This window comes from Corynebacterium sp. 122RC1 (assembly GCF_024580955.1).
In the GTDB taxonomy this organism is placed as follows: Bacteria; Actinomycetota; Actinomycetes; order Mycobacteriales; family Mycobacteriaceae; genus Corynebacterium; species Corynebacterium kozikiae.
On record NZ_JANIKD010000001.1, the window covers coordinates 57,113 to 172,455 of the forward strand.

Consider the following 115,343-nt stretch of genomic DNA (forward strand, 5'->3'; position numbering starts at 1 on the left):
GGATCGGCTTCGGGATTCGGTCATATTATGTTAAAACTCCAGCGTTCTTCATATCTTGTTCTAGCTGGGCGAGCTCGGTGTCATTTGGGCCGAACACGGGCAGGCGGGGTGCGCCAACCTCGATGCCTTGCAGACGGAGCCCAGCCTTGGCCAGAACTACTGCGCCGAGGCGCGCTTGGGCGCGCACGAGTGGGGCGAGTTGTGCATTAATTTCTTGAGCGCGGCTTAGGTTGCCGCTATCAAAGCTTTCGTACATCTCCCGCAACTGCCGAGGCGCAAGGTGGCCGATCACTGAGATGAAGCCGGTTGCGCCCACGGCGAGCCATGGGATGTTGAGAGGGTCATCGCCGGAGTACCAACCAAGGCCTGTTTCTTGGATGAGGCAGGTTGCTGCGGCGATATCTCCTTTAGCATCCTTGACCGCGTGCACATTCGCAAGTGCAGCGATCCGACGCAGGGTGGGTTCCTCAATGGGAATCCCGGAGCGCCCAGGGATGTCGTAAGCACAGATTGGGATGTTTACTGCGGCATCGATTGCCTCGAAATGCCGGAACACGCCCTCTTGGCTTGGCTTGGAGTAGTACGGCGTGACAACCAGAAGGCCGTCCGCGCCGGCTTGCTCGGATTGGGTGGCAAGCGCCACGGAGGCGACGGTGTTGTTGGAGCCGGCGCCAGCGATGATTTTGGCACGCTCCCCCACTGCTTCCTTGACTACCTTGATGAGCTCCAGTTTCTCCTCAACCGTGGTGGTTGGGGATTCGCCGGTGGTTCCGGAGACGATCAGGCTGTCGATCCCATTGTCCACGAGGTGGGTGGCGAGCCGTTGGGCTGCCTTGGGGTCGAAGTTGCCGGAGGCGTCAAACGGGGTAACCATTGCCACGGCAACGGAACCGAAGAGTTCCTTGCCTACAGTTGATGCCAAACCTGTGCTCATGCCACACCACGTTACCCAATCAAACGGCAAACATAGTTATCGGGGCTAGATGTTGGGCTAGTTTCCTGCAACATAAGGAGAAGTTGCCATGGTGGTGCCGTCGCCGAGCGTGGACACTTCAAAGTCGGCGAAGGCCACCGGGGCGTGCTGCGCGAGGAGTTCGAGGCAGCGCACGGCAAGGGCGCGGATTTCCACGTCGGCGTGCTCGGAGGCGCGCATGCCAATGAAGTGACGCCAGGTGCGGAAGTTGCCGGTGACCACGATCCGGGATTCCGTTGCGTTCGGCAGGATTGCGCGCGCCGCCTGCCGGGCCTGCTTTTTGCGCAACAGGGCGTTGGGCTCGTCGGCAAGCTTCTCCTCGAGCGCCTCGAGCAGCTCGTTGTAGGCAAAGCGGGCGTCGTCGGCGGCTTGGAGGAACAGGCGGGTGAGCTCGGGGTCTTGGGCGATCGCCGCCGGCACCACCACTTGCGACTCCACCTCCGGCACGTAGCGTTGGGAGAGTTGGGAGAAGGAAAAGTGGCGGTGGCGGATGAGTTCGTGGGTGGCGGACCTGGATAGGCCACGGATGTAGAGGGTTGCTGTGGCGTGCTCGAACAGGGCAACGTGGCCGACCTCGAGGATGTGGCGCAGGTAGGCGGCGTTGGTGGCGGTCCTGGGGTTGGGTTTGTCGAAGGTTTCGTAGCAGGCGCGGCCGGCGAACTCGATGAGTTGTTCGGTGGGTTGGCCGTCGGTTGTCCAGCCCAAATCCTGCGGTGGGTGGAATTGGCTAATCGCAATGAGCTGGACGTCGAGCTGCGCTTGCGTTGCCATCTTAGATATCCAGGAAGTGCTCGAGGCCCACGGTGAGGCCCTCATGAGCTGCAATTTCTCGGACGCCGAGGAGGACGCCAGGGACGAAGGAGGTGCGGTCGTAGGAGTCTTGGCGGATGGTGAGCGACTGCCCCTGGGCACCGAAAATCACTTCCTCATGGGCAACCATGCCGGTCATGCGCACTGCATGCACCCGCACGCCATCCACGTCCGCTCCCCGCGCGCCCTCAAGGGACTGCTCGGTGGCGTCGGGAACCTGCCCCAAGCCCGCTTCCCGACGCGCCGCGGCGATCCCTTCCGCGGTGTGCACGGCGGTTCCGGAAGGTGCGTCCAGCTTGTTGGGGTGGTGGTACTCCACTACCTCCGCGGAATCGAAGAAACGCGCCGCGAGCTTGGCAAAGTGCATGGTGAGCACCGCGGAGATGGCAAAGTTCGGGGCGATGAGCACATTGGCGTTGCCCTGAGTAGCCCACTGTTTGACCTGCTCCAGGCGCTCCTGGGTGAAGCCGGTGGTGCCAACAACGGCGTGGATGCCGTGGGAGAGCACGAACTCAAGGTTGTCCATCACAGCGTTCGGGGTGGTGAAATCCACCACCACTTCCACACCGGCCTCGGTGAGCTTCTCCAGGGACTCCCCTTCGGACACACCCGCTACGAACTCCAGATCCTCAGCCGCCTTGACGGCAGCCACGATCTCAGTTCCCACCTTGCCTGAAGCGCCGAGCACGCCAACCTTGATAGCCAATTTGCTGTCACCTTCCTGTGAACTTGATTGCAACACCCCTAACCTACACGCATTGGGTGCATGATCGAATGCGTACCTTAGAAAATCACCAAAGGAAGGATCAACAATGATCTTTGCGGAAACACTGCGTGAGCTCAGCGACTGGCAGCACGAACTCTATAAGGACCTGCACCGCCACCCCGAGCTGTCCATGCAAGAACAGCGAACACTGGGGAAAATCCGGCAGGAAATAGAGGCCATGGGCCTTGAAGCAACCATGATCGGCAGTGTTGGAGTGGCGGCCGTCCTGGAAAATGGCGAAGGCCGCACCATGCTCGCCCGGGCAGACTTTGATGCCCTGCCGGTCACCGAAGACACCGGGTTGGAATACTCCTCCCTGACCGAGGGCGTAATGCACGCCTGCGGCCATGACATGCACACCACCGCCCTGCTCGGCGCCCTGCGCGCCCTCAACGAACACCGCGACGCCTGGCGCGGCACATACATAGCCTTGTTCCAGCCAGGTGAGGAGACTGCGCAAGGTGCGCAGGCGCTCGTCGACGCCGGTCTGGAAGGCGTGATCCCGACGCCCGATGCGGCGTTTGCGCTGCACATTGGGCCGGGCCCGGCTGACACCGTGGCAATAAAGAAGGGCCCGACGATGTCTGCCGCGGACTCGATCCGCATTAAGGTGTTCGGCTCAGGCTCGCACGCTTCCACCCCGCAACTGGCGGTGGACCCGGTGGTGTTGGCGGCGTCGATCGTGCTGCGCCTGCAAACCATTGTCTCGCGCACCGTGGCCCCGCAGGACTTTTCCGTGGTTACTGTTGGAGCGTTGAACGCCGGCACCAAGTCCAACGTCATCCCGGATCACGCCGAGCTATTGGTAAACCTGCGCCACTATGACAACGCCGTTCGCGAAAAAGTAATGGAAGCGGTGCAGAGCGTGGTGCGCCACGAATGCGAGATTTCTCAAAGCCCTAAGCCCCCAACTTTTGAGTTTTACGACCAATTCCCCCTCACCAGCAACAACGCAGAGCTGGTGGATGCGATCAGCCCGAACTTTGAAAAAGAGTTTGAGCAGCACTTTATTGAGGCGCCGGCTGGGCAAGCAAGCGAGGACTTCTCCATTATCCCGGATGCCCTGGGCGCGCCGTATGTGTACGCGTTCGTGGGGTCTGTTGACCCCGAAGAATTCGCTCAAGGCGGACCGTTTCCGGGTAATCACTCACCCAAATACGCGCCCGCCATTGAACCAACATGCCTCACCGCAACCAGGGCGCAAATCACTGCAGCCCTGGCGGTGCTAGCCTAAGCAGTTACTCTTGCTCCTCCACGGGAGCAAGAGAGATCTTGCCGCGGTTGTCGATATCCTGGATTTCCACCTCAACCTTGTCACCAACGTTGATCACATCTTCAACCTTCTCCACGCGCTTGCCGCCGCCGAGCTTGGAGATGTGAATCAGACCGTCGCGGCCCGGCACCAGGGAGACGAAGGCGCCAAAGGCGGTGGTCTTCACCACGGTGCCCAGGAAGCGCTCACCTACCTTAGGTAGCTGTGGGTTCGCGATTGCGTTGATCTTCTCAATCGCGGCCTCGGCTGCGCTGCCGCCCATGGCGGAGATGTAGACGGTGCCGTCTTCCTCAATGGAGATGTCCGCGCCGGTTTCCTCGGTGATCTGGTTGATGGTCTTGCCCTTGGGGCCAATGACCTCGCCGATCTTGGAAACAGGAACGGTGATTGAAGTGATGCGCGGTGCGTGATCGCTCATCTCGTCAGGGCCGTCAATCACGTCCGCCATGGTGTCCAAGATGTACAGGCGGGCGTCGCGCGCCTGCTCCAACGCCTGGGCGAGCACCTCGGAGGGAATGCCGTCCAGCTTGGTGTCCAACTGCAAAGCGGTGATGAAGTCCGCGGTGCCGGCGACCTTGAAGTCCATGTCGCCAAAGGCATCCTCGGCGCCCAAGATGTCGGTGAGTGCCACGTAGCGGGTTTCGCCATCAACATCGTCAGAGACCAAGCCCATGGCGATGCCAGCCACCGGCGCCTTCAGAGGCACGCCGGCGTTGTAGAGCGAAAGTGTGGAGGCGCACACGGAACCCATGGAGGTGGAACCGTTGGAGCCCAGGGCCTCACTCACCTGGCGGATCGTGTACGGGAACTCCTCGCGCGGGGGGATCACCGGGATCAGGGCGCGCTCAGCGAGGGCGCCGTGGCCGATTTCGCGGCGCTTCGGGGAACCCACTCGGCCGGTCTCACCAGTGGAGTACGGCGGGAAGTTGTAGTGGTGGATGTAGCGCTTGGAGGTCGCAGGGGTGAGCGAGTCAATCTGCTGCTCCATCTTCAGCATGTCCAGGGTGGTCACGCCAAGGATTTGAGTCTCGCCGCGCTCGAACAGCGATGAGCCGTGCGCACGTGGGATGAGCTCCACCTCTACCGAGAGGTCGCGGACTGCGGTGGTGGTGCGACCATCAATACGGAATCCCTCGGTGAGGATCATGTGGCGCACGAGCTTTTTCATCACCGCGTTGTATGCGGCACGGATTTCCTTGGCGGCTGTGGCCTCGTCGTCGTGGCCCACCTTGTCCAGGAGATCGGCTTCCACTTGTTCCATGTAGGAGTTGGTGGCGTCGTCTCGCTCCTGCTTGGCGGGGATGGTGAGCAGCTCGCCGAGCTTCTTGGAGGCCTTCTTTTCCACGGCTGCGTACACCTTGTCGGTGTATGGCGGGAACAGGGGGAACTCCTGGGTTTCCTTTGCTGCGAGCTTGGCCAGCTCGAGCTGGGCGCGGCAGAGCACCTCGATGTATGGCTTCGCAGCTTCGAGGCCTGCGGCGACCACGGACTCGGTTGGTGCGGGCGCGCCGGAAGCGATGCGCTCCACTACGGACTCCGTTGCACCGGCTTCAACCATCATGATGGCAACGTCTTCCACGGTCTTGTTGCCAACCTGCTTGCTCACGATCCGCCCGGCAACAACCAGCTCGAACAGGGCTTGCTCATGCTGTTCGTGGGTGGGGAATGCAACCCACTGGCCTTCTGGGTGGGCGTCATCGGCGATGAGGGCAACGCGCACGCCGCCGACGGGGCCGGAGACGGGCAGACCAGAAAGCTGGGTCGCTGCCGACGCACCGTTGATGGCAACAACGTCGTACATATCCTTTGGGTCCATGGACAGTACGGTCACCACCACCTGTACCTCGTTGCGCAGGCCCTTCACAAAGGTGGGGCGCAGCGGGCGGTCGATGAGGCGGCAGGCCAGGATGGCCTCGGTGGAGGGGCGGCCTTCACGGCGGAAGAAGGAGCCTGGGATGCGGCCCGCTGCGTACATGCGTTCTTCCACGTCCACGGTCAGCGGGAAGAAGTCAAAGCCCTCGCGTGGTTGGTTGGAGGCGGTGGTGGTGGCCAGCAGCATGGTGTCATCATCCAGGTAGGTGGTCACGCTACCGCCGGCTTGGCGGGCCAACTGGCCGGTTTCAAAACGAATGGTGCGGGTACCAAAGTCACCGTTGTCAATGGTTGCGGTGGCCTCGGTGGTCCCAAATTCTTCATCCACGAAAGCCTCAAAGGAGTTCTTTGGGCGGAATCCTGCTGGCGTGTTCTTCTTCGCAGATCGGCTACTCCGGCTGGACCTGCGGTGTTCATTACTCAAGGCTGGTGTTCTCCTCTAATTCCTCTTGCCCCAGCGTCTCCCACCTTGGGAGCAAACAGCTCACAAAAAACTACTCCTGCAGCCTTGAGAAACGTGAGCTTGCTGTACGGGGCGGCGATCAAGCAATCATCGGTGTTGCTTTTGCGTTCGCTCATGTGCAAAATCGGTGCCAATTGGCTCCAAAGGGTGATCCTAGCATGAAAAAACCTCCCGTAGCTGAGAAAACAAAGCTTTGGGAGGTTGTTTTGACGCGGTGCTGCGGCGATTAGCGACGCAGACCCAGGCGCGCAATGAGGTCACGGTAGCGATCCACATTGTTATCCGCCAGGTACTTCAGCAGGCCACGACGGCGACCAACCAGCAACAGCAGACCACGACGAGAGTGGTGATCGTGCTTGTGGAACTTCAGGTGCTCGGTGAGGCTGTTGATGCGGTTCGTGAGAAGCGCAACCTGTGCCTCTGGGGAGCCGGTGTCCGTCTCGTGCAGGCCGTACTCAGCGAGGATGGCCTTCTTCTGCTCGGCGTTCAATGCCATTGGGGATTCTCCCTTATAGTATTTCAGTCCGCATGTTATCTTGGGGCCGGCGTGAGCCAGCGGTTTCACACTGCTGCGAACCACAGTGAACAAGAAACCTCAAGAACCCTAGCACGCCTTATGCTTGCGTATCAAACCCACGGGCTACTCGGCCCACGCGCTCCATGAACTCTGTAAGGAAGCGCTGCGTATCCACCGCCACCGCCACGCGGGCATTGGGGTTGGGCGCGCCGATCTTTTCCTCGTTACCAATGGTGCGCCCGCGTGTTGCGCCCTCGGTGTCCACTTTGAGGTGCATCGGCAGCAGGCGCACCAGGGTGGGGTCCACTGCCACGCCGACGGCCAGTGGATCATGCAAGCCACATCCGCCGAGGTGCGGCGCGGTGGTCTCATATGCGCGGATGTAGTAATCGGTGGCATCCGCAAGAAATTCGCCCGCTTTGGTTCCCAAGGCGCGCCACTGTTGGGTCTCCGCGGTGGTGAGCAGTGTTTGCAAGGTGACGTCGAGGCCAATCATGGTGACGTCGGCACCGTTTCGCACCATGAAGTCCGCGGCCTCGGGGTCTTGGTTGATGTTCGCCTCTGCCCAAGGGGACACGTTGCCGGGGACAGTGAGCGCGCCGCCCATGAACACGATCCGCGCATGTTGCGCGAACTCCGGGCTACGCTGCATGGCGGCGGCGATGTTGGTCATAGCGCCGGTGGGCACGATGATCAGTTCGTCGCCGTAAGTGCGCACGGATTCGATGAGGAAATCCACCGCGGATTGCGCTTCCACCGCGCGCTGAGCGTCTGGTACCTCGACCTCCCCGATGCCGTTGCGGCCGTGGATGAACTCGGAGATTTCCAGCACCTCAAAGTTGTCCTTTGCCAGCGCATGGGGTTCGCCGGCAAACACGGGGACGTCGCTGGCGCCGAAGAGCTCCAAGAGGGCGAGGTCATTGCGCACTCCGGTTTCCACGAGCACGTTGCCGTAGGTGGCGGTCACGCCGATAAGTTCCAGCTCTGGGGAGCCCAGGGCGTAGGCGAGGGCGAGGGCGTCGTCGATGCCTGTGTCCAGGTCGAGGATGATTTTGGTGGTGGCTTGCACGGTGTGTTGCTCCTATTGGTGGTGGGCGGCGCCGCCGCGGTGTGCTGGGTTGACGCCGAGGACTTCGCAGGTGACGTCGATGTCTTTGCTGATTGCCTGCAAAAGCTCGTCCAGGGAGTCGAATTTCTCCATCCCGCGCACGCGATGGACAAACTCCACCTCCACAGTGTGCCCGTAGAGGTCTGCGTGCTGGCCGATGACGTAGCTTTCCACGCTGCGGCGTTCATCGCCGAAGGTTGGGTTGTGCCCTACCGAAATGGCGGCGGGATAGTTCTGCCCGTGGAGCATGTCGCCGTCGATCGGGGCCTGGGAAATCACCCGGAACCATCCCGCGTACACGCCATCCTCCGGCAGCGCCTGGGTATCAGGGAAGTACAGGTTTGCGGTGGGGTAGCCAAGCTCACGGCCGCCGCGGCCGGCGCCGCGCACCACCTGACCGCAGATGGAGAAGTTGCGCCCGAGCGCCCAATTGGCGCGCTCCACGTTGCCTTCCAGCAGGGCCGCGCGGATCATCGAGGAGCTCAACACGGTGCCATCTTCGGCGAGTAGCTCCAACACCTGCACCTCCACGCCATAACGCTGCCCGAGTTCCCGCAGGGTCTCGGTGGTACCGGCGGCCTTGTGGCCAAAGGTGAAGTTCTCCCCCACCACCACGGTTTGGGCGTGCAGGGTGTCCATGAGCACCGTGGTGAAAAACTCCTCGGGGCTCAGCCGCGCAAGGTCCGCGGTGAAGTTCAGGGCGAGCATGTGGTCAATGCCCAGGCCTACGGCGAAATCTGCGCGCTGGCCCACCGTGCCGAGCATCGGCGGCATGTGTTGTGGGCGCAGCACCGCCAGTGGGTGCGGGTTGAAGGTGAGTAGCACGCTTGGCACCCCAAGTTCCTTTGCCCTGGTTGTGGCTGCGTGAATGAGTGTGCGGTGCCCGCGGTGTACGCCGTCAAACACTCCAATGGTGACTACCGAGGCGCTCAGGTCCTCCGTAATTTCATCAATACCATGCCAAATGTCCACGTCCACCACCCTACGACATACACTATCTACTTATGAACTCCTCCCCGCTTTCACGCTCTGGCCTCGTTATTGTGGACAAACCCGCCGGGCTGACCAGCCACGACGTAGTAGGCAAACTTCGCCGCATCTTTGGCACCAAAAAAGTGGGGCACGCGGGCACGCTCGATCCCATGGCTACCGGGGTGCTGGTGCTGGGCATCGAGCGCGGCACCAAATTCCTGGCGCACCTGGTGACCACGGAGAAGTCCTACGCCGCGACCATCCGGCTCGGGGCCGCAACGAGCACTGACGACGCCGAAGGCGAGCTTCTTTCCACGGCGGATGCCTCCGGACTCACCGATGCAGCAATAGCGGGAGCCGTAGCCCAGCTCACCGGCGACATCATGCAGGTCCCAGCGAGTGTTTCCGCGATCAAACTGGGCGGCAAACGCGCCCACGAGCTGGTCCGGGAGGGCAAGGAAGTGGCGATTCCCGCGCGCCCCGTAACCGTGCACCGCTTTGACATCCTGGCGCGGCGCACCGCGCAGCCGTGGGTGGATCTGGACGTGGAGGTGGACTGCTCCTCTGGAACTTACATTCGCTCGCTTGCCAGGGACTTGGGTGCAATGTTGGGCACTGGCGGACACCTCACCGCGCTGCGCCGCACCAGCGTGGGCGCATTTGGGCTGGACCGCGCCAAGACGCTCGAAGAGCTGCAGGAGGCCCCTGAGCTTTCCATGACCCTCGATGAAGCCCTCGCCGCGAGCTTCCCCGTGTTGAAGGTAACGCAAGCCGAGGCGGAGGCGCTGGCCATGGGCAAATGGATGGAGCCCAGGGGGCTGCGCGGGGTGCACGCCGCGGTCACCGAGGAAGGCCTGGCAGTGGCGCTGGTAAAGGAGAAGGGCAAGCGTTTGTCCACCACTTTCGTGGCCCGGCCCAGCACGCTCTAGCGCCCAAGTTCCGAGTTGGAGCACCGCTCCGAGTTAGAGCACTGCGGTGGTGGCCACGATGTAGCCATCGGCCACTTTCCACTTTCCCTCGATGAACGGCACCGGGGTGGGCCTCACGAGGAGGTAGGACACAAAGGTGCCGTCGTCGCGCAGGTCGATTTCCGCCTGCTCGAAGCCAAGCCAGCGGTGTGTGAGCGGGAACCACGCCTTGTATGTGGCTTCCTTGGCACAAAACAGCAGGCGATCCGCGCAGGTAATCCCTTTGTTTTCACGCAGGCGCTCCAACTGGGCCAACTCGGAGACGCGCGCAATCGAGCCCACTACCCCTTCCGGGAGCGGTTCAGCGCGTTCGGCATCGAGTCCCATGGAGCGCACGAGCAGACTCGGGGCGCAGACGGCGGCGCGGAAGCCGTCGGTATGGGTGAGTGATCCACTCACTGCGGCGGGCCACAGGGGCATGCCGCGCTCACCGCGCAGGATCGGGCCACCGGCGTCTCGCCCAAGTTTTGCAAGAGCTTGGTGAGCGCACCAGCGGGCGTCGCCGAATTCGGCCTTGCGTGCGTCGACAGCATGGGAAACGAGCGCTCGCTCCAGAGGATGCAGCCTGGCGAAGTTCTCCAAGTTGTGTTCCGCGGGCGGCACTTCAAGCTGCGCGAACTGTGCCGCTGGCGGGAACAGTGAGGCGTCAAGCATTGCCCACCTCCAGGATGGGCACCGGCCACTCGCGCCCTGGGAGGTTGTTGCGCCACTCCCGCGGGTAGCCCAGGGACACCTCATGATGCGCCACGCCGTCAACCACGGTGGTGCCGGGGATGTGGAGGTGGCCAAAAATCACCTGCTGCGCGTTGTAGCGCTGCGGCCAGGTGCGGGTGTGCCTGGTGCCGCACCACAGCGCGATCTCCGGGTAGTACATCTGCTGTGTTGGTTCCACCACCAACGGCCAGTGGTTCACCAAAATGGTGGGGCCGCTCACGCGGCTGAGGCGATTCACGGAGTAGGCCAAGCGGTCCCAGCACCACGCGCGGATGTCCACGAACGGGGCGATGCTGAACTCATCGGTGAGCACGACGCCGCGTTCGTGCGCCGCGCTGATGGCCTGTTCAACGGTGGATCCCGGCGGGCGGAAGGAGTAGTCGTACAACGTGAACAGGGGTACCACGGTGACGTCACCGAACACCGGGTATGGGTCTTCCGGGGTGAGAACGTCTATTCTGCGGCAGCCGTCCACGAGCAATTCGTACTTCTCGCGGCCCTTGTGGGGCTCATCCGCGCTGGCAAAAAGTTCATGGTTGCCGGGCACCCAGATCACTTTGGCGAAGCGTTTCCGCAGACGGTTGAGCACCTTGAGGATGACGTCGGTACGCTCCGCAACGTCACCTGCAACGATGAGCCAGTCGGAGGGGTCGTTCGGGGTGATGTCGTCGATCACTGCGAGGTTGCGCTTGACGGCGGCGTGGAGGTCGGACACTGCCCAAAGGGTTTGCCCCATGGTCTCGCCTCCTTCTTCGCACAGCCAAACAGCCAAACAGCCAAACAGCCAAACAGCTCTGTATAGCTTACCTAATCCCCAACGCGAGCCCAGCGCATCGATTGAAAACGCCACACCACGGCCGCCAGGCGCAGCAGGAGGAAGGCGACGATTCCCCACCACACTCCTGCCAGTCCGGTGCCGAGGAAGTACGCGAGCCAGACGCCTGGCACGATGCCGCACACCGCGCTGAGCATGGTTGCGTTGCGGAGGAACACCGCGTCGCCCGCGCCGAGCAGCACACCGTCCAGTGCGAACACCACGCCGCCGATCACGATGAGCCCCACGAGCAGCCACCAGGTCTCCCCGATCGCGCCAAGCACCTGCGTGTCCGAGGTAAACCACCGCGGCACGACCTGCGCCCCGGCGGCCAGCGCACCAGCGAGTACCAGTGAAAACGCCACGGAATAGCGCGTCACTTTCACACCGAGTGCGCGTGCCAAGGCCACGCTGCCCGACCCCAGCGCGGCACCCACCAGCGTTTGCGCGGCAATCGCCAAAGAATCCAGCACGAGCGCCAAGAAGTTCCACAGTTGCATGAGCACCTGGTGCCCGCCGAGCGCCTCCGGGCCGATCCGGCCGGCCACGGCTGCGGCGGAAAGGAAGGAAACCTGAAAACTCAGTGAACGTAGCACCAGGTCACGCCCAAGGATCAACTGCTGTTTCCACACCTTCGGCTGCGGGCGCCAGCTCCCCTTGTGAAAGCGCGCCAGCGCCGCCACGAACAGGCTGCCGGTAATTATCTCCCCGAGCAGCGTGGCCCACGCGGACCCGATGAGCCCGTAGCGGTTCACCAGCAGCACCACCGCCACCGCACCTGGCAACACGCCGGCGAGCGTAAATACCAGCGGCAGGGTGGTCTCCTGGATTCCTCGCAGCCAACCATTGCCCGCCATCGCCGCCAGCACAAACGGAATACCGAAGGCCACCACGCGCAGCCAGCTTGTGGCCTGCGCAGCAACCTCAGAGGCCCCCGCTCCCGCCAGCAGTCCGGCAAACCAAGGCGCACCCACCCACAGCAGCAGAGTCAGTGCACTGCCGACGAGCCCAGCGAGCCAGGTTGCCTGGAGTCCCTCGGCCACCGCGGCCTCCGGTTTCCCAGCGCCAAAAAGCCTTGAGGCGCGGGCCGTGGTGCCGTAGGAAAGGAACGTGAGTTGCGTGGTCACCTGCGCGTAGATCACGCTGCCGGCGCCGAGCGCGGCTAGCGCTCCTCCGCCTACCCTGCCCACCATGGCGGTGTCCAGCAGCAAGAACAGCGGCGTTGCCGCCAGCACGCCCAGCGTGGGCAGGCTTAAAGCGAGAATGGTCCACGCAGAAACCTTGCTCGCTGATTCGGGCTGGTTGTTCGGGTGGCTAACCTTTGGTTGCCGCAATGGCTTCAAACACCTCTCGAGTAATTTCCGCTGGGTTGCCCTGGGTGGTGTATCCGGCAGCGCGCACATGGCCTCCGCCGCCAAGGCTCTTGGCTACCTGCGCCACGTTGAGGCTGGATGAGCGCAGGGACACCGTCCAGAAGCCTCGGTGCAACTCCTTGAAAACCACTGCTACCTCGGCGGAGGAGGTGCCCCGGATGGCGTCGACAATCTTTTCCACCGCGGCGTAGGAGGAGTCCTTGATGATCTCGTAGTGCGCGGTTGCCACCGCAACCGGGATCCCCGCTGCGTGGCCGAGCTCGAGCTGGGAGACGACGTGGCCGATCATGCGGATCTCATCCACGGTGGAGCCGTCGAACAGTGCTGCGCTGATGGCGGCGATGTCCAGGTCAAACTCTAGGAGGCGCTGGGCGAGCTGGTGCATCTCGGGCCTGCCCCAGCGAAACCCCGCGGTGTCACTGGCCAAGCCGGCGTAGAGCGCATAAGCGATGTCATGGTCGAGGCGCACCCCGAGGTACTCAAACCACTGTGCCAGCACGGCAGTGGTGGACTCCGCGGCGGTGTCCACCAAGTTGATGGAGCCGAACAGGGGGTTTGTGGAGTGGTGATCCACCACGATCACCTCACCCTGGAAGGCTTCGATTGCCTGCTGCAGGCCACCGGTGCGAGAGGGCGAGCCGCAATCCACCACGATCACCAGATCTGCCTTGGGCAGCGCGGTGGTGCACAGGATCTCCTGGGAACCGGGGATGTGCAGCAGGGATTCCGAAAAGGGTTCCGGCTGCCCCACCAGGCCGATTGCCTGGTGCCCGAGCTGCCGCAAGGCCGCGACGGTGGCCGCTACGGAGCCGATGGCGTCGGCGTCGGGATTGAAATGCCCCACCACCGCAACGCTACCAGCCGCCTGTACCGCGGCGCTGGCAGCACCCCAGTCGAGGTGGGAGGCACTAACTTTGGTCATTCATCACTGCCTTCTGCGCTGCTCTTGTAAGGGTTCGCTTCGCCCGCTGGGGTTGCGTGCTTCTTGAGTTCGGCGAGCTCTGCATCGCGGGCGCGGGCGCGGGCGAGCAAGTCCTCCATCGCGGCGGAGGCCTCGGGCACAGTGTCCAGCTCAAAACGCAGGGTTGGGGTGAAGCGGACGCTCAATTGGTCACCGACGATCTTTCGCAGTTGGCCTTTCGCCCGGTTCAGTGCCTCCTCGGCGGCTTGGAGGTCCGGCTCGGCGTCAATGCTCTTGCCGCGGACGGTGTAGAACACGGTGGCGTCGTGAAGATCCCCGGTCACGCGGGTGTCCGTGATCGTCACGAGTTCCAGGCGACGGTCCTTGACTTCCCGCTCGATGGCCGAGGCGACGATTGTTTGGATGCGTTTTGCCATTCGTGCAGCGCGTGCATGATCAGCCATGAGTTGCTCCTTTGGAGGTGTTGGGAAGATTTCAGGGACCGCGGCCTAGGCCGCCGCCTCAACAGCACACAATTGTACTGTTTGAGTTCTGCGTTCGGTGTTCAGCAGTCTGCTGGACCCTTGGGGCACAAACAAACCCTCCCACCAGGTGCGGAACTGCGAACCGTTGCGGGAGGGCATGCGTGCGAGCGTTGGTTAGTCGCGTGGGACCTCCACCTGCTCGAATACCTCGATGATGTCGCCTACCTGAATATCTGGGTAGCTGAGCACCATACCGCACTCGTAGCCTGCGGAAACTTCGGTGACGTCGTCCTTTTCACGGCGCAGGGATTCGATCTTTGCGCTGTCGGTGACCACGTTGCCGTCGCGCAACAAACGGATCGTTGCGTTGCGGCGCACCTTGCCGGACTCCACCATACAACCTGCGATGAGACCCACTGCGGATGCCTTGAAGATCGCGCGGATTTCTGCGCGGCCGATCTCCCGCTCCTCGTAGATTGGCTTGAGCATGCCCTTGAGTGCCTGCTCCACCTCTTCCAGTGCGCGGTAGATAACCGTGTAGTAGCGGATGTCCACACCCTCGGCATTTGCTTCCTCGGTGGCCTTGCCCTCTGCGCGAACATTGAAGGCAATGATCACGGCGTCGGAAGCGGCGGCCAGGGTCACGTTGGTCTGCGTGACGGCACCAACACCACGGTCGATGATGTTGAGCTGTACCTCGTCGTCCACCTCGATCTTGAGCAGTGCCTCTTCCAGTGCTTCCACGGAACCGGCGTTGTCGCCCTTGAGGATGAGGTTGAGGGTGGAGGTTTCCTTGAGCACGGAATCCAGATCTTCCAGGGACACACGCTTGCGTGCCTTGGCGGCCAGGGCGTTGCGCTTGCGGGCGTTGCGCTGGTTTGCGATCTGACGTGCCACGCGGTCGTCTTCCACCACGAGCAGGTTGTCACCTGCTCCCGGCACACCGTTGAGGCCCTGCATCTGCACTGGGCGAGATGGGCCGGCCTCGGCAACGTCGTTACCGTGTTCGTCCACCATGCGGCGCACGCGGCCGAAGGCGTCTCCGGCGACCACGGAGTCACCCACGCGGAGGGTACCGCGCTGCACGATAACAGTTGCCACTGGGCCGCGGCCGCGGTCCAGGTGTGCTTCGATTGCCACACCCTGGGCGTCCATGTCTGGGTTCGCGCGCAGATCTAGCTCGGCGTCGGCGGTGAGCAGCACCGCTTCCAGCAGGCCATCAATGTTGATGTTCTGCTTTGCGGAGATGTCAACGAACATGGTGTCGCCGCCGTACTCTTCAGGAACCAGGCCGTACTCGGTGAGCTGGCCACGGATCTTTTCTGGGGAGGCGCCTGGCTTATCGATCTTGTTCACAGCAACCACGATTGGCACTTCCGCTGCCTTCGCGTGATTAATTGCTTCCACGGTCTGTGGCATCACGCCGTCGTCGGCAGCGACCACCAGCACGGCGATGTCCGTGGACTTTGCGCCGCGGGCACGCATGGCGGTGAAGGCCTCGTGACCTGGGGTATCCAAGAAGGTGATCTTGCGTTGATTGCCCTCAACATCCACAGACACCTGGTACGCACCGATGCCCTGGGTGATGCCGCCGGCCTCGCCGGAGCCGACGTTGGCCTTACGGATGGTATCCAAAAGGCGGGTCTTACCGTGGTCAACGTGACCCATCACGGTGACTACTGGTGGGCGCTGTGCCAGGTCTTCCTCGGTACCTTCGTCCTCACCGAACTGCAGGTCGAAGGACTCCAGGAGCTCACGGTCCTCGTCTTCTGGGGAAACGACCTGAACCTCGTAGTTCATTTCTTCACCGAGCAGCATGAGCGTTTCTTCGCTCACGGAGGCGGTTGCGGTGACCATTTCGCCGAGGTTGAACAGTGCCTGCACGAGTGCTGCTGGCTCTGCGCCGATCTTCTCGGCGAAGTCGCTCAGCGATGCGCCGCGCGCCAAACGCACGGTTGCGCCGCCGCCGTCAGGCAAACGCACGCCACCGATGACGTTTGGTGCCTGCATTGCCTCGTACTCGTTGCGCTTCTGACGCTTGGACTTGCGGCCCTTGCGTGGAGCACCACCTGGGCGGCCGAATGCACCCGCGGTGCCGCCACGACGTCCGCCGCGACCACCTGCACCGCCGCCGCGGCCACCGAAGCCACCTGGGCCGGACTGGCCACCTGGACCACCCTGACCGCCGCGGCCACGGTTGCCACCGCTGGCGCGGGTGGGCATCTGGCCTGGGTTCGGGTGGGTTGGCATCATCGCGGGAGATGGGCGACGCCCACCGCTCTGGCGCTCCGCGGAGCCACCGGCGCCGGCTGCAGCACCCTGCTGGCGGTTGCCGCCTGGGCGACCATTGCCGCCCGGACGTGGGCCGCGCTCACCAGCATTGCCGCCACCGGGGCGAGGTTGCCCACCGGCGCGCCCACCTGGGCGTGGCGCTGGGCGCTCGGAGCTACCCGTAGAGAATGGGTTGTTTGCCACACGCGGCGCGCGGGCACCAGGCTTGGGGCCTGGCTTCGCCTGCGGGCGTGGCATTGCCGCAGCACCGCCACTGGAATTGGCAGTGGCATTAGCAGATGGCGCGTTGCTGAAACCGGGCTTTGGTGCCGCTGGCTTAGGTGAAGCTGGGGTTGCCTGTGGCGCAGCGGTCTGAGCGGGATCAGACGGCTGGGCTTTCTCCCCTGCCGCAGGCTTGGGTGCCGCCGGCTTTGGCGCAGCGGGCTTAGGGGCGGCTGGCTTTGGTGCTGCTGGCGCTGAATCCTGCGTAGCAGGGGCCTTTTCGGCTGCCTTTGCCGGCTGGGCCGCTGCTGGCTTTGCCTCTGCGGCGGCTTCATTTGCGCCGTAGAATTCTTTCATCTTCTTCACCACTGGAGGTTCAATGGTGGAAGAAGCGGTTTTCACAAACTCGCCTTGTTCTTTCAGTGTGGCGAGCAGTTCCTTGCTGGTAACGCCGAGCTGTTTTGCGAGCTCGTGTACGCGTAGCTTTCCGGGCACTATTCTCCTTGTGTTGTGGAGGAAATCGAGTGACCCGGAGGGGCTAACAGTGCTCGATTTCCTACCTGATTGCCATGACGTTCATCGCTGATGCTTCATGTTGTGCTCATCAGTGTTCGGTCTTCCTTACAGGGGTAGGTTGCGCTTTCGCTCAAGTACTTTCGTACAGGACCTGCGTCTACCGGGGTAGACACCTTGAACGCGCGTTGAAACGCGCGGCGTTGCAAGGCCATTTCGAGTGCTTCTACCGATGGGGTGAGCCAGGCTCCGCGGCCAGGCGCGCGCCTGCGTGGATCAGGAACTGCAACGCATTGTCCGTCCTGGTGTTCCAGCGTGACGCGAAGCAACTGGTGATCAGGTGCTTTTGCGCGGGTGGCTATGCAGGTGCGGGTAGGTGCTGTGTGGGTAGAGGCAAGTTCACTAGCGCGCTGGCTAGCGTTCTCAGCCCTTCGTCTCACCCAGTTCTCCTCACAAACCGCACAAACAATAAGCGCCCATCTTCGGCTGGTACTCAGCCAGCACTCGGGGCCGCCCACTAGTGTACGGCAAATGCCCCGCAATGTGGGAATTGCCGCGCCCTAGCAGCCCTAGCAGCCCTAGCAGCCCTGCAACCCAAGCAGCCCTGCCCGGCTAGTCCGTCGGGGCGGCGTCGGAACGGATGTCAATCTTCCAGCCTGTCAAGCGTGCGGCGAGGCGCACATTTTGCCCCTCCTTGCCGATCGCGAGCGAAAGTTGGTATTCCGGCACTACAACGCGAGCAGTTTGCTCCTCCAGGTTCAACACCTCCACGCTGATGACCTTAGAGGGGGCCAGTGAGTTGCCAACGTAAGTCGCTGGGTCCTCGGAGAAGTCAATGATGTCAATCTTTTCCCCGCCAAGCTCCTTCATGATGTTGCTCACGCGCTGTCCACGCGGGCCAATGCAGGCCCCCTTGGCGTTGAGGCCTTTCACGGTTGCGCGCACGGCAACTTTGGAGCGGTGGCCAGCTTCGCGGGCAATGGAGACGATTTCCACGGAGCCGTCTGCCACTTCTGGCACCTCCAGCTCAAACAGCCCGCGGACCAGCTCGGGGTGAGTGCGCGAAAGGTTGATCTGCAAATTTGCACCATTTCGGTTCACGCTCACCACGTAAGACTTCACACGGTCACCATGGCGCAGCTTTTCGCCAGGCAACTGCTCTGCAGGAAGAAGCAGGCCGTCCTGGCCATCGGCCTCGGTGCCGAGGTGCACCACCACGATGCCCTTCTTCGCGGCAAAATCATCCGCCTGCACCAGGCCGGAGATCACGCGGCCTTCGTACTCCGAGTAGGCGCCGTAGGCGATTTCCGACTCCGCCTCGCGCAAGCGGCGCACAATGGCGTCACGCACCGCAGAGGCAGACTGGCGCGCAAAATTGACGGGGAGGTCGTCGTATTCGCTTTGCAGAACGCCCTCTTCGTCGTACTCAGAAACGATCACACTCACCTGGCCGCTCGCGCGGTCGATCTCCACGCGTGCCTTGCGGGTAGGCGTTGCCTCGGTTTCCTTGTACTCGTAGTAGGCGTGCAGCAGGGCTGCGGCGATGGTGCGCAGCATTTCATCCACGGCGATGCCGCGCTCGCGCTCAATGTCATACAGGGCGCCGGTATCAATATTCACTTGTGTTCCTTACTCGTGTGCATGCATGCTTTCACGTTGCAATAGCGGTCTAGCGCTCAGGCGCTGTAGCTTGTTGTTCAATTATTTCAGCTCACCGCCGGGCTCAAGCAGTAGCCGTAGTAGCCACCGCTGCCGCCTCAGCAAAGCCCATCTGCGCCACCTCAACTTCCTCAGCCGCTGGCGCAGCAAACTCAATTTCTACCACTGCCCCGGTGTGCTGCGCTACTTCCGCAACTTCTACCACCACGCGCTTCTTGTCCCGCGAAATCAGGATCACCTGGGTTTCGTCTTCAGACAACGCGCCAATGCGGGCGGTGCGCTTCTTGCCGTCCTGGTTGAGCGCCACGAGTCGGCCGCGGTTACGCCGCCAATGCCGCGAAAGCGTCAGCGGGTTGCCCACACCGAAGGTGGTGAGCTCCAGAGTGTAGCCCGCACCGAAGTTGAGCGTGCCGGCCTCCTCCAGGGAGTCGAACAGCGCGGAGGCCTCGTTGGAGATGACCTCCAGCAGGTCCAGGTCTGGCGGGGTGTCTGCGTCCACGGCCACCGAAACTAGGGACTTCTTGCCTGCCTTATTGGTTTTCACCCTTTCAATGTCTACGTTGTGGCGCAGCGCGAGGGGTTCAAGGTGGGCTAAGAGCTGTTCATTGGTTGGGAAGGCCATGCGTTCCACCCTATCGCAACGCAGACACGTTCACGTCGGTACGCTTACCCAGCGTGTATGGTGAATGGCTGTGCATCCCCGTTCCCCCATCGCCGCGGTCAGCCTGATCCTCCTGCCTCTCGGCCTCGCCGGTTGCAGCGTGCTTGACCCTCAGCCGCTGCCCGATGCCCACCTCGCGGCACTCGCAGCCACCGCACAAGCAGACCGCCCCAACGATGCGGCGGCGTTGCGCGCTGAGATGATCCGGGTGTGCGGGCACCGCGAAGACGGCAGCGTCCCCGAAAGTTGCAGCGAGCAGGCTATCGACGCCACCATCTCCTCCTCCCCGGCAGTAGAGCCAGCCGAGGCTGCAGGTCAGGTGGAAGACCTCTTCTTTGCGCTCCCCGAGCAGTCCAGGCTCCTGGTAGCGCAGATGTACACCACCTTGCCTGCGTCTTCGGACGTTGAGGTAACGCCGGAACCACCGGCTTTGGAGGGCTCCGACCAGCCACCACAGGACAAGGCTCAAGATCCTGAACAGGAATCGGACTGGGCCGCTGCCCTCCGCACCGGCCTGGAGGAGGAATACGAGCTGCTCTATGGCCTGGATGTGGCTCGGGCATTCGCGGACCCGGCAACAACCGCGCGCATCGACCGGGCGCACCACGTACACACCGAGCGTGTGGCGCAACTCCAAGAACTCTTGGCCCCAACCGGAGATGTCCCCGCAGCCCTCCCGGCGTATGCTTTTGCCCCCGCGGCCACGGTCCCCGTAGACCAAGCCACCGCTGCAATTGCTGTAGATGAGCTGCTACGCAGCACCAGCAGCACATGGGCCAACATAGCAGCGGAGGCAAAGACCGAAGCCTTTGCCTCCTACACCCTGCGGCTCAGCGCCCCCACCCCCACCGCCAGCGCCGCCGGCGGCGAGAATCTTTAGCCGCGGATCAACCGCAGGACCTCATCCTTTGCGTTTTGAGCGGCTACTTCGAGGGTTTCGCCCTCGCGGCGGCGCACCTCGATGATGCCATCTTTGAAGGAGCGGCCGAGCACCACGGTGATTGGCATGCCCAGCAGCTCGGCGTCTTTGAACTTCACGCCTGGGGATACCTTTGGGCGATCGTCAAAGAGTACTTCAACGCCCGCGGCGTCGAGTTCGGCCACGATTGCGTCACCGGCGTCGAGGGCCTCTTGGTCCTTGTTGGCCACTACAACGTGCACCTGGTACGGCGCCACGCTGAGTGGCCAGTTCAGGCCCTTTTCGTCGTGGCGCTGCTCGGCGAGCACTGCCATGAGGCGGGAGACGCCGATGCCGTAGGAACCCATTGTTGGCACGGCACGCTTGCCGTTTTCATCCAAAATTTGCACGTCCATGGCCTCGGTGTATTTGCGGCCGAGTTGGAAGATGTGGCCAACCTCAATGCCACGGGCAAGGGTGAGCACGCCTTGACCCTGCGGTGCGGGGTCGCCTTCTTTGATTTCGGCTGCCTCGATGAAGCCGTCCACCTCGAAGTCGCGCCCGGCCACCAGGCCCACCACGTGGCGTTGCTTGGCGTCTGCACCGGTGATCCACGCGGTGCCCTTGGCAACGCGTGGATCCGCAAGCACCTTCACGCCGTTGGCAATGAGGCCGCGGGGTCCCACGTAGCCCTTGACCAGGAAGGAGGAGTTCTTGAAGTCCTCGTCGCTAGCCAGCTCCACGCTGGCTGGTTCCAGTGAAGCCTCCAGGCGCTTCATATCTACCTCGCGGTCACCTGGCACCAGGATGCCGGTGAGCTCCGGCTCCTCAGCGCCTGGTTCCTGAACCTTCACCACGATGCACTTCAGGGTGTCAGAAGCCTCCACTTCGCGCCCGTCAATCTGGATGCCCTCATTTCGAGCCCATTCCACCAGGGTGGCGATGGTCTCTGAAGCTGGGGTGTCGTACTCCTTGGCTTCCGGCTGGCCCTCCAAAGGCAGTTCGGTGCCCGGCTGGGTAACCACAGCCTCCACGTTGGCCGCGTAGTCCCCTTCGGTGGCGCGAACAAAGGTGTCCTCACCGTTCTCACTCACTGCCAAAAACTCTTCGGAAGCCGAGCCGCCCATCGCACCGGAGGTGGCAGCACAGATCACGTACTCCACGCCAAGGCGGTCCAGAATCCGCTGGTACGCCTCTCGGTGGCGTAGGTAGGACTCACCCAGCCCCTCATCGGTCATGTCAAAGGAGTAGGAGTCCTTCATCACAAACTCGCGGCCACGCAGGATGCCGGCGCGTGGGCGCTCTTCATCGCGGTACTTGGTTTGAATCTGGTACAGCGTCACCGGGAAGTCCTTGTATGAGGAGTAGAGATCCTTCACCGCATTGGTGAACATTTCCTCATGAGTGGGGCCCAGCAAGTAGTCCGCGCCTTTGCGGTCCTTAAGGCGGAACAGCGCGTCACCGTACTCAGTCCAGCGGTTGGTGGCCTCGTATGGCTCGCGTGGCAGCAGGGCCGGGAACAGCAGTTCCTGGGCGCCGATGCCGTCCATTTCCTCACGGACTACAGCCTCAATTTTGCGCAGGGTTCTCAGGCCCAGTGGCAGCCAGGTGTACACACCGGGGGCGGTGCGTCGGATGTAGCCTGCTCGCACGAGCAGCTTGTGGCTTGGTACTTCTGCGTCTGCGGGGTCCTCGCGCAGTGTGCGCAAAAAGAGGGTGGAAAGGCGAGTAATCATAACTGCGCAGTTTACACACCGCGGGTGCACCGGCTCCACATGGAAGCTGTAGGAAACGGTTGGGAAAACGGTAAGGTGAACCACCATGTTGATCATCCTGCCCCCGAGTGAAACCAAGGCAGCAGGCGGCAACGGCCCCGCGTTGGATCTTGGCGCCCTCTCCTTCCCCCAGCTCACCGAAACGCGCCGGGAAATCTTGGAGGACCTGCGCGCGTTGGACGTCGGAACGGCGCTCGGTGTGCTTGGAATTTCGGAGTCGCTGCGCGGCGAGGCGGAGGCGAATCTGGAGGTGCTGAGTTCCCCCACCATGCCGGCGCTGCACAGGTTCACGGGGGTGCTTTTCGACGCCCTCAACGCCACTTCCCTCCCGCAGGAGGCATGGGGGCACCTGGCTGTGGGGGATGCGTTGTTCGGGGTGGTGATGGCGCAGGATTTGATCCCCAAGTACCGCCTCTCCGGCGGGACCAAGCTGCCAGACGCCAAGGGAAACAGCCCCACCATGAAGGCGCGTTGGGGCACGCAGATCAGCCGGGCACTCGAAGCGGTAGACGGGCTCGTGGTGGACCTGCGTTCGGGCACCTACCAGCAGCTCGGAAAACGAAAAGGTGCGGTGACGGTGCGTGTGGAAACCGAGGCTCCCGACGGCACCCGCAAGGTAGTGAGCCACTTCAACAAGCACTACAAAGGTTTGCTCGCACGCGACCTCGCGCTCGCCGCAGGAACAGGAGCAGCCACACCAGCCACAGCCGAAGATGTGGCGGAGATCGCCCGCGCAGCCGGCCACCGGATTGAGCTCGATGAGGGAAGTTCGCAGCTCACGATGGTGGTGAGCTAGGTGCCCAGTCCGGCTACCTCACCGATCACGTACACGGCCGGCGGGTGGACGTCGTGCTCGCTCATGCTGTGCGCGAGTGTTCCCAGCGTGCAGTGGTAGGAGCGCTGTTGTTCGGTGCTGCCTTCCTGGATAACCACGGCCGGGGTGTTGGGGTCCATGCCGGCATCCATAAGGGCTTGGGTGATGTGCGGGGCGTTTTTCACGCCCATGATGACCGCGAGCGTGCCGCCGGTGTGGGCGAGTGCGCGGAAGTCGTTGAGGGAGCTTGGGTGCCCCGGGGGAACGTGCCCGGAAATCACGGTGAAGCTGTGCACCACCCCACGTTGGGTGATGGGGATGCCAGCCAACGCTGGGACTGAAATTGCGCTTGTCACGCCGGGAATCACCTCGCAGGCGATGCCGCGTTTCGCGAGTGCCTGTAGCTCTTCGAACCCTCGCCCGAATACATAGGGATCGCCGCCTTTGAGCCGTGCCACTTTCTTGCCGGCGAGCGCGTGCTCGATGAGCAGCTCGTTGATTTTCTCCTGAGCCACCTGCTTGCCGTAGGGCAGCTTGGACACGTCAATGAGTTCTTTGTTGCTGGTGTCGCAAAGCTTGTCCAGTTCCACGGTGGGTCCGAGGTGGTCGCACAGAATAACCTCCGCCTCTTGCAGGCGGTGCATGCCGCGCACCGTGATGAGGTCCCAGGCGCCGGGGCCGCCGCCGATGAGTGCAACGGGGTGCGCGTGGGACTGGAGGGGGTATTGGTTGCTTGGCTCGTGCGAACTCATAGTTGCATAGCTTAGCCCTGCTGCTCGCGGATAAGCACCTTGGGGCAAGCAGGTAAGGTGGGGCCATGGTTGAGCGCAGGTTTGAGCCCCAGTTTGAGCCCACAACGTTCCAGCGTGACCTCCCCGAGTTGTGTGCCGAGGTCCGGGTGGCGCCCTTCCCCAAGCTTGAGGTGGCCGCCTTCAATGAGGACCTCGGGGCACAGCTCGGGATCAGTGCCACCGAGCTCCTGGAGGCCGTGGAAGGTGCCCAGGGTGTGGCGGTGGCATACGCAGGCCACCAGTTTGGCCAGCTTGTCCCTTCCCTAGGCGATGGCCGAGCGCTCACCCTGGGTCAATTCCCGCAGGGTCTCAACGGCCAGCCCGCGGAGGTGGGCCTGAAAGGCAGCGGCCGCACCCCGTTTTCCCGCGGCGGCGACGGATTGGCAACGCTCGGCCCCATGCTGCGCGAGTACCTCGTCTCCGAGGCCATGCACGCCCTTGGTATCCCCACCACCCGTTCCCTTGCGGTACTCACCACCGGCCAGAAGGTGCAGCGCAGGAAAGTGGAACCCGGCGCGGTGTTGGTGCGGGTGGCGGCCTCTCAGGTCCGAGTGGGCACCTTTGAGTTTGTGGCTATGCGCTCGCATGAGGTGCTCCAGCGGCTTCTAGGCCACACGTATTCCCTCCTGAGTGGTGCTCCGGGTGAAGCTTCGCATGATGTCTCCCCAGCCGAGCAGGCAGGTTTTGTGTTTGATCAGGTGGTTCGGCGTCAGGCGGCGTTGGTTGCCCAGTGGATGAAGGTGGGCTTTGTGCATGGGGTGATGAACACGGATAACGTGCAGTTGTTCGGCCAGACCATCGACTACGGCCCCTGTGCCTTCCTTGATTCCTACGATCCCGATGCGAAGTTCAGCTCCATCGACACCACGCGGCGCTACCGCTTCTCCGCGCAGCCCGAGGTGATGGCTTTCAATCTGGCGCGCTTTGCCGAATGCTTGTTGCCCTTCGCCGGCGAGCAGGTGCTGATGGAGCAGCTTGGCACGTTTCAGCAGCACTTCGATCAGGCGTACCGACGCGCCACCGCCTCCACGTTCGGCGTCTCTGACGGCGCCCTGGCCCAGGAGTTTTTGGACTTCATGCAGGCCGGCGCGTTGGATTACACGGCCACGGTGCGCGGGCTTGCCGAAGGCATCGTGCCCTCTGGGGTTGAGCAGTGGGAGCAGCGTTGGCGTTGCCTGGAACCGGACTTCGCGGCGATGCGCCGCTCCAACCCGGTGTATATCCCCCGCAACCACGTGGTGGAGGAGGTGCTCAAGGATGCCGAGCGCGGCGACTTTGCCCCCTTTGAGCAGGTGTTTGCCAAGGTGACCAACCCCTTTGAGGCGATCACCGAGGATGCGGCGTTGGACCCGCTGGCAGTGGGGCCGGGGCCGGATGCCCCAGAGATCATCACCTACTGCGGCACCTAGCGCCCCACTGGCCCTTCACCAGCTGCGTGGCAGGCCTGGACAAAGCGCCGGATCGCCTGCGGCGTGGAGGCCGGGTGGACGTGCAGGTAGCTGGCGTGCACGTTGCCCTGGATGAACCCTTCTTGCTTGTTGCTGCCGTCGAAGGCGCGCCAGCCCCACGCCGGGGCGAAGCCTTCCAAGTGTTGCGCTTCAAGTGCGGTGTGGTGGAATTCGTGGCCTAGGATGCGCTCGCCTTGTTGGTAGAGCAGGGAATCGTGCAGCGCCACTGCTTCGCGGTAGCCGAGGGTGAGCCTGCGCCCCATGGCTGCGCTGGTGGGGATGACGCCCAGCATTTCGTGGCCGTCGAGCGCCTCGAGCAGCCACAGCAGGCCCGCGCATTCCGCGTGGACCGGCATGCCTTCTGCGATGCGTGCGCGCACATGTTCCCGCAGTTGGGTGTTGGCGGCCAATTGTGCGCAGTGTTCCTCGGGGAATCCACCAGGGATGATTAGCCCAGAACATTCGGGCAGCGGTTCGCTTAGGGGGTCAAAGTCGATCACCTCGGCCCCCGCCGCGCGCAGTAGTTCCACGTGTTCTGCATAGGTGAAGGAAAATGCCGGCCCGCCGGCCATGGCAATGCGCACACTCCCCTGCGGCAGCGCATTGCCCACCTCCGCCTTGGGGTCCCAGGCGGGCACCTGCACATCACTGCGTGCGAGTGCCACCAGCGCATCCAGGTCCACGTGCTGGGAAACCATCTGCGCCATGGAGTCCACGGTGTGGGTTACCCCGCCGAGCTCTCCTGTGGTCACCAACCCAAGGTGGCGGGAGGGCACCTCGGCGTCATCCACCCTGGGGATCGCGCCGAGCACGGGAATCCCGTAAGCCTCCACGGCTTGCGTGCACACCTCGGCGTGCCGAGGTGTGCCCACCTTGTTCAAAATCACGCCGGCCACCTGCACTTGGTCGCTGTGGCTGGCAAAGCCATGCACCACGGCACCCACAGACTGGCTCATGCCGCGAACATCCACCACCAGCACCACCGGCAGCCCCAACAGCGCTGCAATTTCCGCAGTGGAGCCTTGAGCCAAGCCCACCTGGTGCTGACCTTGGGCGGGGATGCGGCCGTCGAAAAGCCCCATCACACCCTCCACAACCGCAATGTCCGCGCCCTGCGCACCGTGTGCATACATCGGCGTCATGCGTTGCGCGCCGCACATCACGGAGTCCAGGTTGCGGCCCACACCGCCGGCGGCGAGGCCGTGGTAACCAGGGTCGATGTAGTCCGGGCCCACCTTAAACGGCGCCACCTTCATGGAGGCGGAAAGCGCCCGGATTAAGCCCGTTGCAATTGTGGTTTTCCCTGACCCGGAGCTGGTTGCTGCGATCACCACACCGGGAGCAGGGGCCGGCGTGCCTACCACTCGATGCCCTTTTGCCCCTTGCGACCCTGGTCCATTGGGTGCTTGATTTTTGTCATTTCCGTGACCAGATCCGCCACCTCAATGAGTTTGGGGTCTGCGTTTCGGCCGGTAATTACCACATGCTGAGTACCGGGACGGTTGCGCAGGGTGTCCGCTACATCATCCACGTCGATCCAGCCCCACTTGATCGGGTAGGTGAATTCGTCGAGCACATAGAAGTCATGGGCCTCATCAGCCAGGCGGCGCTTAATTTCCTCCCAGCCTTCGCGGGCATCGCGGGCGTGGTCTTCCTCGGTTCCGGCTTTCTTGGACCAACTCCAGCCCTCACCCATTTTGTGCCACTCAACGGCGCCGCCCTCGCCGGTCTGTTCATGCAGCTCACCGAGGCGCTTGAACACGCTTTCCTCCCCCACGCGCCACTTGGCGGACTTCACAAACTGGAATACCCCCACGTTCATGCCCTGGTTCCAAGCGCGCATGGCCATCCCGAACGCGGCGGTGGACTTCCCCTTCCCCTCACCGGTATGCACTGCGGTGATGGGCAGCAGGCGGCGCTGCCTGGTGGTGAGCCCGTCGTTTGGGATGTTTGCCGGATCAACCTTACCTTGAGGCACGCTGCCACTACCTTCCTGTTCTACTGAAGCTCTCGCACAAATACGGTACCAGCGGCCGGCGCTAGAGCGCGCGCACCACATCGGCCACCGCGTCCGCGGAAAGCTCCTCCAAACGCACGCAAGGCGCCCCGAGCTGCACCGCAAGCTCCCGGGCAAGCCCCAGGCGGACCCTGCCCTGGGCTTCGCAGTCAATCACGACGCTGCCAAGGTCTGCTTCTCCCGCAAGTCTCCTCGCGGCCTCCCGCGCCCCTGCCATTCCGGCTCCTGCGGTGGCGCGGCCGTCGGAAAGCAGCACCATGATTCCCCTGCGGCCGGGTTCTTTGCGCGCTTGGCGGGTGAACACCTGGTGCGCCATCACCAGCCCCTCGGCAAGCGGGGTGCGCCCGCCGGTGGCTACTTCTTTCAGGCGTTTCACCGCTACGTCCACGGAGCCGGTGGGTGGGAGGATGAGTTCCGGGGCTGCGCCGCGGACGCTGATCACCGCCACTTTGTCGCGGCGCTGGTAGGCATCCTGCAGGAGGCTGAGCACCGCTCCGGTGACTGTTGCAAGGCGATCTTTCGCCGCCATGGACCCCGATGAGTCCACCACGAACACGATGAGGTTCGATTCCCGCCCTGCGCGCAGTGCCCCACGCAGATCCTGCGGTGTGAGTTGGAGCATACCCTGGTCAATCGCGGCCCCGCGTTCGGCGGCGGCGAGCACACTACCCACCAGGTGTATGCCGTGGCCCTGGGTGATGGCGCGGACGTTGGCGCCGTGGGAGGAGTAGGCCTTGGAGCGCCTACCTGGTATTCCCTGCTGGCCCATTCCCGCGCGGCGCAGCGGGCGCAGTGCGAAAGGGGGCGCCGAGCTCGGCGCGACCCCCTTGACCATCGGACTGCCCATCAGACTGCCCATCGAACTGCGTCTGGGGTGACTCCGGTGCTTGGTCTTCCCCGTTGGTTTCCGGTGCCGTCTCTGGATCGGTGTCAGAATCGGGGCCAGAATCGGGGATGTCGCGCTGCGCTTGGTCCAGGGTGTCTTCGAGCTGTTGTTGGTCAAGACCCGGCTCATCAAAGGGATCGCGGCGGCGACGGTGCGGCAGCGCGAGTTCGGCTGCCACCTTGATGTCCTGGTCCTCCACTGCGTCAGCACCGCGCCATGCGGCGTGGGCGATGGCGGTGCGGGCGATCACCAGGTCTGCACGCATGCCGTCCACGTCAAAAGCGGCGCAGATGTGTGCGATGCGCATAAGGCTGGTGTCGCTCAGCACAACCTTTTCTACCTGGGCTTTTGCCTGGCGGATCTGCTGCGCGATCTGCTCCGTTTGTTCCGCGTAGCTGTGCGCGAAGCCGTTCGGATCTGCTTCAAAGGCGAGCCTCCTGCGGATGATCTCTGCCCGCACCTGCACGTCTTTGCTGCCTGCCACGTCCACGGCCAAGCCGAAGCGGTCCAAAAGCTGCGGGCGTAGCTCGCCTTCCTCAGGGTTCATGGTGCCCACCAGCACAAAGCTCGCGGGGGTGGTGTGGGAGATGCCGTCGCGCTCCACGGTGACCTGCCCGGTGGCCGCGGCGTCCAGGAGAGCATCCACCAGGTGGTCGGCGAGCAGGTTCACCTCATCAACGTAGAGCACACCTCCGTCTGCCTGGGACAGGAGACCTGGGTTAAAGGTAGCCTTGCCGGTGGTGAGCACCGTTTCCATGTCGATACTGCCCACCACACGGTCCTCGGTCGCACCGATGGGCAGGTTCACTAGCGGTGCGCCATCCAGGAGCGCTGCGAAGGCGCGGACCGTGGTGGTTTTGGCCGTGCCCTTTTCCCCACGAATCACCACGCCCCCGATCCCTGGGGTGATGGCGTTGAGGATCAGCGCCAACTGAAGCTGATCCTGACCAACCACCGCCGGAAATGGGAACGAGGGCTTGGTGCGTGAGGCTCCGGCTGTGGGCGTACTCAACTCGGCTCAACTCCTAGGTGCATTGGATTCCTTTAAGTGGCAACAAGTGCCGAACAATGCACCCTAGGGTACTACTTCTCCAACTCGAGGGTCTTTTGGGTGTACTCCCACATTTCCTCAAACAGCTTCTTGTTGGTTGCCAACTTGATGCCGTAGGAGGGGACCATTTCCTTGATCTTGTCGCCCCACACCACCATGTGGTCACCGAAGCAACGCTCCAGGAGTTCCACCATTGCCGCTGGTGCAATGGAGGCGCCTGGGGATGCACCCAGCAGACCTGCGATGGTGCCGTCTGCAGAGTTGATGAGCGAGGTACCAAAGGCCAGTGTGGAGAAGCTTGGGCCGGCCACTGGCTGGATCGCCTGGACGCGCTGACCGGCAACGACAAGCTCCCAGTCCTCATCCTTGGCGTTTGGCATGTACTCGCGCAGGGTCTCCATGCGGGCTGCCTGGTCCTTGACCACCTCGGTGATGAGGTACTTGGTCAAGCCCATTTCCTGTACACCCACGCCGACGTAGGACAGGAGGTTCGATGGGCGGATGGACTTAAACAGGTCAAAGTAGGTGCCGGTCTTGAGGAACTTCGGAGTCCACCCAGCGTAAGGGCCGAACAGCAGGCCCTTCTTGCCGTCGATCACGCGGGTATCCAGGTGTGGCACGGACATTGGTGGAGCATCCACAGATGCCTGCCCGTACACCTTTGCCGCGTGGCGCTCAATGATCTCCTCATTGGTGCAGCGCAGCCACATGCCGGAAACCGGGAAGCCACCCCAGCCACGAATTTCTGGGATTCCGGATTTCTGCAGTAGTGGGAGTGCCATGCCGCCCGCACCCACGAACACGAACTTGGCGCGCACCACCTGGGTATCTCCGGTGTGTACGTTCTTCACGGTGATCTTCCAACGGGCGCCGTCGCGCTGGAGGTTCTTCACCTCATGGCCGTAGCGGATCTCGGTACCCTCGCGCTCAGCAGCCGCCAAGAACTGCTTGGTTTGTGCACCGTAGTTGATGTCCGTACCGGCGTCAGTCCAGGAAGCGGCAACGGGCTCGTGTGGGGAACGCCCTTCCCCCATCAGCGGCAGGAGCTTGGTGAACTCCTCTCGGTCATCGGTGTACTGCATGTTCGGGAACAGCGGGTGGTTCTCTAGAGCCTCGAAGCGCTTCTTAATGTAGGCAACCTGCTGTTCACCACGGCCAAAGGAAACGTGCGGAACCGGGTTGATCCATTCTCGTGGATTGGGAAGTACGCCTTGGTTCACCTGGTAGGACCAGAACTGGCGCGACATCTGGAACTTCTCATTCACGCCCACGGCCTTGGCAATATCAATCTTGCCGTTGACCTCTGGGGTGTAATTGAGCTCGCAAAGAGCCGAGTGGCCGGTGCCTGCGTTGTTCCATGGGGAGGAAGACTCTTCTGCGGGGGCGTCCAGGCGCTCGAAGACGATCTGCGACCAGTTTGGCTCCAGGGTACGAAGCATCGCTCCCAGGGTGGCGCTCATAATGCCGGCGCCGATGAGGGCAACATCGACCTCATCAATCACGTGCTGCGGTTTCTTGGAATCTGACATGTTCAAACTTCCTTGAATCTTCCGTTTTTTGGTTTTCCCAATGTGCTTTATGAACTGTTTACGTCAATCCGCGGAAGCTGTTCCTGCGGCAGGAGACATGAAAATCCATGGAAAGCATGGTGAAATTCATGCTACGCCGTGCCATCCTGAAAATTGCAACGGCCCACAACAATTTTGTTGATAGGTACGCTTTTTCCGAGTTTTGACCCCCATATTGGTGTAAAAACGCGCCCAAGCACCACTTTCACACCAAAACCCCACCGCCGGAAGCTCGGCAGAACCTACACAACACCTACAGAACACAGGCTGCCATGCACCCGATGGGGAGTGACGGGAAAACAAAATTCACAACGGTTCACTTTACGCCGATTTCATTTTCCCAGTACACAGAATTCACCTCCCCTCCCCCAAATACCCAGTATTCCAAGCATTCTCGCGAGCATCCCCACCCCCTACCGCCACCCCCACTTACTGAACTCTCAGGCTGAGATTCCGCACAAGGCTCTGCGCTGGTGCGGTGGACGTCGGACTGCTCCCCTGAAGCCGACTAGCATGTCCTTCATGGACCTCGCTGATCACAACCTCACCTGGAGGCCAGACATCCTGGGTGCAGATTACGCGTGCACCACCTTGGAGCTTCGCACTTCTCCGCAAGACCTTGGACCGCTCACCGAACCCAGCGCCGCCCGGGCGGTATTGGTTCGCCACCGCCCCGCGGCCCTGGATGCACCCGCGGTGCTGTGGATCCACGGCATGACGGATTACTTCTTCCACACTCACGTTGCCGAGCACCTTCACGCGCTGGGTTACGCCACCTACGGCATTGACCTGCGCCGCTGCGGCCGAGCCCACCGCGAGGGGCAATTGTGGCACTACACCGCGGACGTCGATGTGTACTTTGAGGAGCTCACCCAGGCGCTGGAAATCATCCTCGCCACCCATCCCACCGTGGTACCCATCGGACACTCCACCGGTGGTCTCATTGCTGCCCGCTGGGTGGCGTGGCTGCGCGAACATCGGCCTGAACTCCATGCACGCATTCCTTCCCTGGTGCTCAACAGCCCGTGGCTGGACATGCACGGCCCAACCCTCGGCGTGCGTGCCTCCATCCCCGTGGTGCTCTCCGTGGGCAAGCGCAACCCTGGGCGCCTGCTTCCCGTTGGAAGGTCAGAGTTTTATGGCCGCTCGCTACACAAAGACCACCAGGGCCAGTGGGAGTATGACCTCACCTTGAAGCCCCTGGGTGGGCATAAGAAGTACTTTGGCTGGCTACGCAGCGTGATCTTGGCGCAAGAGGGCATTCACCGCGGCACAGTGGATTGCGAGGTACCGGTACTCACTTTGTGCTCGGACCGCTCCATTGACTCCAAAACCACCAACAGCGCCACCCCGCACACCCACGGTGACGCCGTCTTGGACACCCTGCAAATCCGGTCCCGCAGCCCAATGCTGAGCCACAGCGTCAGCGTAGAGGCAATCCGCAACGCCGGGCACGACGTATTCCTCTCCGATCCCGAGCCGCTACGCCAAGCGTTCGCGCACCTTGACCGCTGGCTAGCAGCCACCGCCCCAGAACCCAACAACTCCCAAAAAGGACTCCCCCAATGAGCGCAGCACCGCATGCAGACAAGCACTTTGACCTCATCATTATCGGCTCCGGCTCCGGCAACTCGATCCCGGGCCCCCACAACCACCACAAGTCCATTGCGATTGTGGAGCCTGGCCGCTTCGGCGGAACCTGCCTGAACGTGGGCTGCATCCCCACAAAGATGTACGTGTACGCCGCTGAGGTTGCGCACATGGTGAAAACTGCCGGTCGCTACGGGGTGCACGCCCAATTCCAGGGTGTGGATTGGCCCTCCATCCGGGAGCGGGTGTTCGACCAGCGCATTGACCTCATCTCCTCCAGCGGCGAGGAGTACCGCCGCGGGCCAAAGACCCCAAACATTGAGGTGTTTGACGCCCCGGCGCGCTTTGTTGCGCAACGCACCATCGCCACCGGCCAGGGCGATCAGGCGATGGTCATCAGCGGGGATCAGATTGTGCTCGCGGCTGGGGCTCGCCCGCACATCCCGGAGGTCATCGCAGACTCTCAGGTGACGTACCACACCAATGAAACCATCATGCGTCTGGATGCCCTGCCGAAATCCATGACTGTCCTGGGCGGCGGCTTCGTAGCCCTGGAATTCGCGCACGTCTTTGAGGCCTTTGGCACCAAGGTTACGTTGATCAACCGCTCGGATCGCCTCATGCGCACGCTCGACGACGACATCTCCGCGCGCATCACCGAGCTCACCAGCGAAAAGATCACCACGCACCTGGGCCGGGTAGTCACCGCCGCCAGCGAGGACGAGCACGGGGTAACGGTCACGCTTGACGACGCCACCACGGTCACATCAGAAGTGCTGCTTGTGGCCACCGGCCGCATCCCAAATGGCGACCAGATGGACCTTGCATTGGGCGGCATTGAGATGCAGGGGCAAGACGTGGTGGTGGACAAGTACGGCCGCACCACTGCCCCAGGCGTGTGGGCGCTCGGCGACATCTCCTCCCCCTACAAGCTCAAGCATGTGGCAAACGCCGAAATGCGCGCAATCCGCCACAACCTTGACGTCACCGACCCCGCGGACCTCCAGGAACTCCCCCACACCTTTGTGCCCACCGGGGTGTTCACCATCCCTCCGATCGGCTTCGTGGGACTCACCGAGCGCGAGGCACGAGCCGAGGGCTTGGACATCACGGTGAAGATCCAAAACTACGGTGATGTTGCCTACGGCTGGGCAATGGAAGACACCACCGGCTTTGCCAAGATCATCGCGGATCGCAGCACCGGCAAGATTCTGGGCGCACACTACATCGGCCCAGAGGCGCCGACCTTGGTCCAGCAGATCATCACGGCAATGAACTTTGACATTGGCGCCCCGGAGTTGGCCACCAACCAATACTGGATCCACCCTGCGCTGCCCGAGGTCACGGAAAACGCCCTGTTGGGCCTCGAATTCTAATGCCGCACCACCCCTACCCTTGGCGGGCGGGCACCCTCGGGGTGTCCACCGCCACCTTCATCTGCCTAGCGGTGCTGTGCAACCAGGTGATGCGTAGCGACGCCCCCTACGCCGTCCTCCTCGCCGCGGCAGTGGCGTGCAGCGCCGGCAGTTGCCTGCTGTGGCTGCGCCGTTGGCGCTGTTATGACACTCAGCAGCTTCCCGCCCGCGTGGGCCAAGCATTGAGTGCTCTTGGCGGGCTCACAGTGCTCGTGGTGGGGATGATCCTTGCCATCGCCACCCAAAGCTCCGCCCAGGTGGTGCAGGAGACGGCGCTGCAGGCCATCACCCAGGCCATGCCTATCGCGGTGGTGTTCAGTTTTTGCGGTGGCCTGCTGTTGCTGCCCAACCGTAGCGCCGCGGCTGTGGTGGGCGTGACCGTGGCCGCTACCCTGGCGGCCACCTGGCTGGCAATCAACCGGGAGCCGAACCTCTTGATGATCGGCGTTGCCGCCACGAGCCTTGCCGGCGCCAGTGTGGCGCTGGTGGCGTCGGTACGCGCTCGGGTGTGGCTCGCCGCGGCCGCCGCGTTCCTGGTGGGGGTGCATGTTGCCGGTTACTTCGTGCTGGCGCTCGGGGTGATTAGCGCCCTGAGTTTGCGGCTGGTGGCGTGGGCGATCCTCATTGCGGCGGTGTGCGCCGCGGTCGCAGGGATTGGGACGGGAGCAACCCACCGCCTCAGCTCAAGCGAGGCTAGCGAGCAGAGCGTCTAGGTCCCAGTGCTGCTCAATGGTGTCCGCGATCAAGTCCAGTTGACGCAGGCGCTCGCCGTGGAAGCTGGCATTGGGGCTGGAGCTCGGCTCAAACCCATCAGGGGCGATCTGGCGGAGCCATTGTTTGCGGAAGGCATCGTGCTCAAGTTGCCCGTGACGGTGGGTGCCAAAGAACACCCCGCGCTGGCTGCCTTCATCACCGATCCAGGTCTGCTCTCGGTGATCTACCACCTGCCCGTGGTGTACTTCATAGGCGCCATTGCTGTGGCGGATGAGTGTTTTCTCCTCCTGGAACACAATGCGAGCATCGAAAATCCCGAGCCCCAGAACTGGCTCTGAGCTGGGCGCTTCCACACCTTGCGGGTCCACAATCTCCCGGCACATCATTTGGTAGCCGCCGCAAATGCCCAGCGTGGGCAGTGTCCGGGAGACAATCACCTGATCTAGGCCGCGGGAACGCAGCCAGGCGAGGTCGCTCACCGTTGCCTTGCTGCCGGGAAGCACCACCAGGTCCGCGTTCATCAGGTCGTTGGGATTGTCCGTCCAACGCACATGCACTCCAGGTTCGCAGGCCAATGCCTCAACGTCGGTGGCGTTGGACACCCTGGGCAGGCGCACCGCGGCAACACTCAAGCCCCGCCGCGCAACCGGCGCCATACCCGGACCCGACGGCCCCACTGTTGCCCCTACGCTGCTTTGCAGCGAGTCTTCAGCATCTACCCACAGGCCCTCGATGAACGGCAGCACCGCGAGCGTTTCCACACCGGTCCGGCGGGCGAGGTCTTCCAGCCCTGGCTGCAAAATGGAGGCATCGCCGCGGAACTTGTTCACCACAAATCCCTTGATCCGCGCTCGGTCCTCGGCCCTGACAATCTGATGCGTGCCGTAGAAATGCGCGAGCACTCCCCCGCGGTCGATGTCACCCACCAAGTACACGGGCAGGTCAGCAGCCTGGGCCAACCCAAAATTCGCGACGTCCGTCTCCCGCAGGTTGATTTCCGCAGGCGAGCCCGCGCCCTCGCAGATCACAAGGTCAAATTCCCGACGCAAACCGGCCAACGCCTCAGCAGCAACCTCGCGCAAATGCGCTCGGTGCTCAATGTAGTTCCTGGCGCTCACGTTTCCGGTGGCCTTGCCATGTACCACGAGCTGCGAGGTTCTGTCCGAACCGGGCTTAAGCAGAATTGGGTTGAATCTGGTGCTTGGCTCCAGCCCGCAGGCCAGGGCCTGCAGTGCTTGGGCGCGCCCGATTTCCCCACCATCCGGGGTCACCGCAGAGTTGTTGGACATGTTTTGCGCCTTGAACGGCGCCACCTTGACCCCGCGGCGCGCGAACGCCCGGCACAAACCTGCCACGACTACGGACTTGCCGGCGTCGGAAGTGCACCCTGCTACAAGAAACGCGTTCATCGCCTGGCCTTTGATGTTAGATGCCCTCGTCCGGGATGGTGAGGATCTCGTTGCCGTCCTCGGTGATCACGATGGTGTGCTCGAACTGCGCAGAGAAGCTGAAGTCGGTGTTTTGCACGGTCCAGCCGTCGTCCCAAATGGTGTAATCCAGGCCGCCGAGGTTGAGCATCGGCTCCACGGTCAGGGTCATGCCGGGTTCCAGGACGTCCGTGTAGATGTTGGAATCGTAGTGCAGCACCACCAGTCCGTTGTGGAAGGTGGTGCCAATGCCATGGCCGGTGAAGTCAGTGACCACGGAGTAGCCGAAGCGCTTGGCGTAGCTTTCGATCACGCGCCCGATCACGTTGATTTCACGCCCCGGCTTGGCGGCGCGAATCCCACGCATCGTAGCTTCCTTGGTGCGCTCCACCAGCAGGCGGTGCTCCTCGGAGACCGCGCCCGCGAGGAAGGTGGCGTTCGTGTCACCGTGGACGCCGTTTTTGTAGGCGGTGACGTCGATATTCACAATGTCGCCGTCCTGAATCACCGTGGTGTCCGGGATGCCATGGCACACGATCTCGTTGAGACTGGTGCACACAGACTTTGGGTAGCCGCGATACCCCAGGCAGGAAGGATAGGCACCGTGGTCGAGCATGTACTCGTGCGCGATCCGGTCCAACTCATCAGTGGTCACACCGGGGGCCACAGCGCGGCCAGCCTCAGCCAGGGCATTCGCGGCGATCTTGCTGGCTTCACGCATCGCCTCGATCGTCTCCGGGGTCTGCACGAACGGCTCCCCCATTGCCTCATGCACCACTTTTTTCCACGCGTATTCCGGCCGAGGAATGCTCTCCGGCACGGTACGAATGGGGGTTGGGGTTCCAGGAACCAAAGGCTTGCGCTTGCTGCTCTTGCTGCTTCCGCTGTGTTCAGGCATGAGCACTATGGTAGCGCTTCAGTTGCCCCCACGGCCAAGGGCGCTAATTAAGCTGGATCAGCGCCTGGGTTGGGGTTGGGGTTGGGGTTGGCCCGCAGTTCGTCCAAGCGTAGGAAGAAGCGGTCCGTGATGGCTACGGCGTGTTCGGAGCCCCCACCGAGCACCACGAGGGTGGCAAAGGCGATGTCATCCTCGCGGTATCCGGTGAACCAGGCGTGCGAGCCCTGGTTGATTTCGGCCTCACCCGTCTTGCCGCGGATCACCCCGGCTGCCTGCATGCCTCCCGCGGTGCCGCCGGGGCCGGTCACTGCCTCCATGAGGGAGCGCAACTGCTCGATGGTGCGTGGGTCCGGGGTCTTGGGGGTGGTGTTCGCCTTGGTCTCGTGGCCGGAAACCAACGTTGGAAGCGGTGTTTTCCCAGCGGCTGCAGTTGCGGAAACCAGCGCCATGCCAAAAGGAGATACCAGCACTTCACCCTGGCCGTAGCCGGCCTCAGTCTTTGCCAGCGGCGTTTCCCCTTCCGGGATCTGGCCGGTGATGGTGTTCAGCCCCGGGACCTCGTAGTCCACGCCGATCCCGAACTCGCTGCCAATCTCCTTGAGCTGTCCCAACTCCAGTTGGGTGGAAATGTCCGCAAACGTGGTGTTGCAGGAACGCGCGAAGGCCTGCTGCAAGGAGGTGTTGCCTAAAGAAAATCCGTTGTCGTTGGTGACCACGCGCCCAAAAATGTTCATCGTGCCGGGGCACGGAACAATGGATGAAGAGTCCAGACCCTGGTCTTGGATACCTGCCGCGGCGGTAATGATCTTGAACGTGGAGCCCGGAGGGTACAGGCCCTGCAGGCCAATATCGCCCTGGGCATCGGCCTTCTTTGTCTGCGCCACCGCCAAGATATCCCCGTTAGAGGGGCGGATGGCCACGAGCACCGCTTCCATCTCTGGGCGGGTGTTCACGGCCTCCTCCGCAGCGCGCTGCACGTTGTAGTCCAAGCTCACGCGCACCGCGGGCGCCACCTGTGCCGCGTGGTATTCCAGGTCATCAATCGCGGCCCCGTCTGGGGTCACGGCTGAAATGCGCCAACCGTTTTGGCCCTCCAGGTCTTCTCCCACCAGGGTGGCGATTCTCGAGGTGATGTCCGGCGCGAAGTCGGGGTTCGGGGTGACCATCGCTGCTTCTTCGTTGAACACCACCTCCGCTACCTGGGCGAACTGCTCCTGCAGCACCTGGGCCGCCTGCTGGTCCACCGTGGCAACCGAGTACCTGCCCTGTGCCTGCTCCAGATTGTCCGCAAGCTGGGCCGCATCAATCGCGGTGACGCCCTCTCGATCGGCCCGAGCCGCATTGATTGCCCCCGCGAGCTGCGTGGCAAGCTGCCGGGGATCCACCATCTTCTCGGTATCCACGAGCACGCGCGTGACTGTGCCGGGGCTCAAGATCTCCGCGCCATCGGAACTCACCACCGACGCTTTGGCCGCCGGCACCGAACGCAATTCCATGTGCTGATTCGCACCCAGTTTGGGGTGCAGGGCGCTGGGCTGCCAACGGATGAGCCACTCCCCGTTGATCCGGTTCAATGTCATCTGCGCCTGGTAGGCAAAGCTGCGCTCACGCGGAAGATCCCAAGAAAGATCGTAGGTTGCCGTAGCAATCGACTCCCTCGTTTCCACCTCACGCAGCTCAGCGCGCAGCCCCTCTGCCTGCAAGGAACCCCATGTGGTCTCCAAAAGCGACGCCACACTCGAGGCTTGATCCGTAAGCTCCGCCGCCCCCGAAAAGTCCTGCTCGGCTACTTGCTGCAGGAAAGACTCCACCACAGGCTCTACCGACGCCGGCTTGGGCGTGCAGGCAACCAAGGCGGACGCGCCGAATGCGGCCGCCAGGATCACGGCTTGGGAGGCTCTCATGCACCACAGGATAACACCCAGCTCACAGGGAACTGCGCACACAACGCCGGGCTATGCGCCTATTTGGTGACCTTTACCGTTGGGCCAGCGCCCTCTTTGATCTCGAGGCCCTGCTCCTCAGCCAGGCGCATTGCCTCCTCGATGAGGGTTTCCACGATCTGGGATTCAGGCACGGTTTTGATGACCTCACCTTTCACAAAGATCTGTCCCTTGCCATTGCCGGAGGCCACGCCGAGGTCAGCATCGCGCGCCTCACCTGGACCATTGACCACACAACCCATCACAGCCACGCGCAACGGCACATCCATGCCCTCCAGCGCGGCGGTAACTTCCTCCGCCAGGGTGTACACATCCACCTGCGCGCGGCCGCAGGATGGGCAGCTCACAATTTCCAGGCCGCGCTCACGCAGATTCAGCGACTGCAAAATCTGGTCACCTACCTTGACTTCCTCTTTGGGGTCTGCGGAGAGTGAGACGCGGATGGTATCGCCGATACCTTCTGCAAGCAGCGCTCCGAAGGCCACGGAGGACTTAATGGTGCCCTGGAAAGCGGGACCAGCCTCGGTAACGCCCAGGTGCAGCGGGTAGTCCGTCTGAGCGGCCAACTGACGGTAAGCCTCCACCATGATCACGGGGTCATTGTGCTTGACAGAAATCTTGATGTCACCAAAGCCGTGCTCCTCAAAGAGGGAAGCCTCCCACATCGCGGACTCCACCAGGGCCTCCGGGGTGGCCTTGCCGTACTTCTCCATGATGCGGCGGTCCAGCGAGCCGGCGTTCACGCCGATGCGGATTGGGATACCGGCATCACCCGCGGCCTTGGCCACCTCTTTCACGCGGCCGTCGAACTCCTTGATATTGCCGGGATTCACGCGCACTGCGGCACAGCCGGCGTCAATCGCGGCAAAGATGTATTTGGGCTGGAAGTGAATGTCCGCGATCACGGGGATGGGCGACTTCTTCGCGATCATCGGCAGCGCTTCCGCGTCCACGGTCTTAGGGCACGCCACGCGCACGATGTCACAGCCAGCGGCGGTGAGTTGCGCGATCTGCTGAAGCGTTGCGTTCACATCGTGGGTCTTGGTGGTGGTCATGGATTGCACAGACACCGGGAAGTCAGATCCCACGCCCACATTGCCCACCATGAGCTGGCGAGTCTTGCGCCGCGGGGCCAAGGTTGGAAGCGGTGCCTCTGGCATTCCCAAACCGATCTGTTGCGTCACTGTAGGAGCACTCCTGTTCAAACTCGCATACATGCGTAAGTAGGTGGCGTAATGCTGAGAGTCTATCACCCAAATAGGCGGATCGGATTGACCACGTCTGCCACGATCACGAGCACACCCACCGCCAGCAACACGCCGGCTACCGCCATGGTGAGCGGGGTGAGTTTGGTGTAATCCGCAGGCCCAGCAGGTCCCAGCCCGCGCAGGCGCCGCAGGGCGTCGCGAAGCTTCTCATAGAGCACCACCGCGATGTGCCCGCCGTCCAGCGGCGGCAATGGGATCAGGTTGAACAGCGCCAGGAACAAGTTGAGGCTTGCCAGCATGAGGAAGAACATCGGCCACATGCTGCGCTCCACGAGCTCACCACCCACGCGGGAGGCGCCGACCACACTCATCGGGCCCTGTTCATCGCGCTCACCGCCGATGATGGACTGCGCTACGCCAGGAAGCATCGCTGGGAATTGGACGAGCCCTTGGACCGTTGCCGCGGTCATGTCTTTGGCAAAGTTCAGGGTGCCGCCAACTGCGGTGAGCGCGTTGTATTCCAGGTACACGTCTTGCAGCGGGGCCTGGGTCACACCAATTGCACCAACCTGCACGGGCGCACCGGTGGCGTCGAGGCGCTCCACTTGGGCCACCTCAACGGGGATCTGCATCTGGGTGCCATTGCGCTCCACGGTGAGTTCCACCGTCTGGCCCGGTTTAGTCCACACGTAGTCTCGGAGTTCCACGAAGCTGGCAAGCGGGGTGGCGTCGGCAGCCAGAATCCGGTCCCCCACCTGGATGCCTGCTCGCTGCGCCGGACCTTGCCCCTCACAGGTGCTCAAGGTTTGTGCGTCGATCTGGCGCGCCGGTGTGCAGGCCATTTCCCCGACCACCGCTGTGGTGTCCACGTTGTTATTGGGCAGCCCCCAGGCAATTGCGGAGCCGTACAGCACCACGAGCGCTACCAGCACGTTCATCACCACACCGCCGAGCAGCACCACAATCCGCTGCCAGGCGGGCTTCTTCCACATGGCCACGGGTTCTTCTTCCGGGGTGAGCTGGTCTTGGGCGGTCATGCCCGCAATGTCACAGAACCCGCCCAGCGGGACGGCTTTCAGGCCATACTCAATGCCATTCTTGCGCCAAGAAAACACCGTGGGGCCAAAGCCTACGAAGAACCTGCGCACCTTCATCCCGCAGGCGCGCGCGGCAGAATAGTGGCCCCATTCATGCAGCCCAATGGTCAGCGCGATACCCAACGCAAACAGGGCTACGCCCAACAAATATGAAAGCAAAACGAACCATCCGAACTGGAGCTACAACACAAACTTCTCGAACTACCGGCGCAGCGCGGCAAGCAACGCATCCGCGGTGGCACGCGCACGCTGCTCGTGCTCAAGCACCTCTTCGATGCTGGACACTACACCAGCAAACTGTGAAGCCTGCTCAAGGGTCTGCTCCACCACATCCACGATCCGCGGGAAGTGAATCTGGCGCGCGAGGAATGCCTCCGCTGCCTGCTCATTTGCCGCATTGTAGACCGCAGGGAACGTTCCACCGGCTTGAGCCACCTGCCGCGCCAGGCGCACCGCGGGGAAGGCCACATCGTCCAGGGGCTCAAACTCCCAGGTGGAGGCGGTACTAAAGTCCAGCGCAGGCTGCGCGCCAGGCACGCGGTTTGGCCAATCCAGCGCCAGGGAAATCGGCAGTTTCATGGATGGCGGGGATGCTTGCGCGATGGTGCAGCCGTCGTTGAAGGTCACCATGGAATGCACGATCGACTGCGGATGGACCACCACGTCAATATCCTCAGCCGGGACATCGAACAACAGGCTCGCCTCGATGAGCTCCAGCCCCTTGTTCACGAGCGTCGCCGAGTTCAAGGTGTTCATCTGCCCCATGGACCACGTCGGGTGTGCCGCCGCTTGCTCCGGCGTGACATCCCACATCTTTTGCCGGTCCCAGCCTCGGAACGGCCCGCCGGAGGCCGTGAGAACGAACCGCGCCACCTCGCCGCGCTGCCCGGCCAGCAAACATTGCGCCATCGCCGAGTGCTCGGAATCCACCGGCACAAGCTGCCCCGAGCGCGCCGCCTGCGTGACCAGCCGACCACCTGCAACCAGGGACTCCTTGTTCGCCAGCGCCAGCGTGGCACCAGTCTCCAGTGCTGCCATGGTGGCACCAAGCCCCATAGACCCCACGAGGGCGTTGAGCACAACGTCTGCCTCAACTTCACGCACCAACGCCGCGGCATCGCGCAGCACCGCGCCCCCCAAAGCATTGCCGACGAAGCCCGCCGCCTCAGCACTCGCCACCGCCACGGCCCCGGCGGGCAGGCCCAGGGCTTGGGCTTGCTGCACAATCAGCTCCGGGTTGGCGCCGCCTGCGGCGATGCCAACCACGGTAAACGTTTCCGGATTGTCGGCGATCACCTCCAGTGCCTGGGTGCCAATGCTGCCGGTGCTGCCGAGGAGAAGGATGCGCTTGTTCACCGCTCCATTATGCGCCACGCAACCGGACCATTTGCATTCGCACGCTACCCCCGAGCGTGTACCAACTTTCGTTTGAACATTTGGCCCTTATACCCCTGAAACGCCATTGAGGTTGGCAGATGGTGAATAAAGTCACGCGCTCCAGGCGTGACCTGCTCGCTTCACGCTGCTGATTATGCAAAAATATAGGACGACTCTGAACTTGTTTTGCGCCCTCCCCGTGGCGCACGTCCTGAATGAAGGAGAACATCGTGGCCGGTTCCCACGCAATCGCACCTGAGGTCCACAATGGCGTGTCCACCCTTGACGAGCCCTCGGCTGCATGGGGCTGGCACGACATCGGACAGCACGCCATCCAGATTGCTGGTTGGATTTCCGTTGCGTTCCTGCTTGCCTACAACTTTGGCAACCACCAGGGCCACGTTGAGACCATCTACCTGTTCACCTTCGCAGCGCTGATTGCCCTTGGCCTGCTCGTGCAACTGTTCAAGCCGCAGGGCAAGCAGGTTCGCACCGTGACCGCCCACAACAAGCCAACGGGCCACAAGGAACCAGACTGGACCTACCTGCAGGCAACCGCAACCGGCCCATACGCAGAGCTTTCCGACTCCCAACTGCGCGCCCTGAACATCGAGCCCCAGCGCGTAGCACACCTGCGCAACCTCGAGGCATAACGCTTCAACATACGCTCAAAGCCGCGGCACCTGATGAGAAAAACGGTGCCGCGGCTTTTGCATTTCCTAGTGTGAAGTCCACCCCTTAACACCTCAGCACCGCGAGGTTACTGCTCCTCAGCGGCGAGCTGACCGCAAGCCGCTGCGATCTCCTGGCCCTTGGTATCGCGAACCGTGCAGGGAACGCCCTGGGCGATGACCCGGCGAACAAACTCGTCCTGCTGGGGCTTTGGCGATGCATCCCACTTGGAACCCGGGGTTGGGTTGAGCGGAATGAGGTTCACGTGGACGCGTGAGCCAAGTGCCTTGTGCAGCTTCTTGCCCAACATGTCCGCGCGCCAGCCATGGTCATTCACATCCCTGATGAGGGCGTACTCGATGCTCACTCGGCGCCCGGAGCGGTCGGCGTAGTACGCGGCGGCATCGAGCACCTCGGCCACGGACCAGCGATTGTTGACGGGCACCAGCGTGTCACGCAACTCATCATCTGGGGTATGCAGGGAAACCGCGAGGGTCACTGAGAGGTCTTCGTCGGCAAGCTTCCTGATCGCCGGCGCCAAACCCACCGTGGACACGGTGACGTTGCGCTGCGAGATACCAAAACCCTCCGGGATCGGCTGGGTGATCTGCCGGACGGCGCTGACCACGCGCTTGTAGTTGGCCAGCGGCTCCCCCATGCCCATGAACACGATGTTGGAAAGCCTGCCACCTTCCGCGGCCATGGTTGCGGAAGCCTCGCGCACCTGATCCACAATTTCCGCGGTGGAGAGGTTGCGGTCCAATCCGCCCTGGCCGGTGGCGCAGAATGGGCAGGCCATGCCGCAGCCCGCCTGGGAGGAAATACACAGCGTTGCGCGGTTGGGGTAACGCATGAGGACGGATTCCAGCAGGGTGCCGTCGTGCAGGCGCCACAGCGTTTTTTGTGTTTCGCCTTCATCCGTTTCCACCGTGCGCACCGGGGTCATCAGGGTTGGAAACAGCGCCTCCTTCACACTTTCGCGAGCGTCAGCCGGGAGGTCCGTCATGGTGCTTGGATCGGCTTCCAAACGGCCGTAGTAGTGGCGGGCAACTTGGTTCGCTCGGAATTTCGGAAGCCCCAGTTCAGCGAGGGCTTCGATGCGCGCGTTTTGGTCGAGGTCCGCGAAGTGGGTGGGCGGCATCGCCTTGCGCGGGGAGGAAAAGTTCAGGGTGACGGGAGTAGCCATAATATCTGTATCTTTTCACGTTTTGGCCAAAATAGGCCACAATGGTTGCTATGACAAACAATCAGAACGCTGATTTTGCAGACCAGACCCACCCAGACTTCCAGGCCTCAACCGTTCCGGCAGTCCAGGAGCCTGCCGTTCCCGCTGCTTCAACCGAGCCGAAAGTGAAGTCCAGTTTTGCCGGCGGCACGTGGGTTGCCCTGATTGTGGGCGCACTGCTGCTCATCGCTTTGCTGGTGTTCATTTTGCAGAACCAGCAGCAGGTGGAACTCACCATGTTTGCCTGGGCCTTTACAGTTCCAGCCGGTGTGGGTTTCTTGCTCGCCGCGATTTTGGGCGCGCTCATCATGGCGATGGTGGGCATTGTGCGCATGTACCAGTTGCGCCGCCAGATTAAGAAGGCGAACAAGCGCTAGAGGTTCATCGCTAGAGGTTCATCGCTAGAGGTTCATCACTGAGCTGAGCAGCAGCCAGGTCACCATCGCGGCGGGCAGCATGCCGTCGAGGCGGTCCATGAGGCCGCCGTGGCCTGGCAAGATGCTGGACATATCCTTGATGCCAAGCTCACGCTTGAATTGGGATTCCACGAGGTCGCCCAATGTTGCGCACACCACGAGGCACAGCCCGAGCAGCGCGCCGATCCACCAGTGGATTCCCAGCAGGAAAGTCACGGCGATCGAGCCGGTAAGCATGCCAAAAAAGACGCTGCCGGCGAAGCCTTCCCAGCTCTTTTTGGGGCTCACAGCGGGCGCCATAGGGCGCTTGCCAAACATCACCCCTGTGATATAGCCACCCGTATCTGAGGCGATCACGCACAGCATGAAGGTGATGATAAACATTGCCGGCGAGGCAGATTCCGTTTCCAGCCGGGAGAGCATGGCGGCAAAGCTGCCGAACAGGGGGATCCAAGTGAGCACGAAGATGCTCACCGCGGTGTCTCGCAGGTAGTTCTTCGGCGGAGTGTTCCGCCCGTGGTGGAACAGCCTGCCGAACATGGTCACGAGCACCGCAACCACATACGCCGAAACCAGGCCTTTGGTCTGGAAGGGCCAGCTCATCCACAGCATTGCTTGGCCTGCGATGATGAGCAGCCAGCGCTGCACCAGGTAACCCTTTTCATTGAGCCTGGCGTGTACTTCCCAGGTGGCTACCGCGATTGCGCAGGCGACGATCAGGTACCAGCCGATGGGAAGGGTGAACACGGCGAGCAACACCAGTGCGCCGAGAATCAGACCTGTGGTGATTGCAGCTTTGAGGTCACGGCCAGCACTATTGCGTGGTTTCGGTAAGTGGTGGCTCTTTTGGTGCTGCTCCATGTGAGGGGCTCCTTGTGGACAACGTAATTGCAGGGCACCTGCTTCCAGCTCGCGGGTGCCCTGATACAGCGATGTGTGAGGAAGGTGTGGGTTACACCTCCATCAATTCGCCTTCCTTCTTGGAGACGACCTCATCGACCATCGCAACGTACTTCGCGGTGACCTTGTCCAGTTCCTTTTCGGCTGCCTGCACCTCGTCCTCACCGGCGTCGCCGTCCTTTTGGATCTTCTTCAGGCCTTCCATGCCCTTGCGGCGCACGTTGCGGATGGCGATCTTGCCTTCCTCGCCCTTCGCCTTGGCAACCTTCACCAGTTCCTTGCGGCGCTCTTCGGTGAGCTGCGGGATGGTGACGCGCAGCACCTGGCCATCGTTGGTGGGGTTCACGCCGAGGTCGGAATTGCGAATGGCGTTTTCAATTTCGCCCATCATGGATTGCTCGTAGGGCTTGATGAGCAACATGCGCGCCTCTGGCACGGAGATGGTTGCCATCTGGGTGATGGGAGTTGGCACACCGTAGTAGTCAGCGATCACGCCGTTGAACATGGCGGGGTTGGCTCGTCCGGTACGAATGTTCACCAGTTCCTCGCGGGTGCGTTCCACGGAGGTGTTCATGTGGTCTTCGGACTCGAGCAGGATCTCGTCAATCACAGCAGGCTACTTTCTGATCTCAGTGTTTTCAGGGTGATTTTGGGGTGGTATTAGGGTATCAGGATTGCACAAGGGTTCCGATACGCTCACCGGCAACCGCGCGGGCAATATTGCCTTCGGTGAGCAGATTGAACACCAGGATTGGCATGGAGTTGTCCATGCAGAGGCTGAACGCGGTGGCGTCGGCAACCTTGAGGCCGCGCTCGATAACCTCCCGCGGGGTGATCTCTGCAAACAGCTCGGCGTCTGGATTGGTGCGTGGATCATCGGAGTACACACCGTCCACGGCCTTCGCCATGAGCAGCACCTCGCAATCAATTTCTAACGCGCGCTGCGCTGCGGTGGTGTCGGTGGAGAAGTACGGCATGCCCATACCGGCACCAAAGATAACGACGCGGCCCTTTTCCAGGTGACGCTTTGCCCGAAGCGGCAGATATGGTTCCGCAACCTGCGCCATGTTGATCGCGGTTTGCACGCGGGAATCAATGCCTTCCTGCTCCAGGAAGTCTTGGAGTGCCAGGCAGTTCATCACTGTGCCGAGCATGCCCATGTAGTCCGAACGATTGCGATCCAGGCCACGTTGTTGAAGCTGGGCGCCGCGGAAGAAGTTGCCGCCACCGATCACCACTGCGATCTCCGCTCCTGTGCGCGCCACGGAGGCAATTTGGCGAGCCACGTTTTGCACCACGTCTGGGTCAATGCCAACGGATCCACCGCCGAACATTTCACCTCCGAGCTTGAGCATCACTCGTTTGTATGCGGTGCGTGCCATTATGGTGTTCCTTCCTCGGTATGAAGACCGTACATATCCGGTGTGCCGCGGTAACTCGCTGATAATTCTGTACTCATCAAGTGCCTGTGCCGGTTCCGCCTGTACCGCTTTTGTGGCGCGGCACAATCCCTGCCATTCTACCGCACCGCGCTCACACACTTTGCATGTGCCCCGCCGGGTCCGGCTAGAAGGCATACAAAAAGGCGCCCAGGGTGTACATTCCCTTGGGCGCCTTGTGAGCCAAGCACGGTATTAGTGCTGGCCAACCTCGAAGCGGGAGAAGCCGGTGATGGTGATGCCGGCCTCGTCAGCGAGCTGCTTGACGGTCTTCTTGGAGTCTGCAACGGATGCCTGCTCGAGGAGCACAACGTCCTTGTAGAAGCCCTGGAGACGGCCTTCCACGATCTTGGGGATAGCCTGCTCTGGCTTGCCCTCTTCGCGGGTGATCTGCTCTGCGATCTCGCGCTCCTTGGCAACGATCTCTGCAGGAACGTCCTCGCGGGTCAGGTATGCAGCCTTGAGTGCGGCAACCTGCATAGCGGCAGCGTGTGCTGCAGCCTCAGCGGCTTCACCGGTGCCGGTGTATGCAACGAGCACGCCCACTGCTGGTGGCAGGTCGGCGGAGCGCTGGTGCAGGTACACGGAGAGGTTCTCACCCTCCAGGGTCACTGCGCGGCGCAGCTCGAGCTTCTCACCGATCTTGGCGGAGAGCTCCTGGATTGCCTCAGCGGCTGGCTTGCCGTCAACGTCAGCAGCGGCGAGCTCCTCAGCGGAGTTGGCCTTCACAGCAGCGGCTGCGTCGGCAACCTTCTGTGCGAAGTCCTTGAACTCTGCATTCTTTGCCACGAAGTCGGTCTCGGAGTTGATCTCCACCATGGTGTTGCCGGAAACGGCAATCAGACCCTCGGTTGCGTTGCGCTCTGCGCGCTTGCCCACGTCCTTGGCACCCTTGATGCGCAGTACCTCAACGGCCTTGTCAAAGTCGCCGCCGGTCTCCTCGAGAGCCTTCTTGCAGTCGAGCATGCCGGAGCCGGTGACTTCGCGCAGCTTCTTGACGTCTGCAGCGGTGTAGTTCGCCATGTTGATCCTTAAAATCTAGTGTTGGTTCGTTGCGTGATGCTTCGAGAGCAGTTTAAGCCTGCTCTGCAGGTGCCTCAACCTTTGCGGCAACCTCAGCATTCTCAGCGGCTTCCTCTGCAGGAGCCTCAACCTTGGCTGCTACCTCAGCGGTCTCCTTGTTGGCGTCGCCAGCAGCTTCCTTCGCAGCGGCGAGTGCACGCTCTTCGCGGGCCTTCTTGCCCTCGATGACTGCGGAGGAGATCACGCGGGTGAGCACGTCGATGGAGCGGATTGCGTCATCGTTGCCTGGAACTGGGAAGTTCACAACGTCTGGGTCGCAGTTGGTGTCCAGGATGGCAACCACTGGGATGTTCAGCTTGTGCGCCTCAGCAACAGCGATGTGCTCCTTGTTGGTGTCCACGATCCACAGAGCGGAAGGAACCTTGCTCATCTCGGAGATGCCGCCGAGAACGCGCTCGAGCTTGGTGCGCTCGCGGTTGAGCAGGAGGATTTCCTTCTTGGTGCGGCCTTCATAGCCGTTCTCTGCTTCCTCCATTGCCTGGAGTTCCTTCAGGCGGTGCAGACGCTTGGAAACGGTCTGGAAGTTGGTGAGCATGCCGCCGAGCCAACGGTGGTTCACGTAAGGCATGCCAACGCGCTGAGCTTCGGTTGCAACTGCTTCCTGAGCCTGCTTCTTGGTGCCAACGTAGAGGATGGAGCCGCCGTGAGCAACGGTCTCCTTAACGAACTCGTATGCCTCATCGATGTAGGTCAGGGTCTGCTGAAGATCGATGATGTAGATGCCGTTGCGGTCGGTCAAGATGAAACGACGCATCTTTGGGTTCCAACGGCGGGTCTGGTGGCCAAAGTGCACACCAGAGTCGAGAAGCTCGCGCATGGTAACAACTGCCATGAGGTGCTCCCTTTCTGTACTTGTAGTTTCGGTTGATGTTCATGCCCAGGTTTTCCCTGTGCCCTAGCTGCCGCATATCTTGGCAAAACACCCGCATGGTGCCACCTTTCAAGCAAGGTGACGCGGGACCATGTCTTGCACCAAGTGCCTTCAAAAACCCAAGCTAGACCGAGGTTTTTGCAAAGGCGATGCGACCGCGCGAAGTCAGCACCTCACATGCACCGCGCATGCAACACGCGCATGGAGCCACTGCCAGCGAAAAATGCTATCACAAAGCCGCCCCCAAAACCGAATCCAAAACTCGGTGCGAGCTGGCATGAAGCGGGCAGGGAACCGACGCCACCTTCTCCGCAGTCTAAGCAAGTATGAACACTGCTCTCCCCCGGCGCCCCGCACGCCTGCTCCTTGTGTTGCTATGCATCATCCTCACCCTCCTCATCTCAATTCCCGCCGCGCGGGCCTACGTTCATCCAATCTCCACCAGCGAGCGGGTGCATGGGGTGTTGAGGGCGTACGACGCCCCCACGCCGAACTGGCTTCCGGGGCACAGGGGCGTGGACTTGCAGGCCGCGGTTGGGGCGCCGATTTTTGCCGCTCAGGAGGGCGTGGTCGCGTTCGCTGGTGTTGTGGCCGGCACGCCAGTTGTATCCATTGACCACCCTGATGGGCTTCGCACCACCTACCAACCGGTGCACTCACGTGTGGCCGCCGGAGAGGAAGTAACGCAAGGCCAGCTCATTGGCACATTGGGGCACTCCACCGATGGCTACCCTGGGCTGCATTGGGGCGTGCGAGACGGCCCCGATTCCTACCGCAATCCATTGGGGTTGCTGAAACCCCCGATCATCCGCCTCAAACCACTGCACACATAACGCTGCCACAGACCTACGCGCGCGGATGTGCCTGCTTGTATGCCTCCGTAAGTCCGGCGATGCTCACATGCGTGTATATCTGCGTGGTTTGCAACGAGGAGTGCCCGAGCAGTTCCTGAACCACACGCAGGTCCGCTCCCCCGTCGAGCATGTGGGTGGCCGCACTGTGGCGCAGCCCGTGCGGACCGAGCGTTTCGACGCCGTGCAGGTCCCCTGCTTCCGCAACAATCTTGCGGACTTGCCGCGGTCCGATGCGGCCACCGCGCACCCCGCGGAACACAGGCTCCTCCGTTGCTGCGGCAACAGGGCTCGATCGGAGCAGGGCTTGAAGAGCGCGCGCAGCAGGTTCGCCGAAAGGAACAACCCGCTGTTTATTGCCCTTGCCACGCACCCGCACGGTATTGCGCTTGAGGTCCAGGTCAGCAGCGTTAATGCCACAGAGCTCAGAAACACGGATGCCTGTTGCATACAAGAGTTCAAGAATTGCCCGATCCCGGACAAAGGTTTCCTCAGTGCGTGAAGCTGGGGAATCGATCACCTCAGCCATCTGGCTTTGCGCCACCACCTTTGGCAGCGGCCTTCCCACCTTGGGTGCCGCCAGGCGCGCGGCCGGGTTTGCATTCAGGTAACCCTGCGCCACCAACCAGGCGCCGAACCCTTTTGCCGCAGCGATCCTGCGGGCCATCGTGGTGCGCGCCGCCCCGGCGCGCACTTGCTCGCCCAGCCATGCGCGAAGATTGCCCAGCTCGAATTCGCCGAGGGTGGGATAGTCCTGAGCGAAGAGCTGCAGATCCGATGAGTAGGAGCGAATGGTGGCCTCGGAGCGGCCAAGCACGAGCCTTAGGTGCTCGGCGTAGTCTGCGATCAGTTCCTCCGTGCGCGCCAAAGGCGAGCCGCACACTGTGCGGCCCGCCTTTGCGTCTAACTCACCCATAGTGCACACCCTAGTATGTGTGGAGTACCTGTGGTGAAGCGCGGCTCCAGCCCGAACCGCTGTGCTTACCGAAAGCCACTCTACTAAGGCTTGCCTCACCTACTTTAGGTGGCTGGGTGGCAATGGCGCAACGCCAGCGCGCAATCTGTCAGCTCCGGCTCCTGAGCCAATTACTTCGATCCCGCCGCACCAGGCCCTCCCGCTCGAGGTGAAGCAGGATTTTCACGCACAATCCCACCGGAAGCCCAGCTTCTTTTGCGATCACATCCGTGGGCAATGGGGTGTAATCCACAGAGTCAAACACCCGTAATTCCCGGTAGTTGAGCTTTTGAGTAGCGGTAGGTGCGAGGTCCAGCTCCAATTGCGCGGCTTTAGGACCAGCACTTTCACCCTGTTGCCCCACTCCCATGTGCCCAATCAGCTCATTGACGTGCTCAGCGTTGCTCACTAGGTGCGCCTCCCCGGCCCGGATTCTTTCATGGACCCCCAGCGAGTTGGGGACGTCGATAGGCCCCGGCACCCCCATTGCCTGCCGCCCCAGCGCCGCCGCCCAGCTCAGTGTGTTCAGCGCCCCGGACCGATACGGCGCCTCGGTGACCACCACTCCTTGGCTCAGGGCCGCGACCAGGCGATTTCTTGCCAAGAAGCGGTGCCTGTGTGGCGTTGCTCCCGGAGGATACTCGGAGATCACCGCGCCTTGTTCCACCACCTTCTTAAACAACCCCGCGTTTGCAGCCGGATAGGCGGCGTCCACGCCTCGGGCGAGCAGCACCGCGGTGATACCTTGAGCGTCGAGCGCTGCTTGGTGTGCGTGGGTGTCCACCCCCAGCGCGCCGCCGGAAATGATCGCATATCCCTGCTGAGCCAAGCCAGTGGCGAGGGTTCGGGTGGCCCGAGCCCCGTAGCTGCTCACCGCGCGGGTCCCCACGATGGCTACGGCTTTTGCCGCGATCACATCCAGTTTCATCCCCCGCACCCACAAGCAGTGGGGCTCCACCGCCTCGGCCTCGTAACGGGAGATGTGCTGAAAGTCGTTGAGCTCGGCGTATGCGAATCCTTGGGCAAATTGAAACGTGGGCCACTCTGGGGATTCCACCGTGACGAGTCTTCCGCCGAGCTTCTCCATGAGCGCAAGGTCTTCCTTAGCGCGGTTTTCCTGGTATCTACTACGGGTCAAGTGCAGGATCTCCCCGAGCCAGGGCTCGCGGTGCTGGATACCGTGGGCGATCTTTTCCACGTCCTCGCCCTGCTGCAGCAACGCCTGCAGGTGCCGGCTTGGCCCTTCAAACACCCGGGCAAGGTACGCCCAGGCCAACATCCGGGAATCCTTTGTTGAGGGAGTGTTAGGCATGTTCACGCAGCTCCAATGCCCTCGCTACCTCATCGAGCCCCGGGCGCTTTGCAGACTCCAGATCAGCGATTGTCCACGCCACCTTCAACGCACGATCCACGCCACGTTGGGTCACAATGCCTTCCTCAAGGTAGCTCTGCAGCAGTGCCATCCCCGCCTCATCAGCCGGGAACTGCCTGCGCAGCACATGGGGGTCCATGTGCGCATTGGGCACGCCGAATCGTCGGAGCATCCGCCCCCTTGCCGCAGCCACCCTACTGGCGATCTGCGCGCTGGAAACCGGGGTCAGCTCCCGCACCTGCTGCCCCTTGGAATAGGTGCGTACAAACAAATCCAAACGATCGCGCAATGGACCAGAGACATTGCGCAAATACCGTGCCCGGTGCACAGCACTACACCGGCAATCCTGGGGCTCCTCCGCACCACATCTACACGGATTCGCCGCCAAAATCAGTTGAAAGCGAGCCGGGAAACGCAACTCTGTGTGGTTGCGCACCATCCGGACCTGCCCCTCCTCCAGCGGCACCCGCAAGCTATCCAAGACGCTCGCGGCCATCTCACTGACCTCGTCCAAGAACAGCACACCGTGGTGCGCCAAACTCACCGCGCCGGGCAACGGCCTTCCGGAGCCGCCGCCAAGCAGGCCGGCAACGCTTACCCCGTGGTGCGGGGCTACGATCGGCACTCCAGCCACTGGCGGCTGCCCAAGCACGGACCGGATTGCCTGCACCTCCAGCCTTTGAGCGTTATCCAGCTCCGTCATGATGCTGGGCATCCGCATGGCGATCATGGATTTACCACTTCCAGGTGGACCGACGATGAACATGTTGTGGCCACCTGCGGCTGCCACCTCCGCGGCCCACTTCGCTTCGGGCTGGCCCACAACGTCGGCCATGTCCGCCATGTCCGCCATATCGGATTCGTTGGCCGCCGCCGGGTGGGCGTCGGAACGCTCCCCCGCACCAGATTCCTGCGCCGTTTTCAGCAGCGGGATACCCTGCAGCCACTGCCACACATGATCCGCCTGCTGCGCCAGGTACACCTCAACACCTTCTACTTGCAGGGCCTCGCTGAGGTTTGCGTGCGGCACCACGGCCTGGGTGATGCCATGTTCCCGCGCCATGAGTAGGGCAGGCAGCACACCCGGCACGCCCAGTACCTCACCTTTCAGGCTCACTTCACCCATGATGAGGACATCGCCGCGTTGGCGGGGCTGGCCTGCGGTGAGGATTGCCATCATCATTGCGAGGTCAAAGTGGGAGCCGTGCTTGCGCAAGCTGGCGGGCGAAAGCCCCACCACAACCTTGGTTTTCGGCCATTGCAGACCTAAGTTGCTGGCGGCTGTTTTCATTCGGTCTCGGGCTTCGGCGATGGAGGCGTCGGCGAGGCCCACGATGTATGTTCCGGGAAGCCCCTGCCCCACGTTTGCCTCAACCTGGACGAGCTGCGCCTCTACTCCTACGAGTGCCGCGCTGAAGGTGGTTGCCATCGCCATCATTCAACCCCCTGGTAGTAATCCACTTTGAGGTCCTGATGCCGGCCCATTTGGATGATCAAGGCGTCAAAGCGAATTGATTGGCAGGGGTTTTCCTTCAGCCACAGTGCCGCGGCTTTGCGCAGCCGGTGCATCTTGGCGCGGGTGATCGATTCCACGGACCCAAATGCTGTGGTTGAGCGCGTTTTGACCTCCACGAAGACCGTGTTGCCCTGAGGGTCGGAGGTGATGATGTCAATCTCGCCCACCGGGTAGCGCACATTCCGGGCCAGGAGCGTGTGCCCGCGCGCCGCGAGCCAGCGTGCAGCGATGTTCTCCCCCTTTTTCCCCAATACGTCCCGCTGGTGCTGATCGAGCTGGGCCTTTCCTTGTTGCATTGTTTCCCCCTTGAGTGTTGATAAAAGTTGAGGTGAAAACCTCTCAACACTATTGGTCTGTTTTCACCCCCCTTTTGGTTCCCTCACACCCCCAACCCCCTTGCCACACCTCCTTGCCGCGCCGGAGCTTTTCCCCCTCGCTGGTGTTTTCTTTGCCACCGGCACCAGCATCAAGCCCCACGGCTATCTTGCTTGGCTTCATTTTTACCCCACCCCAGCCCACTCAGCCGCTACTGCTCAGGCACAATGAAGTCTGGCTTATCCAGCTCTTCGATGTTCACATCCTTGTAGGTAATCACGCGCACATAGCGCACAAAGCGCGCTGAGCGGTACATGTCCCATACCCAAGCATCCGACATACGGACTTCGTAGTACACCTCCGGGCCCTGGGTGTGCGGGATCACCTCTACGGCGTTGGCCAGGTAGAAGCGGCGCTCGGTCTCCACAACGTAGGAAAATTGGCTGACGACGTCGCGGTATTCGCGGTAGAGGCTCAGCTCAACTTCGGCCTCGTAGTTGTCGAGTTCTTCAGCGCTCATATTGTTCCCTTGTGTCTAGCGTGTGTGTCTAGCGTGCACCCTCGAGTTTGAGTGCGCGGGCGATGTTGGCATAACTATAACGATGTTCATCCGTTGCCCCGTTGAGGCGCACCGCATCCATGTGTGCCTTTGTGCCATATCCCTTGTGGAGCGCGAACCCATACTCCGGATATTGCGCATCCAGTGAGCTCATGAGGGTATCACGGGCATGTTTGGCCAACACGCTCGCAGCGGCGATGCAGCGGGCAGTTGCATCCCCGCCGATCACCGGCAAGTACGGCATGGGCATGCCAGGGACTTTCAGTGCGTCGGTGAGCACATACCGCGGTTGCACACCCAACCTGGCCACAGCGCGGCGCATCCCCTCCACGTTCGCGTGTTGCACACCAAAGCGATCGATCTCCCGCGCAGGCACATGCACCAGTGACCACGCCAGGCTGTGCCGCTGAATCAGTGGAAATAATTTGGCCCGGGTGGCCTCCGTGAGCTGCTTGGAATCGTTAAGCCCCTCCAGTGCGGGAATGATCCGCTCCGGCAAGATGCAGGCTGCAATGGTCATGGGCCCCGCGCAGGCGCCTCGCCCGGCTTCGTCCACACCTGCCACCGGCCCCAAGCCGTGCTTGTGCAGCGCAACTTCCATTGTGCGCAACTGGCGGAGGCGGCGCACGGCTAGCTGATCGTCCCGATCCGGGTCAGCGGGAAGAGGATGAACGACGCCTTGCCCTTGATGTTTTCCACCGGGATGGTTCCCTGGAACTCGTCGCCGATGTGGAAGCGGGAGTCCGCGGAATTCGTGCGGTTATCCCCCATCACGAACACGTTGCCCTCTGGCACGGTAATCGGCCCGAAGTAGTCCCCGCCGCACTCTGGCACCGCAGGGGTGTATTCGGGCGGGTTGAGGGTGTAGGAACTGTCAATCACGGTGCCGTCGACAGTGATTCCCTCATCCCCCGGCAAGCATTGAATTGTTTGCCCACCCGTGGCAACGATGCGCTTGACCAAGTCATTCTCATCGGGTGCGACCACGCCGACAAAGCTCCCCACGTTTTGGATGCCTCGGATCACCGGGTTCTGGCTGCGCTGTGAAACAAAGGCGGTGTTCCAAGACTCGGTACCTTTGAACACCACTACGTCGCCCTGCGCGGGCTCATCAAAGTAGTAGCTGACCTTCTCCACAAAGATGCGGTCGCCGGTGCATCCCGTACAGCCATGCAGCGTGGGCTCCATGGACTGAGAGGGAATCATGTAGACCCTGCCGATGAACGTCTGCATCGCGATAATCAACGCCATCGTGCAGAGGATCACCAGCGGGATCTCGAAGTACCACGGCAGTGGCTTCTTTTCTTTGGCGGTGCGGCGCACACGCCCGTGTTCTTGGTCGCTCACGAGCATCGAGCTTACTGCACCGCGCGTACCGACGCCCCCAAGGCAGGCCGCAGCTCACTCATTGCTTGGGGGTGCGGGTGCTTGCGGCAACTCCATAACGCCAGGTGAGGTAGCCGCCATCAAGGTTGGCTGCATCAATGCCATAGCCACGCAGCAGGCTCGCCGCAATGTGGCCGCGCAAACCCACCTGGCAGTGCACCACAACGTCCTTCCCTTTCAGCTCCTGCCAGCGTTGGCGCAGGTCATCGAGGGAATAGTTCACTGCCCCAGGGATGGAACCGGCGGCATGCTCACCTGGGGTGCGCACGTCCACCAAGATTGCACCCTTTGAGATGGCGCGATCGAGTTCATGCCACTGAATCGTGCGTTCGCCGTGTACGGCGTTGTCGTTGATAAAGCCCACCATATTGATTGGGTCTTTCGCGGAGCCAAACTGTGGGGCGTAGGCGAGTTCCAGATCGGCAAGTCCGCTCGCCTTCATACCTGCGCGCATGGCCACCGCGAGGACGTCGATACGCTTGTCCACGCCCTCCTTGCCAATCACCTGCGCACCAAGCAGGGTGTCCGTGTCCACGTCCACGATTACCTTGATGTGAAGCTGGCTCGCACCTGGGTAGTAGCCGGCGTGGTTGGTGGGGTGCAGGTGGATCACGCGCACATTCTTGCCAGCCGCCCGTGCACGGCGTTCGTTCCAGCCAACACTCGCGGCCGCCATCCCGAACAGTCCGATGATCGCGGTACCCAGCACAGGGCTCGAGGCCACAAACTTGCCAGCGATCACATCCGCGACGAGGCGCCCATGGCGGTTGGCGGTCTGCGCAAGCGGCACAAGCACCTCTTCCCCGCTGATCGCATCGCGTTTCGCGGCAGCGTCCCCGAGGGCATAAATGGTGGGGTCGCTGGTGCGTTGCTGCTCATCCACCAAAATCGCGCCTTCGGGGCTGAGTTCTAGGCCAGCGTTGCGCGCCAGCTCGGAGTTCGGGATCACGCCGGCTGCGGAAATTACCAGGTCCGCGGCAAGGCGGGTGCCGTCGGAAAGCAGCACCTCATCCGGAGTGATCTCCTGAGCCCTGGCACCCACGAGCACTTTTACGCCATGCTTTTCGATGTGTTGGGTGAGCACCTCGGCCATTTCGGGGTCGAGGCCACCCATGATGTGCGGCGCGGCCTGGACTACCGTTTTGCGAACGCCGAGGTGAGTGAAGTTTTCCGCGAGTTCGAGGCCAATGAAGCCCCCGCCCAGGATCACGGCGCTTTTTGCGCTCGCGGCCGCCTGGGTGATGGCGTCCATGTCTTCCACCAAGCGCAGGGAGAGCGCGCGCTCCTCGCCGGGAATGTTGAGCGCCCTGGGGGTAGCGCCTGGGGAAAGGACGAGCTCATCGTATGCAATGGTTTCGTCGGTCTCGGTTGTGACGGTGCGGGCGGCGCGGTCGATGCTCACTACCCGGCCCCGGGTGCCTACGCGCACGTCGATGTTGAAGCGCGCTTTGAGGCTTTCCGGGGTTTGCAGCAGCAGGGAGCCGCGCTCCTCAATCACCCCGCCCACATGGTAGGGCAGCCCACAGTTGGCAAAGGACACATAGTCTGAGGCTTCCAGAACGATGATCTCGCGGTCTTCACAATTCCTGCGCAGCCTGGTGGCGGTAGACATGCCCCCTGCCACGCCACCCACAATGACGGTGGTTGCCATGCGCTGCCCTATCCAAACAGGGAGCCCAGCAGCCCCCGACGTTTTGTAGTGGGCTCTGTGGCCTCTTCTGCGCCGCATGTACACCACTGCCCCGGCGCAACACTTGCCTTCACTTGTTCAACGTGCTGGCCGCAGCCAGCCCAGGTTGTTTTCCCACAGCTCTTGCAGGGTACGGGACGGCACATCTTGCCACTTCCTTTCTGTTTCGCTTCCTGGAAGTTTATACCCCCTGGGGTATATGCGCAAGGGGTGGGTACATGTTGCCCACCGAGCTCCACTTGCATACATTCATGACGGCACCCCAAACCCTTGAGGTGGCGGAGCCTCGGGTAAGGCCGGACTCTGCGAAAAGTCGGCGAAAGTGGGCGAAATAAGGAAAAGCCCCCAACCAAGTGGGCATTTCCACTGGTTGGGGGCATTGTGCACAGTAGCACTAGCGAGTAATCGCGAGTATTAGCGCTTTTCCTTGATCTTGGCTGCCTTGCCGCGAAGTTCGCGCAGGTAGTACAGCTTTGCACGGCGAACTGCACCGCGGGTAACCACATCGATGTGGTCAATGTTTGGGGAGTGCACTGGGAAGGTACGCTCCACACCGATGCCGAAGGAAACCTTGCGGACGGTGAAGGTCTCGCGGATGCCGGAGCCCTGGCGACGAATCACGACGCCCTTGAACACCTGCACACGGGACTTCTGGCCTTCGATCACCTTAACGTGCACGTCAAGGGTATCGCCTGGGCGGAAGTCAGGAATATCGTTGCGCAGGGACGCTGCATCAACCTTGTCAAGAATGTTCATTGAAACAAACCTTTTTCTTTTTGAGGAAAGAGGACCCTAGCGGCACTTCCCCATTGGGGCGCTCGGCCGGTTCATATCCACTACAAATTCAAGCGCAGCCAGCCCCAACAAGAAAGTTGAGGCAGACAACCTGAACATTATTGCATAAGCCCCACGCCAGCGCCAACATCAACACGAACAGGTACTAGCGCCCGAACCCCTAACGCCCGAACCCTTAGCGCCCGAACCCGGCGTTGCGCAGGGCGTCGGCCATCGATCCGCCAGCAGCAGAGCCACTAGAGCCACCAGAGCCGCCGGCACCGCCCCGCGCGCGGCCACGTTCCGCACCCGGTCGCTTCCCTCTATCGCGGACACTCCCCTTCTCCTTCGGCTCGTCTTCAAGCCGCATGCTGAGACTGATCCGCTTCCTCGGCACGTCCACTTCGAGGACCTTGACTTTGACCACTTGCCCGGATCGAACCACCTCATGAGGGTTTGCAACGTAGCGGTTTGCCAGGGCGCTGACGTGCACCAATCCGTCTTGGTGTACGCCCACATCCACGAAGGCTCCGAAAGCCGCAACGTTGGTCACGGTGCCTTCCAGGATCATGCCTTCCTTGAGGTCAGAGATCTTTTCCACACCCTCCTTGAAGGTGGCGGTTTTGAACTCAGGGCGTGGGTCTCTGCCGGGTTTGTCCAGCTCGCTCAGGATGTCGGTGACGGTGGGGATGCCAAAGATGTCGTCGGCAAAGTCAGCAGCCTTCAACCCTGAAATCACACGCGTATTCCCAATGAGCTCAGCCACGCCGAGTCCGGTGGCCTGGGAAATGCGGTGCACCACCGGATAGGCCTCGGGGTGAACTGCGGAAGCATCCAAGGGGTCGTTGCCGCCGCGGATCCTCAAGAAGCCGGCGCACTGCTGGAAGGCTTTGGGACCCAGCCGAGGGACCTTCTTCAAACCGGCGCGGGAGGAAAATGCTCCGTGTTCATCGCGGTAGCGCACAATATTTTCCGCGATGGTGGTGTTCACGCCGGCCACGCGGGCAAGAAGTGCCACGCTGGCAGTGTTGAGGTCCACGCCCACCGCGTTCACGGCGTCTTCCACAACGGCGTCGAGGGTGCGCGCAAGGTTCGTCTGATTGACGTCGTGTTGGTACTGCCCCACGCCGATCGCCTTCGGGTCGATCTTCACCAGTTCGGCCAGCGGGTCCTGGAGGCGGCGGGCAATGGAAACCGCCCCACGCAGGGAAACATCCATCTCGGGGAATTCAGCCGCCGCGATTTCGGAGGCCGAATACACGGAGGCACCAGACTCAGAAACCACCACCGCTTGAGGTGCTTTCCCGCCGGCCTGCTTGATGAGGGCTGCCACTTCACCGGCAAGCTTTTCCGTCTCCCTAGAAGCGGTACCATTGCCCACCGCCAGCAATTCCACCCCGTGTGTGGCACAGGCACCGGCGAGCGACTGCACAGCCTCCGACCAGCGGTTCTGAGGCTGGTGCGGATACACGATGAGCGTATCCAGCACCTTGCCCGTTGAGTCCACCACCGCACACTTCACGCCGTTGCGGTACCCAGGGTCCAGCCCCAGTGTGGCGCGCTGCCCGGCAGGTGCGGCGAGCAAAACGTCCCGCAAGTTGTTGGCAAACACCTCATACGCGGTTGCCTCCGCCTGCTCTTTGAGGCGCATGCGCACGTCCAGGCTGGCGGACACCACGAGTTTCGTGCGCCACGCCCACCCAATCGCCTTGGCAATCCACGGCTGGGAGGTATCCAGGTTGTGTTGGGTGGCGATCATTGCTTCATACAGCGCTTGGTCCCCCTCATCGAAGGTGAGCTGCAGCACGCCCTCATGCTCACCGCGCAGCAGCGCAAGCACCCGGTGGCTGGGCAGCGTGTGGAATGCCTCGCTAAACGCAAAGTAATCCCGGAACTTCGCCCCCTCTTCCTCTTTGCCAGCAACCACTTCAGAACGCAGGGTGCCGTGGGCAAACATGTGCTCGCGAACATTTCCGACGAGTTCCGCATCCGTTGCTAAGCGGTCCACAAAAATAGCCCGTGCTCCTTCGAGCGCCGCTTTCGTATCCGGGTAATCCTTGCTGGTGAAGCTGGCCGCAATATCATTGGGATCCTGGCTGGGCTGGGCGAGGATGGCGTCGAGAAGCTTCTCCAAACCTGCTTCCCTGGCTGCGTCCGCTTTGGTTTTGCGGCGCACCTTGTACGGGAGGTAGAGGTCTTCGAGGCGGGCTTTGGTGTCACATTCTTCAATGAGCGCGCGCAGTTGCTCAGTGAGTTTTCCCTGCTCTTCGATGGCGGCGAGGATCGTCTGTTTTCGTTGCTCGAGTTCGCTGAGGTAGGCGTGGCGCTCGGTGATGAGGCGCAGTTGGGAGTCGTCGAGCCCGCCGGTTGCTTCCTTGCGGTAGCGGGCGATGAACGGCACGGTGTTGCCTTCTTGGAGAAGTTCCAGTGCGGCATGCACCTTGTGGGGCGCTACCTGGAGTTCTTCTGCGATTGTTGCTGCAATGTTGGCACTCATTCCGGCCATTTTAGCCGCGGGCGGGCCGCTAGCGCGAAGACCCGTACCAGTACGCCCCTTGCGGCAGCGCGTCCACAATCACACCAGTACCCAAAGCCGCGTCAGCACCGTCTAACTCAATGCGATACAGGGATTCCGCGATCGGCGGGCGCCCCTCACGCTGCTGAAATTCGTTGACCAGCATGTTGTCCGGCTCACAGGCCATAGCCATTTGAGTGAACTTCGCCCGGGGCAACAGTTCCTGTGCGCGTTGCGCATCCTTCTGTGTGAGCAGTGCGAATACCTCCACGCTCGTTGCCGTCATTGCTGTTCCTCCTCATATTGCTCAAGAAATGCCCGATCCGCTTTGCTGAGTTCCACCTGCTCCAAAAGCTCGGGGCGCCGTTGCAGGGTGCGCAGCAAGGACTGCTGCCTGCGCCACTGCTCCACCAGGGCGTGGTTGCCACTGAACAGGACCTCGGGTACTTCCAGCCCGCGCCAGACCCGCGGCTTGGTGTAGCTCGGTCCTTCCAGCAATCCATCGGAGAAGCTGTCCTCAAGGTGGCTGCGGCTGTTGCCCAGCACACCAGGGATGAGGCGAACCACTGCCTCGGCGATCACGAGTACCGCCACCTCCCCACCGATGAGCACATAATCGCCAATGGAGACTTCGCGCACTCGGTAGCGTTTGGCGGCGTCCTCCACCACGCGCTGGTCAATGCCTTCGTAGCGACCGCAGGCGAACACTATGTGGTCCTCGTTGCTCCACGCTTGCGCGTCCGCTTGGGTAAAGGGCTTGCCCGCCGGCGTGGGCACAATCAACAGGGGCAGAGAGCTATCCTCGCCACCTTCCGCGGCCATGTACCCCTGTTGTGTGATGCCCTGGAGCTCGTCGTGACGCGGCTTGTGCACGTGTGGCACCGCGGAGTGAAGCTGCGCACCCGACGCTTCGCCGCTGGCTACGGCGTCGAGTGCCTGCCCCCAGACCTCCGGCTTCATCACCATGCCGGGGCCGCCGCCGAAGGGTGAGTCGTCTACGGACTTGTGGACATCACTCGCCCAATCGCGCAGGTCATGCACGCCTACCTGGAGGATGCCCTTCTCAATCGCCTTGCCCAACAGCGCGTGGCGAAGCGGGTCGAGGTACTCCGGGAAGATGGTGATGACGTCGAGTTGCACCTTCCTCACAGCTCCAGCAACCCCTCTGGCGGGGTGATCTCCACGACGCCGCGCGCCAAGTCCACCTCCGGGACGATCGCGTGGACGAAAGGCACCAGCGCCTCCTTGCCGCTGGCGAGCCTCACCTCCAAAATCTCCCCGGCGGGCCCGTGCATCACGCCGGTGACCTCCCCGATCTCCTCACCCTGTTTGAGGACCTTCAGCCCTTCAAGTTCGTGATCGTAGAAGCCTTCCTCATCCTCGGGCGTCTCCAGCGGCTCAGCCATGAACTTGGTGCCGCGCAGCGAATCCGCCTGTGTGCGGTCCGGGATCTCCTCAAATTTGATCAGCAGACGCCCCTGGTGAACCCGCGCAGTTTGGATGGTAAGCCGGTGCTCCTTTTTCCCCTGCACGCCCTTGAGCACCTCGCCCAGCGCGAAGCGGATCTCCGGCTCATCAGTAGTGACCTCCACGGCAACTTCACCTTTAATACCGTGCGACTTCACCACACGCCCGATCATCAATTCCATAGGCACCACTCTAGCAACCGCCGCTAGCATGGATTCATGGACACCAACTCACCGGACACTTTCGGCGCCCCGCAGCGCAGCGCCGGCACGTTCACGCTTTTCGACGCCGCCAGCGCCGCTCCCGAGCCACGCCCGGAGCGCCCCGCACCATCCGCAGCCCGCTACCTGGAGGGTGACGGAGCAAACCTTATCCTGTTCACCTTCGCCCCAGGACAGCGCCTGCTTGAGCACAAGGCCGCGCACCCCATCACCCTGCAGTGCATCGAGGGCGAACTGCTCCTGCAATGCCAGGGCGAAACCCACTTGTTGCGCCCCGGCATGGTGGCGCACCTCACCGAGCTCCTCCCCCATGCTGTGACCTGCGAGGAATCCTCTTCCGGCGCAAAGCTCCTGCTCACCATGCTCACCGGGGAGCGGCACCAGTAGGTGGTGGGCACAAAAAATCCCGCAGGATAGACCTGCGGGAAGAATTGTTGATTGGGAGATTTACTCCTCAGAAGCAGCCTCTTCGGTTGCCTCAGCCTCAGCCTCAGCAGCAGGCTCCTCAGCAGCAGCTTCAGCCTTCGCTGCAGCCTCAGCCTCAGCAGCGGCCTTGACCTCTGCCTCTTCCTTGGCCTTGCGGCGCTTCTCGGTGATTGCCTCAGCGGTTGGGCCTTCGTTGGCCTCAGCAAGTGCCTGGTTGAACAGCTCGAGCTTGGAGGTCTTTTCCTCGGCAACCTTCAGGGTGCCCTCTGCGCCCTCGAGGCCCTTGAACTTCTGCCAGTCGCCGGTGACCTTGAGCAGTGCGAGTACAGGCTCGGTTGGCTGTGCGCCAACGCCCAGCCAGTACTGTGCGCGCTCGGAATCGATGCGGATGAGGGAAGGCTCCTGCTTTGGCTGGTAGATGCCGATGTTCTCGATTACCTTGCCGTCACGGCGGGTGCGTGCGTCTGCAATCACCACGCGGTACTGAGGGTTACGGATCTTACCCATGCGCTGCAGCTTGATCTTGACTGCCATGTGAAACTCTTTTCTATGTGGTCACTGGGAAGTGCATACCGTAAGCAACACGCCAAAATCTTCCAGCAATGTTGGTGACCTTACGAGGTTCATCCCATTTGTTTGTCCTGCATGTGACGTTGTTGCCGGCCGACCGTAGACGGACTCGGCGTAATGCAGGAATGAACAGTGGTGCCTGGAACTCCAGACAGCCTCAACAACTTTACAGGAGACAGCCGCGGGAACCAACTTCCCGCAAACTTTTATCCCTTCTTCCCTTGGCCGAAGTCCAAGTTATTGAGGTCAATGTTCTCAAAGCCCTTCGGCAGACCCTGGCCGCCAAGCTGCCCGCCAAGCTGTTTCTGCAGTTCAGCCAAATCACCCATGCCACCCATACCCGGCATCTGCGGCATACCCGGCATTCCCGGCATCTGCGGTGCTTGAGGCCTGTTCTTGGCTGGCTTGCGCTTGCCGTTCTTGCCCTTGCGGCCCTTGGGCTTCTTTTTGGTCGCGCTGCGCCCCATCGGCCCCATGCCGAATTGGCTGGTCATCTGCCCCATCATCTTCTTGGCTTCAAAGAAGCGATCCACCAACTGGTTGACGTCGGCAACGCTCACGCCGGAACCGTTTGCGATGCGCTTGCGCCTGGAAGCGTTGAGGATTTTGGGGTTCTCGCGCTCGGCGGGGGTCATGCCGCGGATGATGGCTTGGATGCGGTCGAGCTGCTTCTCGTCCACCATGTCCGCCATCTGCTGCATCTGCTTGCCGCCGGGCAGCATTTTCAGGATGTTGCCGATCGGGCCCATCTTGCGAACCATGAGCATTTGGTTGAGGAAGTCATCCAGGGTGAGTTCACCTGAGTGGAGCTTCGCCGCGGTTTGCAGTGCCTGTTCTTGGTCGAGTGTCTTTTCGGCCTGCTCGATGAGGGTAAGGACGTCGCCCATGCCCAAAATACGGCTTGCCATGCGCTCGGGGTGGAAAACGTCAAAGTCTTCCAACTTCTCGCCCGTGGAGGCGAACATGATGGGCTTGCCGGTGACTTCGCGGATGGAAAGGGCCGCACCACCGCGTGCGTCGCCGTCGAGCTTAGTGAGCACCACGCCGGTGAAGTCCACGCCGTCGCGGAATGCCTCCGCGGTGTTCACGGCGTCCTGGCCGATCATCGCGTCGATCACGAAGAGCACTTCGTCTGGGTTCACGGCGTCGCGGATGTTGCGGGCTTGAGCCATCAGCTCTTCGTCGATACCCAAGCGGCCGGCGGTGTCCACGATCACCACGTCATGCTGCGTGCGCCGCGCCTCTTCAATACCAGCCTGCGCCACTGCCACTGGATCTCCGTGGGAGGTGCCCATCTCGTGATCATTGGAGTCAAGGGAGGTGCCTGGATCAGGGGCGAAGGTGGGCACACCCGCGCGCTCACCGACGATCTGAAGCTGCTGCACGGCACCTGGACGCTGCAGGTCACAGGCCACCAGCATTGGGGTGTGCCCCTGCTCAGCCAAGTGCTTGGCGAGCTTACCGGCGAGCGTGGTCTTACCGGCACCCTGGAGGCCGGCGAGCATGATGACCGTCGGCGGAGTCTTGGCAAGGTTGATGCGACGGGTTTCGCCGCCGAGGATGCCCGTGAGCTCCTCATTCACAATCTTGATGACCTGCTCAGCAGGGTTGAGCGCCTTGGAAACGTCCGCTCCCAGCGCGCGCTCCTTCACCCTGGAGATGAATCCGCGCACAACGGGCAGGGAGACGTCTGCCTCCAGCAGCGCCAGGCGAATTTCGCGTGATACGGCGTTGATGTCCGCTTCCGTGACTTTCCCTTTGCCTCGCAGGCCCCCGAGGGCACTGTTCAGGCGATCAGACAAAGACTCAAACACGCGTTCACGCTCCTAAAAATTTCCCTGTGGTTACCCGTTGCTGGCGCGGGTCAAACATTTCCATGCTATCCGATCAGCGCTGTTTCGGCGAAAGCGCTCGCGCCATCGCGCGCTCCACTTCCGCACGTTGGAAGCCCTCTTCAAGCTCGCAGACCATAATCATCGTGGCACCCGGTGTACTTGAGCGCAGCCAGCGCAGCGGCGGCAAGGCCTTCAGCAACGTGCCAAAGGCCCCCATTCGGTCTTGGGCACGCACCTCCAAAATGGGGCCGTTCCAGAACGTGGCAAACAGCCCCGGCGCGCCCGCCGGAACCGCCGTGTGCACCTTGGAGGCCAGAATCTGCAGGAAGCGCTGCTCGTCAAAGCCTTTGCCCAGCAGGTTGTAGACCTCAAGGCGGGCGCGCACGCTGCCGGAGAAATCCATCTCCACCTTCTCGATGTTCCATTCCATCGCGGCGATCACGGCAAGCAGGCAGTCAAAGTCGGCAAGGTTGCTGCCATGGAAGGTGATCTCGGCGGAGGTGTTCGACGCGGCCAAGAGCCGCACCCCTAAAGGCATGCTCGCGGGGAGCTGGGGTGGCTGTGGCGGGGCTTGATGGAGCTTGCTGCCGGCACCTGCACACAGTGTGGCGGTGCCGTATTGCAGGTTTCGCGACCACACTCCGGGGCCAGTGCCTTGGGCGTCTGCGCGCACGAGCACTTCGAGGAGGTCGAGTGTCAGTGGGTCGTAGTTGAGGGCGTCCAGCAACACTTCGGCTACGGCTTCGCTTTGGTAATCCGTGGTGCTCACCAGTTGCGGGATGAGGGTGTGCTGGGCAACCAGTGTGCGGACCACGGCGGTATCTTGCACGGAGAGGTTGAGTTTCTCTGCCATGCCTGCAACCATCTCTGCCCCCACTTCTTCGTGGGGTCGGTCTTGGCCTTTGCCGATGTCATGAAATAGTGCCGCGAGCATCAGCAAATCCGGGCGGGCCACATGCACACTGTCCTGGGCGCACAGGCTGAGCACCACCAAACTGTGCTGGTCGATTGTGTGGATGTGGATTGGTTCGCGCGGCATCCTTCCGCGGATGTGCTCCCACTCAGGCACGAGCGGCGCCCACAGGCCGTGTTCGTCGAGCTGACTAATCACCTCTGGGGAGCTCAGCAGCGCAAAGAAATCATTGGCCACCACTTCCGGCCACGGTGCACTCAGGGGCGGCAGTTGGCTCAGACGCGCCCAGGTTGGCGCGGAGATAGGCAGGCCCGTGCGTGCGCTCGCTGCGGCCACGCGCAGCAGCAACCCTGGGTCCTCCAAATTGGGGTTGCGCGCCAGCTCAAGCTGGCCTTGGGATTCCACCACGTCCACATCCACTGGACGGCGCACCTTTGCGCGCAGAAACGTCCGCTTGGGCAGCACCCCGCGGGCGGTTTCCAAGGCCTGGTTGAGGGCTTGGTCTACAGTGCGTGCCGCCTGTGCAAGCGCCCGGGATAGCTCGTAGCGATCCTTGAACCCGAGGTCTATCGCCACATCGACAGCGAACTCGGGGTCGAGGACGTCGCGCGCGCGTCCCGCGTGGAGGTGGAGCTTCCTGCGCACGTCGAGAAGCAGCTTTCTCTGTTCGCTGAGATCCGGTTGATCCGCGAGATTTCCCAAGGCCAGCGCCCTGATGAGTTCGATGTCACGCAGCCCCCCGCGCCCGTGTTTGAGGTCGGGATGGGTCATGGCCACCATGGATCCGCTGCGCCGCCAGCGGGCGATCGCGAGGTCTACCACCTGGTCAAAGTTGGCGGCGAGTTGCCTGCGCCACGCTTTGAGCACTTCTTCGCGGGTGGTGCGCGCGAGTTCCTCGTTGCCTGCGATGAAGCGCATGTCCAGCAGTGCGAGTGCGGCGGTGGAGTCTTGGCGCATGATTTCCACGCATTCCAAGGGGGTGCGCACCGCATAGTCCAGGCGGAGTTTAGCGTCCCACACGGGGTACCAGATGTTGGGGTCGATCTCGGTGCCAGGTTCGTGGAGGAGGATGAGGTCTACGTCGGAGTGTTCGGTCATCTCGCCGCGAGCGAGCGATCCAGTGGCAACGAGGCTGGTTCCAATAGGCAAAGCGAGCGCCTGCAACACTGCAAGCGCCCGCGTTTGTGTGTCGGTGGTCACTAGATTGCGGCCTCGCCACGCTCACCCGTGCGGACTCGGACGAGCTCCTCCACGGGGGTAACCCACACCTTGCCGTCGCCGATTTTGCCGGTTTGCGCCGCACGGACTACGGCGTCTACTACGTCGTTCACGGCGGCGTCGGAGACCACTACTTCAACTTTGACCTTGGGGACGAAGTCCACGGCGTACTCGGCACCACGGTAGACCTCGGTGTGGCCTTTTTGCTGACCAAAGCCTTGGATTTCGGAGACGGTCATGCCATGCACCCCGGCCTGCTCCAGTGCATCCTTCACGTCGGTCAAGGTAAACGGCTTCACAATGGCGGTTACCAGTTTCATGTTCTCATCCCTTCCTATTGGCTTGTTGGCCCTATTTTCAAAATCTTATAGCGCTGATGCGGCATCGTCATACGCGGACTCACCGTGCTCTGCGGCGTCGATGCCGCCGAACTCGGCCTCGTCATCTACGCGCCAGCCCATGGTGGCCTTCAGGATTGCCGCCAGCGCCCAGGAGACGAGGCCCGCGAACAGCATTGCCACTACCGCAATCACGATCTGGACGATGAACAACTTGAAGCCGTCCGCACCGCCACCGGTAAGCGCGCCGGCATCGGTGGCCAGCAGGCCCACTCCGACGGTGCCCCACAAACCAGCAACCAGGTGCACGCCCACAACGTCCAGGGAATCATCGAATCCGAAGCGGTACTTCAGGCCCACACCGAATGCTGCGAGCGCACCGCCGATGACGCCCAGGATGAGGGAGGTGACTGGGGTGAGCGCACCCGCAGCTGGGGTGATTGCCACGAGTCCGGCGACGATGCCGGAGGCCGCACCGAGAGAGGTTGCGTGGCCGTCGCGGATCTTTTCCACTGCCAACCAGCCGAGCATTGCTGCCGCGGTGGCCGCGGTGGTGTTCAACCATGCCAGGCCTGCCAGGCCATCTGCGGCGAAAGCGGAACCACCGTTGAAGCCGAACCAGCCGAACCACAACAGCGCTGCACCGAGCATCACGAATGGCAGGTTGTGCGGGCGCTGTGGAACTTTCATGAAATTGCGGCGCTTGCCCACGAGCAGTGCCAGCACCAGGGCGGTGGTACCTGCGGAGATGTGCACCACGGTGCCGCCTGCGAAGTCGATTGGGCTGACCGCCGCCTCGCCATCCACCAGGCCAAACATCATGCCGGCGAGCGAGATCTCACTGTGGGAGAGCAAACCGCCGCCCCAAACCATGTGTGCCAGTGGGAAGTACACAAAGGTTGCCCACAGGCCGGAGAACACCAGCCAGGTGCTGAACTTCACACGCTCTGCCAACGCACCGGAGATCAGCGCGGTGGAGATCACAGCGAAGGTGAGCTGGAATCCAATGTCAATGATGTTGGCGTACCCTGACGCGCCTTCAATGTACGCGCCGGAGGAATCCACGATGGAGTCCTTCAACCCGAAGAACTCGAATGGGTTAGCAAACAGGCCTGCCACGGTTTGCGAGCCGTAGGACATCGACCATCCCCACAGAACGTAAATGACTGAGACCACACCCAATGCGCCGAAGCTCATCATCATCATGTTCAGCACGGACTTCTGCCGTGACATGCCGCCGTAGAAAAATGCCAGCGCCGGTGTCATGAGCAGCACCAACGACGCAGACATCAGCATCCACGCCGAGTTGCCCGAGGACATCAAAATCGCTTCATCAGTCATCGCGATCCTCCTAGAATTCGTTTCCACAAGATCTGTACGCGGATAACTATAGGCCTATAGGAAAGAGTTTCTATAGTTCACTAGGTTTACCATTACCCCCATGAAAGGAAACACCTGTAGAGCTATAGAAAATGGGGGCAGAAAAATACCCCCGCGCACACACGCGGGGGCACCGTCAACGGCGCAATGCGCTAGCCAAGCAGCGCATCCACAAAGCCTTCCACCTCAAACGGGGCCAGGTCATCTGCACCCTCGCCCAGACCCACGAGCTTCACTGGCACACCGAGCTCCTCTTGGACACGGAACACGATGCCCCCCTTGGCTGTGCCGTCGAGCTTCGTGAGTACCACGCCCGTAATGTCCACAACATCAGCGAAGGTCTTTGCCTGGAGCATGCCGTTTTGGCCTGTGGTGGCGTCGAGCACCAGCAGCACCTCATCCACCTTGGCCTTCTTCTCCACCACTCGCTTCACCTTGCCGAGCTGGTCCATTAAGTTGGTGGAATTGTGCAGGCGGCCCGCGGTGTCTACCAGGACCACGTCGGCACCCCGCTCAACACCTTGCGCCACGGCATCGAAAGCCACGGACGCGGGATCGGCCCCCTCAGCGCCACGCACGGTGTGCGCGCCTACCCTGCGGCCCCAGGTTTCTAGCTGGTCGGCGGCAGCGGCACGGAAGGTGTCTGCCGCACCGAGCACCACCGAATGCCCCAAGGAGACGAGCACTCGTGCCAACTTGCCGGTGGTGGTGGTCTTACCGGTGCCGTTCACACCCACAACCAGTACCACCGCGGGCTTGCCCTCGTTCGGCATGGCCTTCACAGCGCGATCCAGCTCGGGGTGGCAAGCCTGCACGAGCACCTCACGCAGCATCTGGCGGGCTTGCTCTTCACTTGCAACACCTCGCTCGGCGATCGTCTCCCGAAGCTGCGTGACCACCTTGTCTGTGATCTGCACACCAAGGTCGGCCTGCAGCAACATCGCCTCGATGTCCTCCCAGGCTTCCTCATCGAGGTCACCCGCGCTGAGGATCCCCAGCACGGACTTACCGAACACATTCTGTGAGCGAGAAAGGCGCCCACGCAGCTTCCCAATCCGCCCCGACGCCGGTGCGATCTCCTCAACGACTGGTTCTGGCTCTGGCGCGGTTTCAGGTTCCGACGCCACCACGTCTGCCACCTCTGCCACCTCTGCAACCTCAGCCTCGGGTTCAGGCTCCACCACTTGTGGCGGGATGACCACTGGTGGCGCAACAACCGGCGGCACCTCCGCGGCCTTTGGCTCCCCAGCAGGCTTGATCTCCTCAGTTACGGGAACAGCCTCTGGGGCTTCGGCTTTCTGGAACTGGAATCCACCTTGCGCTTGGTAATTTCCAGACTTTTCGGCTTGGGTGAGCTCTTTGGTGGGTTCTGTTTTTTCAAAGCTCACCGTGTTCTTCTTGCGCCGGTTCAGGCCCCAGAAAAGGAGGACAATGAGGATGCCTACAACGACGAGCAGTGCGATGAGCAGCACGAGTGTGGAATTCATGCACATAATCATGCCAAATTCCCTGGCACCTTGCCCCTTTTACCTCCTCATCGCTATGCGATGCCGGGTTTCTTCAATGCCAACACGATGGCCTCGCTGGCTACGAGGTCGCTGGTCACAAGGTCGGGCACGAGGTCCGCAAGGCGCGCCCAGCCGGGGGTTGCGGCCTCCAAAGTCTTGTTGGAGGAAATCAGCCCGTGGGCGTGCAGGCGCGCCACGAGCGCGAAGATTAACGAGACCACAGGGGCCAGGGCCCAGAGGTTTTCCTTCGCGTCGGTGTCCACACCGTCGAGCTTGTCAAAGCGGACCCTTGCCAGCGCGTAGAGCACCCGGTCGGTGGAACGCAGTGTGCGCAGCATGGTCACCGCAGCAGCGATGAGGGCGTTTTCCTGGAACAGCTCCACCAGCTCTTCGCGCTTGGTGAACGCCTCAAAAACCGCGAGCAAGCGCGAGCCATCATCCATGAGGGCACCCGGCACGATGTTGCTCTGCGCAAAGAACATCTCCAACAAGGCTTCCTGCTGGGCAGAGTCCATCGCCGCAATGGCCACCGTGGAGGAGTCAATGCAGGCGGTGTCCAAGGTGTCGTCACGGCCCGTGCGCAACGTCTTGAGTAGGTTTGCGCCGGCCACTTGTTCCAGGTGCTCCAACAAAGGCTGGCGTTGCTTGCGCAGGTCAGCATCGAGTTGTTCGGGGTCCATCACCAATTCGTCAAGTTGCCCCAGCAGCGCCAGGGCCGCAACCCATCCGCTGCCGTGCACCGCGCCGCTGCCAAAGCTCGCGCGGACCAACCCCGATTCCACTACCCTGCCGGGCTGTCGCGTGGAGGGAACGAGGGAATCCGCAAGCCCTGCAAGCGCCTGCGCCGGGGCGTTCAGGAAGACCTTGCGCACCGCCTTGACGGCGTCGGCATGCAATGTGCCCGCGCCGATCATGTCCCACAGCAGGGGCATTGCCGCGCCATTGTCAGGCACCTGCTCGCTTTCCCCGGCGAGGAAGGCGGCAAGGCCCGCGAGTGCTGGGTCACTGCCGGCAAAATACCCCGGCTGCTCGAGCGTGACAGCATTCGCCGCCGGTGCCACTGGGGTGACCTGTGTGGCAAAAGGATCCGCCAAGAACGGCTGCACGATGAGCGGCCCGGCATCGCGAAGATCTTCGGGCAACGCCACCTGTCCTTCTGCCGCCGCGAGCGCCCGAGCAGGTTCCCACGGCGCGGTGGCCGGCCACACCCACAAGCTGTACTGCCCCGGCAGACTAATGGCACCGTCCACCAAGCTCAACGTGGGCTCGGGCCCTACCTGCAGGTCAGCGAGCGCAACGGACACCCTCTTGTGAGAGCTGGGGTCCGTCCACTGGATGTCCAGGCGGCCAGTGGGCAGGTTCCCGCTTTGCCCCACCAGCTTGGCAATCGGCGTGTAGTAGGTGGCCATCTGATCCGCCTGTACCTGGTCAGCCTGCCGCAGCCGGGCGCTCGCAAGCGGTGATCCATGCTGGTTGCAGATCGTGATGAGGGCGTCTTTGAGCTCCCCATAGCCACGCACCCGCAGCGTACCTTCCAGATCAATGTCCCTGGGCCGTAGCGCGAGCCTGCTGGCGCGCCACATCCTTGGTTCGTGCAGCGCTGGCAGCTCGAACACCAGCCGTGGCGGGGTGAACCGAAGTGGCAGTTGGTCGCCTTCGTGCGTGGACACCACAAAGTTGGTGGCAGCTTCCTGCGGACCCACCTTGGCCTCAGTCGCTTCGAAAGGCTTGTCCCCGCTCGCCACCTCCAAGCTGACCTCGCTCAACCCACCCGCAGTGGGGATGCGGAAGGCCTTGTTGGCGCCCTGGATCACCACCTGGGTGCGCATGCCCTCCACAATCGCGTACTCATGCCGGAAGGACTCACCACGCGGCCCGCGGAGACGGACATGGTATTCGCCCACCCACGGAGCGTCGTAAAGCGTGGGGTCAAACACCTGAAACGCGCCACCTGTGGCGAGAATCTCCAGTTGTTCGGCAGGGACCACTTCCTCGCCCTCCGCGCCGAGCCCACCGTAGGCGGAGATGGTCAGTTGCCACGTCTCCGCTGCCCCGGATGGCGTGGGCGGAAACTCCGCCACCAGCGACTCCGTATGCACCCGCAATCCCGCGAGCGTGCGCACAAAAGGCACCGGCTGCCCAGGGTGATGGAAAGTCACACGAGCGCGGGTGTCCACGCTGCGCATCCCCACAGCGCCGGCGTGCTCCGCACCCACGCTTTCCGACGCAGCCAAGGCCGCAGCCTCCCGCAAATCCACGCGCCGCAGGGTCCAGCCGGGGAATCCCTCCAGGTCTCCGAGCTCTTCGATGGGCAGTGCGATGCCGCGGACGGGGTCGTGAAGTTGCGTGTCTGCCGGGCAGAGCGCCACCACGCTTGGGTAATGCAGCGAAGCCTTGTCCGTGATGTTCATACCGCGCTCAGTGAACAGCAACAGGGGGGCCTGGTGATCAATCACAGGCACGGTCCAAGTGATTTGGTGGGTCACGTCTTGGACGATGAGCTCGCGCACCGGGGACTCGATGTTGAGGTCCAGCGCCTCGGCAAAACCGGACTCACTGCCCCAGGCAACACCCGTGCGATACACCTTGGTGCTGCCCTCCACATTGACTCGCCAGCTCACCTCGCCGGCAGCCCCGGCCACCTCCTGCTCGGGCAAGCGCAGGTACAGCTTGCGCTTCTGCAGATCCAACAGCACACGGGGACGCAGTTCGCGAGCCGCCACACCCACGGCGCTCAGGCGGTCTGGGGTGTGTGCCGGGCGTTCGCGCAACTCCGCGGCAACTGCCTCCACGATGGATCCGCGGAACTGCTCACGGTGGCGGTCGAACCAACTCTTGGGGTGCGCCAAGCTCAGATCACGAACGCCCGTGACCTGTACCAACACGTTCTGCGCGGCCTCCGGCAACGCGCGCTGGAGTTCCGCGAACATGCTCGGCAGGGTGCTGCGCTGCTTATCCAGATACTCCAGAAGTGGTGCTACCTCGGCGTTGATGAGCCCCGCGTGCAGGCACAGGAGCGTGACCAAATCCAGGCCCTCTTGGCCCGCAAAACCAACCCCTACCGTGCCGAGCAACTCCACCACCAGCTCGGCGTTGAGGCCCTCAACCAACGCCTCCTGGTGTTCCATTTGCAGACCGGCGGCGTACTCCGCGGCGAAGTTGCGCGGGTCCACCACATCGGCCGCGCGGCTCACCAGGGTAATCAGGGTGAGCGCCGGGCTAATCGTGGCGATGTTTGCAAAGCTCGCCCCCGCTGAGATCTGCCTGTCCAGGAAGATGCCGAAGAAGCGCTCGATCCGCTCAAGTTCATCGCTGCGCAACCCGAGCTCATGGACAAGCTCCAATCCCTTGAGTTGCTGCGCAAGGGTGAGCTCATGTTGAGAAGCCCATCCCAGGAGGGAGTCACTTGGGTCAGCGATGTGGTGCACGTGCACTTCCTTAGTTCGGCTTGGGGGTCATTCGTTGGCTGATCACTCTGGTCACGCCGTCGCCACGCATTGTCACACCATAGAGCACATTGGCTACGTCCATAGTGGGCTTCTGGTGGGTGATCACAATGAGCTGGGAATCTTCGCGCAACTGTTCAAACAGGGCGATGAGGCGGCGCAGGTTGACGTCGTCCAAAGCCGCCTCAACCTCATCCATCACATAAAACGGCGAGGGCCGCGCGCGGAAGATCGCCACCAGCATAGCCAAAGCTGTCAAAGACTTCTCACCGCCGGAGAGCAGGGAAAGCCTCTTTACCTTCTTCCCAGGTGGGCGCGCCTCCACCTCAATGCCCGTGGTGAGCATGGAGTCCGGTTCGGTGAGCACCAGCTTGCCTTCACCACCGGGAAACAGCGTGTCAAACACCTTCGGGAACTCAGCCGCCACATCGTGCCAGGCGTCCGTGAACAGTTGCAGGATCTTAGCGTCTACGTCGGTAATCACATCGGTAAGGTCCCGGCGCGCCTGCTCCACGTCCGCCAGTTGGGTACTCAAGAACTCGTAGCGTTGTTCCAGGGCCTTGAACTCCTCCAGAGCCAGTGGATTGACCTTGCCTAGGGCGTTAAGGTCCTTTTCCGCTTGGCGCAGGCGGGCGCGCTCGAGCTCCACGTCGAAAAGGCCCTGCGGGGCGTAATCACGCAGTACCTCTTGCGCCGGCACGCCGAGTTGTTCGGTGATTTTGGCGTGGACTTCCTCCCGCCTGGTCTGCACCTCGCCCAGCCGCAGTTGGCGGGCATGCGCGGTGTCCTTGCTTGAGCCGAGGTGCACCTGGAGGCTTTTCGCGCGGTCCTTGGCCGTGGAAAGCTGGCTGGTGACCTGCTGTTTGCGGGCGCTGGTCTCCTGCTTTGCGGCTGTTGCCCGCTCGAGTGCGCTGGCAACCCTGCGTCCCACCGCTTCGGACTGCTCGGCAACCACCTGTGCCAGGCGCGCCTGCTTCATCCGATGCTCCATCGCCGCCAGGTGGCGTGCTTTCGCTTGGCGTTCGGATTGTGCCTGCCTCCGTAGCCCCTCAGCGCGGCCTTTTGCCTGTTCAGCTTTGTCCTGTGCGCTGCGCAGCGCGAGTTTTGCCTCCATCTCCATAGCGCTTGCCTGCCGCAGGGCCGCCGCGGCTTCGTCGCGCGCCAGGGTGGATGGCTCCTGTTCGCTCGGTTGTTCCTCTACTCGTGCGAGCCGATCTGCGGTGTCCTCCAGCAACTCTTGTGCAGCGGCCAGGCGTGTGCGCGCTTGTTCGAGCCGCTCGGCTGACTTACGCTGGCCTGCCTGGCTATGCTGCGCCTGCTGCTCCAAACGGCGCAGTTCCCGCTCAAGGCCCCCGATCGCCTGCGTATGTTCCCTATGCGTGGCTGTGGTCTGGGCAACGGCCACGCGAGCCTCCGCCGCCGCCTGTTTTGCCCCCTCGAGCGTGCCCGAAATCTCCAGCAACTGCGCACGCACCTCCTCCAGCTCGGTGCTCGCCTGGGCGACCAAGCTGGCAACCTCTACGCCGGAAGCAACGGTGGAACCAAAGCTCACCCAGCCTTGCCCCACCAGCACACCCTGTTTGGTCACCGCGCGTAGCCTGGGGTCCGCCTCAACCAACGCCCGAGCCTGCTGCGTGTCCTCTGCGCACACAACGTCCACAAGCACGCGGTTCACGGCCGCTTGAATCTGCGGCGCTACTTCCACGACGTCCAACAGCCAGCGCACATCCTCCTGCACCATGCGCCAGGGCTCCCCCGCCGTAGGCGCCACCACAGCGGTGCGGCTGACTGTTTCCGCAAGCGTATCGACGGCGCCGGCGTCCAGCTCCCCGACGAGTGCATTCGCGAGCTCACCGAGTGCTGCGGCGAGGGCGGATTCATAGCCCGGCTCAACGGTGATGAGCTGCGCTAGGGGCGAAAGTTCAAGATCTGGTTGGTTGCCCAGGTCCGCTTTCGGCGCTTGCACCTCCAGTGTTTCAATACGCGATTCCAACCTGGAGACCTGCTGCTGTAACCCAACGTGGCTCGCACGAAGCTGCTCCAAGCGGGCCTCTGCAGCCTCTGCCTCCGACTGCGCCTGTTCCGCCGCCTCCTTCAGCGGTGCCGCTGCGTGCTGCGCCTGCCTCAGCTCGGTTGTTGCGCGTTCCAGTTGCTGCTTCGCCCTCTGGTGCGCCTCCTCTGATTCAGCCCAAGCCGCCTGAAGGTGGGCGATTTCCTGTTCTGCCTGCGCCACGGCGTTACTGTGGGTTTCCCGGGCGGCGAGCAGGCGCACAACGCCCTCCCGGCGGTCCGCGATGGCACGAACCGCCTTTAGGTGTTCCTCATCAGCCAGTTGGGCCTGTTCACGGCACTGCTCAACCTGCTCACTCACCGCCTCCAGGCGGGCCTGGAGCACTTCTACATGTTCGTGAAGTTCTTCTAAGTGCTCCTGTGCCGCCTCGGCTTTGGCATCGAGCTCGTCAGGATCCGCCCCGCTGTAGGGCACCGCGGTGGAGTTGCGAGCCCGGTCATGGGCAATGCGGGTGGTCGCCGCCACGCGCTCGGCCAAAGCGGAGAGCTCAAACCACAGGGACTGCGCTGCCTCGGCCCCCGCGGTGCACTGTTCGAGCTCTTCCTCCAGGGTGACCTGTACCTCTAAGGCTTCCTCTGTGGCGCCGGTGAGTTCCTCCAGCTTTTCCAGCTCGGTGCGCAGGGCGGCGTTGGCCTGGGCCAACTGCTGTTCCAAGTCATCGAGTTCAAATCCCGCCACCTTCAGGCGGGCGTCACGCAACGTTGCCTGCACCGTGGCGGCTCGCTTTGCTGCTTCTGCTTGGCGGGCCAACGGCTTGAGTTGGCGGCGCAGCTCCTCCGTGAGGTCCGTAAGCCTATCCAGATTGGCCTGCATCCCCACCAGCTTGCGCTGTGCTTTTTCCTTCCGCCTGCGGTGCTTGAGCACACCCGCGGCTTCCTCAATAAAGGCGCGGCGGTCTTCCGGGCGGGACTCCAAAATCTGTGCGAGGCGCCCCTGCCCCACGATCACATGCATTTCCCGGCCAATACCGGAATCCGAGAGCAATTCTTGGATATCCATGAGGCGAGCGCGCGAGCCATTGATCTCGTACTCGCTGGCACCGTCGCGGAACATCCGCCTGGTTACTGAGACTTCGCGGTACTCGATCGGCAAGGCGCCATCGGAATTATCAATGGTGAGCGTGACCTCCGCGCGGCCGAGCGGCTTGCGCTCGCCGGCGCCAGCAAAAATCACGTCCTCCATTTTGCCGCCGCGCAGCGTCTTTGCCCCCTGCTCGCCCATCACCCAGGCGAGCGCGTCCACCACGTTCGACTTGCCGGAGCCGTTGGGCCCCACCACGGCGCAGATGCCGGGCTCAAACTTCAGGGTGGTTGCAGACGCAAAGGACTTAAACCCCTTGAGCGTCAGCGACTTCAAATACACGAGGAACCATTCTAGCGTTCCACAAACCCTTGCACACCGCGCGCCGCGCCCCACTGCACCGCCAGGAAATCTACGTGCCCTGGGCGTCGGTACGCCTTGGATTCCTCCCCCAATTCAGCCTCCGGGGCGAGCCGCCGGGCAAGCTCTTCGCAGGCTTGCCGCGGGCCCTCCGCGGTGACGCACACGCGGCCGTCGGGCATGTTGGTGGCAGCACCCGCAAGACCAAGCTCCAGGGCCTGGCCGCGGGTCCACCACCGAAACCCCACCTGCTGCACGTGGCCGTGCACGAAGGCTGTCAAGCGCACATTCGCATCAGCCGCATCAGCACGCATGGAACCTACACTTCGCGCACGATCTGGCCACCGCGGCGGGTGACGGCGTCGGAACCATCCCAGCACTCAACGTTCTTCAGCTCTGGGAGCATGTCACGGTGGAACACAGGGTCCAGGCCCTTGGCCTTCTGCTGGGAGTAGTTGCGCAGGAGCTTCACCGCTACCCCGCCGAGAGGAACGATTGCGATCAGGTTGATCACCACCATGGTTGCCGCGAAGGTATCACCCAGTGCCCACACCAGTGGCAGCGGGGAAATCGAACCCAGGAACACGCAGGCCAGAACCAGTACGCGGAACCCGTTAACCGCCAGTGGGTTGGTGGTGAAGTACTCCAAGTTGGTCTCTGCAAGGTAGTAGTTGCCGATCACGGAGCTGAATGCCAGGAAGAACAGGATGATGGTGACAAAGTGCACGCCCCACGCTCCGACCTCACTTGACAGCGCGCTCTGAGTCAAAGATGCACCCTGGACGTCCGCGCCATATACAGGGTTGGACAGCAGAATGATGAAGGCAGTGATGGAACATACCAGCAGGGTGTCAAAGTACACGCCCAAGGTCTGCACCAGGCCTTGCTTCACTGGGTGAGAAACCGTTGCGGTTGCAGCTGCGTTTGGAGCGGAACCCTGGCCCGCTTCATTGGAGAACAAGCCGCGGCGCATACCGTTCATGAATGCCGCACCGACCGCAGCACCTGCGATCTCCTTGAAGCCGAGTGCGTGGCCCACAATGTCCGCGATCATGCCAGGCACCGCGTCGATCCGCAGGATCAGGACCAGGATGCCCACAGCGAGGTACGCGAGCGCCATCACTGGGACCACAATCTGGGTGAAGTTCGCAATGCGGTGCACGCCACCGAAGATGATCACACCGGTGATGACGACCAAAATCAGGCCAATAATCCCCTTGAAGGAAGTGGAGCTGGAATCGATCACGCCGGCAAAGCTAGAGCTGGTGGCCTCCACAATGGAGTTCGCCTGAATGGAGTTGTAGACAAAGCCGTAGGTGATGGTGATTGCCACACCGAAGATCACGGCCAGCCACCGCATGTTCAGCCCGCGCGTCATGTAGTACGCTGGGCCGCCGCGGTAAGTCCCGTCCGGGTTCTTGGTCTTCCACAACTGTGCGAGCGTTGCCTCCACGAAGGAGGTTGCGCCACCCAGAAGGGCGATCATCCACATCCAGAACACCGCACCTGGGCCACCCAGGGTGATGGCCACGGCTACGCCGGCCACGTTACCGGTGCCCACGCGCGAGGCCGCGGAGATGGTGAATGCCTTGAAGGCGGAGATGCCTTGCTCATCGGTGTGGGAGTCTTCTGGATGCGGCTTTTCTTTCACCGCACGGAACATGTCCGGGATCATTCGGAGCTGCACCACGAGGGTCCGAGCACCGAAATACACACCGGCCGCGATCAGCAGGAAGGGAATGACTTTCCAGTAGTTGTCATTAATCACGTCTGTGACAAATGCTGTGACGCTATCCATACATTGCACCTTTACGGGACTGGTTTCTCAAGAGTTCTCAAGTGACGGAGAGAACTGATGTCTACCACGTTAGCTGCGCACCACACTCGATACACAATTTCTGCCACGTCACTTGTGCCTGCGATACCTCTTCTTTTGGCAATTTGGGCACACCGTGGAGGAACGATTCATGAATTGGATCCTGCGCATCGCAGTTCCACAACGATCGCAAGGCGTGCCGCCGCGACCATAGGCGTGCAGGGAAACATCGAAGTAACCAGACTGCCCATTGACGTTCACATACAGCGCATCAAAACTCGTACCACCCTGCTCTAAAGCCCGCCGCATCACCTGCTGGCCATGCTCTAACAGCTCGCGCAGCCGAGGTAGGCCAATTGCCTGAGCAGAGGTTTCCGGGTGGATGCGTGCTGCCCACAGCATTTCATCGGCGTAAATATTGCCAATGCCAGACACAATCCCCTGATCCAGCAGCAACCGTTTGATCCCTACGTCGCGGCTTTTGAGCGCTCGCGCCACCTGAGCCAGGTCCAATGTGGGGTCCAGGAGGTCCTGCGCAATGTGGGCCATGTGCGCTGGCAAGCGGCTGTCCGCTCGGGGGTCATATTCACTGGGCCGCCAGTACCCAAAGGTGCGCTGGTCCACGAACCACAGCTCATTGCCATCATCCAGGCGGACGCGGATCCTCAGGTGCGGATGCTCTCCCCCTTGTGCGCCCCCATCTTTCACGAGCATCTGCCCGCTCATTCCAAGGTGCACAATCACCGGCAGCACCGGAGCTCCAGCACCACTCTCCGCCGCCGCGGCGCAGTCGAGCCAGAGGAACTTGCCACGCCGGCGCACGTCGGAAATTGTTGTTTCGGTGAGCATGCCCTCTACTTGCGCGGGACCACCCTCACTGTGGCGTACAGCGCGCGGGTGCAGCACTTCTACTGCATCAAGACGTCGGCCGCGGACGTGCTCTTCCAAACCGCGCCGGACCACCTCAACTTCCGGCAGCTCAGGCATGCTCGGCCAGGCGTTTGAGCTGCGCTACCAGCGCGGGTTCGTTTTGCACGCGGGCAACAGCCTGTTTTGCGGCTTGCTGCTCGGCGGCCTTTTTGTTCTTGCCGGCACCGTGCCCAATTTCCTCACCGAACACCACGGCAGCAACCTCGAAGTGCTTTTCGTGCTCTGGGCCCGAGGCCTCGGCGGTGTAGGTGGGCGCTGGAAGTTTGCGCTCTGCGAGGCGCTCCTGCAGGGTGGTTTTCCAATCCTGGTAGATCGCCTCAGCCGAGGCCTCGTTGATCTTGGTTTGGAACAGCCGAAGCACCGTTGCCCTGGCCACCTCGAAGCCATGCTCCAGGTAGATCGCGCCGAGCATCGCCTCGGTGGTGTCCGCCAGGATTGAGTCCTTCTCGCTGCCGCCGGTGGCGAGCTCCCCCTTACCCAGAAGGATGTGCTCTCCGAGCCCGATTTCGCGAGCGACGGCGGCAAGGCCGTAGCGGCTCACCACCGCGGCGCGCATCTTGGAGATGTGGGATTCGGGGAGCGCGGGGTACTGCGCGAAGAGTTGTCCGGCCACGGACAGGCCCAGCACGGCGTCACCCAAAAACTCAAGACGCTCGTTGTTGGGCAGATTGCCGTGTTCGTTACCAAAGGAACGATGCGTGAGCGCCAGGCGGAGGCCTTCCGCACTCAAGCTCACCCCAAAGGCCTCGAGCAGCGGCGCGTGGTCTTTGGCCCCAAAGGCTTGCTCCCACGCCTGCTCGGGGCTGAGTTTCTGTTTCCTACTCACAGGAATTTCTCCAGTCCAGCCCAGCGCGGGTCGGTGGGCTGACCTTGGGTTTCACCAGAAACGCCATCCGGCTCCGGCACGTCGCCGTGCTCGCAGCCGCCCTCGCACACCGGGTTGAAGGGCAGGTTGAGGCCGGCCTCGTCCAGGAAGGATTGCAGCAGGTCAATGGTGTCATTTAGCACCACTGGCAGCTCGTCTTCGTCTTCTTCGGCGGCTTCGCCCTGAATGAAGTCTTCACTGGCGGCGAACACTTCGTTAATACTCAAATCCACCTCTGGGGAAAGGGCGGTGAGGCAGCGCGAGCACTGCCCCTGCAGAGTTGCGTGCAGCGTTGCGTCCGCCATGACGGCCTCGCCCAGTGGGGTCAGCGCGGCGTCGATACGCACCTCCGCACCCTCTGGGATCGCGATCATTGCGGGGCCGATACGCTGCGGCGCCGGGCCCTCCTGAGTGAGTGTTTCCGGCATGCCGCTGCGCAGCAACTGCCCCACCTCAAAAACAAATGGGTTCATGTTATTCGCGTCCCGCTCCCGCTCCAGCTCCAGTGCCAGCTCCAGTGCCAGAGACCCCGGCTCCGCGGCGCAGCGCTGCCTTATCCCGCGACACTTGGCGCAGGGTTGCGGAAAGGGACTCTTCAAACTCGCTGAGCTTCTTTTCCACGAAGGCGTCGCACTCGCTGCGCAGGTGGTTGGAATCGGCGTGCGCCTTGTCCACGATGCGGTGGGCTTCTTCGTTCGCGCGGCGCACCACCTCGGAGTCAGATACTAAGCGGTGCTGCTCAGCCAGGCCCTCATCCACGGAACGCTGGTACTGATCGTTTCCGGAGGCAACCAGGCGCTCGGCTTCAGCTTGGGCGCGGCCCAGGGTGTCATCGGCTTGCCGACGCGCGTCCTCAACGATCCGCGCGGCGTCGTCCTGCGCCTTCGCCACCGTAGTGTGCGCACGGTTTTCCGCGTCACCCACCATGGCCTCGGATTCTTCGCGGGCGCGGGTCACCATGGTGTGCGCCTCATGCTCAGCGTTGCCCACCAGTTCATCGGCGCGGTCCTGGGCGCCGCGGATGATTTCATCGCGCTGGTCCAAGACGTCCTGTGCGTCATCGATCTCCACAGGCAGAGCGTTGCGGAGGTCATCGAGCAGGGCCAACATGTCATTGCGGGGCACCATGCAATTGGAGGTCATGGGCACGCCGTAGGCCTGCTCCACGGTTTGGACGAGTTCATCAAGAGCTTCGAAGACACGGTACATGCTAGCGAGTCTAGCGGCGCAATCCGACGAGGCGCTGCAACACCACCGTCACCAGCCAAAAAGAAACCGCACCCCACGGCCAAGGGCCATAGAGTGCGGCGGGATGATTGGGGTGTGGGGTCACACCGTTTAGATCACACCCTGTGCGAGCATCGCGTCTGCCACCTTCTTGAAGCCGGCGATGTTTGCGCCAACCACGTAGTCACCTTCGTGACCGTATTCACGGGCGGTTGCCTCACAGGTGCGGAAGATGTTGCGCATGATCTCGTGCAGGCGCTGGTCGGTGTACTCAAAGGACCAGGAGTCGCGGGATGCGTTCTGCTGCATTTCCAGAGCGGAGGTAGCAACGCCACCAGCGTTGGCTGCCTTACCTGGGCCAAAGACCACGCCCTTCTCGCGGAAGACCTCAACTGCCTCTGCGGTGGAAGGCATGTTTGCGCCCTCGGCCACAAACTGGCAGCCGTTGTCTGCGAGGGTGCGTGCGTGCTCTTCGTTGAGCTCGTTCTGGGTGGCACATGGCAGAGCCACGTCGCAGGCCAGATCCCAAATGGAACCCTCGGAGTGGAAGGTTGCGCCCTCTACCTCGTCCACGTACACGGAGACGCGCTCACGGCGAACTTCCTTGATGTCCTTCAGCTTTGCCACGTCAACACCTTCTGGGGTGTGAACGTAACCGGAGGAATCGGAGAAGCCGATCACGGTTGCGCCGAGTTCCTGTGCCTTCTCAATGGCATAGATTGCCACGTTGCCGGAGCCGGAAACGATGACCTTCTTGCCGTTGAAGGAAGTGCCGTGTGCCTTCATCATTTCGCTGGTGAAGTACACGCAGCCGTAGCCGGTTGCTTCGGTGCGCACCAGCGAGCCACCCCAGGTGAGGCCCTTGCCGGTGAGCACGCCGGACTCGTGCTGGTTTGCCAGGCGGCGGTACTGACCAAAGAGGAAGCCGATCTCGCGGCCGCCCACGCCAATGTCACCCGCTGGAACGTCACGGTATTCGCCGATGTGGCGGTGCAGCTCGGTCATGAAGGACTGGCAGAAGCGCATGATTTCTGCGTCGGACTTGCCCTTGGGGTCAAAGTCGGAACCACCCTTGCCGCCGCCGATCGGCAGGCCGGTGAGGGAGTTCTTGAAGATCTGCTCGAAGCCCAGGAACTTGATGATGCCCAGGTTCACGGATGGGTGGAAACGCAGGCCACCCTTGTATGGGCCGAGTGCGGAGTTGAACTGCACGCGGAAGCCGCGGTTGACCTGCACCACGCCTTCGTCGTCAACCCAGGGCACGCGGAAGATGAGCTGGCGCTCTGGCTCGCAGAGGCGCTGGATCAGGCCGTAGTCAGCGTAATGTGGGTCCTTCTCCAACACGATCTTCAGGGATTCCAGCACTTCACCGACAGCCTGGTGGAACTCTGGCTCGCCGGCGTTTCGCTTGAGCAACTGCTCATGGTATTCCCGGACCTGCTCTTCAATGGACAATTCAAGGTTCCTTTCTCATGCTCGTGCGTCTCGCCTCTTGCGGCGCAGCCTGGGCGAATCACAGGAGAATACTATTGACCGTGTTGAAGTATAGAGCACATCCTCCCCCAAACGTGTGCCAGCTCTCCCGCCAAAGCGGCTCTAGCCTGCAGAAAGGTACCTATAGTGCAATCGAACACAGCCACCGATTCCGCCAAAACACACCTGAACATCGTGATCGCCCCGGACTCCCTGAAGTCCACCGCGAGCGCCCCCGATGCCGCAAGGTGGTTGCGTGAAGGCGCGTTGGAGGCTTGCTCGGCGGCTGGCATCACCTCTGAGATCCAGGTAGTCCCCATGGCTGACGGGGGTGAAGGGACCGCTGCGTGTTTTGAGGGTCAGGTGGTCACGCTGCCCACCACGGATGCCATCGGCAGGCTCACCGAAGCCAGCTATGTGTTCGACCCCAGCACCACCACCGCATACATTGACATCGCCGCAGCCAGCGGTTTGCCCCAAGTACAGGACTCCCTCCAGCCGCTGCAGGCGGATACTTTCGGCACCGGCGTGCTCATCGCCGATGCCCAAACCCGCGGCGCCACCCGCATCGTCCTGGCCCTCGGCGGTAGCGCAAGCACCGACGGCGGCACCGGCATTCTCACGGCCCTGGGTGCCCAACCACTCGACGAGCGCGGCCTCCCTCTGCGGCCTGGCGGTGGTGATCTGCACCGCGTGGCCAGCGTGGATACAGCCCAGCTCAACATCCCGGCCGCCGCAGTGGAATGGGTTTTGCTTGCCGACGTCCACGCCACCGCCACCGGCCCCACGGGCACCGCTGCCACCTATGGCCCGCAGAAGGGCGCCAACCGGGAACAAGTTGCCCTGCTCGAAGGCGGCATAGCCCAGTGGTGTGAGGTCTCTGGCATTGACCCGCAGGTGCCCATGCTCGGGGCGGCTGGCGGCGTAGCCATTGGCATCTTCTGGCTCAGCAGCCTCTTACACGGCAGCGGCGAGCATGTGCATCTGCTGCCCGGCGCGCAGGTGGTGGCGGAAACGCTGGGTCTGCCGGAACGAGCAAAGGGGGCCGATTTGATCATTACCGCCGAAGGCGGCTTTAACCAGCAGTCTCTTGACGGCAAAGTGGTGGGCACGGTGCTGGACCTGGCCGGCCCGAACACCACCGTGGCGGTTGCTGCGGGAAGCTTTCACAGCCCCCTACCCACTACCAACACCCTCAAAATTGAACTGCCCCAGGATGAGCAGGTGCGCGAGCAGCTGCTGTGGGCGGGCAGGAACGCCGTAGAGCAGTATCTGCAGGTTAGTCGGTGATTTGCATGGTCCAGGGGTAGGCCACCGTGTCCACGGGCAGTGCAGCCGCCGGCGCGAGCAGGCGCGAGTAGAGCATGGCTACTTGGTTGAGGCTGCGCGCTCCTTCAACTTTCACGCTGAATCGGTGCATTTCATAGGTCTGCTCGGCTGCTACGGGTTCGTCTTTGTCTCCCGCCTGTTCCCGCAGGACTTCGATGAGTTGCTGGCGCGTGGCGGCGTCGGCACCCGCATCGCTTGTGTGCGTGACGGTGGCATCCTGGACGAGTGCATCGCGGATGAGTAGCGCACTGAGTTGTTCGAATCGCGCGGGGGTGAGTGCTGCGGCTTTGGGGTCGATGAAGCAGTCGAAGTGAATGGAAGCCATGCGGCCAGACTAGCCTAGAACGCATGAGCAAGTCCTTCCTGCAAAAGATGCCCGACGGCACCGTGAAACAACTGAATCCTTTTTCTGGGACGCAGGCCTGGACGGTCACTGGCCGCGGCAACCGCCCGCTTGGGCTGCCCGTGGTCGACCCGAAACCGCTGGACCCACAAGACCACGTTGCGTTCTGCGCGTTTTGCCAGGATCGCATGTTGGAAACGCCCCCGGAGAAGGCGCGCATGGTGGGCGGGCAGATCGTCACTGGCGTGATGGCGGAGGATCTTGGCGCTACCCAGGCGGATTTCCGCCGCGTTGCCAACCTGTTTGAGATCGTGACCTACGAGTATTGGCAGGCCAACTACGGCTACCACATGCCCGAGGAGCTGGAGCGTTGGTACGCGCGCTATGTTGGCACCTCGCAGGGCCTTGAGCATGTGCTGCGCTCGGTGCGCACGAAACGCAAGGCGTCAGGTCGCAGTGCCGACGCCCCCCAATCGGAACTGCTCGCACAGGCTGCACCGTTCTTCGGCGGCGGCCATGACCTCATTATCGGCCGGCGTCACTTTATCGATGGTGCCACCGATGACAGTCAGCTCGCCGGGTCGGGAACGCTGCACCCCGACGAGCACGCCGAGTTGATTGCGTTTACGGTTGCCAGCACCAAGGCGCTCTACGCCCAGAACCGCTACGCGCCGTATGTGGCGGTGTTCCAGAATTGGCTGAAGCCCGCGGGCGCGTCCTTTGACCATTTGCACAAGCAGTTAGTGGCCATTGATGAGCGCGGCCGCAGCCTTGAGGATGAGATTGCGAAGCTGCGCCAAAACCCCAACATGTATAACGAGTGGGCGGTGGACTACGCGGCGAGCCAAAACCTCATCATCGCGGAAAACGAGCATGCCATCTTGTTCGCCGGGTTTGGGCACCGCTACCCCACCTTGGAGGTGTATTCCAAGTCCGCCACCTCAGAGCCGTGGCTGCAGTCGCCGGAGGAGGTGCGCGCGATGAGTGACCTCATCCACGCTGCCCACGCCGCTGCCGGCCCTGATGTTCCCTGCAATGAGGAGTGGCACCATAAGCCGGCGGACCTGGATATGCCGATGCCCTGGCGCGTGATGATCAAATGGCGCGTATCCAACCTGGCTGGTTTTGAAGGCGGCACCAAGATCCACGTGAACACCCTTTCGCCGTGGGATGTGCGCGACCGGGTGGTGGACACCATGTATGCACTGCGCAACCAAGAAAAGATTGCGCGCAATATCCTCATTGCTACTGAATGCAAGGTAGAGCGCAATTCACTGCGCTACAACCCATTTTTGTATCTGCGGTAACGTGGATCACATGCTTCTGACGTCCAACTCTTCCAGCGAATCTCATATCGCTTCCCTGATTGCCGCCTTCGCTCCAGACCCGGATTGGCAGCGCGACCTCTACCGCAAGCTGCATGCCAACCCGGAGCTTTCCGGCAAGGAGATTGAGACGGCGCGGATGATCGCCCGCGAGCTTGGTCGTTTCAACGCAGAGGTGACCACCAACATCGGCGGCAACGGAATGGTGGCGGTGTTCCGCAATGGCCCCGGTCCGACGGTGCTGATGCGCGCGGATTTTGATGGCCTCCCGGTGAAGGAGGAATCCGGGCTTGAGTGGGCCTCGCACAAAATCGACTATTCCGGCCAAACCCCCACCCCAGTGATGCACGCATGCGGCCACGATATGCACACCACCGCGCTTCTGGGAGCCTGCCAGGTGCTGGATTCCGCCCGGGAGCACTGGAGCGGCACCTTCATTGCCCTGTTCCAGCCTTCTGAGGAAAACGGCGCTGGCGCTGCCCGCATGGTGGCCGACGGCCTGGCAGAAGCCATACCCAAGCCGGACGTCTGCTTTGGCCAGCATGTGATCGCAGGCCCCGCGGGCCAGGTGAGCAGTATGCCGGGGGCGGCGCTCGCCTCCTGCGACTCCATTGAGATTGTGCTCACCGGCCAAAGCGCGCACGGTTCCATGCCGCATAATGCGATCGACCCCACCTTTTTGGCCGCAATGATCGTGATCCGCCTGCAAGGCATCGTGGGCAGAGAGATCCCGCCCCACGAGTTCGCCGTGGTTTCCGTTGGCACCTTGGAGTCCGGCAATTCCAACAACACCATCCCCGGGCAGGCCCGAATCGTGCTGAACTGCCGCACCTACAACGAGCAGATCAAAGCGCAACTCTACGCCGCCATCGAGCGAGTGGTACGCGGCGAATGCAAAGCTTCCGGCACCACCGTGGACCCCACCTTTCGCTACTTCGCCCACGGCCCTCTTACGGACAACACCCCGGAGGTCTTCCGGCGGGTTCGCGCGACCTTTGACCAGGTGTTCGGCCCAGACTCTACCGACGCCACCCGCTGGACAGCTTCCGAGGACTTTGCCAACCTCCCGGAGGCCTTCGGCGCACCATACCTGTTTTGGACTGTGGGTGTGACCCCGCGCGAACAGTGGGACAAAGCCCTGGCGGAGGGCAACGTGGCGGAAACGATTCCAGTGAACCACATGGGCACCTTCGTGCCGGACTATGAGCCGACGGTCCACGCCACCACCTCAGCGGCGGTAGCAGCAGTGCTCACATACCTGAAAAAGTGAAAAAAGCAACAGCTTTGCGGGTTCAAATGCTCTCAATCGGGAAAATTCGGGCATAACCGGTAGGATGATGCGGGTAACACAGCGGGGCTCCGTGCGAGCTCCCTCTCCCCAATCACTCTGTGTAAGGAGTTTTCTCCGAAGATGACTACTTCCCAAGAATTCACCTCTTCCGTAGGTGGACACGTCCGTGCCGTTTCCGGCACGGCCCCAACTACTGCCACGGGCCGCAAGTTCTGGTTCGGCCTTTCCCACGCTGTGATGGAGCAGCTCGCTGAAAACTGGGAGGCAACCACCAAGGCCTACGCAGCCACTCGCCAGCAGCACTACTTCTCCGCGGAGTTCCTCATGGGCCGCGCCCTGCTGAACAACCTCACCAACCTGGACTTGGTAGACGTTGCCGAGCAGGCTACTGCCGCCAATGGGCACGCGCTTTCTGACGTCCTCGAGGCGGAAAATGACGCAGCACTGGGCAACGGTGGTCTGGGACGCCTGGCTGCCTGCTTCCTGGATTCCGCTGTCACCCAGGACTACCCGGTGACCGGCTACGGCATCCTCTACCGCTATGGCCTGTTCAAGCAGGTTTTTGACAATGGCTTCCAGACCGAGGAGCCGGACGCGTGGAAGGAAGACGGCTACCCATTTGTGGTGCGCCGCGAAAACCAGATCCGCACTGTGCACTTTGATGACATGCACCTGCGCGCCGTGCCTTATGACATGCCGATCACCGGCTACGGCACCAACAACGTGGGCACCCTGCGCCTGTGGAAGGCTGAGCCACTGGAGGAGTTCGACTACGACGCCTTCAACTCCCAGCGCTTCACCGACGCCATCGTGGAACGCGAGCGCGTGATGGACCTTTGCCGCGTGCTCTACCCGAACGACACCACATACAACGGCAAGGTGCTGCGCGTTCGCCAGCAGTACTTCTTTGTCTCCGCATCCCTGCAGGCAATGATCGATTCCTACATCGAGCACCACGGCGAGGACCTGCGCGACTTTGGCAAGTACAACTCCATCCAGCTCAATGACACCCACCCAGTGCTCGCAATCCCAGAGCTGATGCGCCTGCTGCTCGACGAGCACAACATGACGTGGGAGGACGCCTGGAAGGTTGTCACCGAAACCTTCGCGTACACCAACCACACCGTGCTCGCAGAGGCCTTGGAGCAGTGGAACACCTCCATCTTCCAGCAGCTCTTTGGCCGCGTGTTCGAGATCATCGTGGAAATCGACCGCCGATTCCGCGAGGACATGCGCGAGCGTGGCCTGGACGAGGGCCGCATCCACTACATGTCCCCCGTACACGACGGAATGGTGCACATGGCGTGGATCGCTTGCTACGCAGCGTTTTCCATTAACGGCGTGGCCGCGCTGCACACTGAGATCATCAAGGCTGACACCCTCAAGGAGTGGCACGAGATCTGGCCGGAGAAGTTCAACAACAAGACCAACGGTGTGACCCCACGCCGCTGGCTGAAGATGTGTAACCCTCGCCTGTCTGACCTGCTTACCCGCCTCTCCGGCTCTGATGCCTGGGTCACGAACCTGGATGAGCTGAAGAAGCTCACCGAGTTGGCCAACAACGAGGACGTGCTTGCTGAGCTCAACGAGATCAAGCACGCCAACAAGGTGGACTTTGCCAACTGGATCAAGGAGCGCCAGGGCGATGAAATCAACCCTGATTCCATTTACGACGTGCAAATCAAGCGCCTGCACGAGTACAAGCGCCAGTTGCTCAACGCCCTCTACATCCTGGATCTGTACTTCCGCATCAAGGAAGACGGCGAGGCCAACGTGCCACCACGGACCTTCATCTTCGGTGCGAAGGCTGCCCCAGGCTACGTCCGTGCAAAGGCGATCATCAAGCTCATCAACGCCATCGGCGACCTGGTGAACAACGATCCAGTTGTTTCCAAGTACCTGCATGTGGTGTTCGTGGAGAACTACAACGTCTCCCCCGCCGAGCACATCATTCCAGCCGCGGATGTCTCCGAGCAGATTTCCACCGCCGGCAAGGAGGCCTCCGGTACCTCCAACATGAAGTTCATGATGAACGGCGCGCTCACCCTGGGCACCCTGGACGGCGCAAACGTGGAGATCGTGGACTCCGTGGGCGATGACAACGCCTACATTTTCGGCGCCAAGGTGGAGGAGCTCCCAGAGCTCAAGGCCCACTACAATCCATGGCACCACTACGAGACGGTCCCAGGCCTCAAACGCGTTCTCGACGCCTTCACCTCGGGTCTGCTCGATGACGGCCACTCGGGCCTGTTCCACGACCTCCGCTCCTCCCTGCTGGATGGCGGCGGCTACGAAACCCCAGACGTGTACTACGTCCTGGGCGACTTCGCTGCGTACCGCGAGACCCGCGACAAGATGGCCCGCGACTACTTTGCTGACCCAATCCACTGGGCACGGATGGCGTGGATCAACATCTGCGAGTCCGGCCGCTTCTCCTCCGACCGCACGATCGGCGACTACGCCCGTGAAGTCTGGAAGATCGAGCCAACCAAGATCTAAACCCCGGACATGAAAAAGCCGGCGCCTTCGGGCGCCGGCTCTTTTTTGTGAGCGTGTTTGCTGGGTTAGACGTGGGTGTCCTCACCGAGCAGGTGCACGTGGATCATGTTGATGTTGCCTGGGATTCCTGGAGGAGTACCGGCCACCAGCACGATCATGTCATCCTTGGAGTAGCGATCCATGGAGAGCAGGGCCTTGTCGATCTCTGCGAGCATGGCGTCGGTATCCTCCACTGGTGGGCAGAGGAAGGTCTCCGCACCCCAGGTGAGTGCCAGTTGGGAGCGCACCTCTTGGTTGGGGGTGAACACCAGCAGTGGCAGGTGGGAGTGCAGGCGGGCAACGCGCTTTGCGGTGTCGCCGGAGGAAGTGAAGGCAACGAGAGCCTTCGCGTTGAGGCGCTCTGCGATGTCACGAGCGGAGTAGGAGATGATGCCGCGCTTGGTGCGTGGGATGTGGGCCAAGTCTGGCACACGGCCGTCCACTTCTGCGGACTGGACGATGCGGCTCATGGTGCGTACCACGTTCTGTGGGTCGATGCCCACGGAGGTCTCACCGGAGAGCATCACGGCGTCGGCGCCGTCGAGCACAGCGTTTGCCACGTCGGATGCCTCTGCGCGGGTTGGGCGCAGGTTCTCAATCATGGAGTCCAGCATCTGGGTTGCCACGATCACTGGCTTCGCGTTTTCGCGCGCGATCTGGATGGCTCGCTTCTGGAACAGCGGCACCTGCTCCAGTGGGCACTCCACGCCGAGGTCACCACGGGCAATCATGATGCCGTCGAAGGCGAGCACGATGGATTCCAGGGCATCCACGGCCTCTGGCTTTTCCAGCTTTGCGATCACCGGGCAGCGGCGGCCTTCCTCATCCATGATCTGGTGGACCAGCTCAACGTCTGCTGGGGAGCGGACAAAGGAGAGAGCGATCATGTCCACGCCGAGCTTCAGGGCGAAGCGCAGGTCGCGGATGTCCTTTTCCGAAAGTGCGGGCACGGAGATGTCCATGCCTGGCAGGGAAACACCCTTGTTGTTGGACACGGGGCCGCCTTCCACGACCTCGCACACCACGTCATTGTCTTCCACGCGCAAGCAGACGAGGGCAACCTTGCCGTCGTCCACCAGGAGGCGGTCGCCTGGCTTCGCGTCCTTGGCCAGGTTCTTGTAGGTGGTGGAGACGCGGTCGTGGGTGCCTTCTACGTCTTCCACGGTGATGCGCACGATTTCGCCGTTGTTCCACACGGTTGCGCCGTCGACAAAGCGCCCCAAACGGATCTTCGGGCCCTGGAGGTCAGCGAGGATGCCCACTGCCCTGCCGGTCTTGTTGGTGGCCTCACGAACCCAGTTGTAGTTCTTCACGTGATCTTCGTGATCACCGTGAGACATGTTCATGCGGGCCACGTTCATGCCAGCCTCAACAAGGCCGAGGATTCCTTCCTCGCTTGCAACGGCTGGGCCTAGGGTACAAACAATCTTGGTACGACGTTCCATGCCATAAACCCTATCCTTGAGCGCTACATACTGCTAGGTGAACACGGTGTTTTGGGAACGCAAAGCCAACAAAACCCGCCCAAACCCTGGGAAAAATCGGGCATGAGCGGGCATATTCAAAGATTTTTAAGGTTTAGCGATTTTTCTCACAGTCCCGGCCTTTCGGCAATTTTGCAAAAATCGCCAGCGCAATCAGGCAGCTCAGTGCAGCAACAACTGTGTTTACGCGTAGCCCGAAGATCATCATGGACTCGCTGATCCGGAAGTTCTCCAGAATCATGCGGCCAAAGGTATAGCCCGCAACGTAGAGTGCGAACACCCGGCCGTGCCCGAGCTGGAAGCGGCGGTCCGCCCACAGCAGCAGCGCAAAAATCAACACGTTCCACAACAGTTCGTAGAGGAACATCGGGTGTACGGTGTCCATCACCTGCCCGTTGGACACGCCGGTCAGCGGTGCATATTGACCCGCCTCGTTCACGCGGTAATAAATCTCCAGCGCCCAGGGCACATCTGTGGTGGCGCCATACAGCTCCTGGTTGAAATAATTGCCCAGCCGCCCGATGCCTTGGGCCAGGATGATGCCTGGCGCGAGGGCGTCGGCAAAGGGTGCAAAGGGGATGCCCTTTTTGCGCAGGTAAAGCCACACGCAAAGCGTGCCCAGCGCCACCGCACCCCAAATGCCCAGGCCGCCGTTGGTGATTTTGAAAACGTCCATCGGGTTCTGGCCGGGCCCGAAATAGAGCTGGTAGTCCGTGATCACGTGGTAGAGGCGCCCGCCGATGATGCCTGAGATCACTGCCACGATCGCGGCGTCGTACACCACTTCCCCGTTGCCGCCACGGGCTTCGTAGCGCTTCTTGCCAATCCAGATTGCGGCCACAATGCCGAGGATGATCCACAGTGCATAGGCACGCACCGGCACGGGGCCAAGCATCCACACACCTTGTGGAGGGGATGGGATGGCGGCAAGATTCAGCACATTCACAGTGCGAATTCCTTTCAGGTTGGTGGTTAGCGCGAGGGGCAACTTGGGTGTTGGCCGGCGGCAACAAGCGCTTGAGTTGCCTCCCTGGGGTTGGAGGAGGTGACGATCGTTTCACCGATCACCACCGCGTCCGCCCCGCTCGCTGCGTACGAGAGTAACTCAGAGGGGTCACGCACGCCGGAGAGCGCCACCCTGATGATCCGGCTGGGCAGCCCCGGCGCAATCTCCTGGAATGCCTTGCGGTTGAGCTGCATCGTGGCAAAGTCTCGGGCATTCACGCCGATGATACTTGCGTGTGCGGCCACGGCCCGGCTTGCTTCCTCCGGAGTGCGCACCTCTACTAATGCCGCCATGCCCAGGGATTCCACGCGGTCAATGAGCGCTTCAAGGCGGGGTTGTTCCAGCACCGCGGCGCGCAGCGGGATCATATCAGCCCCGTAGCAGCGCGCTTCATGCACCTGATAGGGGTCCACAATGAAGTCACGGCACAAAATGGGCACTTCCACCGCGCTGCGTACCCTCAGCATTTCCTCTAGGGAGCCGTGGAAGCCGCGTTTCGACGTATGGCATGCAATCACCTTCGCCCCACCCGCCTCGAGCTCGCGGGCCAGACGCTCCGGGGCAGCAATATCCGCAATCACTTCCCTGCCCGGGGCAGTGCGCTTAATCTCCGCGATCACGGTACATCCGGGCTGCAGGAGAGCTGCAAGGGCGTCCCTGGGCTCGGGGCACGCCCGCGAGCGCGCCTTGATCTCCTGAAAAGGCACCTTGGCCTCGCGCTTTGCTACCTCTTGGAGGACTCGGGCCACGATCTGCTCAGAGACGCTGGGCCTGACACTGGGCATTCCTCGCCCCCTTCCAGCCGGTGGTGTGATGTGCCCAAGATTACTTCCAAGAAGCCGGGTGGGAAAAATCGCGGGGGTGTATTTAGCCCCTGGCGTCGGTGCCTGGATCAGCAGTGGGATCAAGGTCAGCGTCGATGGCGTCCCACATGATCCGCTCAGAGTCGGGATCCTCCGCCAAATTCTCCTTGGCCCGTTCCTTGCGCGCCGCCGCTCGCTCATACTGGGTGTCTGCCGGGCGGTTGTGGCCGGGGCGCAGCGCCAAGAGCACACCGCCGACGAGCGCAAGGCCGCAGCCCAGCAATGCAAGCACCGCGGCGAGCGGTTGCACGGTGATGTGGGTGATCTCCGCCCAAGAGTTCAGGGCAGCACCATCGCGCAGGTGGCCGGTGGCGGAGCCAGAGGTGAGGATCTGGTGGGCGCGGTCAAAACTGGGGTTGCCCGCGAGGACCTGCACCGCGGAGATCGCGCCACCAGCGGCAGCCAGCGCTACGACCACCCCGACGATCCTACGGCCCCACACACGCAACGCCAGGCCGGCAATGCAGCCCGCCAGCAGGATGAGAGCAACTGCGGAAAGCTCGGTGGACCAGGTCCCACCCACGATCGGGACCAGTTGCTCGCCGGCTTTGTCATCAAATGCCTGGACTTCCAGCCAGGTCATTCTGGAGGAAAGCCACGCCATCGCCGCCCCAACCGCGATGAAAGCCGCTGCGGGTTTCACCAGGGAACCCTGTTTATGTGCCACGTCTGCCACGGTACTTGCCCTCCTAGTTGGCGCTGGAAAGGAGTTGGTCTGCGTCAAAACAGGTGCGGTCCCCGGTATGGCAAGCGCCACCCGTCTGCTCCACTTTGAGCAGCACGGTGTCACCGTCACAGTCCAGGCGCACCTCCGTCACGCGCTGGGTAGCGCCGGAAGTCTGGCCTTTGATCCAGTATTCCTGCCTGGAGCGGGAGTAGTACGTCCCCTGGCGGGTGGCCAGCGTGTAGGCCAGTGCGTGGGAATCCATCCACGCCATCATGAGCACTTCCTGGGTGTCCGCGGCCTGCACCACCGCCGGAACCAGGCCCTGTGCATTGAATCGCACGCGTGCCTCAATGGCGGGGTCAAGCTGATATGCGCCCGGATCAGCAGAACTCATAGCCGCACCTCAAAACCCGCCTGAGCAATCGCCTGCTTGACTTCCCCGATGCCCACTTCGCCGAAGTGGAAGATGGACGCCGCGAGCACTGCGTCGGCACCCGCGGCCACCGCTGGTGGAAAGTGCTCCGCCGCCCCGGCGCCGCCGGAGGCAATCACGGGGATGGACACCGCAGCGCGCACTTTTTCCAACAGTTCGAGGTCAAAGCCTTCCTTGGTGCCGTCGCCATCCATTGAGTTGAGCAGGATCTCCCCCACTCCCAGTTCCTCGCCTCGTAGCGCCCACTCCACGGCATCAAGTTCCGCACTCCGCGAACCCCCGTGAGTGGTTACCTCAAACCCACTTGGTTGAGGCTTGCCGCCTTCGGGCACCCGGCGCGCATCCACGCTAAGCACGATGCACTGCGCACCAAAGCGGTGGGAGAGCTCCCTGAGCAGCTCTGGGCGGGCGATTGCAGAGGTATTGACGCTGACCTTGTCCGCACCAGCACGAAGGAGTTGGTCCACGTCCTCCTCGCTGCGCACGCCGCCGCCTACTGTGAGCGGAATGAACACCTGCTCCGCGGTTCGTTTAACCACCTCAAGCATGGTGCCACGGCCCGCTTTGGAGGCGGAGACGTCGAGAAACGTGAGCTCGTCGGCGCCTTCGGCGTCGTACTTGCGCGCCAACTCCACAGGATCGCCTGCGTCTTTGAGTCCCTCAAAGTTCACGCCTTTGACCACGCGGCCGTTATCAACGTCCAAACATGGAATCACGCGCACTGCTACGCCCATTTCAAGGACTCCTTCCAGTTCAATTGCTCACTCGGGGTGCGGGAAACGGAACTTCTCCATGGTACTCATCAGGGCCTCATGCGCCCGCGGGGAGCCCACCACCACCCCTTCCGCGCCGGGCACCCAGGGGTTTCCCGCGAGGTCAGTGACCACTCCGCCGGCGGCGCGCACCAGCACCACGCCCGCCGCGTTGTCCCACACAAACGGGCTTAAGGATACCGCACCGTCAAAAATTCCCGCCGCGGTATAGGCTAAATCCACTCCTACGGACCCGGTGATCCGCGGCCGGAGGTAGGTTTTGGAGATTTCCGCCAGCCATCCTTGGCGCAACTGGGAGGAAAAACGCGATTCCCGCGGCGAGGAGATCGAGCTAAACCCCACGTGTGCCGCGATGATCGGACGGTCCTCAAGTGGGGGCTGTGCCTGGCCGTTGAAAAACAGCGGCGAGCCATCAAATGCGCCGAAGCGTTGCCGCGCCATGGGCACTGAAGTGATGCCCAGGACTGGGGTGCTGTCCACCAAGAGTGAAATGAGGATCGCCGACATGGGGTTGCCGGCGGCGTAGTTTGCGGTGCCGTCGATGGGGTCCACCACCCACATCGGGGAGCCGGAGTCCCCGCCGAACTCCTCCCCGAACACCGGGATGCCGGTGAGCGTGGTCAAGGTGGTGCGAAGGTAGGCCTCGATCTCATGATCGGCCTGGGTGGCAAAGTCCGCACCCGCTTTGAAGTGCTTGGGGGCTGCGCCGATGCTCGCCATAAAAAGCCGTTCGGCGTCATCGGTGACTGCCTCGGCTATGTGGTAGAGCTCGCGCGCATCACTCATAGAGCATCCAGAGCCTCGCGCAGGGTGAACCTTCCCTCGTAGAGGGCTTTGCCGATGATGGCGGAGTCAATGCCCTCTTCTTCATACTTGGCCAGTTCCAACACATCTTCCAAGGCGGAAATACCCCCGGAGGCCACGATCTTGGCGTCGGTGGCTGCAGCGACGTCCCGCAGGAGGTCCACGTTAGGGCCGCTCAGGGTGCCGTCTTTGGAAACGTCCGTCACCACAAAGCGCTGGCAGCCCTGCGCATCGAGGCGCTCGAGCACTTCCCAGAGGTCACCGCCGTCCGAGACCCAGCCATTGCCGCGGGTGCGCCACTCACCATCGATGTTGCGCACGGCGATGTCCACCGCAACCTTGTCCCCGTAGCGGTCCAGCACCTTGGCAATCCACTCTGGTTTCTCCAATGCCGCCGTGCCGATGTTTACCCGCTTCGCACCGGTGGCCAGGGCGCGCTCCAGGGAGGCATCGTCGCGGATACCGCCGGTGAGCTCCACAAAGATGTCCAGCTTTCCGGTGATTTCCGCCATGAGCTCGTGGTTGGACCCGCGATTGAAGGCGGCATCCAGGTCCACAAAGTGCAGCCAGGTTGCCCCCTGCTCCTGCCACTTCAGTGCGCTTTCCAGCGGCGAACCATAGGACTTTTCGGTGCCAGCGGCACCTTGGTCAAGGCGAACGGCTTGCCCATCCACCACATCCACTGCGGGCAGGAGTGTAAACGTCATGGCACAAAAGCATAGCGCGAACCCCCGAGCCGCCGCACCCTACTTTTAGCGGCTTCCAGCGCTTTACAGAGTGGCCAGCCAGTTTTCCAGAAGGTGTGCGCCCACGTCCCCGGACTTTTCCGGGTGGAACTGCGTTGCCCACAGCGGGCCATTTTCCACGGCGGCCACGAAACGCTCGTCCTCGTGCTGTGCCCAGGTGACCAGCGGCGGGGTGGTGAGCCCGTCTGGCTCGAACTCCCAGGTACGCACGCCGTAGGAGTGCACAAAGTACACCCGCGCCTCTGGGTCAATGCCAGCAAACATTTGGCTGCCCGCGCCTGCTTGCACGGTGTTCCACCCCATGTGCGGTAGCACCTTTGCGTGCAACTTTTCCACCGTGCCGGGCCACTGACCACAGCCGTCGGCGGTGATGCCGTGCTCGGTGCCGCGCTCGAACATGATCTGCATGCCCACGCAGATCCCCAGCACGGGCCGCGATCCGGCGAGCCTTTGGCCAATCATGCGATCCCCTTTAACCTTCCGCAACCCCTCCATGCATGCAGCGAACGCGCCTACGCCGGGGACGAGGAGGCCGTCGGCACCGAGTACGATCTCCGGATCACTCGTGACGGTGACGTCCGCCCCCACCCGTTCCAGGGCGCGGTGTGCGGAGCGCAGGTTGCCGGAGCCGTAATCAAGCAGTGCGACAGTTTTCATGCTTGCCCATATTAGTGCACTGATTCGCACACACGGCAGCAACCCCCACCAAGGCCAGGCACGCCGCAACCGCAAACGCCACGGTGTACCCCTGCTGCGCCGCCACGAATCCCAGCAGGAAGGAGCCGGTGCCCGTACCTGCGTCAAAAGCGATGTTCCACACCGTTGAGGCCTCCCCGGTGCGATGCCGGGGCACCCGCAGGAACATCTCCAGCATGGACTCGGTCTGCACCAGCCCAAACCCTGCCCCAAACAGCGCCGCCGCCAGCAGCAGGCACCGAGGATCCCAGGCCCACCCAAGCACGCCGACGATCACCGCCAGCCCACTCGCCGCAATCAGCAGCGCCGGCAGCATGGTGGTCCCCGGCCTCCCAAGCCTGTCCGCCAGCGCCCCCGCAGCAAAGCGCGAAAGGATCTGCGCGCCGCCGATGACCGCAAAAATCACGCCACTCGACGCCGCAATTTCCGACGCCGCCCCCGCCGCACCACTTGCTGCGAGTGCCGCGGGCAAGAAGGAGGAAATCGCACCGAAGCCCATGGAAAGACTGGAAAGCGCGAGAGCCGGGGCGATCATCACGCGCAGGGTGGAGTCTTGCGTGATCTGGCCGGTAGGTGTTTCGGGTGGTTCAGGCGCCGGCACATTGGGCATCCACAGCGCGAGCACCCCGGCGAGCAGCGCCACCGCTGCACCGGTGAGAAACACCCCCGCGTAGCTGTTGGTGCGCTCGGCGATAGCGAGCCCAAGCGGCAGGAAGATCATTTGGCTGATCCCCACAGCAGCACCAAGGATTCCTGTTGCTTTCCCCAGCATGCTTGGGGCAACGATCTGGCCCAGCAAGGCGTATTGGGCAACGCAAAGCGCGCCAAAGCCCGCACCACGCAGGGCCGCCACTACCAGCACACTAATGGGGTCCATGGCCACCAAATACCACAACGCAGGAAGGCCAAGCAGCAGCGCGGATGCCACCATCACGGCCCGGTAGCCGAACCGCTGGATCAGCTTGTTGGTGAGCAGTTGGGTGGCAACCGTTGCCGCCATGAACACGCCCGTTGTAGCCCCGCCCAAGGCCTGGGATCCGCTGGACTGGATCACCGCGAGCGGCACGGTGGGAAAAAGTACGGACAGCGCCGCGAATGCCGCGGGCACCGCCACCATGGTGGGGCGAAACCCGGGGATCCGCAGCACTGCTGCAAGTGATTGGTTGGCCATTTAAAGGTTCATGGCTCCGAAGGCCCAGAACAATCCACCAATGAGGGCCACCGCTGCGCAGGCACCAAGGGCAATGGTGAGCACCTTGCTGCCGGACTCGGACTGGTAGCTCGCCCAAGTGGCACCCACCAAGAGGCCGGCGGCCATGAACAACAGGTAGACAAGCCAGGAGTTATCTTCAGAAACCATAATCTTCCTGATCTTCTTTGGCGCTAGAGGGCGCCCTTGGTGGAGGGGATGCCGGTGAGGCGGTCGTCTGCAGAGACGGCCTCGCGGATCGCGCGGGCAACCGCCTTGAACTCTGCCTCGGTGATGTGGTGGGGGTCGCGCCCGTAGCGGCAGTTCACATGCAACGTGGTGCGTGAGTTGAGCGCCAGGGTTTCAAAGAAGTGCTCGTTGATCACCGTTGCGTAGTGCCCGCCGATGATGGAATGCACGATGTGCTCAGGCTCGCCGTTCATCACAAAGTAGGGGCGGCCAGAGAAATCCACCACGGCCTCCACCAGCGTTTCGTCCATGGGCAGCAGGAAGGAGCCGAAGCGCTTAATGCCGCGCTTATCCCCCACCGCCTGCGCAATCGCCTGGCCGAGCACGATCGCCGTGTCCTCTACGGTGTGGTGCGCGTCGATATGCGTGTCCCCCTTTGCGTGCACGGTGAGGTCAAAGGCACCGTGGACGCCGAAGGCGGTGAGCATGTGGTCGAAAAATGGCACGCCGGTGTCAATATCCACCGTTCCGGTGCCGTCCAGGTCAATGGTGACGGTGATGTCTGACTCGCTGGTGGTGCGGGTGATCGTTCCGATTCGAGACAAGATGTACTCCTGGTTAGTGCTTGAATTGCTGCACAACGTGTTCCGCTGCGTGCAGGAAGGCATCGTTTTCCGCGGCGGTGCCAATTGTGACGCGGAGGTAGCCCGGTACACCGACGTCTCGGATCAACACGCCCTGATCCAAAAACGCCTGCCACACCTGGTGCTGATCCACCTGCTCACCCACTGCGAAGAACAGGAAGTTGGACTCAGAATCCACCACTTCAAAGCCCATGCCCTGAAGTGCTGCCTGCACGCGCTTACGTTCGGAGATGAGCATGTCTACGGTGGCCAAGGTGTCTGCGCTGTGGCGCAGCGCGACGATCGCGGCGGTCTGGGAAAGGACGGACAGGTGGTACGGCAGGCGCACCAGCAGCACGGCCTCCACGAACGCCGGTGCCGCGATGAAGTAGCCCAAACGCCCACCTGCGAAGTCGAAGGCCTTGCTCATGGTGCGAGACACCACGAGTTTCGCAGGGTATTCCTCCAACAGGGTCACCGCACTTGGCGCCTCGGAGAACTCCGCGTAGGCCTCATCCACGATCACCACGCCGGGCGCTGCATCAAGGATGGTGCGGATCTCATCCAGGGTGCTAATCCCGCCGGTGGGGTTGTTCGGGGTGGTCACAAAGATCACCGAGGGCTGGTGCTCTTCAATTGCCGCTAATGCACTGGGCATGTCAATGGCAAAGCCGCGCGCTGGGTCGCGTGGAACAGACACAAACTCCGTTTGCGTGCCCGTGGACAGGATGGGGTGCATGGAGTAGCTCGGCTGGAAACCTAGGGCCTTGCGGCCGGGGCCACCGAATGCTTGGAGGAGCTGTTGCAGGACCTCGTTGGAACCGTTCGCCGCCCACACATTGGCTTCAGTGACCATCACACCCGTGCGCTGGGTAATGTACGCCGCCAGGGCTGCGCGCAGCTCCACCGAGTCACGCTCCGGGTATCGGTTCAGTTCGCGCGCCTGCACCGCGATTTCGTGTGCCAGCTCTTCAATGAGTGCGTCCGAGGGCGGGTAGGGGTTTTCGTTGGTGTTGAGCCGCACGGCAACTTCCAACTGCGGGGCACCGTAGGCGGATTTGCCTTGGAGTTCCTCGCGCAGAGGGAGGTCGTTGAGCGTGAGGCTATCTAGGTTGCTCATGGTTTCCTTGTTGTGGATGGAAGTTATTGCAGTTGTTCAAAGCGGCAGCGAATCGCCTCACCGTGGGCAGGCAGGTCTTCTGCATCCGCCAGGGTGATCACGGTTTCGGAGATTTCTTTCAACGCGGCTTCGTCGTACTCGATGAGGTTCACCGGACGCAGGAAGGTGTGCGTGGACAACCCGGCGCTGAACCGGGCGGTGCCAGAAGTTGGCAGCACGTGGTTGGATCCCGCCGAGTAGTCGCCCAGTGGCACCGGGGAAAAGCCGCCCACGAAGATCGCGCCCGCGTTGCGCACCCGACGTGCAACCTCCGGGGCGTGCTCGGTGTGGATCTCCAAATGCTCCGCTCCGTAGGCATCGGCCACCCGGATGGCTTCGTCGAGGGTGTCCACCAGCACGATGCCCGACTGCTTGCCGCGCAGCGCTTCCTCAACGCGGGAGGCGTTGCGGGTCACACCAAAGCGCGCCTCGATCTCCTTATTCACGGCCTGCGCGAAGGCCTCGGAGTCCGTGATGAGCACGCTGGCTGCAAGCACATCGTGTTCTGCCTGGCTAATGAGGTCATATGCCACCCACACTGGATTGGCAGTGGCGTCCGCGATGATCGCGATCTCGGTGGGGCCAGCCTCAGAATCAATGCCAACCACACCGCGGACCTGGCGCTTCGCGGCGGTAACAAAGATGTTGCCGGGGCCGGTAATCATGTCTACCGGCTCGAGCCCGTGGGCGTCATCGCCGTAGGCCAACAGCGCCACGGCCTGCGCGCCGCCGGTTGCCCACACCTCATCCACGCCCAACAGTTTCGCCGCAGCCAAAATAGTGGGGTGTGGCCATCCGCCGTGGTCTGCCTGCGGCGGAGAAGCCACCACCAGGGTGCCCACACCAGCTTCCTGCGCTGGCACCACGTTCATAATCACGCTGGATGGGTACACCGCGTTCCCGCCCGGCACATACAAGCCCACACGCTCCACAGGCAGGAACACCTCGGTTACCGCGCCACCCGGCGCGAGCTGCGTGGTGTGCTCCGCTGGCACCTGATCCGCATGCACCTTGCGAACCCTGCTGATGGACTCCTCAAGCGCCCCTACAACCTTAGGATCTAGGTTGGCCAGGGCTTCGTCGATAATGCTCTGCGGGACCCGCACGCTCTCAGGGCGGACCTTGTCAAACTGCTCGCCGTATTCCAGGGCAGCCTCCGCGCCGCGTTCGCGCACCGCCTCCACCACGGGGGTGACGATGTGCGCCACGGAAGCAACGTCTGTGCCACCGCGCGGCAGTGCTCGGCGCAATTCACTCGTGGTGGTGGTTCGACCTCTCAGGTCAATGAGGGTGAGCATGAGGTTTCCTTTTTGCTGTTTGAAAAGACGTGAGGTTGAGCTCTAACTGACTTAAAACTACAGGCAAATTCTAGATGTGCCGTGCCGGCAAAGCAGAATCCGCGCGGGTGTTTGGCAGCCACACCACCATCGCTGACCAGTACAGTGCCACCGCCGCGAACCCGCTCCACAGCGCACCGGCGATGCCCACGGACACCCACGGAACAATGGTGATCATCTCCCCCACCTGCGGCGCCTCGGCCGCGTGACTCCGAAACGTCTGCACCACCTGCCTGCCAAGCAGGAGAAACACCTGCGCACCAAGAATGTTCCACAGCCCGACCCACAGCAGCATAGGCAGCGAAAAAGGATCTTCCTGGTGCTGAGCCTGCGCTCGCGCCCGCACCGCCGCCCACACGCTAAGCATCGCCACGATAGTGGTCAAACCCAAAAAAGCGGCAAAGGCGGAAAACTCCACGTTCACCTCGGTGCCGAACGCCAGGCCGTCGCCCTCAGTCCCCCACGCCGTGTAACTTGGGCGCAGCGCACCCCACGCCGCCCCCAGCAAGGCATTGCCCAGCACACAATGCATCACGACGAGCGCAAACGCCCCAACCACACCGGGAACCCGCGCGCGCGAAGCATGCGGGTACTCGGTAGGTTGTGACACTGGTTCTGGTTCGTGAGCTGGTGCGGAAGCAGGTGGGGAAGCAGACACTTTTGGCATGAACGTTAGGCTACTCCCAAGGCGGGACATGCCGCACCAATGCTCTATTTATTGCTCCATTAGTGGAGGGCACCTTTGGTTTCGGGTACGGTTCGGGGGAAGTTGATGGTTTCCTCTTCATTTCTCTTTCTGATCAACGGAAAGCTCAGCAACAGGTACACAACGAAGCCAATGAAGAAGCTGGCAAGCCAGTTGTAGTCATAGAGATTTTGCAGGATCGGGATAAACCCGTGCTCCGGAAATGGTCCAGTTTTCACCCCTCCTACCACCGGTGAATACGCACCGCCCACTGCAAAGAACGCACCAATTCCGAACGCTGCTAAGGCCCTGAGGTTGAACCCACTGTTGTACCAATAACGCCCTTCCTGCATGAATAGTTGCGGCACGTTGAGCTGAGTATTTTTGAGTACCCAATAGTCCGCAACCATCACCCCACCGATCGCCCCGGTCACTCCGCCGTAGAAGCCCAGCCATACGAACACGTATGACTCGGGGCTTTCCAATAGGCGCCAAGGCAAGAGGACTGTGCCGATCGTCATTACGATCACCACCCCGATGCGGAAATCGATCGCCCTTGGGAAAGCGTTGGTGAAGTCGAGTGCCGGGCCGACCATGTTCGCCGCCACATTGGTGGAGAAGTTTGCCAGCACGATGATGAGAGAACCGAGCACCACAATCGCTGGGTTGCCGAGTGCCCGAACGAGCGCGTCGGGACTCCACAGGTCATTTGGGGAAACTTGGTACACCGCTGCGGCAGTGGAGGTAATAAGAATTGCTACCAGCGAGAACGCGAACATGGAAAGCGGCAGACCGACCATTTGGCCACGCATTTGCGACTTTTGGTCTTTGGCAAACCGCGTGAAGTCTGGCATGTTTAGCGAAAGTGTGGCCCAGAACGCAATGTTCGCCATCAACCCTGGTGGGAACACTCCCAGCCAGAACTCTTTGCCCCAGCCAACTTGGCTTGGTTGGTTCACCACTGGTCCCAGGTTGCCTCCCGAGCGAACCAGGAGGTACACCAGCAAGACGATCAGCGCCACGGAAATGAGTGGTGCTGCAAATTGCTGGAGCCGTTTCACCGCTCCAAATCCCTTTGCGATCACCCAAACTTGGGCTACAGCGCAAAATAAGAAGCACGCCCAAAGAGTGATCCTCTGTTCACCTACGAAACCTAGGGAGAGTTTTGGCGCTTCCGTCCAAGCCGATCCCACCAGCGCCCCAATCCCAAGGTCGAGGGCCAGCGCAGTAAGCCACGTCTGAATTCCTGCCCACCCACATCCCACGAGTGCTCGAAGTAATGCTGGGATGTTTGAGCCCCTAATCCCAAAACTGGAACGAATGAACACGGGGAAGGTGATGCCGTGTTTTGCGCCAGCGTGGCTATTGAACAACATCGGCACCAAGATAATGAGATTGGCGAGCACGATGGTGAAAATGGCTTGGAGCCAGTTCATACCCATTGCAATCAACGATGCTGCCAGTGTCCAAGTGGCAGCGTTAATCGCCATACCAACCCAAAGTGCCAGATATGTTCGTGAGCCCCAAGTACGGCTGCCCGGTGAAATTGGGCGAAGATCAGGGTTAATAAGCCCTTTGGCAATTACTGGAGAAGCTGAATTATGAGTATCCATTTTGGGATCTCCTTCTGCTGTGCGCAATGAAATGCAATAAAGCGAAACCCGGCTCTTTTCGCTGTTGAAAAGCGCGGATCCACAAAACCGCCGGAATACATGGAAGAAGAAAATGTACAGATCTTATGAGTATTCGGACCGAGTTGGCCCCGCCTAAGCTGGGCCAGGGCCAACCCCAGCAAAATCCCAGGAAAATACCCCTGCGAATACGGGAGGATTCGATTAGTGAAATTGGTTAGTGAATATCGATGCCCACCGACTTTCGATAGTCCAGCATCACGTCCCAATCATTTGCCACTTCCGGTTGAGCAGCCGTGAGTTCATTCCACGTCACTGACTCCCTACCGGAATCCACCGTCACCATTTCAATGCATCCGGAAACTGGGCAAACGTTCGCGCACAGCGCGCATCCCACGCAGTCGCTTTCGCGGACCTTCGGCACGGGGCGAAGCTCAAGCGTTGCCTTACCATTGATTGCCGGGTTGATCCCAGGGGCAACCACTTGACCTTCTTGATTCAGCAGGTCAATGCACTGGTGCGCCGTATCGTGACAAGCCGTCACGCAAAGGTTGCAGCCAATGCACTTTTCCAGGTCAATCCGCGCCACGGACTTGTGTGCAAGGTTGAGATCATTGAACTTGGAATGGGTAGCAAGTGCTCGCCCACGGAAGTCCTCCAATGAGGCAAATCCTTTGTCATCCATCCAGTTGGAAAGGCCCTCACAGAGGTCTTCAATGATTCTGAAGCCGTGCGTCATCGCCGCGGTACAGACTTGGAGGCTGGTTGCTCCGAGAAGCAGAAACTCTGCGGCATCTTTCCAGGTGGCAATGCCTCCCATTCCTGAAACAGGAACTCCAGAAGCGATCACCTCCTCGTCGTGCATCACTTCCGCGAGCATGTGGAGCGCGATGGGTTTCACCGCAGGACCAGCCATGCCCCCGTGCGTGGACTTCCCGCCAATGGTCGGCGAGACAATAAAGGAATCCAGATCCACTTTGGATACCGAGTTGATCGTATTAATCAAGCTCAGCGCATTCGCCCCTCCCGCGAGACCTGCGCGTGCTGAGGTGGTGATATCGGTGATGTTTGGTGTGAGCTTGACGATCACCGGTACCGACGCCGCCGCGGTGGCCAGCTGCGTGTTCAGTTCACACAGCGCAGGATTTTGACCAACCGCCGACCCGAGACCTCGTTCAGACATGCCCTGCGGGCAACCGAAGTTAAGTTCGATACCATCCGCACCTGCGTTTTCTGCAGCCTTGACGTAGTAATCCCAGGTTTCTGGCTTCGCGTCAACCATGATGGAGACGATCATCGCCCTGTCGGGCCATTTATTTTTGATCTGCTCGATTTCTCGTAGATTGGTTTCCAGTGGACGGTCCGAAATCACCTCAACATTATTGATCGCGAGCATGCGCTTGCCTTCTTTGGTAAACGAGCCGTAACGGTTGGAAATGTTCAGCACCGGCGGACCGATGGTTTTCCAAACAACTCCGCCCCAACCTGCTTCAAACGCCTTGTCCACTTGGTATCCAGAGTTGGTCGGTGGCGCAGAAGCGAGCCAGAATGGGTTTGGGCTCGATATGCCGGCAAAATTGGTGGTGAGATCAGCCATGATTGCTACTTCCCTTCGAGATACTGGTGGATTTGTTCCGCAGCAAGTTTGCCGTCCTGAACTGCCATAACCGTTGATGCGTCTCCGTGGGTGCGGATTGCGTCACCGCCTGCGAACACATTGGAGAGCGGCCCAGATGAAGCGAAGTCCGAAGTGGCAAAATAACCTCGCTCCAGATCAAGGCCAAAACCGGTTACGTCGTCGTATTTCTCCTGTCCGATTGCGGATAGAACGAGGTCGCAAGGGATGATGACGTCTTCTTCACCGGAGGGTTGCACACCTGCACGCCCGTCAGCACCGGCCCCCACGGTTTTCATTCGGGTACAGCGCAAGCCGGTGACATTGCCTTCCTCGTCGGTAACCACTTCAGCCGGGTTGGCGAGGAATTGGAATTCGATCCCGAAACTGGTGGCAAATTCGTATTCCGCGTCGAACGCGGTCATTTCCGCTGGTGTACGTCGGTACACCACGGTAGCTTGAGCGCCCATTTGGCGCGCAGTGGTTGCTGCGTCAATTGCGGTGTTACCGGCGCCGATAATCGCAACCCGATGAGGTTCGAGTGCACATTCCGGGTTGGTCTTGAACTCCGAGATGAACTCAAGACCATCCACGATCTTCTCTCCACCGGGTATTTCTAGTTGTGGCACACTGCCTAGGCCTGTAGCAATAAATACCGCGTCGTATTGCTCAGCGAGTTCATTGAGGTGGCTCGCGTCGCGAAGCTCCGTGTTGGTGCGCACCTTGACGCCAAGTGCTTTCACCATTTCTACTTCGTGCTGGGCAACTTCGATTGGTTCGCGCAAGGTAATGATGCCGTAGGTGGAAAGGCCACCCGCGAGTTCTTTGCGCTCCCAGATCTCTACTTCATGCCCAAGCTGCGCGAGGTGTGCCGCAGCGGATAGTCCGGCGGGGCCAGATCCCACAACGAGCACCTTCTTCTGGGTTGGTTCTCCAGGCTCGAACGGCTGCACACCCTTGCTCGCCAGGTGATCGGTTGCGTGCCGCTGCAACCTTCCGATGGAAATGGGTCGCTCGGTCTTATTCAGTACGCATGCACCTTCACACAGCTCCTCAACTGGACAAACCCTTGCGCAGGTTCCGCCGAGGAAATTTGATTTGAGGATAGTCTTTGCCGCACCAGTGAGGTTTCCGGATCCAATCTTTTTGATAAATTCCGGAATGTCGATGTGGGTAGGGCAAGCCTGCATGCAGGGGGCATCGGCGCAGTATAGGCACCGATTTGCTTCAAATTGCGCGTCCGATTCACTCATCGGCGGATGAATTTGCGCATCCCTTAGGGCTGGGAAGGGAAGGTGTGCAACATTTGAAGTCATGTTGGCTCCTCTATGGGTGAGAAAACTGAGCGCCCCTCAAGGCGCTGGTGTTAGGTCAGGTATTGGCACGCGTCACGTTTGATGAACTTTCCATGCCCCTTGGTGCCCAGGTATTCGTTGTTGTCAATCACAACTCGGCCTCGAGACATCACGGTGTCTACATGCCCATCGATCTCATAGCCTTCCCACGCGGAGTGATCCATATTCATGTGGTGGGTCTTGTTCAATCCGATGGAGGTGTGTCCGTTGGGGTCGTACACCACGATGTCGGCATCCGCGCCAGGGGCGATCACACCCTTTTGGCCGTACATTCCGAACATTCGGGCTGGAGTGGTCGACGTGATTTCCACCCAGCGCTCAAGGGTGATTTCTCCATTGACGACGCCCTGGTACATGAGGTCCATGCGGTGCTCCACCGAGCCAATGCCGTTGGGGATTTTGGAGAAGTCACCAATGCCCATTTCCTTTTGACCCTTGAAGCAGAATGGACAGTGATCCGTGGCAACCATCTGGATGTCATTGGTGCGCAGGGCCTGCCACATGTGTTCTTGGTGGTGTTCGTGCTTGGATCGAAGCGGCGTGGAACATACCCACTTGGCGCCTTCAAAGCCTGGTGCACCGAGCTGGTCCTCCAGGGAGAGGTAAAGGTACTGAGGGCAGGTTTCACCGAACACGTTTTGACCGTTGTCCCTCGCAGCCGCCAATTGGGTAACCGCTTGCTTTGCGGATACGTGGACCACATAGAGAGGGGCATTGGTGAGGTTTGCCAGCATAATTGCCCTGTGGGTAGCTTCCTCTTCCATTTGCCATGCTCGCGCTACTCCGTGGTAGTAAGGGTCGGTCTTGCCTTGCGCGAGGAGTTCCTCTACCATCGCGTCGATTGCCGGCCCATTTTCACAGTGCATCATGGAAAGCAATCCAGTGTCCGCGGCCTTGCGCATCGCCTTGTAAATCTGCGCGTCGTCGGAATAGAAAACCCCTGGATATGCCATGAAGAGTTTGAAGCTGGAAACACCTTCATCCATGAGGCCCCCCATGGCTTCCAGGGAGTCTTGATTGACTTCACCGATGATCTGATGGAACCCGTAGTCGATGGCGCATTCGCCGCGAGCCTTGTCATGCCACGCTGCGAGGCCATCCATCACCCTTTCGCCGTGCTTTTGCACCGCAAAGTCCACGATTGTTGTGGTTCCACCCCACGCTGCGGCCCGCGTTCCGGTTTCAAACGTATCGGAGGCTTCGGTGCCACCGAATGGCATTTGCATATGAGTATGCGCATCAATACCACCGGGGATGACATATTTCCCTGTTGCATCAATTCGCTTGTCTACATTTTCCTGAAGAGCCTCACCAAAGGTTTTTGCACCCGGCGCGAGCACGGCAACAATTTTTTCATCTTCAACCAATACATCAGCCAAGCCTTTTCCAGTGGCGCTGACAACGGTGCCACCATGAATGAGTGTTGTTCCCATGACATCCTCCTTAAAGTTTTGTGAGGTATTTTTTGCTGTTTGGAGAAACTTTTATGGCTTAGATAACCGGATATCCCCGAACGTCATCAAGCAAAAATGTGTTCGCTATCACATTGCGGTGTGGACATATTGTCAACACCTTTTCATAAGGTTCATCGCCCATTTCAGGACCGCCGAGCGATCCCGACGTACACCAATCCGCCGAGAAACACACCGATTGGCCAACTGAATTGCGCGAGCACTCCAAACGCCGGAGCCAACGCGATCACAAGACAGATTCCGCCAGAAATTAAGAAAGCCGTAACCGCCCGGAAGTTGATACCGCCCGAGTAGTGGTATTTGCCATCCCACCTGGAAGAATACAAATCTGCCACCTTAATTTTGCCCCGCTTGAGCAGGTAGTAGTCCGCCATAATGATTCCGAAAAGCGGACCAATCAAAGCACCAACTCCACCCAAAAAGACGTTGATGATAACCGGAGATTCATACAGCCGCCACGGCATCACCGCAAGGGCCAGCACTGCCGTAATCAGCCCGCCAATTTTGAAGGAAATCACCGACGGACGCAGATGGGTGAAGTCAAAGGCCGCGGAAACGAAGTTGCAGATGATATTGACACCCACTTGAGCTACGGCCACCGCAATTGTTGCGATCAGAAGCAAAGAAACGGAGTCGAGATCACCAAGCAACAGGATCGGGTCCGTGACCACTTCCCCATACACTTCTGCAGACGCCACGCCAATGATCACGGAGACAACCGCGAATGCAACGCCATTGACCAACAACCCCAACGCGTTCCCCTTCCGGACTGCGGAGGTGGAAACGGAGAGGCGGGTGAAGTCGGAGAAGTTCAGCATCGGACCGGCCATGTAGGCAAGCGTGAGGCTTGCAACGCCCAATACCGCAACCAGGGAAGCAGCTCCGGTGAGTTGGGTTTGGTCGATCGTGTAATTCCAGTTGATCTGCCAGTCGGCTCGTGCCAACGTCCACACCGCGAGTGCGATCATCGCTACCCAAATGGTTGGCCCTGCGAAGTCAGAGAGCTTCCGCACAGTTTCCATACCTCGGTACAGCACGAACAATTGAGCGCTCCACAGCCCAAGGAGACAAATCCAGCTCAAGGTGGACAGTCCCAGGATGGAGTTGTTGTTGAGTGTTGCCGCCCCCGGAGCGAGCTTAAGAACGAGCACCATGATGGCGTGGGAGGCCAGGTAGGTTTGGATGCCGTACCAGCACACCGCCACAATCGCCCTCAGTAGCGCTGGGAGGTTTGCACCGTGGACGCCGAAGGTGATTCGGGCGAACACGGGGAACGGGACGCCAACTTTCTGGCCTGCCACGCCCATGAGATTGGAAGCTCCCCACATGGCAACCATGCCAAGGACCATGCCGAGCAATGCTTGCCAAGCGCTGAGCCCGATGGCCATAAACCCCACCGCCATCGCGTAACCACCCAGGGAGTGCCATGCGCTCATCCACCAGTTGAACAGCGAGCCTGCGGTCCACTGCCCTTCCCCGGTCCTCGGGGCGATGTCATGGTTGTAGAGCTGCTTGTTACTCGTGTGTTCCGAGCTCAGCACAACTACGTGCCCGTGTTGGTCAAATTCACCGGTTTCTACAATTTTCGTGTGATTCGACACCAAGTCCTGTGCGGTCATCACAGCTCCTTTCGCTTTCAAACCCCCGCTTTACCCCGCCGCCTCAACGTCCTTCAGCACCCCGGTGACCATCTCTTTCGCGATCTCGGTGAGTACGTCCACGCCGGAGAGCATGTCTTCGTCTGAGGTGAATTCGCGCTCACAGTGGGAGATGCCGCCTTCGGAGGGGATAAACACCATGACGGATGGAACAATGCGGTTCATCACGATTGAGTCGTGGCCTGCCATGGTGCGCATTCGTTGCACGCTCACCCCGAGGTTGGCACTCGCTTTTTCGGTGAGCTCAATGCCTGCTTCTGGGTAGTGCTGGATGTCGCGGATGTCGAAGTCCTGAGCATCAATGGTGAGGTTGCGCCGCTGTGCGATTTCTTGGATCTGTTCTTTGAGCACGTCACGGGCTTCCTCCACGTCTGCCTGGAGGTTCGCGCGCAGATCGATCACCAGGTCTACCTGGCGCGGCACCACGATCGGGGAGTTGGGCAGCACGTCGAATTTGCCCACTGAGGTCACAATTTGCTCTTGGTCAAAGCGCTCAACCACGGCTTCGGCGGCGAGCACGATTTCCGCGGCTGCGGTGAGGGCGTCGTGGCGGTCCGCCATGATGGTCGCCCCGGTGTGGGATTGTTCGCCGCATACTTTCACCACGAGCTTTTGGGTGTACCAGCTTTGGTCCACGGCGCCGATGGTGACACCGTCGCGCTCCAGGATGCGGCCCTGTTCAATGTGCAGTTCGGCGTAGGAGGCGATCTCCGGCGGGGTGTCGCTGCCCAGATAGCCGATGTCGCTGAGTGCTTCGCGCACGCTGATGCCCTTGGGATCGGTGGAATCAAGGGTCTTTTCGGCATCCCAGAATCCAGCAAACACGTTGGAGCCCATCAGCGAGGGCACAAATCGCGCGCCTTCCTCGTTGAACCAGTCCACAACCGTGATATTGAACTCAGGGGTCACTTCACCTTGCTCAACAAGCGTCTTCACACGCGCCGCTGCATAGAGCGCCGCAATCACGCCGTAGGTGCCGTCGAATCGGCCTCCGAGAGGCTGGGAGTCCAGGTGCGAGCCGACGTACACGTGTTTTGCCCCCGGCACGAATTCCAGGGAGGCAAACACGTTGCCAATCTTGTCCACGCGCACTTCGAAGCCGAGTTCTTTCGCGCGAGCCACGTACCAATCACGCACCGCGCCGTGTTCTTTCGTGCCGGCTTGGCGGTCAATACCTCCGGCAGGGGTGGCGCCGTATTGGGATGTGTGGTGGAAGTCCTTCAGAAACGCTTCTGGTGTTGCTACGTCCCCAGATACAAAGTGTGTACTCAACGAGGTTTCCTCCTTGGATTCGGTCCGCTGGCTGCGGAGATTCACAACCTGGAAGAAACGTTATTCCCGCTCAGCACCCTGCCCTAGATCCAATGTGTCCACTTTCCACCCCACCTGCAAACACATTGCAATCTATAGGTGAATAGAATTGCAAACGCGCAGCACACACCCGGCAAACGCGCAACAAAAAGACCCCAAGCATCAATCGCTTGGGGCCGCTCCAATGCACACTGCCTACTGGCAGAACTTCCAACGCCCGTCTTCACGCAGGAAGCGCAAAGTGGTTGTGGTGGGGGTGCCGTTTTGGTCAGAGGTGACGAGTGCGGAGGCGGTATCCCCGTTCACGCGGATGTCCTCCACGGCGGTGACGGTGCCGCGGCGGGCCAACACTTCAGCCTCAATTTGTGGGGTAAGCCCTGGCAGGTTGGTCACGGCTTCATAGCCGCCGTTTGCCTCAATGAGGGCAGCGCAGGCGTTGTTTGGCACGTAGAGGATGAAGTCGCGCGCGTTGTTGACGTTGTTGGAGCTACGCACCAGGGCATCGATGGCCTGGGCGTCTTCGGCGGATGCCTGTGGCCCGTCCACTGCAGCCATGGGTGCCACGCCGAGTTCGTTGAGCAGGGCGTCACCAGCGGCTTGTGCGGCTGGATCCACTGGGGCTGCTCCTGGTGCGGGAGCGGCTTCAGCGTTGGATTCCTCAGCGTCTGGCTGCTGTGTGGTGGTCTCCGCCGCAGTGTTCGCAGTGGCGGCAGTGGTGCTTTCCACCACCGTTGTGGTGGCGGTGGTTGAACTTGCCGCGGTTTCCTCATCGTTTCCGCAGGCTGCGAGGCCCAGGGTCAGTGCGGTCGCGGTGCACAGTGCGCCGATTTTGGTCAAATTCACTTCTTGATCACTTCCAAAAGTTTGGTTCTAGGCCAGAGTTTCTCTTGCACTCTAACCAGATTAATCGGCTCACGGCCATGGAGCGTTTCAACTACCATATTTTAGGTGCAGCTCACCAAAGAAAGCATTATCGCGGCAAGCCTTGAGATTTTAAGTGAATACGGGCTGGCAGACATGACCATGCGCAGGCTCGCCGCCCACCTCAACGTTGCCCCTGGGGCGATGTATTGGCACTTCAGAAACAAGCAGGCGCTGATCGATGCCACGGCTCGGGCCGTGCTGCAGCCGCTTTTCGACGCGCCCACCGCCACACTCGCGCAGGCATGCATGCGGCTGCGGGAGGCTATGTTTTCCTACCGCGATGGGGCGGAGCTGCTGAGCGCCGCGCTCGCGAACCCCGCGCTGCGGGCGGAGATGGAGGCGGTGCTGGCCGCGTCGGCAAGCTCCGATGGACTCCCCCGCCCTGATCTTGCGGCGGCGACCTTGCTTTCTTTCGTGCTCGGGGCCTCGATGATGGATCAGGCGGCGCTGCAGCAGGCAGAGCTTCAGGAAATCACAGTTGCGGGCACAGGTGACACAATCCGCACTCTCGGTAAGGATTCTGATAATTTCACAGACGGTTTACACGCCGTAATAGCAGGTATGAGCAACTGAACCGGTAAGGTACCCATTCATGAATGAACCCGTAGTTTCTCAGGCACCTGAGGCGCCAAAGCGCCGCGTGTGGCCCGGCCATGCCTACCCACTTGGCTCGTCCTACGACGGCGCGGGCACGAACTTCGCCATCTTCTCGGACGTTGCCGAAAAGGTGGAACTGTGCCTGATCGATGAAGACGGTAAAGAAGAACGGATCAACCTAGAAGAGGTAGATGCCCACATTTGGCACGCCTACCTTCCTGCAGTCACCCCAGGCCAGCGCTATGGCTACCGTGTCCACGGCCCATACGACCCCGCAAACGGCAAGCGGTGCGACCCGAACAAGCTGCTCGTGGACCCCTACGCCCGCGCCTTCACCGGCGAGTTCGACGGCCACCCTTCGCTGTTTAGCTACGACATCACCAACCCGGATGATCCAAATGCCCGCAACACCGAGGACTCTCTGGATCACACCATGAAGTCCGTGGTGGTCAACCCCTTCTTCGACTGGGGTTCTGACCGCGCGCCAAAGACCCCGTACCACGAAACGGTGATCTACGAGGCACACGTGAAGGGCATGACCATGACTCACCCGGATGTTCCGGAGGAGCTGCGTGGCACCTACGCCGGCTTGGCACACCCAGCGATCATTGGTTACCTCAAGGACCTTGGCGTGACCGCCATCGAGCTGATGCCGGTACACCAGTTCCTCCAAGACGATCGTCTGCGTGACCTCGGCCTGCGTAATTACTGGGGCTACAACACCTTTGGCTTCTTCGCTCCACAGCACGATTACGCCGCCACCAAGACCGCAGGTGGTGCGGTAAGCGAGTTCAAGGGCATGGTCCGCGCTTTCCACGAGGCCGGCATTGAGGTCATCCTGGATGTGGTCTACAACCACACCGCCGAGGGCAACCACCTGGGCCCAACGATCGCCTTCCGTGGCATCGACAACGAGGCCTACTACCGCCTGGTGGACGGCGACAAGCGCCACTACATGGACTACACCGGCACCGGTAACTCCCTCAACGTGCGCGACCCCCACCCACTGCAGATGATCATGGATTCCCTGCGCTACTGGGTGACCGAGATGCACGTGGACGGATTCCGCTTTGACCTGGCCTCCACCCTGGCGCGCGAACTCCACGATGTGGATAAGCTGGCAACCTTCTTTGACTTGGTGCAGCAGGACCCCGTGGTGTCCCAGGTGAAGCTCATCGCCGAGCCTTGGGATGTGGGCGAGGGCGGCTACCAGGTAGGCAACTTCCCACCGCTGTGGACCGAGTGGAACGGCAAGTACCGCGACACCGTGCGTGACTTCTGGCGCGGCGAACCAGCGACGCTTGGCGAATTCGCCTCCCGCATCACCGGTTCCTCTGACCTGTATGCGAACAACGGCCGCCGCCCGACCGCTTCGATCAACTTTGTGACCGCTCACGATGGCTTCACCCTCAACGACCTGGTGAG

At 61.7% G+C, this 115,343-nt stretch carries 105 protein-coding genes (2 of these 105 running past the window's edge); 18 read left to right on the top strand and 87 right to left on the bottom strand.

Translation table 11 applies throughout. The annotated features are described in order from the left end of the window. The 4 genes in view from NQ050_RS00255 to dapB are tightly spaced (at most 57 nt apart) and all read right to left on the bottom strand, a layout consistent with a single transcriptional unit that may run on beyond the window. Nucleotides 1–24, bottom strand: partial view of a ribonuclease J gene (locus NQ050_RS00255; protein WP_257037229.1) — the beginning only. Its footprint begins 1,917 nt before the window's first position; only the first 24 of its 1,941 coding nucleotides appear in the window; its start codon is at nt 22–24; its stop codon lies off the left edge, out of view. A gap of 1 nt (nt 25) precedes the next feature. After that, on the bottom strand, nt 26–934 hold the full coding sequence (gene dapA, locus NQ050_RS00260; RefSeq protein ID WP_257037230.1) for a 4-hydroxy-tetrahydrodipicolinate synthase: 909 nt from the start codon (nt 932–934) through the stop codon (nt 26–28). Between the two features lie 57 nt (nt 935–991). Beyond that, nucleotides 992–1,744 carry an FAD-dependent thymidylate synthase gene (thyX, locus tag NQ050_RS00265; protein ID WP_257037231.1) on the bottom strand — a complete coding sequence of 251 codons (753 nt, stop codon included), beginning with the start codon at nt 1,742–1,744 and terminating at the stop codon, nt 992–994. A 1-nt stretch (nt 1,745) separates the two neighbouring features. Then, nucleotides 1,746–2,489, bottom strand: coding sequence for a 4-hydroxy-tetrahydrodipicolinate reductase (dapB, locus tag NQ050_RS00270; RefSeq protein ID WP_257037232.1), 744 nt, complete (start codon nt 2,487–2,489; stop codon nt 1,746–1,748). A gap of 106 nt (nt 2,490–2,595) precedes the next feature. Between dapB and NQ050_RS00275 the strand changes: the two genes are divergently transcribed. Next, on the top strand, nt 2,596–3,783 hold the full coding sequence (locus NQ050_RS00275) for an amidohydrolase (protein WP_257037233.1): 1,188 nt from the start codon (nt 2,596–2,598) through the stop codon (nt 3,781–3,783). Nucleotides 3,784–3,787: 4 nt separating this feature from the next. Here the strand turns inward: NQ050_RS00275 and NQ050_RS00280 are convergent, their stop codons facing one another. The 4 genes from NQ050_RS00280 to NQ050_RS00295 all read right to left on the bottom strand — a co-directional run bounded on the left by NQ050_RS00280 (nt 3,788) and on the right by NQ050_RS00295 (nt 8,763). Continuing rightward, on the bottom strand, nt 3,788–6,118 hold the full coding sequence (locus tag NQ050_RS00280) for a polyribonucleotide nucleotidyltransferase (protein ID WP_257037234.1): 2,331 nt from the start codon (nt 6,116–6,118) through the stop codon (nt 3,788–3,790). A 265-nt stretch (nt 6,119–6,383) separates the two neighbouring features. Beyond that, the gene (gene rpsO, locus NQ050_RS00285; RefSeq protein ID WP_257037235.1) at nt 6,384–6,653 is read right to left on the bottom strand and encodes a 30S ribosomal protein S15; all 270 of its coding nucleotides are present in this window, start codon (nt 6,651–6,653) and stop codon (nt 6,384–6,386) included. 118 nt (nt 6,654–6,771) lie between these two features. After that, on the bottom strand, nt 6,772–7,743 hold the full coding sequence (locus NQ050_RS00290; RefSeq protein WP_257037236.1) for a nucleoside hydrolase: 972 nt from the start codon (nt 7,741–7,743) through the stop codon (nt 6,772–6,774). 12 nt (nt 7,744–7,755) lie between these two features. After that, entirely contained in the window at nt 7,756–8,763 is a 1,008-nt protein-coding gene (locus NQ050_RS00295; protein WP_257037237.1) for a bifunctional riboflavin kinase/FAD synthetase, read from the bottom strand. A gap of 23 nt (nt 8,764–8,786) precedes the next feature. On the opposite strand from NQ050_RS00295, the gene truB reads away from it, so the two are divergent. Continuing rightward, nucleotides 8,787–9,683 carry a tRNA pseudouridine(55) synthase TruB gene (gene truB / locus NQ050_RS00300; protein ID WP_257037238.1) on the top strand — a complete coding sequence of 299 codons (897 nt, stop codon included), beginning with the start codon at nt 8,787–8,789 and terminating at the stop codon, nt 9,681–9,683. Between the two features lie 33 nt (nt 9,684–9,716). Here the strand turns inward: truB and NQ050_RS00305 are convergent, their stop codons facing one another. From NQ050_RS00305 to rimP, 9 genes are all read right to left on the bottom strand, one after another. Then, nucleotides 9,717–10,376, bottom strand: coding sequence for a 4'-phosphopantetheinyl transferase (locus NQ050_RS00305; RefSeq protein WP_257037239.1), 660 nt, complete (start codon nt 10,374–10,376; stop codon nt 9,717–9,719). Further along, entirely contained in the window at nt 10,369–11,172 is an 804-nt protein-coding gene (locus NQ050_RS00310) for a metallophosphoesterase (RefSeq protein WP_257037240.1), read from the bottom strand. Before NQ050_RS00310 ends, NQ050_RS00305 begins: the two co-directional genes overlap by 8 nt. A 71-nt stretch (nt 11,173–11,243) precedes the next feature. Continuing rightward, on the bottom strand, nt 11,244–12,584 hold the full coding sequence (locus NQ050_RS00315) for an MATE family efflux transporter (protein WP_257037241.1): 1,341 nt from the start codon (nt 12,582–12,584) through the stop codon (nt 11,244–11,246). Further along, complete coding sequence (locus NQ050_RS00320; RefSeq protein WP_257037242.1) at nt 12,565–13,545, bottom strand: bifunctional oligoribonuclease/PAP phosphatase NrnA; 981 nt, start codon at nt 13,543–13,545, stop codon at nt 12,565–12,567. Before NQ050_RS00320 ends, NQ050_RS00315 begins: the two co-directional genes overlap by 20 nt. After that, nucleotides 13,542–13,988, bottom strand: a complete 447-nt coding sequence (gene rbfA / locus NQ050_RS00325; protein ID WP_257037243.1) for a 30S ribosome-binding factor RbfA — start codon at nt 13,986–13,988, stop codon at nt 13,542–13,544. The genes NQ050_RS00320 and rbfA overlap by 4 nt, the downstream gene beginning before the upstream one ends. Nucleotides 13,989–14,183: 195 nt before the next feature. Next, nucleotides 14,184–16,997 (bottom strand): translation initiation factor IF-2, encoded by a 2,814-nt coding sequence (gene infB, locus NQ050_RS00330; RefSeq protein ID WP_257037244.1) that lies wholly within the window; start codon nt 16,995–16,997, stop codon nt 14,184–14,186. Nucleotides 16,998–17,092: 95 nt separating this feature from the next. After that, entirely contained in the window at nt 17,093–17,533 is a 441-nt protein-coding gene (locus NQ050_RS00335; protein WP_368734720.1) for a YlxR family protein, read from the bottom strand. Between the two features lie 94 nt (nt 17,534–17,627). Beyond that, entirely contained in the window at nt 17,628–18,635 is a 1,008-nt protein-coding gene (gene nusA / locus NQ050_RS00340; protein ID WP_257037246.1) for a transcription termination factor NusA, read from the bottom strand. 103 nt (nt 18,636–18,738) lie between these two features. Further along, nucleotides 18,739–19,296 carry a ribosome maturation factor RimP gene (gene rimP / locus NQ050_RS00345; RefSeq protein ID WP_257037247.1) on the bottom strand — a complete coding sequence of 186 codons (558 nt, stop codon included), beginning with the start codon at nt 19,294–19,296 and terminating at the stop codon, nt 18,739–18,741. 64 nt (nt 19,297–19,360) lie between these two features. Between rimP and NQ050_RS00350 the strand changes: the two genes are divergently transcribed. Then, nucleotides 19,361–20,215 (top strand): hypothetical protein, encoded by an 855-nt coding sequence (locus tag NQ050_RS00350; protein WP_257037248.1) that lies wholly within the window; start codon nt 19,361–19,363, stop codon nt 20,213–20,215. Here the strand turns inward: NQ050_RS00350 and NQ050_RS00355 are convergent. Beyond that, nucleotides 20,212–21,969: a proline--tRNA ligase gene (locus tag NQ050_RS00355; protein WP_257037249.1), complete on the bottom strand. Its 1,758-nt coding sequence runs from the start codon at nt 21,967–21,969 to the stop codon at nt 20,212–20,214. The genes NQ050_RS00350 and NQ050_RS00355 overlap by 4 nt on opposite strands. Nucleotides 21,970–22,054: 85 nt before the next feature. Here NQ050_RS00355 and yaaA point away from each other — a divergent pair, with 85 nt between their 5' ends. Continuing rightward, entirely contained in the window at nt 22,055–22,804 is a 750-nt protein-coding gene (yaaA, locus tag NQ050_RS00360; protein WP_257037250.1) for a peroxide stress protein YaaA, read from the top strand. Here the strand turns inward: yaaA and cobA are convergent. Next, nucleotides 22,801–23,574, bottom strand: coding sequence for a uroporphyrinogen-III C-methyltransferase (gene cobA, locus NQ050_RS00365; protein ID WP_257037251.1), 774 nt, complete (start codon nt 23,572–23,574; stop codon nt 22,801–22,803). The two genes, yaaA and cobA, sit on opposite strands and share 4 nt — an antisense overlap. Before the next feature lie 65 nt (nt 23,575–23,639). Between cobA and NQ050_RS00370 the strand changes: the two genes are divergently transcribed. Then, nucleotides 23,640–25,022 carry a protein adenylyltransferase SelO family protein gene (locus NQ050_RS00370; protein WP_257037252.1) on the top strand — a complete coding sequence of 461 codons (1,383 nt, stop codon included), beginning with the start codon at nt 23,640–23,642 and terminating at the stop codon, nt 25,020–25,022. Here NQ050_RS00370 and NQ050_RS00375 read toward each other — a convergent pair. The 5 genes from NQ050_RS00375 to mqo form a co-directional block, all read right to left on the bottom strand. After that, nucleotides 25,019–26,425 (bottom strand): cobyrinate a,c-diamide synthase, encoded by a 1,407-nt coding sequence (locus NQ050_RS00375; RefSeq protein ID WP_257037253.1) that lies wholly within the window; start codon nt 26,423–26,425, stop codon nt 25,019–25,021. The two genes, NQ050_RS00370 and NQ050_RS00375, sit on opposite strands and share 4 nt — an antisense overlap. Next, nucleotides 26,419–27,039: a cob(I)yrinic acid a,c-diamide adenosyltransferase gene (cobO, locus tag NQ050_RS00380; protein ID WP_257037254.1), complete on the bottom strand. Its 621-nt coding sequence runs from the start codon at nt 27,037–27,039 to the stop codon at nt 26,419–26,421. Before cobO ends, NQ050_RS00375 begins: the two co-directional genes overlap by 7 nt. A gap of 61 nt (nt 27,040–27,100) precedes the next feature. After that, nucleotides 27,101–27,847 carry a VWA domain-containing protein gene (locus NQ050_RS00385; protein ID WP_257037255.1) on the bottom strand — a complete coding sequence of 249 codons (747 nt, stop codon included), beginning with the start codon at nt 27,845–27,847 and terminating at the stop codon, nt 27,101–27,103. Further along, complete coding sequence (locus NQ050_RS00390; RefSeq protein ID WP_257037256.1) at nt 27,822–28,976, bottom strand: ATP-binding protein; 1,155 nt, start codon at nt 28,974–28,976, stop codon at nt 27,822–27,824. The genes NQ050_RS00385 and NQ050_RS00390 overlap by 26 nt, the downstream gene beginning before the upstream one ends. Before the next feature lie 71 nt (nt 28,977–29,047). After that, entirely contained in the window at nt 29,048–30,544 is a 1,497-nt protein-coding gene (gene mqo, locus NQ050_RS00395; RefSeq protein ID WP_257037257.1) for a malate dehydrogenase (quinone), read from the bottom strand. Nucleotides 30,545–31,105: 561 nt separating this feature from the next. On the opposite strand from mqo, the gene NQ050_RS00400 reads away from it, so the two are divergent. The 3 genes from NQ050_RS00400 to NQ050_RS00410 are packed head-to-tail and all read left to right on the top strand — an operon-like array spanning nt 31,106 to nt 34,301. Continuing rightward, the gene (locus NQ050_RS00400; RefSeq protein ID WP_257037258.1) at nt 31,106–32,152 is read left to right on the top strand and encodes an alpha/beta hydrolase; all 1,047 of its coding nucleotides are present in this window, start codon (nt 31,106–31,108) and stop codon (nt 32,150–32,152) included. Continuing rightward, nucleotides 32,149–33,549: a mycothione reductase gene (mtr, locus tag NQ050_RS00405; protein ID WP_257037259.1), complete on the top strand. Its 1,401-nt coding sequence runs from the start codon at nt 32,149–32,151 to the stop codon at nt 33,547–33,549. Before NQ050_RS00400 ends, mtr begins: the two co-directional genes overlap by 4 nt. Continuing rightward, a complete protein-coding gene (locus tag NQ050_RS00410; RefSeq protein ID WP_257037260.1) occupies nt 33,549–34,301 on the top strand; it encodes a hypothetical protein in 753 nt (250 codons plus the stop codon). Before mtr ends, NQ050_RS00410 begins: the two co-directional genes overlap by 1 nt. On the opposite strand, the gene NQ050_RS00415 is transcribed toward NQ050_RS00410, so the two are convergent. From NQ050_RS00415 to dxr, 6 genes are read right to left on the bottom strand one after another with little or no spacing between them, the layout of a single operon-like run. After that, nucleotides 34,272–35,711 carry a cobyric acid synthase gene (locus NQ050_RS00415; RefSeq protein WP_257037261.1) on the bottom strand — a complete coding sequence of 480 codons (1,440 nt, stop codon included), beginning with the start codon at nt 35,709–35,711 and terminating at the stop codon, nt 34,272–34,274. The two genes, NQ050_RS00410 and NQ050_RS00415, sit on opposite strands and share 30 nt — an antisense overlap. Before the next feature lie 16 nt (nt 35,712–35,727). After that, nucleotides 35,728–36,627 carry a type I methionyl aminopeptidase gene (gene map / locus NQ050_RS00420; protein ID WP_257037262.1) on the bottom strand — a complete coding sequence of 300 codons (900 nt, stop codon included), beginning with the start codon at nt 36,625–36,627 and terminating at the stop codon, nt 35,728–35,730. Nucleotides 36,628–36,674: 47 nt separating this feature from the next. Then, nucleotides 36,675–38,531, bottom strand: a complete 1,857-nt coding sequence (locus NQ050_RS00425) for a penicillin-binding transpeptidase domain-containing protein (protein ID WP_257037263.1) — start codon at nt 38,529–38,531, stop codon at nt 36,675–36,677. A 59-nt stretch (nt 38,532–38,590) separates the two neighbouring features. Further along, on the bottom strand, nt 38,591–39,787 hold the full coding sequence (gene ispG / locus NQ050_RS00430) for a flavodoxin-dependent (E)-4-hydroxy-3-methylbut-2-enyl-diphosphate synthase (protein WP_257037264.1): 1,197 nt from the start codon (nt 39,785–39,787) through the stop codon (nt 38,591–38,593). Between the two features lie 32 nt (nt 39,788–39,819). Continuing rightward, nucleotides 39,820–41,034: an RIP metalloprotease gene (locus NQ050_RS00435; RefSeq protein ID WP_257037266.1), complete on the bottom strand. Its 1,215-nt coding sequence runs from the start codon at nt 41,032–41,034 to the stop codon at nt 39,820–39,822. A 42-nt stretch (nt 41,035–41,076) separates the two neighbouring features. Further along, nucleotides 41,077–42,231: a 1-deoxy-D-xylulose-5-phosphate reductoisomerase gene (dxr, locus tag NQ050_RS00440; protein WP_257037356.1), complete on the bottom strand. Its 1,155-nt coding sequence runs from the start codon at nt 42,229–42,231 to the stop codon at nt 41,077–41,079. 251 nt (nt 42,232–42,482) lie between these two features. On the opposite strand from dxr, the gene NQ050_RS00445 reads away from it, so the two are divergent. Continuing rightward, entirely contained in the window at nt 42,483–42,905 is a 423-nt protein-coding gene (locus tag NQ050_RS00445; protein ID WP_257037267.1) for a DUF2631 domain-containing protein, read from the top strand. A gap of 107 nt (nt 42,906–43,012) precedes the next feature. On the opposite strand, the gene rlmN is transcribed toward NQ050_RS00445, so the two are convergent. Further along, complete coding sequence (gene rlmN / locus NQ050_RS00450; RefSeq protein ID WP_257037268.1) at nt 43,013–44,110, bottom strand: 23S rRNA (adenine(2503)-C(2))-methyltransferase RlmN; 1,098 nt, start codon at nt 44,108–44,110, stop codon at nt 43,013–43,015. Between the two features lie 50 nt (nt 44,111–44,160). On the opposite strand from rlmN, the gene NQ050_RS00455 reads away from it, so the two are divergent. Next, the gene (locus tag NQ050_RS00455; protein WP_373456402.1) at nt 44,161–44,526 is read left to right on the top strand and encodes a lipopolysaccharide assembly LapA domain-containing protein; all 366 of its coding nucleotides are present in this window, start codon (nt 44,161–44,163) and stop codon (nt 44,524–44,526) included. 24 nt (nt 44,527–44,550) lie between these two features. Here the strand turns inward: NQ050_RS00455 and NQ050_RS00460 are convergent, their stop codons facing one another. The 5 genes from NQ050_RS00460 to rpsB form a co-directional block, all read right to left on the bottom strand. Beyond that, nucleotides 44,551–45,426 carry a phosphatidate cytidylyltransferase gene (locus NQ050_RS00460; protein WP_257037270.1) on the bottom strand — a complete coding sequence of 292 codons (876 nt, stop codon included), beginning with the start codon at nt 45,424–45,426 and terminating at the stop codon, nt 44,551–44,553. Between the two features lie 91 nt (nt 45,427–45,517). After that, nucleotides 45,518–46,075 carry a ribosome recycling factor gene (frr, locus tag NQ050_RS00465; RefSeq protein WP_257037271.1) on the bottom strand — a complete coding sequence of 186 codons (558 nt, stop codon included), beginning with the start codon at nt 46,073–46,075 and terminating at the stop codon, nt 45,518–45,520. A gap of 58 nt (nt 46,076–46,133) precedes the next feature. Then, a complete protein-coding gene (gene pyrH / locus NQ050_RS00470; protein WP_257037272.1) occupies nt 46,134–46,847 on the bottom strand; it encodes a UMP kinase in 714 nt (237 codons plus the stop codon). Nucleotides 46,848–47,099: 252 nt separating this feature from the next. Further along, a complete protein-coding gene (tsf, locus tag NQ050_RS00475; protein WP_257037273.1) occupies nt 47,100–47,927 on the bottom strand; it encodes a translation elongation factor Ts in 828 nt (275 codons plus the stop codon). 52 nt (nt 47,928–47,979) lie between these two features. Then, the gene (gene rpsB / locus NQ050_RS00480) at nt 47,980–48,819 is read right to left on the bottom strand and encodes a 30S ribosomal protein S2 (protein WP_257037274.1); all 840 of its coding nucleotides are present in this window, start codon (nt 48,817–48,819) and stop codon (nt 47,980–47,982) included. Between the two features lie 365 nt (nt 48,820–49,184). Here rpsB and NQ050_RS00485 point away from each other — a divergent pair, with 365 nt between their 5' ends. Further along, nucleotides 49,185–49,691, top strand: a complete 507-nt coding sequence (locus NQ050_RS00485) for a M23 family metallopeptidase (RefSeq protein ID WP_257037275.1) — start codon at nt 49,185–49,187, stop codon at nt 49,689–49,691. Nucleotides 49,692–49,704: 13 nt separating this feature from the next. On the opposite strand, the gene NQ050_RS00490 is transcribed toward NQ050_RS00485, so the two are convergent. The 13 genes from NQ050_RS00490 to rimM all read right to left on the bottom strand — a co-directional run bounded on the left by NQ050_RS00490 (nt 49,705) and on the right by rimM (nt 62,440). Then, the gene (locus tag NQ050_RS00490) at nt 49,705–50,625 is read right to left on the bottom strand and encodes a tyrosine recombinase XerC (protein ID WP_257037276.1); all 921 of its coding nucleotides are present in this window, start codon (nt 50,623–50,625) and stop codon (nt 49,705–49,707) included. A 148-nt stretch (nt 50,626–50,773) separates the two neighbouring features. Next, a complete protein-coding gene (gene dprA, locus NQ050_RS00495) occupies nt 50,774–51,976 on the bottom strand; it encodes a DNA-processing protein DprA (RefSeq protein WP_257037277.1) in 1,203 nt (400 codons plus the stop codon). Further along, the gene (locus tag NQ050_RS00500; protein ID WP_257037278.1) at nt 51,969–53,471 is read right to left on the bottom strand and encodes a YifB family Mg chelatase-like AAA ATPase; all 1,503 of its coding nucleotides are present in this window, start codon (nt 53,469–53,471) and stop codon (nt 51,969–51,971) included. The genes dprA and NQ050_RS00500 overlap by 8 nt, the downstream gene beginning before the upstream one ends. Further along, the gene (locus tag NQ050_RS00505; RefSeq protein WP_257037279.1) at nt 53,471–53,848 is read right to left on the bottom strand and encodes a YraN family protein; all 378 of its coding nucleotides are present in this window, start codon (nt 53,846–53,848) and stop codon (nt 53,471–53,473) included. Before NQ050_RS00505 ends, NQ050_RS00500 begins: the two co-directional genes overlap by 1 nt. A gap of 230 nt (nt 53,849–54,078) precedes the next feature. Beyond that, nucleotides 54,079–54,387, bottom strand: coding sequence for a DUF2469 domain-containing protein (locus NQ050_RS00510; protein ID WP_257037280.1), 309 nt, complete (start codon nt 54,385–54,387; stop codon nt 54,079–54,081). 28 nt (nt 54,388–54,415) lie between these two features. Then, nucleotides 54,416–55,054, bottom strand: coding sequence for a ribonuclease HII (locus NQ050_RS00515; RefSeq protein ID WP_257037281.1), 639 nt, complete (start codon nt 55,052–55,054; stop codon nt 54,416–54,418). Nucleotides 55,055–55,056: 2 nt separating this feature from the next. Further along, complete coding sequence (gene lepB / locus NQ050_RS00520) at nt 55,057–55,779, bottom strand: signal peptidase I (RefSeq protein WP_373456401.1); 723 nt, start codon at nt 55,777–55,779, stop codon at nt 55,057–55,059. A 52-nt stretch (nt 55,780–55,831) separates the two neighbouring features. Then, on the bottom strand, nt 55,832–57,463 hold the full coding sequence (locus NQ050_RS00525) for an FAD-dependent oxidoreductase (protein WP_257037283.1): 1,632 nt from the start codon (nt 57,461–57,463) through the stop codon (nt 55,832–55,834). Between the two features lie 453 nt (nt 57,464–57,916). Next, complete coding sequence (gene rplS, locus NQ050_RS00530) at nt 57,917–58,258, bottom strand: 50S ribosomal protein L19 (RefSeq protein WP_257037285.1); 342 nt, start codon at nt 58,256–58,258, stop codon at nt 57,917–57,919. Between the two features lie 214 nt (nt 58,259–58,472). Beyond that, nucleotides 58,473–60,773 carry a Tex family protein gene (locus NQ050_RS00535; RefSeq protein WP_257037286.1) on the bottom strand — a complete coding sequence of 767 codons (2,301 nt, stop codon included), beginning with the start codon at nt 60,771–60,773 and terminating at the stop codon, nt 58,473–58,475. A gap of 28 nt (nt 60,774–60,801) precedes the next feature. Next, complete coding sequence (locus tag NQ050_RS00540) at nt 60,802–61,077, bottom strand: hypothetical protein (protein WP_257037287.1); 276 nt, start codon at nt 61,075–61,077, stop codon at nt 60,802–60,804. After that, a complete protein-coding gene (trmD, locus tag NQ050_RS00545; protein WP_257037357.1) occupies nt 61,074–61,931 on the bottom strand; it encodes a tRNA (guanosine(37)-N1)-methyltransferase TrmD in 858 nt (285 codons plus the stop codon). The genes NQ050_RS00540 and trmD overlap by 4 nt, the downstream gene beginning before the upstream one ends. 5 nt (nt 61,932–61,936) lie before the next feature. Continuing rightward, nucleotides 61,937–62,440 (bottom strand): ribosome maturation factor RimM, encoded by a 504-nt coding sequence (rimM, locus tag NQ050_RS00550; RefSeq protein ID WP_257037288.1) that lies wholly within the window; start codon nt 62,438–62,440, stop codon nt 61,937–61,939. A 36-nt stretch (nt 62,441–62,476) separates the two neighbouring features. On the opposite strand from rimM, the gene NQ050_RS00555 reads away from it, so the two are divergent. Further along, nucleotides 62,477–62,866: a cupin domain-containing protein gene (locus tag NQ050_RS00555; RefSeq protein ID WP_257037289.1), complete on the top strand. Its 390-nt coding sequence runs from the start codon at nt 62,477–62,479 to the stop codon at nt 62,864–62,866. Between the two features lie 60 nt (nt 62,867–62,926). On the opposite strand, the gene rpsP is transcribed toward NQ050_RS00555, so the two are convergent. The 15 genes from rpsP to gdhA all read right to left on the bottom strand — a co-directional run bounded on the left by rpsP (nt 62,927) and on the right by gdhA (nt 83,857). Continuing rightward, nucleotides 62,927–63,439, bottom strand: coding sequence for a 30S ribosomal protein S16 (gene rpsP / locus NQ050_RS00560; RefSeq protein WP_257037290.1), 513 nt, complete (start codon nt 63,437–63,439; stop codon nt 62,927–62,929). Between the two features lie 242 nt (nt 63,440–63,681). Continuing rightward, nucleotides 63,682–65,289, bottom strand: a complete 1,608-nt coding sequence (gene ffh, locus NQ050_RS00565; protein WP_257037291.1) for a signal recognition particle protein — start codon at nt 65,287–65,289, stop codon at nt 63,682–63,684. A gap of 73 nt (nt 65,290–65,362) precedes the next feature. Next, entirely contained in the window at nt 65,363–67,423 is a 2,061-nt protein-coding gene (locus tag NQ050_RS00570) for a [protein-PII] uridylyltransferase (RefSeq protein WP_257037292.1), read from the bottom strand. Beyond that, complete coding sequence (locus NQ050_RS00575) at nt 67,423–67,761, bottom strand: P-II family nitrogen regulator (RefSeq protein WP_257037293.1); 339 nt, start codon at nt 67,759–67,761, stop codon at nt 67,423–67,425. Before NQ050_RS00575 ends, NQ050_RS00570 begins: the two co-directional genes overlap by 1 nt. Before the next feature lie 45 nt (nt 67,762–67,806). Then, nucleotides 67,807–69,120, bottom strand: coding sequence for an ammonium transporter (locus tag NQ050_RS00580; protein ID WP_257037294.1), 1,314 nt, complete (start codon nt 69,118–69,120; stop codon nt 67,807–67,809). Nucleotides 69,121–69,311: 191 nt separating this feature from the next. Next, complete coding sequence (gene ftsY, locus NQ050_RS00585; protein ID WP_257037295.1) at nt 69,312–70,646, bottom strand: signal recognition particle-docking protein FtsY; 1,335 nt, start codon at nt 70,644–70,646, stop codon at nt 69,312–69,314. A 53-nt stretch (nt 70,647–70,699) separates the two neighbouring features. Continuing rightward, nucleotides 70,700–74,095: a hypothetical protein gene (locus NQ050_RS00590; protein ID WP_257037296.1), complete on the bottom strand. Its 3,396-nt coding sequence runs from the start codon at nt 74,093–74,095 to the stop codon at nt 70,700–70,702. Nucleotides 74,096–74,105: 10 nt separating this feature from the next. Next, nucleotides 74,106–77,546 (bottom strand): chromosome segregation protein SMC, encoded by a 3,441-nt coding sequence (gene smc, locus NQ050_RS00595; RefSeq protein ID WP_257037297.1) that lies wholly within the window; start codon nt 77,544–77,546, stop codon nt 74,106–74,108. Nucleotides 77,547–77,557: 11 nt separating this feature from the next. Next, nucleotides 77,558–77,878, bottom strand: a complete 321-nt coding sequence (locus tag NQ050_RS00600) for an acylphosphatase (protein WP_257037298.1) — start codon at nt 77,876–77,878, stop codon at nt 77,558–77,560. A 5-nt stretch (nt 77,879–77,883) separates the two neighbouring features. Beyond that, nucleotides 77,884–79,362, bottom strand: a complete 1,479-nt coding sequence (locus NQ050_RS00605) for a sodium:alanine symporter family protein (RefSeq protein WP_257037299.1) — start codon at nt 79,360–79,362, stop codon at nt 77,884–77,886. A gap of 108 nt (nt 79,363–79,470) precedes the next feature. Beyond that, nucleotides 79,471–80,367 (bottom strand): bifunctional DNA-formamidopyrimidine glycosylase/DNA-(apurinic or apyrimidinic site) lyase, encoded by an 897-nt coding sequence (gene mutM / locus NQ050_RS00610; protein ID WP_257037300.1) that lies wholly within the window; start codon nt 80,365–80,367, stop codon nt 79,471–79,473. Then, complete coding sequence (rnc, locus tag NQ050_RS00615) at nt 80,360–81,136, bottom strand: ribonuclease III (RefSeq protein WP_257037301.1); 777 nt, start codon at nt 81,134–81,136, stop codon at nt 80,360–80,362. Before rnc ends, mutM begins: the two co-directional genes overlap by 8 nt. Next, nucleotides 81,133–81,648, bottom strand: coding sequence for a DUF177 domain-containing protein (locus NQ050_RS00620; RefSeq protein WP_257037302.1), 516 nt, complete (start codon nt 81,646–81,648; stop codon nt 81,133–81,135). The genes rnc and NQ050_RS00620 overlap by 4 nt, the downstream gene beginning before the upstream one ends. A 1-nt stretch (nt 81,649) precedes the next feature. Next, nucleotides 81,650–82,384, bottom strand: a complete 735-nt coding sequence (locus NQ050_RS00625) for a DivIVA domain-containing protein (protein WP_257037303.1) — start codon at nt 82,382–82,384, stop codon at nt 81,650–81,652. Nucleotides 82,385–82,513: 129 nt separating this feature from the next. Next, a complete protein-coding gene (gene gdhA, locus NQ050_RS00630) occupies nt 82,514–83,857 on the bottom strand; it encodes an NADP-specific glutamate dehydrogenase (RefSeq protein ID WP_257037304.1) in 1,344 nt (447 codons plus the stop codon). 165 nt (nt 83,858–84,022) lie between these two features. On the opposite strand from gdhA, the gene NQ050_RS00635 reads away from it, so the two are divergent. Further along, nucleotides 84,023–85,165, top strand: a complete 1,143-nt coding sequence (locus NQ050_RS00635; RefSeq protein WP_257037305.1) for a glycerate kinase — start codon at nt 84,023–84,025, stop codon at nt 85,163–85,165. Here NQ050_RS00635 and NQ050_RS00640 read toward each other — a convergent pair. Next, on the bottom strand, nt 85,155–85,529 hold the full coding sequence (locus tag NQ050_RS00640; RefSeq protein ID WP_257037306.1) for a hypothetical protein: 375 nt from the start codon (nt 85,527–85,529) through the stop codon (nt 85,155–85,157). The genes NQ050_RS00635 and NQ050_RS00640 overlap by 11 nt on opposite strands. Before the next feature lie 23 nt (nt 85,530–85,552). On the opposite strand from NQ050_RS00640, the gene NQ050_RS00645 reads away from it, so the two are divergent. The 3 genes from NQ050_RS00645 to NQ050_RS00655 all read left to right on the top strand — a co-directional run bounded on the left by NQ050_RS00645 (nt 85,553) and on the right by NQ050_RS00655 (nt 90,662). Continuing rightward, entirely contained in the window at nt 85,553–86,854 is a 1,302-nt protein-coding gene (locus NQ050_RS00645) for a DUF4921 family protein (RefSeq protein ID WP_257037307.1), read from the top strand. A 10-nt stretch (nt 86,855–86,864) separates the two neighbouring features. Beyond that, on the top strand, nt 86,865–88,142 hold the full coding sequence (locus NQ050_RS00650; protein ID WP_373456400.1) for an amidohydrolase: 1,278 nt from the start codon (nt 86,865–86,867) through the stop codon (nt 88,140–88,142). Between the two features lie 141 nt (nt 88,143–88,283). Then, entirely contained in the window at nt 88,284–90,662 is a 2,379-nt protein-coding gene (locus tag NQ050_RS00655) for a glycogen/starch/alpha-glucan phosphorylase (protein WP_257037308.1), read from the top strand. Nucleotides 90,663–90,727: 65 nt separating this feature from the next. Here NQ050_RS00655 and pyk read toward each other — a convergent pair whose 3' ends face one another. The 22 genes from pyk to NQ050_RS00765 form a co-directional block, all read right to left on the bottom strand. Then, complete coding sequence (gene pyk / locus NQ050_RS00660; RefSeq protein ID WP_257037309.1) at nt 90,728–92,146, bottom strand: pyruvate kinase; 1,419 nt, start codon at nt 92,144–92,146, stop codon at nt 90,728–90,730. 133 nt (nt 92,147–92,279) lie between these two features. Beyond that, nucleotides 92,280–93,080: a prolipoprotein diacylglyceryl transferase gene (gene lgt, locus NQ050_RS00665; RefSeq protein WP_257037359.1), complete on the bottom strand. Its 801-nt coding sequence runs from the start codon at nt 93,078–93,080 to the stop codon at nt 92,280–92,282. A gap of 77 nt (nt 93,081–93,157) precedes the next feature. Then, the gene (trpC, locus tag NQ050_RS00670) at nt 93,158–93,976 is read right to left on the bottom strand and encodes an indole-3-glycerol phosphate synthase TrpC (RefSeq protein ID WP_257037310.1); all 819 of its coding nucleotides are present in this window, start codon (nt 93,974–93,976) and stop codon (nt 93,158–93,160) included. Nucleotides 93,977–94,058: 82 nt separating this feature from the next. Then, nucleotides 94,059–94,697, bottom strand: coding sequence for a TIGR02234 family membrane protein (locus NQ050_RS00675; RefSeq protein ID WP_373456403.1), 639 nt, complete (start codon nt 94,695–94,697; stop codon nt 94,059–94,061). A gap of 46 nt (nt 94,698–94,743) precedes the next feature. Continuing rightward, on the bottom strand, nt 94,744–95,115 hold the full coding sequence (gene hisI, locus NQ050_RS00680; protein ID WP_257037312.1) for a phosphoribosyl-AMP cyclohydrolase: 372 nt from the start codon (nt 95,113–95,115) through the stop codon (nt 94,744–94,746). Beyond that, entirely contained in the window at nt 95,112–95,888 is a 777-nt protein-coding gene (gene hisF / locus NQ050_RS00685; RefSeq protein ID WP_257037313.1) for an imidazole glycerol phosphate synthase subunit HisF, read from the bottom strand. The genes hisI and hisF overlap by 4 nt, the downstream gene beginning before the upstream one ends. Nucleotides 95,889–95,915: 27 nt before the next feature. Continuing rightward, the gene (locus NQ050_RS00690; RefSeq protein ID WP_257037314.1) at nt 95,916–96,713 is read right to left on the bottom strand and encodes an inositol monophosphatase family protein; all 798 of its coding nucleotides are present in this window, start codon (nt 96,711–96,713) and stop codon (nt 95,916–95,918) included. Continuing rightward, nucleotides 96,710–97,438 carry a bifunctional 1-(5-phosphoribosyl)-5-((5-phosphoribosylamino)methylideneamino)imidazole-4-carboxamide isomerase/phosphoribosylanthranilate isomerase PriA gene (priA, locus tag NQ050_RS00695; protein WP_257037315.1) on the bottom strand — a complete coding sequence of 243 codons (729 nt, stop codon included), beginning with the start codon at nt 97,436–97,438 and terminating at the stop codon, nt 96,710–96,712. Before priA ends, NQ050_RS00690 begins: the two co-directional genes overlap by 4 nt. Before the next feature lie 63 nt (nt 97,439–97,501). After that, nucleotides 97,502–98,134, bottom strand: a complete 633-nt coding sequence (hisH, locus tag NQ050_RS00700; RefSeq protein WP_257037316.1) for an imidazole glycerol phosphate synthase subunit HisH — start codon at nt 98,132–98,134, stop codon at nt 97,502–97,504. Next, nucleotides 98,112–99,344 carry an MFS transporter gene (locus tag NQ050_RS00705; RefSeq protein WP_257037317.1) on the bottom strand — a complete coding sequence of 411 codons (1,233 nt, stop codon included), beginning with the start codon at nt 99,342–99,344 and terminating at the stop codon, nt 98,112–98,114. The genes hisH and NQ050_RS00705 overlap by 23 nt, the downstream gene beginning before the upstream one ends. After that, the gene (locus NQ050_RS00710; protein ID WP_257037318.1) at nt 99,345–99,533 is read right to left on the bottom strand and encodes a hypothetical protein; all 189 of its coding nucleotides are present in this window, start codon (nt 99,531–99,533) and stop codon (nt 99,345–99,347) included. Nucleotides 99,534–99,556: 23 nt separating this feature from the next. Then, nucleotides 99,557–100,219 carry an imidazoleglycerol-phosphate dehydratase HisB gene (gene hisB / locus NQ050_RS00715; protein ID WP_373456399.1) on the bottom strand — a complete coding sequence of 221 codons (663 nt, stop codon included), beginning with the start codon at nt 100,217–100,219 and terminating at the stop codon, nt 99,557–99,559. Then, nucleotides 100,170–101,294, bottom strand: a complete 1,125-nt coding sequence (locus NQ050_RS00720; protein ID WP_257037319.1) for a histidinol-phosphate transaminase — start codon at nt 101,292–101,294, stop codon at nt 100,170–100,172. Before NQ050_RS00720 ends, hisB begins: the two co-directional genes overlap by 50 nt. A gap of 23 nt (nt 101,295–101,317) precedes the next feature. Then, nucleotides 101,318–102,631 (bottom strand): histidinol dehydrogenase, encoded by a 1,314-nt coding sequence (hisD, locus tag NQ050_RS00725; protein WP_257037320.1) that lies wholly within the window; start codon nt 102,629–102,631, stop codon nt 101,318–101,320. A gap of 70 nt (nt 102,632–102,701) precedes the next feature. Beyond that, on the bottom strand, nt 102,702–103,337 hold the full coding sequence (locus NQ050_RS00730) for a hypothetical protein (RefSeq protein WP_257037321.1): 636 nt from the start codon (nt 103,335–103,337) through the stop codon (nt 102,702–102,704). 59 nt (nt 103,338–103,396) lie between these two features. Further along, nucleotides 103,397–104,968: an NCS1 family nucleobase:cation symporter-1 gene (locus NQ050_RS00735; RefSeq protein WP_257037322.1), complete on the bottom strand. Its 1,572-nt coding sequence runs from the start codon at nt 104,966–104,968 to the stop codon at nt 103,397–103,399. A gap of 235 nt (nt 104,969–105,203) precedes the next feature. Next, the gene (gene preA, locus NQ050_RS00740; RefSeq protein ID WP_257037323.1) at nt 105,204–106,583 is read right to left on the bottom strand and encodes an NAD-dependent dihydropyrimidine dehydrogenase subunit PreA; all 1,380 of its coding nucleotides are present in this window, start codon (nt 106,581–106,583) and stop codon (nt 105,204–105,206) included. 5 nt (nt 106,584–106,588) lie between these two features. After that, nucleotides 106,589–107,917, bottom strand: coding sequence for an NAD(P)-dependent oxidoreductase (locus NQ050_RS00745; protein WP_257037324.1), 1,329 nt, complete (start codon nt 107,915–107,917; stop codon nt 106,589–106,591). A gap of 50 nt (nt 107,918–107,967) precedes the next feature. Further along, nucleotides 107,968–109,389: a dihydropyrimidinase gene (hydA, locus tag NQ050_RS00750; RefSeq protein WP_257037325.1), complete on the bottom strand. Its 1,422-nt coding sequence runs from the start codon at nt 109,387–109,389 to the stop codon at nt 107,968–107,970. Between the two features lie 164 nt (nt 109,390–109,553). After that, nucleotides 109,554–111,047, bottom strand: a complete 1,494-nt coding sequence (locus tag NQ050_RS00755) for an NCS1 family nucleobase:cation symporter-1 (RefSeq protein ID WP_257037326.1) — start codon at nt 111,045–111,047, stop codon at nt 109,554–109,556. Nucleotides 111,048–111,077: 30 nt separating this feature from the next. Further along, nucleotides 111,078–112,358: a M20 family metallo-hydrolase gene (locus NQ050_RS00760; RefSeq protein ID WP_257037327.1), complete on the bottom strand. Its 1,281-nt coding sequence runs from the start codon at nt 112,356–112,358 to the stop codon at nt 111,078–111,080. Nucleotides 112,359–112,592: 234 nt separating this feature from the next. After that, entirely contained in the window at nt 112,593–113,240 is a 648-nt protein-coding gene (locus tag NQ050_RS00765; RefSeq protein ID WP_257037328.1) for a hypothetical protein, read from the bottom strand. 105 nt (nt 113,241–113,345) lie between these two features. Between NQ050_RS00765 and NQ050_RS00770 the strand changes: the two genes are divergently transcribed. Next, nucleotides 113,346–113,894, top strand: a complete 549-nt coding sequence (locus tag NQ050_RS00770) for a TetR family transcriptional regulator (protein WP_257037329.1) — start codon at nt 113,346–113,348, stop codon at nt 113,892–113,894. A gap of 19 nt (nt 113,895–113,913) precedes the next feature. Then, nucleotides 113,914–115,343, top strand: partial view of a glycogen debranching protein GlgX gene (glgX, locus tag NQ050_RS00775; protein ID WP_257037330.1) — the 5' portion only. 823 nt of this gene lie beyond the right edge of the window; only the first 1,430 of its 2,253 coding nucleotides appear in the window; its start codon is at nt 113,914–113,916; its stop codon lies off the right edge, out of view.

Coding starts and splice junctions, on each gene's coding strand:
- NQ050_RS00310 (WP_257037240.1), bottom strand. CDS start 11,172: ATGGGGCAAACCCTTTGGGCAGTGTCCGACCTCCACGCCGCCGTCAAG.
- NQ050_RS00275 (WP_257037233.1), top strand. CDS start 2,596: ATGATCTTTGCGGAAACACTGCGTGAGCTCAGCGACTGGCAGCACGAA.
- mutM (WP_257037300.1), bottom strand. CDS start 80,367: ATGCCTGAGCTGCCGGAAGTTGAGGTGGTCCGGCGCGGTTTGGAAGAG.
- NQ050_RS00755 (WP_257037326.1), bottom strand. CDS start 111,047: ATGACCGCACAGGACTTGGTGTCGAATCACACGAAAATTGTAGAAACC.
- NQ050_RS00730 (WP_257037321.1), bottom strand. CDS start 103,337: ATGCCAAAAGTGTCTGCTTCCCCACCTGCTTCCGCACCAGCTCACGAA.
- hisD (WP_257037320.1), bottom strand. CDS start 102,631: ATGCTCACCCTCATTGACCTGAGAGGTCGAACCACCACCACGAGTGAA.
- NQ050_RS00540 (WP_257037287.1), bottom strand. CDS start 61,077: ATGACGGCAACGAGCGTGGAGGTATTCGCACTGCTCACACAGAAGGAT.
- NQ050_RS00415 (WP_257037261.1), bottom strand. CDS start 35,711: ATGAACGCGTTTCTTGTAGCAGGGTGCACTTCCGACGCCGGCAAGTCC.
- NQ050_RS00690 (WP_257037314.1), bottom strand. CDS start 96,713: ATGAGTGATGCGCGCGAGCTCTACCACATAGCCGAGGCAGTCACCGAT.
- NQ050_RS00455 (WP_373456402.1), top strand. CDS start 44,161: ATGACAAACAATCAGAACGCTGATTTTGCAGACCAGACCCACCCAGAC.
- NQ050_RS00535 (WP_257037286.1), bottom strand. CDS start 60,773: ATGAGTGCCAACATTGCAGCAACAATCGCAGAAGAACTCCAGGTAGCG.
- NQ050_RS00655 (WP_257037308.1), top strand. CDS start 88,284: ATGACTACTTCCCAAGAATTCACCTCTTCCGTAGGTGGACACGTCCGT.
- rlmN (WP_257037268.1), bottom strand. CDS start 44,110: ATGGCTACTCCCGTCACCCTGAACTTTTCCTCCCCGCGCAAGGCGATG.
- rbfA (WP_257037243.1), bottom strand. CDS start 13,988: ATGGCTGATCATGCACGCGCTGCACGAATGGCAAAACGCATCCAAACA.
- hydA (WP_257037325.1), bottom strand. CDS start 109,389: ATGGGAACAACACTCATTCATGGTGGCACCGTTGTCAGCGCCACTGGA.
- NQ050_RS00650 (WP_373456400.1), top strand. CDS start 86,865: ATGCTTCTGACGTCCAACTCTTCCAGCGAATCTCATATCGCTTCCCTG.
- hisB (WP_373456399.1), bottom strand. CDS start 100,219: ATGCCTTCCTGCACGCAGCGGAACACGTTGTGCAGCAATTCAAGCACT.
- NQ050_RS00355 (WP_257037249.1), bottom strand. CDS start 21,969: ATGATTACTCGCCTTTCCACCCTCTTTTTGCGCACACTGCGCGAGGAC.
- preA (WP_257037323.1), bottom strand. CDS start 106,583: ATGGCTGATCTCACCACCAATTTTGCCGGCATATCGAGCCCAAACCCA.
- NQ050_RS00625 (WP_257037303.1), bottom strand. CDS start 82,384: ATGTACCGTGTCTTCGAAGCTCTTGATGAACTCGTCCAAACCGTGGAG.
- NQ050_RS00485 (WP_257037275.1), top strand. CDS start 49,185: ATGAACACTGCTCTCCCCCGGCGCCCCGCACGCCTGCTCCTTGTGTTG.
- mtr (WP_257037259.1), top strand. CDS start 32,149: ATGAGCGCAGCACCGCATGCAGACAAGCACTTTGACCTCATCATTATC.
- NQ050_RS00305 (WP_257037239.1), bottom strand. CDS start 10,376: ATGCTTGACGCCTCACTGTTCCCGCCAGCGGCACAGTTCGCGCAGCTT.
- NQ050_RS00505 (WP_257037279.1), bottom strand. CDS start 53,848: ATGCAACAAGGAAAGGCCCAGCTCGATCAGCACCAGCGGGACGTATTG.
- NQ050_RS00490 (WP_257037276.1), bottom strand. CDS start 50,625: ATGGGTGAGTTAGACGCAAAGGCGGGCCGCACAGTGTGCGGCTCGCCT.
- NQ050_RS00500 (WP_257037278.1), bottom strand. CDS start 53,471: ATGGCGATGGCAACCACCTTCAGCGCGGCACTCGTAGGAGTAGAGGCG.
- NQ050_RS00525 (WP_257037283.1), bottom strand. CDS start 57,463: ATGGCAACCACCGTCATTGTGGGTGGCGTGGCAGGGGGCATGTCTACC.
- rpsB (WP_257037274.1), bottom strand. CDS start 48,819: ATGGCAGTTGTTACCATGCGCGAGCTTCTCGACTCTGGTGTGCACTTT.
- pyrH (WP_257037272.1), bottom strand. CDS start 46,847: ATGGCACGCACCGCATACAAACGAGTGATGCTCAAGCTCGGAGGTGAA.
- trpC (WP_257037310.1), bottom strand. CDS start 93,976: ATGCCCAGTGTCAGGCCCAGCGTCTCTGAGCAGATCGTGGCCCGAGTC.
- rimP (WP_257037247.1), bottom strand. CDS start 19,296: ATGGCCTTCCCAACCAATGAACAGCTCTTAGCCCACCTTGAACCCCTC.
- NQ050_RS00705 (WP_257037317.1), bottom strand. CDS start 99,344: ATGGCCAACCAATCACTTGCAGCAGTGCTGCGGATCCCCGGGTTTCGC.
- yaaA (WP_257037250.1), top strand. CDS start 22,055: ATGTTGATCATCCTGCCCCCGAGTGAAACCAAGGCAGCAGGCGGCAAC.
- NQ050_RS00620 (WP_257037302.1), bottom strand. CDS start 81,648: ATGAACCCATTTGTTTTTGAGGTGGGGCAGTTGCTGCGCAGCGGCATG.
- NQ050_RS00400 (WP_257037258.1), top strand. CDS start 31,106: ATGGACCTCGCTGATCACAACCTCACCTGGAGGCCAGACATCCTGGGT.
- NQ050_RS00580 (WP_257037294.1), bottom strand. CDS start 69,120: ATGACTGATGAAGCGATTTTGATGTCCTCGGGCAACTCGGCGTGGATG.
- truB (WP_257037238.1), top strand. CDS start 8,787: ATGAACTCCTCCCCGCTTTCACGCTCTGGCCTCGTTATTGTGGACAAA.
- NQ050_RS00645 (WP_257037307.1), top strand. CDS start 85,553: ATGAGCAAGTCCTTCCTGCAAAAGATGCCCGACGGCACCGTGAAACAA.
- NQ050_RS00720 (WP_257037319.1), bottom strand. CDS start 101,294: ATGAGCAACCTAGATAGCCTCACGCTCAACGACCTCCCTCTGCGCGAG.
- hisH (WP_257037316.1), bottom strand. CDS start 98,134: ATGAAAACTGTCGCACTGCTTGATTACGGCTCCGGCAACCTGCGCTCC.
- cobA (WP_257037251.1), bottom strand. CDS start 23,574: ATGAGTTCGCACGAGCCAAGCAACCAATACCCCCTCCAGTCCCACGCG.
- NQ050_RS00640 (WP_257037306.1), bottom strand. CDS start 85,529: ATGGCTTCCATTCACTTCGACTGCTTCATCGACCCCAAAGCCGCAGCA.
- NQ050_RS00460 (WP_257037270.1), bottom strand. CDS start 45,426: ATGGAGCAGCACCAAAAGAGCCACCACTTACCGAAACCACGCAATAGT.
- NQ050_RS00510 (WP_257037280.1), bottom strand. CDS start 54,387: ATGAGCGCTGAAGAACTCGACAACTACGAGGCCGAAGTTGAGCTGAGC.
- NQ050_RS00745 (WP_257037324.1), bottom strand. CDS start 107,917: ATGACTTCAAATGTTGCACACCTTCCCTTCCCAGCCCTAAGGGATGCG.
- thyX (WP_257037231.1), bottom strand. CDS start 1,744: ATGGCAACGCAAGCGCAGCTCGACGTCCAGCTCATTGCGATTAGCCAA.
- NQ050_RS00600 (WP_257037298.1), bottom strand. CDS start 77,878: ATGCGTGCTGATGCGGCTGATGCGAATGTGCGCTTGACAGCCTTCGTG.
- NQ050_RS00385 (WP_257037255.1), bottom strand. CDS start 27,847: ATGGGCCAGCAGGGAATACCAGGTAGGCGCTCCAAGGCCTACTCCTCC.
- ispG (WP_257037264.1), bottom strand. CDS start 39,787: ATGTATGCGAGTTTGAACAGGAGTGCTCCTACAGTGACGCAACAGATC.
- rpsP (WP_257037290.1), bottom strand. CDS start 63,439: ATGGCAGTCAAGATCAAGCTGCAGCGCATGGGTAAGATCCGTAACCCT.
- mqo (WP_257037257.1), bottom strand. CDS start 30,544: ATGTCAGATTCCAAGAAACCGCAGCACGTGATTGATGAGGTCGATGTT.
- map (WP_257037262.1), bottom strand. CDS start 36,627: ATGCCTGAACACAGCGGAAGCAGCAAGAGCAGCAAGCGCAAGCCTTTG.
- rpsO (WP_257037235.1), bottom strand. CDS start 6,653: ATGGCATTGAACGCCGAGCAGAAGAAGGCCATCCTCGCTGAGTACGGC.
- lgt (WP_257037359.1), bottom strand. CDS start 93,080: ATGCTTGGCCCCGTGCCGGTGCGTGCCTATGCACTGTGGATCATCCTC.
- tsf (WP_257037273.1), bottom strand. CDS start 47,927: ATGGCGAACTACACCGCTGCAGACGTCAAGAAGCTGCGCGAAGTCACC.
- hisF (WP_257037313.1), bottom strand. CDS start 95,888: ATGGGCGTAGCAGTGCGCGTGATTCCATGTTTGGACGTTGATAACGGC.
- NQ050_RS00425 (WP_257037263.1), bottom strand. CDS start 38,531: ATGAGAGCCTCCCAAGCCGTGATCCTGGCGGCCGCATTCGGCGCGTCC.
- NQ050_RS00555 (WP_257037289.1), top strand. CDS start 62,477: ATGGACACCAACTCACCGGACACTTTCGGCGCCCCGCAGCGCAGCGCC.
- NQ050_RS00320 (WP_257037242.1), bottom strand. CDS start 13,545: ATGACCAAAGTTAGTGCCTCCCACCTCGACTGGGGTGCTGCCAGCGCC.
- dapA (WP_257037230.1), bottom strand. CDS start 934: ATGAGCACAGGTTTGGCATCAACTGTAGGCAAGGAACTCTTCGGTTCC.
- rplS (WP_257037285.1), bottom strand. CDS start 58,258: ATGAACATTCTTGACAAGGTTGATGCAGCGTCCCTGCGCAACGATATT.
- pyk (WP_257037309.1), bottom strand. CDS start 92,146: ATGGAACGTCGTACCAAGATTGTTTGTACCCTAGGCCCAGCCGTTGCA.
- NQ050_RS00350 (WP_257037248.1), top strand. CDS start 19,361: ATGGCTGTGCATCCCCGTTCCCCCATCGCCGCGGTCAGCCTGATCCTC.
- dprA (WP_257037277.1), bottom strand. CDS start 51,976: ATGCCTAACACTCCCTCAACAAAGGATTCCCGGATGTTGGCCTGGGCG.
- priA (WP_257037315.1), bottom strand. CDS start 97,438: ATGACGTTTACACTCCTGCCCGCAGTGGATGTGGTGGATGGGCAAGCC.
- ftsY (WP_257037295.1), bottom strand. CDS start 70,646: ATGAATTCCACACTCGTGCTGCTCATCGCACTGCTCGTCGTTGTAGGC.
- NQ050_RS00370 (WP_257037252.1), top strand. CDS start 23,640: ATGGTTGAGCGCAGGTTTGAGCCCCAGTTTGAGCCCACAACGTTCCAG.
- lepB (WP_373456401.1), bottom strand. CDS start 55,779: ATGCTCGTGAGCGACCAAGAACACGGGCGTGTGCGCCGCACCGCCAAA.
- hisI (WP_257037312.1), bottom strand. CDS start 95,115: ATGAGTTCTGCTGATCCGGGCGCATATCAGCTTGACCCCGCCATTGAG.
- NQ050_RS00735 (WP_257037322.1), bottom strand. CDS start 104,968: ATGGATACTCATAATTCAGCTTCTCCAGTAATTGCCAAAGGGCTTATT.
- NQ050_RS00410 (WP_257037260.1), top strand. CDS start 33,549: ATGCCGCACCACCCCTACCCTTGGCGGGCGGGCACCCTCGGGGTGTCC.
- NQ050_RS00605 (WP_257037299.1), bottom strand. CDS start 79,362: ATGGATAGCGTCACAGCATTTGTCACAGACGTGATTAATGACAACTAC.
- NQ050_RS00575 (WP_257037293.1), bottom strand. CDS start 67,761: ATGAAACTGGTAACCGCCATTGTGAAGCCGTTTACCTTGACCGACGTG.
- NQ050_RS00710 (WP_257037318.1), bottom strand. CDS start 99,533: ATGGTTTCTGAAGATAACTCCTGGCTTGTCTACCTGTTGTTCATGGCC.
- rimM (WP_257037288.1), bottom strand. CDS start 62,440: ATGGAATTGATGATCGGGCGTGTGGTGAAGTCGCACGGTATTAAAGGT.